At 67.7% G+C, this 81,434-nt stretch carries 74 protein-coding genes (1 of these 74 only partly in view); 36 read left to right on the top strand and 38 right to left on the bottom strand.

Annotated features, from left to right (window positions below):
• Nucleotides 1–362: 362 nt before the first annotated feature.
• Nucleotides 363–1,376 carry a GNAT family N-acetyltransferase gene (locus ABZ004_RS20250; protein WP_355681575.1) on the bottom strand — a complete coding sequence of 338 codons (1,014 nt, stop codon included), beginning with the start codon at nt 1,374–1,376 and terminating at the stop codon, nt 363–365.
• Between the two features lie 40 nt (nt 1,377–1,416).
• Here ABZ004_RS20250 and ABZ004_RS20245 point away from each other — a divergent pair, with 40 nt between their 5' ends.
• Nucleotides 1,417–2,292, top strand: a complete 876-nt coding sequence (locus ABZ004_RS20245) for a proline dehydrogenase family protein (protein ID WP_355681574.1) — start codon at nt 1,417–1,419, stop codon at nt 2,290–2,292.
• Here the strand turns inward: ABZ004_RS20245 and ABZ004_RS20240 are convergent.
• From ABZ004_RS20240 to ABZ004_RS20195, 10 genes are all read right to left on the bottom strand, one after another.
• Nucleotides 2,289–3,740: an MDR family MFS transporter gene (locus ABZ004_RS20240; RefSeq protein WP_355681572.1), complete on the bottom strand. Its 1,452-nt coding sequence runs from the start codon at nt 3,738–3,740 to the stop codon at nt 2,289–2,291. The two genes, ABZ004_RS20245 and ABZ004_RS20240, sit on opposite strands and share 4 nt — an antisense overlap.
• A gap of 142 nt (nt 3,741–3,882) precedes the next feature.
• The gene (locus tag ABZ004_RS20235; protein WP_355681570.1) at nt 3,883–4,491 is read right to left on the bottom strand and encodes a TetR/AcrR family transcriptional regulator; all 609 of its coding nucleotides are present in this window, start codon (nt 4,489–4,491) and stop codon (nt 3,883–3,885) included.
• A 30-nt stretch (nt 4,492–4,521) separates the two neighbouring features.
• Nucleotides 4,522–6,087, bottom strand: a complete 1,566-nt coding sequence (locus ABZ004_RS20230; RefSeq protein WP_355681568.1) for an AMP-binding protein — start codon at nt 6,085–6,087, stop codon at nt 4,522–4,524.
• Nucleotides 6,088–6,132: 45 nt separating this feature from the next.
• Entirely contained in the window at nt 6,133–7,326 is a 1,194-nt protein-coding gene (locus ABZ004_RS20225) for an acyl-CoA dehydrogenase family protein (protein ID WP_355681566.1), read from the bottom strand.
• Nucleotides 7,323–9,467 (bottom strand): biotin carboxylase N-terminal domain-containing protein, encoded by a 2,145-nt coding sequence (locus tag ABZ004_RS20220; protein WP_355681564.1) that lies wholly within the window; start codon nt 9,465–9,467, stop codon nt 7,323–7,325. Before ABZ004_RS20220 ends, ABZ004_RS20225 begins: the two co-directional genes overlap by 4 nt.
• A 5-nt stretch (nt 9,468–9,472) precedes the next feature.
• Nucleotides 9,473–11,020 carry a carboxyl transferase domain-containing protein gene (locus tag ABZ004_RS20215; protein ID WP_355681562.1) on the bottom strand — a complete coding sequence of 516 codons (1,548 nt, stop codon included), beginning with the start codon at nt 11,018–11,020 and terminating at the stop codon, nt 9,473–9,475.
• A gap of 17 nt (nt 11,021–11,037) precedes the next feature.
• On the bottom strand, nt 11,038–12,216 hold the full coding sequence (locus ABZ004_RS20210; protein WP_355681560.1) for an acyl-CoA dehydrogenase family protein: 1,179 nt from the start codon (nt 12,214–12,216) through the stop codon (nt 11,038–11,040).
• Nucleotides 12,213–13,946: an acyclic terpene utilization AtuA family protein gene (locus ABZ004_RS20205; RefSeq protein WP_355681558.1), complete on the bottom strand. Its 1,734-nt coding sequence runs from the start codon at nt 13,944–13,946 to the stop codon at nt 12,213–12,215. Before ABZ004_RS20205 ends, ABZ004_RS20210 begins: the two co-directional genes overlap by 4 nt.
• A complete protein-coding gene (locus ABZ004_RS20200) occupies nt 13,943–14,794 on the bottom strand; it encodes a TIGR03084 family metal-binding protein (RefSeq protein WP_355681557.1) in 852 nt (283 codons plus the stop codon). The genes ABZ004_RS20205 and ABZ004_RS20200 overlap by 4 nt, the downstream gene beginning before the upstream one ends.
• Before the next feature lie 127 nt (nt 14,795–14,921).
• Entirely contained in the window at nt 14,922–15,410 is a 489-nt protein-coding gene (locus ABZ004_RS20195; RefSeq protein ID WP_355681555.1) for a MarR family transcriptional regulator, read from the bottom strand.
• 59 nt (nt 15,411–15,469) lie between these two features.
• Between ABZ004_RS20195 and ABZ004_RS20190 the strand changes: the two genes are divergently transcribed.
• Entirely contained in the window at nt 15,470–16,096 is a 627-nt protein-coding gene (locus ABZ004_RS20190; RefSeq protein WP_355681553.1) for a hypothetical protein, read from the top strand.
• Between the two features lie 182 nt (nt 16,097–16,278).
• Nucleotides 16,279–16,908: a class I SAM-dependent methyltransferase gene (locus tag ABZ004_RS20185; protein ID WP_355681551.1), complete on the top strand. Its 630-nt coding sequence runs from the start codon at nt 16,279–16,281 to the stop codon at nt 16,906–16,908.
• Here ABZ004_RS20185 and ABZ004_RS20180 read toward each other — a convergent pair.
• Entirely contained in the window at nt 16,894–18,291 is a 1,398-nt protein-coding gene (locus ABZ004_RS20180; protein ID WP_355681549.1) for an FAD-binding oxidoreductase, read from the bottom strand. The genes ABZ004_RS20185 and ABZ004_RS20180 overlap by 15 nt on opposite strands.
• An 84-nt stretch (nt 18,292–18,375) precedes the next feature.
• Nucleotides 18,376–18,858: an Lrp/AsnC family transcriptional regulator gene (locus tag ABZ004_RS20175; RefSeq protein WP_355681548.1), complete on the bottom strand. Its 483-nt coding sequence runs from the start codon at nt 18,856–18,858 to the stop codon at nt 18,376–18,378.
• Between the two features lie 146 nt (nt 18,859–19,004).
• On the opposite strand from ABZ004_RS20175, the gene ABZ004_RS20170 reads away from it, so the two are divergent.
• The 5 genes from ABZ004_RS20170 (at nt 19,005) to ABZ004_RS20150 (ending at nt 24,424) form a co-directional block, all read left to right on the top strand.
• Nucleotides 19,005–20,174: a spermidine/putrescine ABC transporter substrate-binding protein gene (locus ABZ004_RS20170; RefSeq protein ID WP_355681546.1), complete on the top strand. Its 1,170-nt coding sequence runs from the start codon at nt 19,005–19,007 to the stop codon at nt 20,172–20,174.
• A gap of 75 nt (nt 20,175–20,249) precedes the next feature.
• A complete protein-coding gene (locus ABZ004_RS20165; RefSeq protein WP_355681544.1) occupies nt 20,250–21,356 on the top strand; it encodes an ABC transporter ATP-binding protein in 1,107 nt (368 codons plus the stop codon).
• The gene (locus ABZ004_RS20160; protein WP_355681542.1) at nt 21,356–22,249 is read left to right on the top strand and encodes an ABC transporter permease; all 894 of its coding nucleotides are present in this window, start codon (nt 21,356–21,358) and stop codon (nt 22,247–22,249) included. Before ABZ004_RS20165 ends, ABZ004_RS20160 begins: the two co-directional genes overlap by 1 nt.
• Nucleotides 22,246–23,055, top strand: coding sequence for an ABC transporter permease (locus tag ABZ004_RS20155; RefSeq protein WP_355681541.1), 810 nt, complete (start codon nt 22,246–22,248; stop codon nt 23,053–23,055). Before ABZ004_RS20160 ends, ABZ004_RS20155 begins: the two co-directional genes overlap by 4 nt.
• On the top strand, nt 23,045–24,424 hold the full coding sequence (locus ABZ004_RS20150) for an FAD-dependent oxidoreductase (RefSeq protein ID WP_355681539.1): 1,380 nt from the start codon (nt 23,045–23,047) through the stop codon (nt 24,422–24,424). Before ABZ004_RS20155 ends, ABZ004_RS20150 begins: the two co-directional genes overlap by 11 nt.
• 6 nt (nt 24,425–24,430) lie before the next feature.
• On the opposite strand, the gene ABZ004_RS20145 is transcribed toward ABZ004_RS20150, so the two are convergent.
• Nucleotides 24,431–25,813, bottom strand: a complete 1,383-nt coding sequence (locus ABZ004_RS20145) for an aspartate aminotransferase family protein (protein WP_355681579.1) — start codon at nt 25,811–25,813, stop codon at nt 24,431–24,433.
• Between the two features lie 192 nt (nt 25,814–26,005).
• Here ABZ004_RS20145 and ABZ004_RS20140 point away from each other — a divergent pair, with 192 nt between their 5' ends.
• Nucleotides 26,006–27,439 (top strand): gamma-aminobutyraldehyde dehydrogenase, encoded by a 1,434-nt coding sequence (locus tag ABZ004_RS20140; protein WP_355681537.1) that lies wholly within the window; start codon nt 26,006–26,008, stop codon nt 27,437–27,439.
• A 55-nt stretch (nt 27,440–27,494) separates the two neighbouring features.
• Here ABZ004_RS20140 and ABZ004_RS20135 read toward each other — a convergent pair whose 3' ends face one another.
• Genes ABZ004_RS20135 through ABZ004_RS20125 form a run of 3 tightly spaced genes read right to left on the bottom strand, consistent with a single transcriptional unit; the run spans nt 27,495 to nt 30,514 of the window.
• Complete coding sequence (locus ABZ004_RS20135; protein WP_355681535.1) at nt 27,495–28,370, bottom strand: RNA polymerase sigma-70 factor; 876 nt, start codon at nt 28,368–28,370, stop codon at nt 27,495–27,497.
• Nucleotides 28,367–29,620, bottom strand: a complete 1,254-nt coding sequence (locus tag ABZ004_RS20130; protein WP_355681533.1) for a hypothetical protein — start codon at nt 29,618–29,620, stop codon at nt 28,367–28,369. Before ABZ004_RS20130 ends, ABZ004_RS20135 begins: the two co-directional genes overlap by 4 nt.
• Nucleotides 29,621–29,632: 12 nt before the next feature.
• Nucleotides 29,633–30,514, bottom strand: a complete 882-nt coding sequence (locus ABZ004_RS20125; RefSeq protein WP_355681531.1) for a BadF/BadG/BcrA/BcrD ATPase family protein — start codon at nt 30,512–30,514, stop codon at nt 29,633–29,635.
• A 110-nt stretch (nt 30,515–30,624) separates the two neighbouring features.
• Between ABZ004_RS20125 and ABZ004_RS20120 the strand changes: the two genes are divergently transcribed.
• Complete coding sequence (locus ABZ004_RS20120; RefSeq protein WP_355681529.1) at nt 30,625–31,455, top strand: LLM class flavin-dependent oxidoreductase; 831 nt, start codon at nt 30,625–30,627, stop codon at nt 31,453–31,455.
• Between the two features lie 11 nt (nt 31,456–31,466).
• On the opposite strand, the gene ABZ004_RS20115 is transcribed toward ABZ004_RS20120, so the two are convergent.
• Nucleotides 31,467–33,530: a YhgE/Pip domain-containing protein gene (locus ABZ004_RS20115; RefSeq protein WP_355681527.1), complete on the bottom strand. Its 2,064-nt coding sequence runs from the start codon at nt 33,528–33,530 to the stop codon at nt 31,467–31,469.
• Nucleotides 33,527–34,225 (bottom strand): hypothetical protein, encoded by a 699-nt coding sequence (locus tag ABZ004_RS20110; RefSeq protein ID WP_355681525.1) that lies wholly within the window; start codon nt 34,223–34,225, stop codon nt 33,527–33,529. The genes ABZ004_RS20115 and ABZ004_RS20110 overlap by 4 nt, the downstream gene beginning before the upstream one ends.
• Nucleotides 34,226–34,283: 58 nt before the next feature.
• On the opposite strand from ABZ004_RS20110, the gene ABZ004_RS20105 reads away from it, so the two are divergent.
• Complete coding sequence (locus tag ABZ004_RS20105) at nt 34,284–34,898, top strand: TetR/AcrR family transcriptional regulator (RefSeq protein WP_355681524.1); 615 nt, start codon at nt 34,284–34,286, stop codon at nt 34,896–34,898.
• Between the two features lie 19 nt (nt 34,899–34,917).
• Here ABZ004_RS20105 and ABZ004_RS20100 read toward each other — a convergent pair whose 3' ends face one another.
• Together ABZ004_RS20100 and ABZ004_RS20095 are read right to left on the bottom strand one after the other, a co-directional pair.
• A complete protein-coding gene (locus ABZ004_RS20100) occupies nt 34,918–36,480 on the bottom strand; it encodes a molybdopterin-dependent oxidoreductase (RefSeq protein WP_355681522.1) in 1,563 nt (520 codons plus the stop codon).
• A 77-nt stretch (nt 36,481–36,557) separates the two neighbouring features.
• Entirely contained in the window at nt 36,558–37,106 is a 549-nt protein-coding gene (locus ABZ004_RS20095; RefSeq protein WP_355681520.1) for a MarR family transcriptional regulator, read from the bottom strand.
• A gap of 173 nt (nt 37,107–37,279) precedes the next feature.
• Between ABZ004_RS20095 and ABZ004_RS20090 the strand changes: the two genes are divergently transcribed.
• The 8 genes from ABZ004_RS20090 (at nt 37,280) to ABZ004_RS20055 (ending at nt 46,443) form a co-directional block, all read left to right on the top strand.
• Entirely contained in the window at nt 37,280–38,122 is an 843-nt protein-coding gene (locus ABZ004_RS20090) for a hypothetical protein (RefSeq protein ID WP_355681518.1), read from the top strand.
• A gap of 62 nt (nt 38,123–38,184) precedes the next feature.
• Complete coding sequence (locus tag ABZ004_RS20085; protein WP_355681516.1) at nt 38,185–38,811, top strand: hypothetical protein; 627 nt, start codon at nt 38,185–38,187, stop codon at nt 38,809–38,811.
• A gap of 15 nt (nt 38,812–38,826) precedes the next feature.
• On the top strand, nt 38,827–40,239 hold the full coding sequence (locus ABZ004_RS20080) for a recombinase family protein (RefSeq protein WP_355681515.1): 1,413 nt from the start codon (nt 38,827–38,829) through the stop codon (nt 40,237–40,239).
• Nucleotides 40,240–41,616: 1,377 nt separating this feature from the next.
• On the top strand, nt 41,617–42,129 hold the full coding sequence (locus tag ABZ004_RS20075; protein ID WP_355681513.1) for a hypothetical protein: 513 nt from the start codon (nt 41,617–41,619) through the stop codon (nt 42,127–42,129).
• A 571-nt stretch (nt 42,130–42,700) separates the two neighbouring features.
• On the top strand, nt 42,701–42,838 hold the full coding sequence (locus ABZ004_RS20070) for a hypothetical protein (RefSeq protein WP_355681511.1): 138 nt from the start codon (nt 42,701–42,703) through the stop codon (nt 42,836–42,838).
• An 81-nt stretch (nt 42,839–42,919) separates the two neighbouring features.
• Nucleotides 42,920–43,657, top strand: coding sequence for a hypothetical protein (locus tag ABZ004_RS20065; protein ID WP_355681509.1), 738 nt, complete (start codon nt 42,920–42,922; stop codon nt 43,655–43,657).
• Nucleotides 43,587–44,624, top strand: coding sequence for a hypothetical protein (locus ABZ004_RS20060; RefSeq protein ID WP_355681507.1), 1,038 nt, complete (start codon nt 43,587–43,589; stop codon nt 44,622–44,624). Before ABZ004_RS20065 ends, ABZ004_RS20060 begins: the two co-directional genes overlap by 71 nt.
• 64 nt (nt 44,625–44,688) lie before the next feature.
• Nucleotides 44,689–46,443 carry a hypothetical protein gene (locus ABZ004_RS20055; protein WP_355681505.1) on the top strand — a complete coding sequence of 585 codons (1,755 nt, stop codon included), beginning with the start codon at nt 44,689–44,691 and terminating at the stop codon, nt 46,441–46,443.
• A 63-nt stretch (nt 46,444–46,506) separates the two neighbouring features.
• Here the strand turns inward: ABZ004_RS20055 and ABZ004_RS20050 are convergent, their stop codons facing one another.
• Nucleotides 46,507–46,818, bottom strand: a complete 312-nt coding sequence (locus tag ABZ004_RS20050) for a hypothetical protein (RefSeq protein ID WP_355681503.1) — start codon at nt 46,816–46,818, stop codon at nt 46,507–46,509.
• A 363-nt stretch (nt 46,819–47,181) separates the two neighbouring features.
• Between ABZ004_RS20050 and ABZ004_RS20045 the strand changes: the two genes are divergently transcribed.
• The 3 genes from ABZ004_RS20045 (at nt 47,182) to ABZ004_RS20035 (ending at nt 50,501) form a co-directional block, all read left to right on the top strand.
• Complete coding sequence (locus tag ABZ004_RS20045; protein ID WP_355681501.1) at nt 47,182–48,372, top strand: helix-turn-helix domain-containing protein; 1,191 nt, start codon at nt 47,182–47,184, stop codon at nt 48,370–48,372.
• Between the two features lie 295 nt (nt 48,373–48,667).
• Nucleotides 48,668–49,372, top strand: a complete 705-nt coding sequence (locus ABZ004_RS20040) for a hypothetical protein (RefSeq protein ID WP_355681499.1) — start codon at nt 48,668–48,670, stop codon at nt 49,370–49,372.
• Between the two features lie 340 nt (nt 49,373–49,712).
• Complete coding sequence (locus ABZ004_RS20035) at nt 49,713–50,501, top strand: metallophosphoesterase family protein (protein ID WP_355681497.1); 789 nt, start codon at nt 49,713–49,715, stop codon at nt 50,499–50,501.
• Between the two features lie 10 nt (nt 50,502–50,511).
• On the opposite strand, the gene ABZ004_RS20030 is transcribed toward ABZ004_RS20035, so the two are convergent.
• Nucleotides 50,512–51,156 (bottom strand): GNAT family N-acetyltransferase, encoded by a 645-nt coding sequence (locus ABZ004_RS20030; protein WP_355681495.1) that lies wholly within the window; start codon nt 51,154–51,156, stop codon nt 50,512–50,514.
• A gap of 78 nt (nt 51,157–51,234) precedes the next feature.
• Between ABZ004_RS20030 and ABZ004_RS20025 the strand changes: the two genes are divergently transcribed.
• Nucleotides 51,235–52,161, top strand: a complete 927-nt coding sequence (locus tag ABZ004_RS20025) for a hydroxymethylglutaryl-CoA lyase (RefSeq protein ID WP_355681493.1) — start codon at nt 51,235–51,237, stop codon at nt 52,159–52,161.
• Between the two features lie 54 nt (nt 52,162–52,215).
• Here ABZ004_RS20025 and ABZ004_RS20020 read toward each other — a convergent pair whose 3' ends face one another.
• The 4 genes from ABZ004_RS20020 to ABZ004_RS20005 all read right to left on the bottom strand — a co-directional run bounded on the left by ABZ004_RS20020 (nt 52,216) and on the right by ABZ004_RS20005 (nt 55,312).
• Nucleotides 52,216–53,052: a helix-turn-helix transcriptional regulator gene (locus ABZ004_RS20020; protein ID WP_355681491.1), complete on the bottom strand. Its 837-nt coding sequence runs from the start codon at nt 53,050–53,052 to the stop codon at nt 52,216–52,218.
• Between the two features lie 31 nt (nt 53,053–53,083).
• The gene (locus ABZ004_RS20015; protein WP_355681489.1) at nt 53,084–53,326 is read right to left on the bottom strand and encodes a VOC family protein; all 243 of its coding nucleotides are present in this window, start codon (nt 53,324–53,326) and stop codon (nt 53,084–53,086) included.
• A complete protein-coding gene (locus ABZ004_RS20010; RefSeq protein WP_355681487.1) occupies nt 53,323–54,018 on the bottom strand; it encodes an EcsC family protein in 696 nt (231 codons plus the stop codon). The genes ABZ004_RS20015 and ABZ004_RS20010 overlap by 4 nt, the downstream gene beginning before the upstream one ends.
• Nucleotides 54,019–54,133: 115 nt before the next feature.
• Nucleotides 54,134–55,312: an SGNH/GDSL hydrolase family protein gene (locus ABZ004_RS20005; protein ID WP_355681485.1), complete on the bottom strand. Its 1,179-nt coding sequence runs from the start codon at nt 55,310–55,312 to the stop codon at nt 54,134–54,136.
• A gap of 59 nt (nt 55,313–55,371) precedes the next feature.
• On the opposite strand from ABZ004_RS20005, the gene aat reads away from it, so the two are divergent.
• Complete coding sequence (aat, locus tag ABZ004_RS20000; protein ID WP_355681483.1) at nt 55,372–56,055, top strand: leucyl/phenylalanyl-tRNA--protein transferase; 684 nt, start codon at nt 55,372–55,374, stop codon at nt 56,053–56,055.
• On the opposite strand, the gene ABZ004_RS19995 is transcribed toward aat, so the two are convergent.
• Entirely contained in the window at nt 56,030–56,767 is a 738-nt protein-coding gene (locus ABZ004_RS19995; RefSeq protein WP_355681482.1) for a TetR/AcrR family transcriptional regulator, read from the bottom strand. The genes aat and ABZ004_RS19995 overlap by 26 nt on opposite strands.
• Nucleotides 56,768–56,890: 123 nt before the next feature.
• Here ABZ004_RS19995 and ABZ004_RS19990 point away from each other — a divergent pair, with 123 nt between their 5' ends.
• Entirely contained in the window at nt 56,891–57,352 is a 462-nt protein-coding gene (locus tag ABZ004_RS19990) for a nitroreductase/quinone reductase family protein (protein ID WP_355681481.1), read from the top strand.
• A 119-nt stretch (nt 57,353–57,471) separates the two neighbouring features.
• Here the strand turns inward: ABZ004_RS19990 and ABZ004_RS19985 are convergent, their stop codons facing one another.
• From ABZ004_RS19985 to ABZ004_RS19970, 4 genes are all read right to left on the bottom strand, one after another.
• Nucleotides 57,472–58,362 carry an Abi family protein gene (locus ABZ004_RS19985; RefSeq protein WP_355681480.1) on the bottom strand — a complete coding sequence of 297 codons (891 nt, stop codon included), beginning with the start codon at nt 58,360–58,362 and terminating at the stop codon, nt 57,472–57,474.
• A 10-nt stretch (nt 58,363–58,372) separates the two neighbouring features.
• Complete coding sequence (locus ABZ004_RS19980; RefSeq protein ID WP_355681577.1) at nt 58,373–59,134, bottom strand: DUF1016 N-terminal domain-containing protein; 762 nt, start codon at nt 59,132–59,134, stop codon at nt 58,373–58,375.
• A 145-nt stretch (nt 59,135–59,279) separates the two neighbouring features.
• A complete protein-coding gene (locus ABZ004_RS19975) occupies nt 59,280–61,067 on the bottom strand; it encodes an ABC transporter ATP-binding protein (RefSeq protein WP_355681479.1) in 1,788 nt (595 codons plus the stop codon).
• Nucleotides 61,054–62,844, bottom strand: coding sequence for an ABC transporter ATP-binding protein (locus tag ABZ004_RS19970; protein WP_355681478.1), 1,791 nt, complete (start codon nt 62,842–62,844; stop codon nt 61,054–61,056). Before ABZ004_RS19970 ends, ABZ004_RS19975 begins: the two co-directional genes overlap by 14 nt.
• 79 nt (nt 62,845–62,923) lie before the next feature.
• Here ABZ004_RS19970 and ABZ004_RS19965 point away from each other — a divergent pair, with 79 nt between their 5' ends.
• The 5 genes from ABZ004_RS19965 (at nt 62,924) to ABZ004_RS19945 (ending at nt 67,349) form a co-directional block, all read left to right on the top strand.
• Nucleotides 62,924–64,003: an adenosine deaminase gene (locus tag ABZ004_RS19965; protein ID WP_355681477.1), complete on the top strand. Its 1,080-nt coding sequence runs from the start codon at nt 62,924–62,926 to the stop codon at nt 64,001–64,003.
• A 42-nt stretch (nt 64,004–64,045) separates the two neighbouring features.
• The gene (locus tag ABZ004_RS19960; RefSeq protein WP_355681475.1) at nt 64,046–64,594 is read left to right on the top strand and encodes a GNAT family N-acetyltransferase; all 549 of its coding nucleotides are present in this window, start codon (nt 64,046–64,048) and stop codon (nt 64,592–64,594) included.
• Nucleotides 64,595–64,653: 59 nt separating this feature from the next.
• Nucleotides 64,654–65,349 carry a PadR family transcriptional regulator gene (locus ABZ004_RS19955; protein ID WP_355681474.1) on the top strand — a complete coding sequence of 232 codons (696 nt, stop codon included), beginning with the start codon at nt 64,654–64,656 and terminating at the stop codon, nt 65,347–65,349.
• Between the two features lie 159 nt (nt 65,350–65,508).
• Nucleotides 65,509–66,531 (top strand): ATP-binding cassette domain-containing protein, encoded by a 1,023-nt coding sequence (locus ABZ004_RS19950; RefSeq protein WP_355681472.1) that lies wholly within the window; start codon nt 65,509–65,511, stop codon nt 66,529–66,531.
• The gene (locus ABZ004_RS19945) at nt 66,531–67,349 is read left to right on the top strand and encodes an ABC transporter permease (protein ID WP_355681470.1); all 819 of its coding nucleotides are present in this window, start codon (nt 66,531–66,533) and stop codon (nt 67,347–67,349) included. Before ABZ004_RS19950 ends, ABZ004_RS19945 begins: the two co-directional genes overlap by 1 nt.
• 31 nt (nt 67,350–67,380) lie before the next feature.
• Here the strand turns inward: ABZ004_RS19945 and ABZ004_RS19940 are convergent, their stop codons facing one another.
• Together ABZ004_RS19940 and ABZ004_RS19935 are read right to left on the bottom strand one after the other, a co-directional pair.
• Nucleotides 67,381–67,818, bottom strand: a complete 438-nt coding sequence (locus ABZ004_RS19940; RefSeq protein ID WP_355681468.1) for a GNAT family N-acetyltransferase — start codon at nt 67,816–67,818, stop codon at nt 67,381–67,383.
• Nucleotides 67,818–68,771: a helix-turn-helix domain-containing protein gene (locus ABZ004_RS19935; RefSeq protein WP_355681466.1), complete on the bottom strand. Its 954-nt coding sequence runs from the start codon at nt 68,769–68,771 to the stop codon at nt 67,818–67,820. The genes ABZ004_RS19940 and ABZ004_RS19935 overlap by 1 nt, the downstream gene beginning before the upstream one ends.
• A gap of 83 nt (nt 68,772–68,854) precedes the next feature.
• On the opposite strand from ABZ004_RS19935, the gene ABZ004_RS19930 reads away from it, so the two are divergent.
• Entirely contained in the window at nt 68,855–69,124 is a 270-nt protein-coding gene (locus tag ABZ004_RS19930) for a hypothetical protein (protein ID WP_355681464.1), read from the top strand.
• Between the two features lie 99 nt (nt 69,125–69,223).
• Nucleotides 69,224–70,048, top strand: a complete 825-nt coding sequence (locus ABZ004_RS19925; RefSeq protein ID WP_355681462.1) for a class I SAM-dependent methyltransferase — start codon at nt 69,224–69,226, stop codon at nt 70,046–70,048.
• 109 nt (nt 70,049–70,157) lie between these two features.
• Here the strand turns inward: ABZ004_RS19925 and ABZ004_RS19920 are convergent, their stop codons facing one another.
• The gene (locus ABZ004_RS19920) at nt 70,158–70,301 is read right to left on the bottom strand and encodes a hypothetical protein (RefSeq protein WP_185441943.1); all 144 of its coding nucleotides are present in this window, start codon (nt 70,299–70,301) and stop codon (nt 70,158–70,160) included.
• A 165-nt stretch (nt 70,302–70,466) separates the two neighbouring features.
• Between ABZ004_RS19920 and ABZ004_RS19915 the strand changes: the two genes are divergently transcribed.
• The 4 genes from ABZ004_RS19915 (at nt 70,467) to ABZ004_RS19900 (ending at nt 76,250) form a co-directional block, all read left to right on the top strand.
• Entirely contained in the window at nt 70,467–71,324 is an 858-nt protein-coding gene (locus ABZ004_RS19915) for a DNA-formamidopyrimidine glycosylase family protein (protein ID WP_355681459.1), read from the top strand.
• Nucleotides 71,325–71,368: 44 nt separating this feature from the next.
• The gene (locus ABZ004_RS19910; protein WP_355681457.1) at nt 71,369–71,686 is read left to right on the top strand and encodes a rhodanese-like domain-containing protein; all 318 of its coding nucleotides are present in this window, start codon (nt 71,369–71,371) and stop codon (nt 71,684–71,686) included.
• A gap of 177 nt (nt 71,687–71,863) precedes the next feature.
• Nucleotides 71,864–75,322: a phosphodiester glycosidase family protein gene (locus tag ABZ004_RS19905; RefSeq protein WP_355681456.1), complete on the top strand. Its 3,459-nt coding sequence runs from the start codon at nt 71,864–71,866 to the stop codon at nt 75,320–75,322.
• A 16-nt stretch (nt 75,323–75,338) separates the two neighbouring features.
• Nucleotides 75,339–76,250, top strand: a complete 912-nt coding sequence (locus ABZ004_RS19900) for an LD-carboxypeptidase (RefSeq protein WP_355681454.1) — start codon at nt 75,339–75,341, stop codon at nt 76,248–76,250.
• Nucleotides 76,251–76,272: 22 nt separating this feature from the next.
• Here the strand turns inward: ABZ004_RS19900 and ABZ004_RS19895 are convergent, their stop codons facing one another.
• The 3 genes in view from ABZ004_RS19895 to ABZ004_RS19885 are tightly spaced (at most 52 nt apart) and all read right to left on the bottom strand, a layout consistent with a single transcriptional unit that may run on beyond the window.
• Nucleotides 76,273–78,207, bottom strand: coding sequence for an alpha/beta fold hydrolase (locus tag ABZ004_RS19895; RefSeq protein ID WP_355681452.1), 1,935 nt, complete (start codon nt 78,205–78,207; stop codon nt 76,273–76,275).
• 52 nt (nt 78,208–78,259) lie between these two features.
• Complete coding sequence (locus ABZ004_RS19890) at nt 78,260–80,038, bottom strand: ABC transporter ATP-binding protein (protein ID WP_355681450.1); 1,779 nt, start codon at nt 80,036–80,038, stop codon at nt 78,260–78,262.
• Nucleotides 80,035–81,434, bottom strand: the 3' portion of a protein-coding gene (locus ABZ004_RS19885; protein ID WP_355681449.1) for an ABC transporter ATP-binding protein. Its footprint extends 364 nt past the window's final position; 1,400 of the gene's 1,764 nt are visible here — the last part of the coding sequence; its start codon lies beyond the right edge, outside the window; its stop codon occupies nt 80,035–80,037. Before ABZ004_RS19885 ends, ABZ004_RS19890 begins: the two co-directional genes overlap by 4 nt.

Genomic DNA, 81,434 nt, shown 5'->3' with positions numbered 1-81,434 from the left:
TCACCAGATGCACGCGGGCGTAGTCATTCACGGCCTGCTTGGCCCGCCAGTACAGCGAGGCATAGAAGATCTCCGCACCGCACCGCCCACCAGCCCGGCTGGGCTAGCGGTTCGAGTCCCTGTATCGCCGCAGCCCAGCCGTTCCAACCACCTCCTGGCCGACACCTCGGGCCGGGCGGGGCCAGTGCCTCCTGACACCTCACCAGGAGGCGCCCTCGAGGTGGCCGACTCCGCTGTGTGACCACCGCGCCTGGGTGGTCACACAGCGGAGTTACTTGTGTCCAGGTTGGCGGCCACGACTGGTCGGAGACCGAGAGGGAGACCTACGCCGTCCTGCTCACTCGCTTCGTCGCGGGCCTCGATCAGAAGTAGGTCACGTAGACGGCGAAAGGTGCGTCGGGCTGCGTCCCGTGGCGGCCTTCGATCAGGCCGTCGGTGCGGATCTCGCCCGCGTACTTCAGGCCGATCCGTTCCATTACCGCGCGAGAGGCCAGGTTGTGCCGTTCGGTGAACGCCATCACCGACCGCGCGCCCAGCGTCTCTACCGCGTACGTCAGCCCGGCCTGGCCGAGTTCGGTCGCCAGCCCTTCGCCTCGAGCAGAGCCCAGCAACGCCCAGCCCAGCTCCAGCCGGTACTCCGCCCAGCGGCCGCCGTCGTCGAGCACCGCCGAGATCTTCGCCACCTCCTCGCTCCCTGCGGTCATCCGCTCCATTCCGCCACGTCCGACCAGGGACCCGTCCGACCGCCGGTAGGCGATCCACTTGCTCGTCCCGTTGGCCTCCCAGCGCTCGTGGAAGCCCGTCGCCTGGCGTGCAGCTTCCTCCGCCGACCAGGCGCCGTCGTACCAGAAGGCCACCCATGGATCCGCGTGCAGGCGCTCCAGGTCCGCCGCATGTCCGGGGAGGACCTCATCCGGTCCAGTGATCGGCACCAGCATCAACCGCTCGGTGAACCGGGTCCGGACGGCATGCGCCACGATGTCGCGGAGCCTCCGGTCCCCGTCGGTCCGGTTCACCATCAGCAGGTCGAGGTCATCTGGTCCGACCCAGGCGCTCGCGTCGTGCTTACCGGCTTCGAGCAGTGGCCGCTCGAGATCCCCGTCGACGCTGACGAGGTAGTCGACCTCACGGCGTACGCGGCCTTCGTAGGTCCACTCCCAGTCGGCGACGGTCGCGTCGATCGAGCGGACCCGCCAGCCGGTCTCCTCCTCGACTTCCCGCGCGAGAGTCTGCTCCGGAGTCTCACCGGCCTCGACATGTCCGCCGACGATGTCCCAGATCCCCGGTAGCAGCCGTCGATCCTCGGTACGCCGCTGCACGTACACCCGGTGCCGGTCGTCACGGATCAGGGCACCGACACAGTCCACAGCACGCATACGAACATGCTCGCACCCGAGAGGCTGGCAAACTCCCGGTATGCGTCTGGATCGGGCAGTGCTCTTCAAGTTGGCGACGAACGAACGACTCGAACAGCTGGTCAAGAGCGTGCCTGGCGGTGAGGAGAACGCCTGGCGCGCCGCCTCTCGCTACGTGGCCGGCCGGACTCGTGACGAAGCGCTGAAGGTTGCTGATCAACAGTTGGCGCTCGGGCACGGCATCAGCGTCGACCTGTTCGGTGAGATGTCCACCGACCCTGCAGACGCTGCCCGGGTCGTCGACGAGTACCTCGAGCTGGCCAAGGTCCTTCCGGCGCCGCCTGCCGATGTCTGGTTGTCCCTGGATCTCTCGCACCTTGCCCTGGACGTCGACCCGAAGGGCGCGGCCGACCTGGTCGCCAGGATTGTCGAGGCGCTACCGGAAGGCAGAAGGCTCCAACTTGGTGCCGAGGACCTCATCCGGACCGACAAGGTCCTGCAGTGCGTGCTGGACGTCGCCGGTCGCGGGCTCAAGGACCGACTCGGTGCCACTGTGCAGGCAAACCTGCTGCGCTCACCGGACGACATCGCCGTACTTACCGAGGCCGGAGTACAGGTGCGCCTCGTCAAGGGCGCGTACGTCGAGCCAACAGGCGCACACCCGTACGGCGAAGCCACGGACATCGCCTACCTCAAGCTGGCCCATCAACTGGCAGCTGCCGAAGCGAACTGGTCACTGGCGACTCACGACGCTCGCCTGAGAGAAGCGGTACTGCTCAGCATCGGCACTGTCCCCATGGAACAACTACTAGGCATCCGGCCGGACGAGCTGGCTCGCCTGCACGACAGGGGCATCCCAACTCGCGTCTACATCCCCTACGGCCCAGCCTGGTTCCGCTACTGGCTCCGACGGGTAGCCGAGTCCCGGGGCGCCTAACCGCGTGGCTGTTCGGCCACTCGGTTCGGCATGAAGACCACAGCGACCACCAGAAGGACAGCGGCCGCTGCAGCTCCGTAGTACACGTCGTGAATCGCAGGGGCGAGCACGTTGCCCGGTAGCTTCTGCAGATCGCCGTGCTCGGAGCCGAGCTTCCGGGCGACCACACCGTTCGCGACAGCACCGAAGACTGCAACCCCGACAGCACTCCCGACCGACCGGGCGAACATGTTGGCGCCCGTCACCACACCTCGGCTGCGCCAGTCGACCGACGACTGTGCGGCCACGACGGACGGGGAAGCGGTGAAGCCGAGCCCGATACCGATCACGAAGCAGGCGAGAGCCAGGTAGAGCACGGAACTTCCGGAGTTCACCGTGAGCAGCAGGCCGGCGCCGATCACCACGATCACCGCACCGAACATCATCGTGGTCCGGTACCCGAGCCGCAGGTAGATCCGCCCGGCCAGCGAAGCCGCGATCGGCCACCCCAGCGTCATGGCCGCCAGGGCGAACCCGGCCACCAGCGCCGACGTACCGAGCACTCCTTGTGCGAACAGCGGCACGTACGTCGACAGCCCGATCATCAGTACGCCGACCAGCAGCGCTGCCGAGTTCGCCGAGTTCAGCACCCGCTTGCCCAGCACCCACAGCGGCAGCACCGGCTCGGGTGCGCGGCGCTCGACGAAGACGAAGGCAGTCAGGAGCACCGCCGAGACAGCCAGGATCGCGATGCTGGTGACGGAATCCCAGGTCCACATCACGCCGCCCTCGAGCAGCCCGAGCAGCAGCAGCGAACCACCGACCGCGAGCAGCACCGTCCCCGCGTAGTCGATCTGGTGCTTGGTCGGCGCCGCCACCGTCTCCTGGAAGCGACGAAGCAGCACCCAGGCCGCCGCGAGTCCGAGCGGGATGTTCACGAAGAAGATCCAGCGCCAGGAGATGTAGTCGGAGAACACGCCGCCCAGAGTCGGCCCGACGAACGAGGCGATCCCCCAGACGCTGGCGATGTAGCCCTGCACCTTGGCCCGTTCGGCGACGCTGTAGATGTCGCCGACGATCGTCATCCCGATCGGCTGGATCGCGCCGGCCCCGAGGCCCTGGATCAGCCGGAACGCGATCAGCGCCGGCATGCTCCAGGCGAACCCGCAGAGCACCGAGCCGAGCACGAACAGCCCGACGCCGAGCAGCATGATCGGCTTGCGGCCGCGCTGGTCCGCGAGCTTGCCGTAGATCGGCACCGAGACGGCCTGCGCCAGCAGGTAGATCGAGAACAGCCACGGGAACTGGCTGAACCCACCGAGGTCCTCGACCACCGACGGCACCGCCGTCGCCAGGATGGTCGCGTCGATCGCGACCAGGCCGACACTCAGCATCACGGCGAGCAGGATCGGCCCGCGCTCCGACCGCAGGCCCACCCCGGAGGTGTCGATCCGCTCAGTAGATGTCATGACCTAAAGCAACCTACGTGACTGGACAACGATTCCTGAAGGCAGGACCAACTGGTGAAACGCGGTCCGGAGTACGGGCGGACCGCCGGGTCGATACGCTCTGGCAGCCAAGGTGGATCAGCGGATAGCGGCCCGTGCCGGGCTACCGCGCAGCCGCTAGCACCTGGTCGAGGATCAGCGACCACTGCCGTACGACGCCTCGCCGCCGCGCCGCGTCGTCGGTCAGGAGGTCGGCCAGGCCCAGACCGCGCGCCATGTCGAGCACACCTTGCACGGTCTCCCGGACACCCGGCGTACGCTCCTCGACCTCCAGCACTTCGAGGAGAGCCCGGTGGGCCTGCCGTCCGACGTGCGCTTCCAGTCGCACGATCTGCCGGCGCAACTGCTCCTCGGTGGACGCCGCGACCCACAGATGCAACGCAGCACGGAACAGCGGACCTGTGTAGACGTCAGCGAGCATGCCGACGATTGCCTCGGTCCGCCCTTCCCGCACGGGCAGGTTGGTCGCCTGCTGCCGGATCTCATCCAGCCGCACCTCGGTCATGTACTCCACTGCGGCCGCGAACAGGTCCGCGCGCGTCGGGAAATGGTGCTGTGCCGCCCCGCGAGACACCCCTGCCCGGGCGGCCACCACCGCGACAGTGGTCGCCGCGTAGCCCACCTCGGCCAGCGACTCCACCGCGGCGACCAGCAGCTTCTGCCTGGTCGCCCGGCTCCGGTCCTGCTGCGGCTCGCGCAGTGTCTCGGTCACAGGACAACATCCCTACCGGCCAGGTCACCTTCACTCACGTGCTGCCTCCCGTGCTCGCAGTTCGCGCCGCAGGATCTTGCCTGAAGCAGCCTTCGGGACCGCGTCGATGAACTCGACCTGCCGGACCTTCTTGTACGGCGCGACCCGCTCGGCGACGTAGTCCATCACGTCCTCCGCGGTCAGCTCGACGCCCGGCATCGCCACCACGAACGCCTTCGGGACTTCGTTACCGTCGGCCTGTACGCCGATCACCGCGGCGTCCGCGATCCGGTCGTCGGTCAGCAGTACGGCCTCCAGCTCGGCCGGCGGCACCTGGTACCCGTGGTACTTGATCAGCTCCTTGACCCGGTCCACGACGTACAGGAAGCCCCGTTCGTCGACTCGGCCGATGTCGCCGGTGTGCAGCCAGCCCTCGGGGTCGATGGTCGCGTCGGTCTCCGCGGGCCGGCCGAGGTATCCCTTCATCACCTGAGGCCCGCGGATCCAGATCTCACCGGGATCGCCCTCGCCGACATCGTTGCCATCGGCACCGACCAGGCGCATCTCGGTGGACGGGAACAGCTTGCCCACGGCACCGGCCGGCGGATCGAGCTCGTCCTGCGGTACGGCGTGCGTCCCGGGCGACAGCTCGGTCATCCCATAACACTGCAGTACGGCGTGCAGCCCGAGCCGTTTCGCGCAGGCGTCGGCCAGGTCGCCGTCGAGCGGAGCGGCCGCCGACGTCAGATGCTTCAGGGCGGACAGGTCGTACCCGTCCACGGCCGGGTGTTTCGCCAACGCCAGCACCACGGGCGGGGCCACGAACGCCCGGGTGATCTTCTGCTCCGCCAGCGTGCTGAGGAACTGCTGCAGGTCGAACTTCGGCAGCACCACGACGGTCGCGCCCAGCCGGAACGGCAGGTTCATCAGCACGGCCTGCCCGTAGATGTGGAAGAACGGCAGGATCGCGATGATCCGCTCGTTCTCGCCCATCTCGAAGGTCGCTTCGGCCTGCAGAAGGTTCGTCGCGATGTTCTGGTGGGTGAGCATCACGCCCTTGGCGATGCCGGTCGTGCCGCTCGAGTACGGCAGCACGGCGACGTCCTCGGCGGGGTCGATCTCGACCACCGGCTCCGGCGCGGTCGACGCGAGCAGCTCGGTCACCGAGCGGTACCCGTCGGCCTGGTCGCAGACGAAGATCTGCTCGACGTCGGTGCCCTCGCTCCCGGCAGTGGCGACGGGGAGGAAGAGCGAGATGGTCACCAGCAACCGGGCCTTGGAGTCGACCAACTGCTTGTGCAGCTCATCGGCGGTGTAGAGCGCGTTGACAGTGGTCACCGTGGCGCCCGCGCGGGTGGCGGCGTAGAAAACTACTGGGTAGAGGATCGTGTTCGGGCTGTGCAGCGCGATCACGTCGCCGTGCTTGATCCCCAGCTCGGCGAAGCCCGCGGCCATCCGCCGGGTCATCTGGTCGAGCTGCGCGTAGCTGATCTCCTTGCCGCTGACCCCGTCGACCAGCGCGGGCCGGTCGCCGTACTCCTGAGCCCGACCGAGAACAGCCTCGTGCAACGGCACACGGAGCACCTCAACCGGCGGGAACTGACTCTCGATGACCATTGGCGGCGGTCCTTTCAGCTAGCTGGAAGCACGACTTTGACCGACTCAGTAGGACTTGGGTAGGCCTAGTGAATGCTGAGCGACGAAGTTGAGGATCATTTCCCGGCTGACCGGCGCGATGCGCGATGCCCGGGCCGCGGCGACCAGCGAGGCGACGCCGTACTCGACCGTCATCCCGTTGCCACCGAGTGACTGCACTGCCTGGTCGGTCGCGCGTACGGCGACCTCGCCGGCGGCGTACTTGGCCATGTTCGCGGCCTCACCGGCGCCGAGATCATCGCCCGCGTCGTACAGCGCGGCCGCCTTCTGCATCATCAGCCGGGCGAGCTCGAGTTCGATCTTCAGCTGGGCCAGCGGATGGGCGATCCCCTGGTGCGCGCCGATCGGGGTCTTCCAGACCTGGCGTTCGTTGACGTAGGCAACGGCCTTGTCCAGCGCGTGCCGGGCGATCCCGATCGCGAAGGCGGACGCCATGATCCGCTCCGGGTTCAGTCCCGCGAACAGTTGCATCAGTGCCGCGTCCTCGGAGCCGACCAGGGCCTCGGCCGGCAGTTGCACGTCGTCGAGGAACAGCGAGAACTGCTTGTCCGGGCTGATCAGGTCCATCTCGATCTTGGTGAACTCGACCCCGGGCGCGTCCGTCGGCACGATGAACAGCGCCGGCTTCAGCTTGCCGGTCTTCGCGTCCTCGGTCCGGCCGACCACGAGCACGGCCTGGGCGACGTCGAGCCCGGAGATGAAGACCTTGCGTCCCGAGAGCGACCAGCCGTCCGCCGTACCCTCGCCTTCCTTCCTTTCCTTCACGTCTTTGATCCGCCGGGCGGTGGTGGTGATGTTGTGCGAGTTCGACCCCGCGTCCGGTTCGGTGATCGCGAAGGCCATCGTCGTCGTACCGTCCGCGATCCCGGGCAGCCAGCGCTGCTTCTGCGCGTCTGTGCCGAACCGGGTGATCACCGTTCCGCAGATCGACGGGGAGACGACCATCATCAGCAACGGACAGCCGGCCGCGCCGAGCTCCTCCAGCACGATCGACAGGTCGCCCATCCCGCCGCCTCCGCCGCCGTACTCCTCCGGCAGATTGACGCCGAGATAGCCGAGCTTCCCCGCCTCCAGCCACAACTCGGTGGTATGCCCCCCGCTCCGCGCCCGCTCGGTGAACCACCCATACCCGTACTTCTTCCCCAGCTCCCCCACCGCCCCCCGCAGCGCCCGCCTCTCATCACTCTCCACAAACCTCATCCCACACTCCTCCCATCGCTCATCGGTCCCTTGTTCCCCGGTGTGTCGGGGTTCGTCGGTCCGTCGATCCCAGCGGTGCCGACCACCGCAAGAACGACCCCCACCTCGACCTGTTGCCCAGCGCCGACAGCGAGTTCGGTCAAAATCCCGTCCGCAGGGGCGGAGATGGTGTGCTCCATCTTCATCGCCTCCAGCCAGAGCAGCGGTTGCCCCTGCTTCACCTGATCGCCGACCTCGACACCGAGCCGGATCACCGTGCCCGGCATCGGCGCGAGCAACGACCCGGCGGCGACCTGCTGCGATGGATCCGGGAAGCGCTCGACCGCGGTCAACGCCACCGACCCCAGGCTCGAGTCCACACAGACCAGCCCGTCGTACGCCGCGACGTCGAACCGCCGGCGTACCCCACCGACCTCCAGCACCACGTACTCCGCGGTCGCCTCGACCAACCCGACGTCGCCGTCCACAACCAACCCGTCGCGCGTCAGCCGATAAGACACCTCGTACGTCGAATCTCCCACCGCAAACGTTTTCCGCTGCGGCTGAGACGCCAGGTTCCGCCACCCACTAGGCAACCGCCCCTGCACCTTCGCCGTACTCCGCCGCCGAGCCGCATCCGCCAACGCCGCCGCCAAGGCCGAGAGTTCCTCAGCCGCCTTGTCCGGCAGCACCTCGAACTCATGCTTCTCGAGGAACGCCGTATCGGTATCCCCCTCCAAAAACGCCCGATGCCGCAAAACCCGCACCAGCAAATCCCGATTGGTCCGAACCCCGTGGATTTTCGCGCGACCCAGCTCCGCCGCGAGCCGGGCGGCGGCGGAGTCCCGGGTCGGCCCCCAGGCGATCACCTTCGCCAGCATCGCGTCGTAGTACGGCGACACCTCGGACCCGCTCTCGACGCCCGAGTCCACCCGCACCCACGGGAGCGCCGTACCAACTGCTTGCGTCCGAAGAAGCGGAGGGACGTCACCAACACTTCTTCGGACGTACGAGCCGACGTCGGCGGTGGGGCTGGCGAAGGTGGAGGCGGCGTCGGGGAAGTCGAAGTGGTGGAGGGTGCCGGTCTGGGGTTGCCAATCGTGAGCGGGATCTTCGGCGTACAGGCGGACCTCGATCGAATGGCCGACGGAAGCAGGAGGTTCGGGTGGAAGCTCCGCGCCACGGGCGATCTCGAATTGCCAAGCGACCAGGTCCAGCCCGGTGACCGACTCGGTGACCGGGTGCTCGACCTGCAGCCGCGTGTTCATCTCCAGGAAGTAGAAGCGACCGTTGTCATCGGCAAGGAATTCAACAGTTCCAGCCCCGACATACCCAATCGCCGCAGATGCCTTGCGAGCCGCCTCGAACAGCTCCTCCCGCATCCCAGGCAACCGCTCGACCAACGGCGACGGTGCTTCCTCAACAACCTTCTGATGCCGCCGCTGGATCGAGCACTCCCGCTCACCAACCGCCCAGATCGTCCCGTGCTGATCCGCCAGCACCTGAACCTCGACATGCCGCCCGCTCACCAGATACGGCTCGCAGAACACCGTCCCATCGCCAAACGCCGACAACGCCTCCGCCGACGCCGCCTTGATCTCCGACGCAAGGTCCTCGAGATACTCGACGACCCGCATGCCCCGCCCACCCCCACCCGCGGACGCCTTCACCAGCACCGGAAGATCAGCCTCGGTCACCTCATCAGGGACCAACTGCGACAACACCGGTACGCCGGCCGCCGCCATCAACTTCTTCGACTCGATCTTCGAGCCCATCGTCTCGATCGCAGCAGCCGGCGGCCCGATCCACGCCAGCCCCGCCGCCTCGACCGCCCGCGCGAACCCGGCGTTCTCCGACAAGAACCCATAGCCGGGATGCACCGCGTCAGCACCCGCCTTCAACGCGGCCTCAACCAGCAATTCACCCCGCAGATAAGTCTCACCAGGCGCATTTCCCGGCAGATGCACCGCCGCATCCGCCTCCCCGACGTACGGCGCCGAAGCATCCGCCGTCGAGTGCACCGCAACACAGGAGATCCCCAGTGACCGAGCGGTCCGGAACACCCGCCGCGCGATCTCCCCCCGGTTCGCCACCAGCACAGAGGTGATCGGCGGCGTGGACCAGAGCTTCAGCTCGGACGTGTATGCGCTGGATGAGGACATCGCCATCACATCCTGAAGACGCCGAAGTTGGCGCCGTCGAAGTCGGTCCCCTGGACGGGTGCGGAATGGATCGCCGAGAGGCAGAGGCCGAGCACGGTTCTGGTGTCGCGCGGGTCGATCACGCCGTCGTCGTACAGGCGTCCGGACAGGAACATCGGCAGCGACTCCGCCTCGATCTGCCCTTCCACATAGGCTCGCATCTTGGCGTCGCCGTCCTCGTCGTACGGCTGGTTCTTCGCCGCGGCCGCCGCCCGCGCCACGATCGACAGCACGCCGGCCAGCTGCTGTGGGCCCATCACCGCGGACTTCGCCGACGGCCAGGCGAACAGGAACCGTGGATCGAACGCCCGCCCACACATCCCGTAATGCCCGGCCCCGTACGACGCTCCCATCAGGATCGACACGTGCGGGACGCGGGAGTTCGAGACCGCGTTGATCATCTGCGCCCCGTGCTTGATGATCCCGCCCTGCTCGTACTCCTGCCCGACCATGTAGCCGGTCGTGTTGTGCAGGAAGATCAACGGCACCGCAGCACGGTTCGCCAGCTGGATGAACTGCGCCGCCTTCTGCGCCTCCTCGCTGAACAGCACCCCGCGCGCGTTCGCCAGGATCCCGACCGGATACCCGTGGATCGACGCCCACCCGGTCGCGAGCGACGATCCATAAAGCGGCTTGAACTCGTCGAACACCGACCCGTCCACCACCCGAGCCACCACATCCCGCGGATCGAACGGGATCTTCAGATCTCCCGGCACGATCCCGAGCAGCTCGTCGGCGTCGAACAACGGCTCCTCGTACTGCGCGGCAGGTGGCGGCCCGAGCTTCTTCCAGTTCAGCCGGGACACGATCTGCCGGCCGAGCCGGATCGCATCCCGCTCGTCGACGGCGAAGTAGTCCGCGAGCCCCGACGTACGGGCGTGCATGGATGCTCCACCGAGTGATTCGTCGTCAGCGTCCTCGCCGGTCGCCATCTTCACCAGCGGCGGCCCGGCCAGGAACACCTTCGCGCCGCCGTCGACCATCACCACGTAGTCGCTCATGCCGGGGATGTACGCGCCGCCCGCGGTCGAGTTGCCGAACACCAGCGCGATCGTCGGAATCCCCTCGGCCGACAGCCGGGTGAGGTTCCGGAACATCGCGCCGCCCGGGATGAAGATCTCCTTCTGCGTCGGCAGATCCGCACCGCCCGACTCGACGAGACTGATCACCGGCAGCCGATTGGCCCGCGCGATCTCGTCGGCCCGCAACGCCTTCCGCAGTGTCCACGGATTGCTCGCGCCACCCTTGACGGTCGGATCGTTCGCGGTGATCAGGCACTCGACGCCTTCCACCACCCCGATCCCCGTCACCAGACTCGCCCCGACCGCGAAGTCGCTACCCCATCCCGCCAGCGGCGACAGCTCCAGGAACGCGCTGTCCGGATCCAGCAACAACTCGATCCGCTCCCGCGCCAGCAACTTCCCCCGCCGATGATGCCGCTCGACGTACTTCTCCCCACCCCCAGCCAAAGCCTTCGCATGCTCGACGTCGAGTGCAGCCAGCTTCTCAAGCATCGAAGAACGGTTATCGCTCATGAAGTGAACCCCAGTCGTTTGGCCGCGAGCGCGGTCATGATCTCGGTGGTGCCGCCGCCGATGGCGAGGATCTTCTGGTCGCGGTACTGCCGTTCCACCTCGGCCTCGCGCATGTACCCGAGCCCGCCGTGCAACTGCAGCGCCTGATCACAAACCCACGCGCCCGCCTCGACCGCCGTGTTCTTCGCGAAGCTGACCTGTGCGAACACGTCCTCACCCGCCATCGACCGCCGCGCGATCTCGTGCACGTACACCCGCGCGACATCGACTCGCCGCGCCATCTCGGTCAGCGTGTGCTGCACGGTCTGCCGCGAGATCAACGGCCGGCCGAACGTCTCCCGCGCCCGGCACCACTCCACCGTCAGATCCAACGCCCGCTGCGCCCCGGCATAAGCCTGTACGCCGAGCGTCAACCGTTCCGCGACAAAATTCTGCGCGAGTTGGACGAACCCGGTCCCCGGCTCACCGACGAGGTTCGCGACCGGAACCCGTACATCGGTGAACGACAACTCCGCCGTGTCCGAAGCGCGCCAGCCCATCTTCTCCAGCTTGCGCGACACCTCGAAACCCGGGCTGTCCCGCTCGATCACCAGCAACGAGATCCCGTGCGCACCCGGCCCGTCCGTCCGTACCGCGGTGGTGACGAAATCGGCCCGTGCGCCGGAGGTGATGTAGGTCTTGGCCCCGTTGACGACGAAGTGGTCGCCGTCGCGACGGGCCGTAGTACGGAGGGAGGCGACGTCCGACCCACCGTCTGGTTCGGTGATCGCGAGCGAGCCGATCAAGGCGCCTTCCAACGTCGGCCGGGCCCATCGGTCGATCTGCGCCTGGTTGCCTGCGGCAATGATGTGCGGCAGCGCGATGCCGCAGGTCAGCAGCGAGGCGACTAATCCGCCGGATCCGCCGGCGTAGTGGATCTCCTCCGTGACCGCGATTGCGTCCAGGAGTGAACCCCCGCCGCCACCGGCCGATTCGGGGAAGGCGACGCCGAGCAACCCGAGGTCGCCCGCCTTCTTGTGCAGCTCGCGCGGCAGTTCGCCATCGCGCTCCCATTGATCCAGCTCCGGCAACACGTCCCGCTCGACAAACCGCCGTACGGTCTCACGCAACGCCTTCTCTTCAAGACTCGCAGCAACATGAGCTCTGACAGCAGCACCTTCGGCATCAACGCTCACAGCAGCACCTCGGGGATGTCGACGTACCGCGACCGCAGCCACTCGCCGACCGCCTTCGCCTGCGGATCGAAGCGCGCCTGTGATGCCACGCCCTCGCCCAGCAGACCTTCGACCACGAAGTTCAGCGCCCACAGATTCGGCAACACGTGCCGCGTCACCTTGAGAACAGCGGTCTCCGGCAGCAGCTCCTGGAACTTCTCGACCGTCAACGTGTGCGCCAGCCAGCGCCACGCCATCTCGCTCCGCACCCAAACCCCGACGTTCGCATCGCCACCTTTGTCGCCGCTCCGCGCACCGGCGATCCGCCCCAGCGGCACCTCGCGCGTCAACGACCGTGCGGGCCGCCCGGCCGCCACCAGCTGCGGCAACGGCATCGGCAGCTCCGCCTCCTCGGCGGGCGCCAGCTCCAAGGTCTGCTCGGACGGCCGGATCGTCTTGCGCGTGCCGTCCGGAAGCACGACGACATGCTCGACCTCGGAAGCATCGACGTACCCGGCGGTGAAGACCCCGTACGGCGATGCGTCCTCGGGCGGCGCCGTGACGTGGAAGCCCGGGTAGCTCGCCAGTGCCAGCTCGATCGCGGCACTGGAGAACGCGCGGCCGACCACCTTCGGATCCGGGTCCTTCACCGTGCACCTGAGCAGCACGCTCGCCAGCTCCTCGCTGTCGGCGTTCGCCTGTTCCGTCCACGCCACCGACCACTTCAGCTCGGCCGGCTTGCGGTGCATCCCGCGCTCGAGCTGCCGCTGCACCAGCTCCGCCTTCGCCTCCAGATCGAGCCCGGTCAGCACGAAGTCCACCTGGTTCCGGAACCCGCCGACGCTGTTCAACGACACCTTGTACGTCGGCGGAGGCGGCTCGCCTTCGACGCCGCGGATCCGGACCCGGTCGGGCTCGTCGGAGCTGAGTTCGATCGAATCCATTCGTGCGGTGGCATCCGGCCCGGCGTACCGGGCTCCGGTGATCTCGTACAGCAGCTGCGCCTTGACCGTGTCGATGGTGACCGCACCGCCGGTGCCGGCGTGCTTGGTGATCGTGCTGCTGCCGTCCTGGTAGATCTCCGCGATCGGGAAACCCGGTCGGCCGAGGTCGCGGATCTCGTTGAAGAAGGCGAAGTTGCCGCCGGTCGCCTGGCAGCCGCACTCGATCACGTGCCCGGCGACCATCGCGCCGGCGATCTTGTCGAAGTCGTCCCGCCGCCAGCCGTGGTCGGCGATCGCCGGGCCGACGATCACGGACGCATCGGTGACCCGGCCGGTGACGACGATGTGGGCACCGTCGTCGAGTGCCTCGGCGATCCCCCAGGCGCCGAGGTACGCGTTGGCGGTGAGCGGCCGGCCGAGGCCGAGTTCCTTCGCGCGCGGCAGCAGGTCGTCGCCTTCGACGTACGCGATCTTGGGGTGCAGCCCGAGGTGGTCCGCCAGCTCCCGGATCGCCGTCGCGAGCCCGGCCGGGTTGAGCCCACCCGCGTTGCTGACGATCCGTACGCCGCGGTCCATCGCCTCACCGAGCCCGGCCTCGAGCTGCCGGAGAAACGTCTTCGCATACCCGGTCGCCGGATCCTTCAACCGATCCCGCCCGAGGATCAACATCGTCAACTCAGCCAGGTAGTCCCCGGTCAGATAATCCAGCTCACCCCCGGTCAACATCTCCTGAAACGCACTGAACCGATCCCCGTAAAACCCCGAAGCATTCCCGATCCGCACATGAACCCGCTCATCCACCGTCATCCGACCGGCCCTCGCCCACCGTCCGGCGACCCAGCGTCCGCACGCCTACCGTCCGGCGAGCCGGCGAACTGGCCCGGCCGACGTCCTTTGCCTGGTAGGCCGGCGAAGGCCTGGATGATGCCGAGCCACGCACCGGCGTCCGCACCGACAGCCCGTACGCCGAGGTCGTCGCGATGCCGCCGCTGCGTCGCCAGCAGACAGAAGTCGAGCGCCGGCCCAGTCACCCGCTGCTCAGCGTCCTCCGGCCCCCAGCTCCACGTCTCACCGTCAGGCCCCTGCAACTCCACCCGGAATTCCTCGGCCGGCGGCGTCCTGTCATTCAGCAGGTAAGCGAAGTTCCGCGTCCGCACCGCCAGATGCGCAACATGCTTCAGCCTCGCGGTCGGCTTCCGCTGTACTCCGAGCGCGTCGGCCACATCCTGCCCGTGCGCCCAGGTTTCCATGATCCGCGCGGTCGCCATCGACGTCGGACTCATCGGCGGCCCGAACCACAGCACCTTCTCGCCCGCCGGCACCGACCGCAGCGCGTCAGGAAGCGCACCACGCGTCTCCCGCCAATAGGTCAGCAACTCCCCCGGCGGCAGCGACGCCAGCTCAGCCGCCCCGTCCTCAACGAACCCAGCCGGATTCGCCATCGCCTTCTGCAGCTCCGCCTGAAACTCGGCCGGCTCCGTCGCGGCCAACCGCGACGCCTCATCGGTCCACGCCAGATGCGCGATCTGATGAGCGATCGTCCATCCCTCAGCCGGCGTCGGCGTCGCCCACCCGTCGGCCGGCAGCCCGCCGACCAGCAGATCCAACTCGGCGTTCTCGGCACTCAGATCAGCGAGTACATCGTCCAGTTGCACCGGGGCTCCCTTGCACGACGGATCGTCAGCCGAGCCTCCCACCCCAACCAAAAAGAATCAACCCTGCTTGTTTTTCCCTTCCGCCTTCCGCCCGCCGCTGCCAACCCCAGCCTCCTTTGGCGGGGCGTCAGCGCTTTCGCTGGTGTTCGACCACGTCGATGAAGGCGGCCTTGAACGCGGCGTACTTCTCGCGCCCCAGCCGCCGCGCGTGCCGGTCCTGGATGGCAGCCATGATCTTGTCGGCCGCCGCCATCTGCGCCCGCCCACGCTCGGTCGGGCAGACCAGTTTCGCCCTTCGATCGACCGGGTCGGGGATGCGCTCGACGTACCCAAGACCTTCGAGCTCGTCGATCAGAGTCCCGATCACCTGCTTGTGCTGACCCGACAACCGGGACAGGTCGGTCGCCCGTACGCCGGTCAGCTCCAGGTACGCGAGGACCGCGCCGTGCCGGTGATGCAGATCGTCGAACCCGAGCTCGGCCAGCGAGCCGAACAACTCCCGCTGAACCGCGAAGAGGAGCCGCCCCGACAACACCCCGAGATCAGGATTGCTCCTGCTCCGTTCCGCCCGGCTCACCATCGCGGCCTCCCGTTGGTCTCCGTCGATGACAGTCACCTTAATTGACCGATCACGCGGATTAGAGATGTGGGCCCTGAGCAACTATTTTCGACGGGGTGGACCTCAGCCGGCCGATCAGTACCGCCATCCCCTCGCTCGACGGACCTGTTCTCCAGGTCCTCGCGGGCGCCGACCGCGAACTCTCCGGCCGCCAGATCCACAGCCTGGCCGGCTCCGGCAGTGTCGCGGGTGTCCGCTTGGTCCTGCAACGCCTCGCGACCACCGGCCTGGTGCATGTTCACGAGTCCGGCAACTCCCTGCTCTACTCCCTGAACCGCAAGCACCTGGCCGCCCAGGCGGTCGAGATGCTCGCCGACCTCCGCACCACCTTCGCCGCGAACCTCGCCGCCGAGTTGGCCACCTGGACCATCGCCCCGCTGCACGCCAGCCTCTTCGGCGCGATCGCCCGCGCCGACGGCGACCTGGACAGCGACATCGACCTCCTGCTGGTCCGCCCCGACGAAGTCGCCCCCGACAACCTCCTCTGGGTCGAGCAGACCAACCGCCTCCTGGAACAGATCGTCGCCCAGACCGGCAACGCCGCCAACCTCTACGACCTCACCCACACCGAACTGACAACGGCCACCCCCACCCCCACCACCTGGCCGTCCCCCACCATCCCCCTCACCGGCCCACCCCTGGCCGCCCTCCTCCACCCCCAAGCCCTGGTCCCCACCACCTGACCGACCTCCCCTCAACCGAGTCTTGAGTGTGCTCACCTCCTCCTGACGGGGTTGCCCATTGTTCTACGAGTGGGGCAAGCAGGCGATGCGGAGGGAAGCCCACCGTTTGCACGCCGGTACTGCGACGGGCGGGTGTGGAAATGGGGAGGTGGGGTGAGGGGTTTCCGCCTACCGTGGGGGGTGTGGATGGCGAGGCGGGTAAGGATGTGGTTCGGCGGGGGTATGACGCATTGTCGGCGCGGTACGACGAGGCGTATGACGGGGAGTCGAAGTACGGCGACTGGCTGACGGAGATCCTTGCGCGGTTGGGAGATGGCAGTCAGGTTCTCGATCTGGGGTGTGGATCGGGGGTTCCGGTTGCGGCGACCTTGAGTGGTGCTGGGCATCGGGTGACTGGGGTCGACCTCAGCGGCGTACAGGTTGAGCGGGCGCGCGAGCGGGTGCCGGCGGCGACCTTTGTGCAGGGTGATGCGACCAAGCTGGTGTTGCCGGCGGCGTCTTTCGATGCGGTGCTGTCGTTCTATGCGCTCATTCACATTCCGGTCGACGAACAGCGGGAGCTACTTCATCGGATCGCGGACTGGTTGCGGCCGGGCGGGCTCTTCGTGGCGACGGTCGGCGCCACCGCCTGGACCGGTGCGGAAGAGAACTGGCTCGGTGGGGACGCGCCCATGTGGTGGAGTCACCCGGACGCTGCCACCACCCGCACCTGGATCGAAGAGGCCGGCCTCGTGGTCGAGCGAGAAGAGTTCATCCCCGAAGGCGCCGGCGGCCACACCCTCCTCTGGGCCTATCGATCAGCCGCCGAGTAGGGGTGACATCAGGCGGGCGATGCGGCTTTCCCGTCGGGTCAGGCGTTCTTCGGTGTCGGCCAGGGTCATGGCGCGGAGGCCGGCGTTGATGCCTAGCCAGCGGAGGGGTTCGGGTTCCCAGCGGGGGGAGCGGTGGCCGACCCAGGGTAGGTGGGTGAGGTCGGTGTCGCGGCGCAGGATCAGGTCGGTGAGGGTGCGGCCGGCGAGGTTGGTGGTCGAGACGCCGTCGCCGACGTAGCCGCCGGCCCAGGCGAGGCCGCTGCCGCGGTCGAGGCCGACGGAGGCGCACCAGTCCCGCGGTACGCCGAGCGGGCCGCCCCAGGCGTGCGTGAACTCCACGTCGTCGAGGCCGTCGAAAAGATCGCGCAAGGTGGCGCGTAATGCGGCGAACACGCGCGGCTCCTCGTCGTACGAGGGCTGGATCCGGGAGCGGAAGTGGTACGGCGCGCCGCGTCCTCCGAAAGCCAGCCGGCCGTCCGCAGTGCGCTGGCCATAGATCACCAGATGCCGATGATCGCTGAACGTCGGCCGCCCGGCGAGCCCGATCCGGTCCCAGACGGCGTCGTCCAGCGGCTCGGTCGCCACCATCAACGAGTAGACCGGCGCGACCGTCCGCGCCTGCCCGGCCAACGTCGGCGTGAATCCCTCGGTCGCACGAACAACCACCTCGGCACGCACTGTCCCGTACTGCGTGATCGCGCGACCCGGCTCGATCGCCGTCACGGGGGTGCGTTCGTGGATCACCGCACCCAGTCGCTCGACGACGGAAGCGAGGCCGCGGACCAATCGGCCGGGATGGAGGGCTGCGCAATGGGGAGTGAATGTTGCCCCGAGCACCTTTGTTGCGTGGAGGTGCGAGGCGACCTCGGACGGTTCGAGGAAGCGCAGGTCACCCGGGCCCCACTCGTGTGCCTCGGCCACTTCAGCACGAGCTCGCGCCAGCTGCACCGGCGTACGGGCTAGGACGATCGTGCCGCCTTTGTGGTAGTCGCAGTCGATGCCTTCGGCGGCGCTGACCAGGCCGACTTCGTTCACCGTTGCCTGCATTGCCCAATGCATCGCTTGCGCTGCTTCGCGGCTTGAACCGGGCAATGATGCAAGGCGCCGGGAGGAGATTGGGAACAGCGCTGAGCACCAGCCGCCATTGCGCCCGGATGCGCCGAAGCCGGCTGTCTCTGCTTCCAGGACGACGATCCGCAGGGTGGGGTCGGCCTTCAGTAAGTAGTACGCCGTCCATAAGCCGGTGAACCCGGCGCCGACGATCGCGACGTCAGCATCCCGATCGCCCGGCAACGGTGCACGAGGCAACCCAGCTCCCGGAACAGCGTGCCCGAAGGCGCCCGAGGCAAGCATCGGCGCATCACCGTCAGCCCAGAGCGGCACACCGCCACCAAGCACCCGCCGCCTCAGCGCAAACCCCAGCGAAGAGTCAGCCCCACCTCAACACCCGTTCCGCCAGGGTTCATTTCAGCGGACGCCCCAGGAGTAGGTTTGTTTGACCAGTTTGAGGTAGACGAAGGTTTCGGTGACCTTGACGCCGTCGATCTGGCGGATGCGGTCGGACAGGACGCGGAGCAGGTGTTCGTCGCTCTCGCAGAGCACCTCGGCGAGCAGGTCGAACGAGCCCGCCGTGATCACGACGTACTCGATCTCGTCCATCGCGGCCAGCTTGTCGGCGATCGGTTCGAGCGCGCCCTCGGCCTTGATCCCGATCATCGCCTGCCGGGCGAAGCCGAGTTCGAGCGGATCGGTGACCGCGACCACCTGCATCACCCCGGCGTCGGTGAGCCGCTGGACCCGCTGGCGGACGGCGGCCTCGGACAGCCCGACCGCCTTGCCGATCGCGGCGTACGACTTGCGGCCGTCCACCTGGAGCTCGCGGATGATCGCCTTGGCGGTGTCGTCGAGGAGCCCCTGAGCCTTCTCAGGGCCCGCATTACGTCCGGTCACAGGCTCGATCCTGTCAGCGTCACCGGGGGGAGGCAAGTCATGACCCCGGATTCCGTTGCGAAATAGCGATTCGACTACGGAATCCCTTGTCTTGAGGTAATTGGTTTGACAGTATCGCCCGCGAAGCCGCTCAGTGGGAGGTCCCGATGCAGACCGTCAGACGCCGGACCGTCCTCCGCGGCCTGGGGTTGTCCGCGCTCGGGCTGGCCGCGGGCAGCTGCGGGATCCCGGCCGCCAAGCAGTCCGCCGACAGCTGCGTCAGTACGGACAGGTCGGCGACCGAGAAGACGCTGATCTTCTCCAACTGGCCCAGCTATATGGACGAGTCCGACGAGAAAGTCAACGGCCAGACCGTCCTGCCAACGTTGGACGCCTTCGAGAAGAAGAGCGGCCTCAAGGTCACCTACACCCCGGACATCAACGACAACGCCGAGTTTTACGCGAAGGTCCGCGACCAGCTCGGCGCCTGCCAGCCCTGCGGCCGCGACATCATCGTCCTCACGGACTGGATGGCCGCCCGGACCGTCGGGCTCGGCTGGATCCAGAAGCTCGACCACGCGAAGATCCCGAACGTCGACCAGCACCTGCTCAAGCAACTCAGAGCACCGGGCTGGGACCCGAACCGCGACTACAGCGTGCCCTGGCAGACCGGCCTGACCGGGATCGCCTACAACGCGAAGTTCACCAAGGAAGTCGGCAGTTTCGCCGACCTGCTCAGCCGGCCGGATCTCAAGGGCAGGGTCACGCTGCTCTCGGAGATGCCGGACACGATGTCGTTCATGCTCAAGCTGACCGGCGCCGACCCGTCGAAGTTCGACGACGCGGAGTGGAGCAAGGCGCTGGAGAAGCTCCAGGACTACGTCGGTACCGGCCACATCCGGCGGTTCACCGGCAACGACTACGTCCAGGACCTGAACGCAGGCAACATCGCTGCCTGCGAGGCCTGGTCCGGCGACGTCCTCGCGTTGCAGGCGGACAACCCGAACATCAAGTTCGTCGTACCCGAAGAGGGCCTGGGGATCTGGTCGGACAACATGCTGGTGCCGAACAAAGCGAGCCACAAGGCTAACGCCGAGGCGCTGATGAACTACTACTACGACCCGGAGGTGGCGGCCACGCTGGCCGCCTGGGTGAACTACATCTGTCCGGTCGACGGTGCCCAACAGGCGATGGAGAAGATCGATCCGGAGCTGGTCGACAGCCCGCTGATCTTCCCGGACGCCGCGACGCTGGAGAAGGCGAAAGCGTTCATGGCTCTCGACACGGCCAAGGCCAAGCTCTACGAAACCGACTTCAACCTCGCGATCGGGGGCTGACCAATGACCACACCGACAGCAGCGACGACAACGACCACAGCGACCGCAAGAACGGCAGCGACAACGAGCGATCTGGTGCTGACTGGAATCAGCAAGCAGTTCGGCAGCTACCACGCCGTCCGCGACCTCGACCTCACCGTTCCGCAGGGCGCCTTCTTCGCCCTGCTCGGCCCGTCCGGCTGCGGCAAGACCACCACCCTCCGGATGGTGGCCGGATTGGAGGAGCCGACCACCGGCACAGTCAGCCTCGGCGCGCAGAACATCACCGGCCTTCGCCCCTACAAGCGCCCCGTCAACACGGTCTTCCAGAACTACGCACTGTTCCCGCATCTCGACATCTTCGAGAACGTCGCGTTCGGCCTCCGCCGCCGCAAGGTCAAGGAGGTCAAGCAGAAGGTCGACGAGATGCTCGAGCTCGTCGAGTTGGGTGCCTTCGGCAAGCGAAAGCCGCCGCAACTGTCCGGTGGCCAGCAGCAGCGAGTCGCCCTGGCCAGAGCGCTGATCAACCGCCCGCAGGTGCTGCTGCTCGACGAACCGCTCGGTGCCCTCGATCTCAAGCTCCGAAGGCAGATGCAGATCGAGCTGAAGCGGATCCAGACCGAGGTCGGCATCACCTTCGTGCACGTAACGCACGACCAGGAAGAGGCCATGACGATGGCCGACACGATCGCGGTGATGAATGCCGGCGTGATCGAACAGCTCGGTACGCCGACCGAGCTGTACGACCTCCCCGCCACCACCTTCGTGGCGAACTTCCTCGGCCAGTCCAACTTGGTCCGCGCCGCGATCATCGGCAAGGCCGACGAGCAACTGGTCGTCGATGTCCACGGCAGCAAGGTGACCGTGCCGATCCCGCGCTGCCGGGTCACGGAGGGCGAGGTCTGGATGGGTGTCCGGCCCGAGAAGGTCTTCCTCGCCCCGGCCGGTGAAGAACAGAACGGCGGCAACGTATTACGCGGCGCTGTGGTGACCGATGTGAGCTACGTCGGCGTGAGCACGCAGTACCTGGCTCGTCTGCCGTGGGGCCAGGAGCTCACCGTGTTCGAGCAGAACACCGGTGCGCGGGACACCCTCACAGTCGGTGACCCGGTCGACCTGCACTGGCAACCGGTCCACACGTTCGTACTCGATGCCGCACAGGATGCGCTGGCCGGCGTCGAGGAAGTCGGGGACGACGCCTGATGAGCGCGCTGAGTCGCATCGGCGGAGCGGAACCTGTGGCACCACCCGAGACGAGGCGCCGGCGTACGGCGTACTTGCTGCTGCTTCCTGGTGGGCTCTGGCTGACCCTGTTCTTCGTCGTGCCACTGTTGTCGCTGATCGCGGCCAGCCTCTACGACCCGAACGGGTCGATCGAGGCCGGTTTCAAGATGACCTGGAGCTTCCACAACTACGTCGACGCGATCGCCGACTACGCACGGCCGTTCGGGCGCTCACTGTGGTACGCGCTGCTCACCACCGCGTTCTGCCTGGTGCTGGGTTTCCCACTGGCCTATGCGATCGCGTTCAAAGCAGGCCGCTGGAAGAACCTGATGCTCGCACTGGTGATCGCACCGTTCTTCACCAGCTTCCTGATCCGCACGTTGTCGTGGAAGCTCCTGCTCGGCGACAACGGCTTCGTGGTCGACGCTCTGAAGGCTGTGCACATCCTCGGCTCAGACGGCCGGCTACTGGCCACTACAACCGCGGTCATCACCGGCTTGACCTACAACTTCCTGCCGTTCATGGTGCTGCCGCTCTACGCCAGCCTGGAGAAGATCGACCACCGGCTGATCGAGGCAGGCGGTGACCTGTACGCCAACGCCATCACCACCTTCCGCACGGTGACCCTGCCGCTCGCGATGCCCGGTGTGGTCGCCGGGACTCTACTGACGTTCATCCCGGCGGCCGGCGACTACATCAACGCCCAGCTGCTCGGTACGCCGAAGCAGCGGATGATCGGCAACGACATCCAGCGCCTGTTCGCGGCCGGTGCTTACCCCACTGCGGCAGCGCTTTCGGTGACGCTGATGGCTGCGATCACTGTGCTGGTGTTGTTCTACGTACGCCGTGCCGGGACGGAGGAGCTGGTATGACCAGAGTCAGCCGCTGGATCGCGCGGCACCTGATCATGTTCCTCGGACTGCTGGTGCTGCTCTACCTCTTCGCGCCGATCTTCGTCGTGATCCTGATGTCGTTCAACGCTCCGAAGAGCAAGCTGTCGTACCAGTTCGACGGGTTCACGCTGAACAACTGGCAGCACCCCTGCCAGCCGTTCGGACTCTGCGACGCGGTCAGCACGAGCCTGCGGATCGGCCTGGTCGCGACGGTGATCGCGACGGCGCTCGGCACGCTGATGGCGTTCGCGATGGTCCGCCATCGCTTCCGCGGCCGCGCGGCGACGAACCTTTTCATCTTCCTGCCGATGGCCTCACCGGAGATCGTGCTCGGCTCGTCCCTGCTGGCGCTGTTCGTCTCCGGCGGCCTCGGCGGCCGGCTCGGGTTCTGGACGATCCTGATCGCACACGTGATGTTCTGCCTGTCGTTCGTCGTCGTCACCGTGAAGGCGCGGCTGTCCGGTATGGACAACCGGCTGGAACAGGCGGCAATGGATCTCTACGCCACCGAGTGGCAGACGTTCTGGCGGATCACCTTCCCGCTGGTCTTCCCCGGCATCCTGGCCGCGGCCCTGCTGAGCTTCTCGCTGTCGTTCGACGACTTCATCATCACCAACCTGAACGCCGGGCGGACGGTGACCTTCCCGATGTTCGTCTGGGGCTCCGCGCAGCGCGACATCCCACCGCAGATCAACGTGGTCGGTACGGCGATGTTCCTGGTCGCCGTCATCGCGGTGCTCGGCGGCGAGCTGGCCCGACGACGCCGGACCGCGCGTGCTCGCTGAGGAGGCGCTGGCGCACGCGAAACCGGCCGTCTACTGGCTCGACGAGCCCGGTCCCGATCCGTGCGAGCCACTCCATCGAAACGAGAAGGCCGACCTGGCCGTGGTCGGCGGCGGCTACACGGGCCTGTGGACGGCCCTTCGCGCGAAGGAGCGTTATCCACACCTGGACGTGGTCATCCTGGAGGCCGCCACGTGCGGAAGCGCGGCGAGCGGCCGCAACGGAGGCTTTTGCGATGCGAGTCTGACCCACGGCTACGGCAACGGCCTGGCTCGCTGGCCCGACGAGATCGACGCCATGGAGCGCCTCGGCCTGGAGAATCTCGAGGCGATCGGCGCCACCATCACGCAGTATGGAATCGACTGCCACTGGGAGCGGACCGGCGAACTCACCGTCGCGACGGCACCGCACCACCTCGACGAACTGGCCGAGGAAGTCTCAGCACGCCAGGCCGCCGGGCAAAAGGCACGCTTCCTCGACCAAGCCGAGGTGCAGGCGGAAGTTGCCTCGCCGACCTATTTAGGTGCCTTGGCAGAACCATCCCGTACTGCGCTCGTCGAGCCGGCCAACCTGGTCAGAGGACTCCGCCAGGCCTGCCTCGACCTCGGCGTACGAATCTACGAGAACACACCAGCAACCAGCCTTGGCCAGAACTCATTGCTAACAGCAACAGCATCAATCCAGGCCGACAGGATCGCCCTTGCCAGCAACGCCTTTCCGTCCCTGCTGCGAAGACTTCGGCCCTACACTGTGCCCGTCTATGACCTGGTACTAATGACGGAACCGCTAAGCACAGCACAGTTGGCGTCGATCGGCTGGCAACACCGGCAAGGCATCGGCGACGCGTCGAACCTCTTCCACTACTACCGCCTCACCCGCGACAACCGCATCCTCTGGGGCGGCTACGAACCGCTCTACTCGTTCGGCAGCAAGATCCACGAGTCGCTCGAACAACGCGATTCCATCCACACCATGCTGGCCCGCCACTTCTTCGCGACCTTCCCCCAGCTGGAAGGTCTCCGCTTCACTCACCGCTGGGGCGGCGTGATCGACACCAGCACCCGCTTCTGCGCCTTCTTCGGTAAGGCGTACTCCGGACACGTCGCCTACGCCCTCGGCTACACCGGCCTGGGCGTCGCCGCCACCCGCTTCGGCGCCGACGTGATGCTCGACCTCCTGTACGACGAGGACACCGACCGCCGCCGCCTCCAGCTGGTCCGCCGACGCCCGATGCCGTTCCCGCCCGAACCGCTGCGGTACGCCGGGATCAAGCTCACCAAGTGGTCGATGGCCCGCGCAGACGCGCACGCGGGCCACCGCAACCTCTGGCTCCGAACCCTCGACCGCCTCGGGCTCGGCTTCGACTTCTGAAGACTCTTAGAGCTTGGTCTCCGCCTCGACCAGCACCGCGCGGAGGATCTGCTCGATCTCGTCGAAGTGCGACTGGTCGCAGATCAACGGCGGCGACAGCTGGATGACGGGATCGCCACGGTCGTCGGCCCGGCAGTACAGGCCGGCGTCGAACAGCGCCTTGGACAGGAAGCCGCGCAGCAACCGCTCGGACTCCTCGTCGGTGAAGGTCTCCTTGGTCGCCTTGTCCTTGACCAGTTCGATCCCGTAGAAGTACCCGTCGCCACGGACGTCGCCGACCAACGGAAGGTCGAGCAGCTTCTCCAGCGTCGTACGGAACTCCCCCTCAGTGTCCCGTACGTGCTGGTTGATGCCCTCACGCTCGAAGATGTCGAGGTTCGTGAGTGCGACGGCCGCGGCGACGGGGTGCCCCCCGAAGGTGTAGCCGTGGGCGAACGAGACATTGCCCTGCAGGAACGGCTCCATCAGCCGGTCGGTGGCAATCATCGCGCCCAGCGGTGCATAGCCGGAGGTGAGTCCCTTCGCGCAGGTGATCATGTCCGGCTGATAGCCGTACCGCTCGGCGCCGAACATGTGGCCGAGCCGGCCGAAGGCACAGATCACCTCGTCGGAGACGAGCAGGACGTCGTACTGGTCGCAGATCTCGCGGACCCGCTCGAAGTACCCGGGCGGTGGCGGGAAGCAGCCGCCCGCGTTCTGGACCGGCTCGAGGAACACGGCGGCGACGGTGTCGGCACCCTCGTTCTCGATCGCCACCGCGATCTGGTCGGCGGCCCAGCGCCCGAAGGCTTCCAGGTCGTCGCTGTGCTGCGGGGCGCGGTAGAAGTTGGTGTTCGGCACCCGGAAGGTCGACGGCACCAACGGCTCGAAGGGTGCCTTCAGCTCCGGCAGGCCGGTGATCGAGAGCGCGCCGTGAGTGGTGCCGTGGTACGCGATCGCGCGGCTGATCACCTTGTGCTTCGTGGGTTTGCCGGTCAGCTTGAAGTACTGCTTGGCCAGCTTCCACGCGGTCTCGACAGCCTCGCCGCCACCGCTGGTGAAGAAGACGCGGTTCAGGTCGCCGGGCGCGTAGTTCGCGACCCGCTCGGCGAGCTCGATCGCCTTCGGGTGCGCATACGACCACAGCGGCATGAAGGCGAGCTCCGCGGCCTGCTTGGCGGCGGCCTCGGCGAGCTCGGTGCGGCCGTGCCCCAGCTGGCTGACGAACAGACCGGCCAGGCCGTCCAGGTACTTCTTCCCGCCGGCGTCCCAGATGTACGCGCCGTCACCCCGGACGATCACCGGGATGTCAGCGGTCTGGTAGCTCCCCATCCGGGTGAAATGCATCCAGAGGTGGTTGCGGGCGGACTCCTGCAGACGGGCTAGGTCGGCGGCGTCGGAGGGCATCATCACGTTCCTCTTCTTGAGCTGGCCGTAGGCCGCCATCTTCTCCCGGGCATTGCCTGTTGACAAGTGATTTCGCACCCAGAGACCCATTTGCCTGCGTATGTCGACGGTCGAAACGCCGCAGACCTACCGATTCCGTCGTCATCCCCGATAGGCTCTGCCCTGTTGAGGCCTCGAAGCAGACAAAGGACAGTCATGGTTGACCAGCAGACCTTCGTGAACGTCGTGGACGGCAAGACCATCGGTGCGCTGAGCGGCGCGCAGTACGACGTGGTGAACCCGGCGACCGGTGAGGTCTATGCGCAGGCGCCGCTGTCCGGGACCGAGGACGTCGACCAGGCCTTCGGTGCGGCCGCCCGTGCCTTCGAGACGTGGCGGGATACGACACCGGCCGAGCGGCAGCGGGCGCTGCTGAAAATCGCCGACGCGCTGGAGACCAGGTCCGAGGAGTTCACGAAGGTCGAGAGCGACAACACGGGCAAGCCGCTGGCGCTGACCGCTTCCGAGGAGCTGCCGCCGTGTGTGGACCAATTACGGTTCTTCGCCGGCGCCGCCCGGATGCTGGAGGGGCGGTCAGCTGGTGAGTACATGGCCGGCCATACGTCGTACGTACGCCGTGAGCCGGTCGGCGTGGTCGGCCAGGTGACGCCCTGGAACTACCCGCTGATGATGGCCATCTGGAAGATCGCGCCGGCCCTCGCCGCGGGCAACACGATCGTGCTCAAGCCGAGCGACACGACGCCGGCTTCGACCGTGCTGCTGGCCGAGCTGTGCAACGAGTTCCTGCCGCCCGGCGTACTGAACGTTGTCTGCGGCGACCGCGACACCGGACGTGCGTTGGTCGATCACGACATCCCGCAGCTGGTGGCGATCACCGGATCCGTGCGGGCCGGGATGGAGGTCGCGTCGGCGGCGGCGCGGAAGCTGAAGCGGACCCACCTCGAGCTCGGCGGCAAGGCCCCGGTCGTGGTCTTCGACGACGCCGACCTGGAAGCCGCGGCCGAGGCGATCGCCGGCGCGGGCTACTTCAACGCCGGCCAGGACTGCACCGCCGCGACCCGGGTCCTCGCGGGCCCGCGGATCCACGACGACTTCGTCGCCGCGCTGACCGAGCAGGCGAAGGCGACCACGACCGGGCAGCCTTCGGAGGATGTCGCGTACGGCGCGCTCAACAATGCCGACCAGCTCAGCCGCGTCGGCGGGTTCATCAACCGTCTTCCCGACCACGCCCAACTGCAGACCGGCGGTCACGCGGTCGGCGAGCGGGGCTACTTCTACGAGCCGACCGTCGTTTCCGGCCTGCAGCAGACCGACGAGGCGATTCAGGACGAGATCTTCGGCCCGGTCATCACCGTCCAGCGCTTCTCCGACGAGGACGAGGCACTCCGCTGGGCCAACGGCGTCGAATACGGGCTGGCCTCCTCGGTCTTCACCCGCGACCACGGCCGCGCGATGCGGATGGCCCGCCGCCTCGACTTCGGCTGCGTCTGGATCAACACCCACATCCCGATCGTCGCCGAAATGCCCCACGGCGGCTTCAAGCACTCCGGCCACGGCAAAGACCTGTCGATGTACGGCCTGGAGGACTACACCCGCATCAAGCACGTGATGTCCAACATCGAGGTCTAAAACGGAGGGAGTGGGGGGCATCAAGCACGTGATGTCGAACATCGACGTCTGACGGTCAGGCCCAGGTGGAGATCTTGGCCAGTTTGTCCGGGTTCATGACCCAGAGGAGCCGGTCGATGCCGTCCGGCGAGGCGGCGATGTTGAGCATCACGAACGGGACGCCGTCCCGCGAGACCATCGCCGCCGGCCGGCCGTTCGCCTCGGTCAGGGCGATCGTGCTGCCGGTCCAGAAGTGCGATGCGAACGACTTCATGAACAGCGCGATCCGGGTCCGCCCCGCGACCGGGATCTTGCTCGCGTTCCGGACCCCGCCGCCGTCGGCGTAGCTGATCGCGTCGGCGGCCAGCAGCTCCTCCAGCACGGCGACGTCACCGTCCCGGGCGGCCGCGAGAAAGGCCTCCAGCAGGCGCCGGTGTTCGTCGTTGGCGACCGGTTCGCGCCGCTCGGTGGCGAGTCGTTTGTGCGCGCGGCTGACGAGCTGCCGGACATTCGGCTCCGACATCTCCAGGATCGTCGCGATCTCGTCGTACGGGTAGTCGAAGGCCTCCCGGAGCACGTACGCCGCGCGCTGCGTCGGCGACAGCTTCTCCAGGACGTGCAGCAGCGCGAGTTCGAGCGCGTCGGCCCGTTCGGCACCCAGCGCCGGGTCCTCGCGCAGGTCGATCGGGTCCGGCAACCACGGGCCGATGTAGGTCTCGCGCCGGACCCGGGCCGACTGGGCGGCGTTGATCGCGAGCCGGGTGGTCGTGGTGGCGAGGAAGGCGGCCGGTTCGATCACCTTGGTCCGGTCGTAGCCCTGCCAGCGGATCCAGACCTCCTGGACGATGTCCTCGGCCTCGGCGACGCTGCCGAGCATCCGGTAGGCGATGCCGAAGAGCCGCGGCCGGACGCGTGCGAAATCTGCGGCCGCCTCGTCGAGATCGCTGGTCACGCCTCCATCGTACGGAGCAGTGCACCGGCGGTCGTCAGCAACTCCTCGGTTGTGGACTGGTCGAAGTAGGTGATCAGGGCTTCGTACACCCCGGCCGCGTCGGCCTCGGCGTCGACCACGTAGCCGAAGTAGCCGTCCGCATAGCCGATCACCCGGGTGATCGGATACCCGCTCACAGCCTGCAACCGGAGGCCGTGCAGAGCGAAGAGCTCGACCGGGAGATGGACCCAGGCAACGTCGCCGAGCGTGACGACGCTGAGCCGTAACTCGAGCTCCGGCGGCAGCTCGGCGGCCGCCATCAACGCCTGGCCGCGTGCTCCGTCCAGCCGGGTCTGGGCGATCCGCGCGGCCGGATCGTCGAGCCGGCCGCGGATCCCGGCCTCGGCGGACGCCACCGTCGCCGCGGCCTCGGCGGGCGACGGCAGGTCACGGACCCTGAGGACAGCCGTCGTACGCCGGATGCTCGGCGCCACCGACGGCAACTCGAGGCCGGGCCCGCCGAGCGCATCCCTGACTTGTGCCGCCAGCAGGCCCCCGAGCCGCGAGACTTCGGCCGCTCCGCGACCCCGACGCGTGAACCGAGGGCTGACGTCACCGGCCGCCCCCTGCAGATACCCCACGACGACATCGCCGAGTGCAGCACGGGCGGCGCCTGGCCAGTCGGCGGACCAGAGCAGGTTCTCGGGTCCGTACGCCGTCGGGTGGCAGGCGAAGTCGAGCAGCATCGCCGCGAGTGAGCCGTCGAGCGAGTGCAGGGCGAGAACGCCCGCCGTGTTGTCATGCGGGCCATCACACCGGTGGCGGTTGGTCCCGACGCCATCGATCTCGACTGTCCGCCAGTACGCGCGGACCGGCGAGCGCCGCAGCGAGGCATGGGCCACCGCTGCGATCAGTGGCTCATAAAGCGAGGGCTCTCGCGCGGCCGGGATCACCGGATGGATCTCACCGGTCCAGCCCGCCGGTCCCGAGTGCGTGTGGGAGGCGCAGACCACCACGCATGCTTCGGGGATGTCCGCGGCCGCGGCTGCGGCCGCAGCCAGCTCAGCGGCTAGCGAGGTTCCGGCGGCGATGGCGTCGAGGCTCAGCCAGAGCACGCCCGGTGAATCTTCGCTACTCAGCCAGATCAGGGTCGCCCGCAGCGGGTCCGCAGTACCGGCTGCTGGGCCGGTGCGCGCGGCGTACCCGTCGAGGGGGTGCCCCGGTGGTGGCGTCACATCGAGCGAGGCGGCAGCCAGTAACAGCCCGCTCATTTCAGTGCTTCGTCATGAGCGGTGGACGAGGATCAGGTCGGCGTACGGACCCGGCGGACCGACCGCCAGCCGCTCGGCACCGTCCAGCGAGTTTCCGGCAGCCGGCACCAACTCGGCTCGCGATGGCAGCGCCGCCCGCAGCGGTTCGAGCAACTGTTCACCGCCTTGGAACAACCCACCGACACAAGCCACCGGAACGCGCCCCGTCATCGGCCGGACAGCCGCCTCGATCGTCTCGGCAACATCACCAGCAGCCTGTACGACGATGGCGCGCGCCACCGCATCGCCATCAGCAGCGGCCGCCAGTACTACGGGCGCGAAGCGGGCCACGTCGTCGACGAGCGTCGGCGACGAGTAGAGATTCACCGGGTCGAGCGGGGTCTCCGCCAGCGCGGTCGCAGGTCCGCGACCGTCCCGGGCGCGCTGTACTGCGACCAGGCCGGCCCGGCCGATCGCGAAGGCACTCCCGGCATCGCCGAACAGGTATCCGTGCCCGTCGATCTTGCGCCAGGATCCATCCCGGTCGACCGCGAGACAGACCAATCCGGTGCCCGCGGCGACAACTACGCCGTACCGGTCGGGAAGTGCTCCGGCGTGCGCCGTGACCATGTCCTGAGTGAGCCGGACTTCCTTGGCAGCAAGGGTTTTCGCGATCCCTTCCGCGAGAAGTCGAGCGATCGGCGGATCAGCGGGGAAGCCGGTCAGACCGAGGGCGACGACCTCCACCGGTTGGGTCAGCTCCGCCTCCGAGGCAGCCGTGCTGATCGCGTCGAGCATGTCCTGCACAGTGTTGGAACCGTGGGTGAATCCAGGGCCGGTGCCGGTCCGGCCGCCGATCACGCGGAGCCTCAGCGCTGACTGTCCACCGTCGACCGCAACCTTGATCATGGTCATCGGTACGTCCAACCTCCCCTTTGGTAGCGCAAGTCGAGTAGATCACCTGCCGGGTTGCACGAACAGGCAAATCCGGGGCCGGTCTGCTGGTGCCGTGGCAGGCTTGCCGTATGCGATTCGGGCTGAAAGTGAATGCCGCGGGCTGGACCGACGCGGCGGAGTGGGCGGGCCGGGCCGAAGAGGCCGGCTTCGACGGACTGTGGACCGGGGACAACCTGCGGAATCCGCGCGACCCGGCGGTGCCGGTGCTCGACGGGCCGACCGTGGTGACCGCGTGGGCGGCGACGACCAGCCGGATCCGGGTCGGGCTGCTGATCGCCAACCTGGTGTTCCGGCAGCCGACCGTGCTGGCGAAGCAGGTGCTGACGATGGACCACGTGGCCGGTGGGCGGTTCGACTTCGGGATCGGGTCGGGTGTCTGGCCGACCGATCACGGGATGGCGGGCGTGCCGGTGTGGACGGCGCGGGAGCGGGTCGAGCGGCTGACCGAGTTCGTCGAGGTGGTCGAGCGGCTTTTGGCGGGCGACGTGACTGACCACGACGGGCCGTACTACCCGTACTCGCTCGCTTCGATGACGCCCGGGCCGGTGCAGGAGCGGGTGCCGTTGATCATCGCGGCGAATGCACCCAAGGCGTTGGCCGTGGTGGCTGCGCACGGCGACGGCTGGGTGACGTTCCCGGGTGCTGCCTCAGAGGCCGACTTCTACGAGGCTTCGCTGGAGCGGCTGAGGTTGCTCGACGAAGGGCTCGGTGGACGGTCGGTGCGCCGGATCCTGCTGGCCTACGGCGCGATCAGTCCATGGGAGTCGGTGGACGGCTTCGCCCGGCTGGTCGAGCGCTACCGCGGCGCAGGCTTCGACGAGATCGTCGTCTACGCCCCGAAGGACCACGAGCGAGCCGTCTTCGACAAGGTCACCTCAAACCTGGACAACTACCGCTAGCCCGCTCCTCATCAGAGCGCGAGTTCGGGCTGGAGCTTCTTGGCTACCCAGACTCGTTGTTTGCGGGCGGCCAGGGCGGAGGCGGTGATGCCAGCCAGGAGCCAGGCGGCGAGGACCAGGAGGTCCCGGCCGAGGCTATCGCCGGGGCCGCCGTACATCAGGTGCCGGACGCCGTCGATCGCGTAGCTCATCGGGAGCACGTGGTGGAAGAAGTACAGCGGCGCGGGGATCGTCTGCCAGGGGAAGGTGCCGCCCGCGCTGACGAGCTGGATCACCATCAGGATCAGGCCGAGGAACTTGCCGACGGCACCGAACCAGGCGGACAGCGCGTGCAGCACCGCCACGAAGGTGATCGACGTCAGCATCAGGAAGCCGACGGTCAGCCAGGGATGGGTGGTGTCGATCCCGAGCCCGAAGATCACCGCGGTGAAGACGAGCGCGGCCTGGATCGCGCCGAAGATGGCCGGCGGCAACCAACCGCCGAGCGCCACCCGCAGCGGCGACTGGAGGGCCGCCAGGGCACGCGGTGACAGCGGACGGACGAGCAGGAAGAGCACGTACGCACCGATCCAGCAGGACAGGCTGAGGAAGAACGGAGCGAGTCCGGCGCCGTAGCTGTCGGCCGTCGCCTGCGAGGTGTTGTGCAGCCCGACCGGTGCGCCCAGCGTCTCGGCGACGGCCTTGCGCTGCTCGGCTGACGGGTCCGGGATCTGCTTGGCGCCGTTGGTGAGGGCGGTGTTGAGCTCGGTCGCACCGGTCTTCAGCTTGCCGATGCCGGTGCTGAGGGTGGTGACGCCGGTCAGCAGCTGGTTCTGGCCAGTGACGGCTTGCTGCTCGCCCGTGGCGAGCTGAGTGGCACCGGTCTGGAGGGCGCCCAGGCCGGTCTTCAGCTGGGTCGCGCCGGTGTTGAGCTTGCCTGCTCCGGCTGCCGCACTGCTGATGCCCGAGGTCAGGGCCGGCGTCGCGTTCGCCAAGGTGGCAGCGCCGTTCGAGACCTGCCGGGCGCCGGTCGCCAGTTGGTTGAGCTGCTTCGAGGTGGACTGGATCTTGGTGTTCGCGGTGACCACCGGGCCGCGCAACTTGGCCGTCTCCTGCAGGACCTGGTTGACCTGGGCCTGGGTGAACCCACGCGCCTTGAGTCGCTGGGCGAGGGCGGCGTCGAGGCTGGAGAGGTCTTTCACCAGCGTGCTGGAGGCGGTCGCCACCTGCTTGCCGACGGCCGAGATCTTCTCATTGCCATCAGCAACCTTGTCGGCGCCGGTCGCCAGATCCTTGGTCTGCTTGGGCAGATTGGCAGTCTTCGTCTTCAGGGTGTTGAGTCCGGTGGTCAGCTGGCCGGCGCCGTTGGCAAGGTCATTGGCACCCTTCGACGCCTGGCCGATCCCGGTGGAGAGCTTGGTCGCACCCGCGGAGAGCTGCGCCTGCGCGGTGTTGAGCTGGGTCGCGCCGGTCTTGAGTTGCGTGACGCCGGTGTTCGCCGAGGTCAGGCCGCTCTGCAACTGCCCGGCGCCGGTGGCGGCCTTGCTGATCTGGCCGTGGATGGTGCTGAAGCCGGCCAGCAGCTTGCTCGCCGCGGTCTCGCTCACCTGCGAGGCGACCGTCTTGGTGACCTGGGCGACGACCTGGTTCGCGATGGTGTGCGCGAGGTAGTTGTTCGCGTCGTTCGTGTACAGCTCCAGCGTCGCCTGCTTCGGTTGGAATTCCGCGCTCGAGGCGAGGTCGGCGGAGAATGTCTTCGGCAACACGAGCGCGAACTCGTACTTGCCGTCCTCCACCCCCTTGGTTGCCTCGGCGCGATCGACGCGGTGCCAGTCGAAGCTCTTGGACTTCACCAGCTCGTCGGCGACCTGCGGGCCGACCGACAGCTTCTCGCCGGTGGACAGCGTGGTGCCCTCGTCCTCGAGAACGACCGCGGTGGGGACCTTGTCGAGCCGCCCGTACGGATCGTGGTTCGCGTAGAGGTACAGACCGCCGTACAGCATCGGGACGCACAGCATCGCGATCACCGCGAGCTTCGGCAACCGGCCGGCCGTCAGCCGCCGCAACTCACTCAAAGCCATCCGGATGGCGGTCATACCTCAGCCTCTATGTCTGTCTTGGTTTCTTCGAGTGGCTCAACAGGTTCCACCGGAGCGACTTTGAGTGGTTCAGGCTGATCGATCGAGCCCAGCTGCGCCGCCGTCACCCCGAGCAGCCTGGCCGAGGCTTCGGCGCACGTGATGATGACGCCGTAACCCCGCGACGCCAGATCCTTGCCCAGCGCGTACCAGTCGTGCGGATCCCCACCGTGCCGGTCCGGCATCGTCAGGATCACCACCTCGACGTCCGCTCGCGCCACCGTCAGCTCCGCGAGCAGTTCGGTCCGTACGGCGATCGACAGGTGCTCGAAGCGCTTGTCGGCGTACTCGTGCCAGCCGTGCTCCTCCAGCCAGGCCTGCACCGCCTTGCCGCCGGCCTTCTTCCCCGCGATCGCGAGCTCCTCGCCGACCACCGACTTCACCGGCAGCGCATCGTCCGGCTCGGTGATCCCGGGTGCGTCGACGACGGCGACCCGCTGCCGGAGTACGCGGCCGTCGGTCTTGCCGTCCAGCATCACCTCGCCGCCGTCGGGACGCAGCCGCCCCGACAGGCTGAGCGCCGCCGCCACGTGGCCCGGGCCGGGGTAGCCGGCCAGCAGGACCAACTGGTGATCGCCGACAGCGACCGATGTCGGGTTCAGCATCGGTGCGTGCGGACCCTGGACGCTGATCGCGTAGGCCCTGAGCTCCATCGTGGGGTACCCCGTTCAATACGGTTGTGTATTCAATACAGAACTGTATCCTAAGACCATGGAAACACCCAAGCGCCGCCGTTCCGCCACCCGGGCCCGTCTGCTCGAAGGCGCCCTCGACGTGTTCGCCGAGCGCGGCTTCCACGGCGCCTCCGTGGAGGACATCTGCGAGCGGGCCGGATTCACCCGCGGCGCCTTCTACTCGAACTTCGCTTCCAAGGACGAGCTGGTGCTCGCCCTGTTCCAGGCGACCACGGACCGGCTGCTGGAGCAGATCGCCGCGCTGTTGCCGGACCTTGCGAATCAGCCAGGAACCCTGCTGGACGCAGTACTGGGTCTGCTGGACGATGCAGCACCGAACCAGCGGCAGTGGTACTTGATCTCCACGGAGTTCACCCTGCACGCGCTGCGTCAACCGGATGCGGCCAAGGCGCTGAACGAGCAGCGCCGGATGTTCCGCGAGCAGTTGACGCGGCTGGTCGAGGAGATCATCTCCACCAGTGGTCTGATGCTCAGTGTGCCGCCGGAGCAGTTCGTTCGGCTTGTGATGGCGCTGCACGAGGGTGCGCGCTCGCAGAGCCTGCTGGAGCCGACCGAGGTCCCGGCCGGCTCCCTCGAACACCGCTTCCTGCCCATGGTCCTGACCGCGATCAGCCGGCCAGGCAACGCCTAACCGGCCGATCCGTTGCCGCTCAGCCGACCTTGATGTCGACGCTGTGCAGGCCGGTGGAGCCGTTCGGAGCGGGCGGCGCCTGGCTCTCGATCTGAGGGTTGCCCTTGCCGTCGAACGCGCGCACCTGGAGCACGTGGTGCCCGCGCGGCGCATCCCACGTCCAGTGCCACTGGCGCCAGGTGTCGGTCGACGCGTCGGCCGCGAGCGTCGCCTCCTGCCACGGGCCGCCGTCAACGCGGACCTCCACCTTGGAGACGCCGACGTGCTGGTCCCACGCGACCCCGGCGACGGTGACCTGACCGGTCGACGCCTTCGACCGCGGTACGTCGATCCGCGAGGACAGCTTGATCGGGCCCTGCTCGGACCAGCCACGGGGTGTCCAGTACGCCTCGAACTGGTCGAACCGGGTCACCTCGATATCCGTCAGCCACTTGGTCGCCGAGACGTACCCGTAAAGACCCGGTACGACGATGCGCACCGGGAACCCGTGTTCCAGCGGCAGCGGCTTCCCATTCATCGCGAAGGCGAGCATCGACTCGCGGTCGTCGAGCAGCGTGCTCAACGGCGTACCGGCGGTGAAGCCGTCCTTCGACATCGACTGGATCGCGTCCGCCTTCGGCGAAACACCCGCCTCGTTCAGCAGGTCCTTGAGCAGCACGCCCGACCAGAGCGCGTTGCCGATCAGGTCGCCACCGACCTCGTTGCTGACGCAGGTGAGCGTGACCCACTTGTGCACCACCGTGCGCTTCAGCAGGGCGGCGAAGTCCAGCTCGATCTCGCGGTCGACCATGCCGTGGATCCGCAACTTCCAGTCCTCCGGCATGATCAGCGGCACGGACAGGGCGGTGTCGATCCGGTAGAAGTCCTCGTTCGGCGTCGCCCACGGCGGAGCCTCCGGAACCTGTACGCCGGCCGGCGGGTCGAGGCTCGGCGGCAACGGCAATTGGAGTGCCTCGCGGGCATCCGTGACGGCAGCCCGGTGCCCGCCGATAACGTTGCCTAGGGCACCTACTGCGACCGAACCGAGCGCGACGCCGGCGGACAGCTGGAGGAACCCGCGCCGGCTCACCCCGTCGTCCGGGTGCTTCATCAGTCCGGCGAGGCGTTGCGAGAACAACCGCAGTACCAGCAACGCGACGACACCGGCGACGAAGGAGGGGACGAACCCGGTCTGGCCGGCGTCCGGCCGGTGCACCGCTGCGATGACGGCCAGGCCGGCTAGGACCACGACGACGGCGGCGCCCGCTGCGTACCGGAGTACGGACAGAACTCCGCCGAGGGCGGCGAACGCCAGCAGCACGATCAGGATGCCGGTCTTCAGAGCGAGCTTGTCGTGCGTCCCGAAGACCGAGATCGCGAAGTCCTTCAGCCACGGCGGGGTGCGGTCGATGAAGGCCGACCCGATCGCCACCACGGGCGTCTGCCCGGTCCCGAGGATCGCGGCGGCCACTTGGCCCGCGGCCAGTCCTGCCAGCGCGGCGAGGATGCCGCCGATCGCGGCCCGGACGAGCGGCCCCCGACGCTGCGGCGGGCGCGGTGCGGCCGCCGGCCGGGGCTCTACCGGGGCTTGGGCTTGGTTCACTACTCAACAATTGCTCGATGGGGCGCCCGGCACCAGCCGAGCGCCCCATCCGTTAGAAGCGGGTAATGCGATGGTGGTCAGATCCGGTCGGTGATCGGACCCAGGGTGGGCCGGCCGTTCGGCCAGCGACGGGCGTTGTCACGCACCCGGCGGAGCCTGCCGAGGACGAGGTCACGGTCGTCCGCCAGCTGCGACATCCACAGGCTGTCGATCTCCAGGAGGTGGTCGGGCAATGCTTCGCGCAGGCGACGCTTGCCCTCCTCCGTGAGAACCGCGAACGACCCACGGGCGTCGTCGGGACAAGGCTCCCGACGCACCAGGCCGAGGTTCTCGGCACGGTCGACCAGCCGGGTGATGCCGCCGGTGGTGACGGTCAGCTCCCGGGCGAGTGAGGTGAGACGCTGTCTCTCGCCGTGGCTGCGGGCAAGCCGCAGCAACAGTTCGAACATTGCCATTTGCAGACCACTGCGCTTCAGGGAATGGCGCATCAGGTGATCGAGTTCGGCTGCTGCTTCACGCAGCAGGCCGTACGCGGTGATCACGTCGCTTTCCCAAGGTTCGGCGACGGGAGTGGGTTCTGCATCGGCGAGCGCTAGGGGCGAGCAAAGCGAAGGCGCGATGGTCATGGGCGGACTCTATTAGCTGACCCGTCCACTTCGCTACACGGGGTGACCTATCGGCTACAGGTCGAGACACGAATGATGGGTTTCCGAGCGTGACAACCGCCTGTGGATAACTTCCGCGGCGCCGCCCCGATCTTTGCCAGGCTGGTCCCGGACACCGCAGATCGGGGATCACGATGAACGCGAACGACCAGAAGTCACCCTACGGCCGAGGCTTCATCGCCGCCTGCATAGTCCTCGGCGCCACCCTCCTCAGCGCCGCCCTCCTCCTAACCACCCCCACCTCCAGCACGCCGACCGCCACCCCCGGCACGCCGACCGCCAACCCCGGTACGCCGACCGCCAACCCCGGTACGCCGACCGCCAACCCCGGTACGCCCGACCGCCCAGCCCCCACCCCGTGCGCCCCCACCCCAACCAACCCACCCTCGCCCGGCTCCGGGTCTTGTGCTCCTGGTGGGCCGGCTTCGGGGGATGGGGGGAAGGGGTGTGGGTTGCCGGTGGGGGATCAGGGGGTGCCGGTGGAGGCGCCGGTGGTGGATGAGTGGGAGGTGAACCGGAGAGTGGTGGTGCCGCGCTCCTCGGCGTACGGGCCTGGGAAGCAAGATCGCGACGGCTTCCGGCGCTGTTTCGCGCACTCACCCACCGGCGCGGTCTTCGCGGCGTACAACGTGATCGCCGCGATGGCCGACCAGCACCAGGCCCTCGCCACCGTCGGCAAACTGATGTTGCCAGGCCCGGAAACCGACGCGCTGCTCAAACAACTGCGAAAGGAAACCGCTGACGAGAACTCGAACCCGATCCAGATCGCCGGCTTCCGCGTGCTCGACGCGACCACCGACCGCGCGACCGTGCTGCTGGCGATGCCCGTCGAGACCGCGTTCATGACGGCGACCTTCACCCTCGTCTGGCACGCCGGCGACTGGCGCCTGATCCCACCGCCACCAGGCAGCGCCCTCGGCGCGCCGTACGCCCAGCAGCGTGACCTCTCCGGCTTCGTCTCGTGGAGCGGTGTCTGATGTGCCGATGGAACGACCTCGGATGCGGAGTCCGCGAAGGCTTTCAATCGGTAGCGACGAGCATGTTCGCCGACCTCGCCGCCAAGATCCGCGAGACCGCCGAGTCCGGGGTCGGCGGTCTGGCCACGTTCTGGATGAAGGTCGACACTCCGCAGGTCGCCACTCGGTCCGGTGAGCAGTGGACCGCCACCGGTCCGGTCGCTTTCCTGCACAGCTACTCGGTGGCGATCGCCGCGAGTGTATTCACGTTCGCGATCATGATCGCCGGCATCCGGACGGCCTGGGAGCAGCGCGGCGAACCGATCCGCGAATTGCTCAAGGCAACGATGATGCTGGTGCTGGTCGCCGGGATGGGGACGGCCACGATCCAGCTGCTGTCCTCGTGGGCCGACGGGCTCGCCCTCGAGATCGTGCAGAACGCGACACACGGCAAGCCGTTCAGTACGGCGCTCGGCGGGCTCGTCATCAAGGGTGGCGGACAACATGGGACGGCGCAGCTGCCGATGATCGTGATGTCGTTCTGCATGCTCGCCGTCTTCGTGACCTCGGTGATCCAGATCATCCTGCTGCTGATCCGCTCGGCGATGCTCGTGCTGCTCGCCGGTACGTTCCCGATCGCCGCGGCCGCGACCAACACGGAAGCCGGCAAGGCGTGGTTCAAGAAGTACTGCGCGTGGGCGCTAGCATAGGGTACGGTTTTGTACATGACAACACCGACCCGCCGGACCGCCACTCTCTACGCTCGACTCTCGCGCGAGGCGGGGGACACCAACCTCAGTCTCGCGGGGATGATCGCCGAACTCCGTCAGGCCGCCGAAGCCGCCGGTTGCGTGGTCGTTGGCGAGCACGTGGACAACGGGAAGTCGGGCGCCATCCGAGACCGTCCGGAGTTCGTGGCGTGGCTAGGCGACGCGGTCAGCGGACGGGCTAACGAGCTGTGGGCATCCCACACTGACCGCCTTACCCGAGAGGGCGTCAACGCCGCCGCACGCGTGCTAGACGTTGTCGAAGGCAAGGACCCTGAGACCGGCGCGGTAGTCAGGCCGCCGGTCCGTCTCATCACCGCTGACGGCCTGGACTCCGAGCGCGACGCCGAGGCGTTCCGCTGGCGCTTCGTGATCGCGGCTGAGGTGGCAAGGGCAGAGCGAGCCCGCATCGCCGCCCGTAACAAGGCGACTCAGCGCCGCCTAGCCGAGGCCGGTCGATACACGGGCAGCCCGGTCCCGTTCGGCTGGCAGGTTGTCCCCGGACCGGACGGCGGCAAGGTGCTGGCCGTGAAGCCGGAAGAGGCAGCGATCGTCCGCGACCTCGCGGCCCGCTGGGCAGCCGGGGAGAGCATGAGGTCACTGACTCAGTGGCTCAATGCCAGCGGCCACAGGACGCGTCCTAAGCGCCGCAAGGGCAGCGACGTGCCGACCGCTGGGGAGTGGACTGTCACGTCCGTACGCCGCGTCCTGGCGACGGCTGCCACCAAGGAACTGCTCACCGACCGGGCGCTACGTAGGGCCGTGGAGGACCGCCTAAATCCTGCCTCCGACAAGCCAAAGCCGACGGGTGGGCGACCGGTCAAGTACCTGCTGTCGGGCGGCCTCGCGTACTGCGCCGGCTGCAAGACGGCGATGACCACGTCGGCCGGACGCTACGTATGCAACGCCCTGCGCACGGGGTACACGTGCGACGTGTCGGCGACGGCCACCGCAACCATGCTCGACGCACATGCCGCAGAACGCTGGCTCGGCGCTCTCGGCGACGTGGAGCGTACGCGGACGGTCCCGGCGTCGGACGCGGCAGACACCGAGCTTGATGACGTCCTGGACGAGATCGCCACGGTGGGCAAGGCGTTTGCTACCGCGTCGGCCGCCGAGGTGGCTGGACTGGCCAAGCGCATGACGCGGCTGAGGAAGCGGGAGGCCGAGCTAGTCAACCGCGACCGCTCTGGCGACTTCCACGTGATCCAGTCCACCGGACAGACCTGGGGGCAAGCGTGGGAGGTTGCCGGAGACAACGAGAATCGCCGCGCCCTGCTCCGAGAGACCGGCTTCAGGGTGTACGTCGGCAAGGCGGCGTCCAAGGGCGACCGCAACATCGCAGGCAGGTGCCGTGTTGTTTGGCTCTGATTTTGCCGCATCGTGAGCACGGCAAGTAGCTCTGACACAACTCATAAATGAGAGGCCAAGCCTCGACACGCACCGCCCCGCGGTCGAGCTTGGCCTCTTCATTGATCAGTAGTTGCCGCATGGGCGGACGGCACGAACGAGAGGAGGCCGCACCATGGCCCTCATCCAGTGCTCCGAATGCACAGCGACCGCCGACCGGCACGGCCCGGCCGAGACGTGCTCTCCGCGGTGTGCGCGTGCACGCAAGACCCGCCGCGAGCGGGAGTCTCGCGCCGCCGTCGTCAGGGACCGCGCGCAAGCGTGGTTGTGCTTTGGCATCCCTGCTGAGGCTGCAATTCAGATTGCGCGAGCGGGCGTCACTGCCCCGCGCTGATGACTTCCCGCTGCCTCACGGGGGCAGCGGGATTGCGACGGTCTCCGGTGTAAAAGGGGCCATCCTTCCCCTGTGTGGCACCGGGGGCCGTCGCACCCACCCAATCCACCGCACGGCATGAGGGCTCGTGGAAGGCCCGTCGTGCGGTAAGCATTGAACATGCCGGGCTGACGCCCGCGCCGATCTCGCCATGCACAAATCCGGATCGCAGCCCCTTCTCCTGCCCGGAGCCGTGAGGGCCGCCCCGACGCGGCGAAACCCGGCATGTTTGATGCTTCCAGCAACCTTCCGCTCCGGCCTTACGCCGTAGACGCGGAGACAGACACCCTTTCCCTGACAGTGCATTGGGCCGCGGGGTGGTACCCGCGGGCACTGTCGCCGCGCCGTTGGGTCGCGTTGCTCCGCTGTGACGGCCGGAGCGACGCGACCCGGCGGCGCTCCCGATTTCCTTGCTCCACATGCACCCTTGGTGCAAGGGGCTCCACGTGTTCTACGTACCAGTAGCCAAGGTGACGCGGCGTCGAGCGGCAACGCTCCGCCAAACCTGCAGGTCACGCGGGGGTGCAGGTTGCTCCACGTAGGGAGGCCGTGCCCCTAAAACCTACCTACCTCTCTCTGATCTCTGTCTTCTAGGAGAGAGGTGGTTTAAGGGGCCTTGGCCTCCCTACGTGGAGCAACCTGCACCCCCCGCGCCACAACCCCGCGTGTTCCGCGGACAGGCCACCACCATGGCCCAGCTCACCCGTTGCCTAGCGCAACGGCTGCACTATCGCTCGGCCGGACGACCACCCCGGACGCGCACCCCGCATCGCCCCCGCGTCTGGCGCTCGCCAGCGCGGGCCGCCGTCACAACCCCCGAAGGCTGTAACAGAGCCATGCCTCGACACCGATCTATCCCCCTAGACCAGTGGCGCACTCTCCAACGTGAGAAGGAGCTAGACGCCGCGGCGCGGGCCACCGCCAACGCCGAGGCTGACCGCCTCGCCGCCGAGATGGACGCCGTTATGGCAGTCATCATGGACGGCGCCACCTGGCCCGGTCTCACTCGCGACGATGACTCATGGATCTCTCGCGCCGACTTCAGTGCAGCCTACGACGCCGCCCACCCGGACAGCCTGCTAGACAACCGCCAACTCCTGGCCGCGGTCCGAGAGGGCTACGCGGGCAAGGGCAGCGAGTTGCGCGAGTCACGGCGCGGTCCGCATCGCGGCCTCTACGGCTTCCGCCTCGCCACCGTCCCCGCGCCTGCTCGCAAGGGCGTTCGCCTGGACCCTGGCGCCGCGCTGTCCCTGCTAGAGGACACGTCCTTTGTCGGCCGACAGGTCACGGTGACTCCCGGCGGCTTCACCTCCCGCATTGAGGTCCGCCAGGCCGCTGACATATGGACGATACACACCGGGCACTGCCTCGCCCCTGAGTCGATCTATGCCGCGTTGCTCAGGCTGGACGGCGTGCGACCGGGCGCGGTCCGGCTGAAGGGCGGCCGAGGCTTTCACGGACTAGCCCGCGTCGCATAGTCACCCCTAGGCCCCGATTGCCTAAGGCAACCACTCCTGTCGTCAACAACCCCGGGGTAGGGGTAGGCGTGTAAACGTCACCCCCGCTGGCACATCGTCCCGCAATACCGGGACCGACCCCCGCCCCTTCCAGGTGAAGACCCCCCCGGGGGTAGTAGTCCCGCATCCCGTCCCGGTCCCGGTCCCGCCTAGCTGTGTCCTGTCCTGCCGACCGTTGTCACGGTCCCGCAGGAGTGCTACCGCGGCAACGGGCACGCTCGCTAGCCGCGCCCACGGGGCTGCAGCCTGGCCCAAGTAGACAGACCCGCCAGTGCTATGAGACCGGCGCTCAAGGCCCCGCTCAGGCGCCTGCTAGTGCGCCACGCCATCGAAGAATCCTGCGCCGACTGGCGCCGCGTCCCGCCGACTCACTGGACCGGGCGCCCGCGAGCGCCACCCCCCTCTGGACCTGCCCGTTTTTTCCCACCAAGAGGGCCGCTGGACACCTCCGATCTGTCCTTTCTCTCCCTCCGGAACGGACCCCATGAGTACCTCCGAGCCCTGCCGCCGGCGCGGCTGCACCGCGCCCCGCGTGACCTCGCAACACTGCCGCGCCTGCGCTGACGCCGACGCCGAGCGATCGAGCGCCTACCGCGCCGCTCATCTGGAGAACGTGCGGGCGCGACAGCGCGAATACAGCCGCGCCTACCACGCCGCCCGGAGCGAGTGAGCCCCTCCTGATTGCCCATGGCAATGAACTTCCCGACCGCCGTCCTGGGGGCCGGACAACACAAATGAACTGGAGAACCCCGTGCGAACCAAGAACACCGAAACCGAATCCGCCGACGCCCTTGCCAAGCTGGCGGAGATCACCGCACCACTGACGCCCGGCCGCACCTATGGATCAGAGAAGCTCGACAACGTACGCGAAATGATCCGCACTCTGTCGGCTCAAGCCCTCGTCTCTCTGCCTCGCGGTCTCTTCGATTCAACTCGTCTCAAGATCGGCAAGGCTGACGCCACCTGGACGGCCCTCAATCAGGCTCAGGACGACGACCGAGCGCGCGCCGACTACCTCGCAAACGCCTTGTACAGCGGCGCAATCTCAGTTGATCAGGCGCTGACGTTCGGTGAGCGCCTGATGCGTGGCCGCGACGGCCACGGACATGCCTTCAACATCGTGCGCCGCACCGCCAACCGTTGGCGGGATGACGCCGTGGCCGAGGCAATCCCGGCGGCCCGAGAGGCGCACGCGCTGATCGTGGCCGCGATGGACGAGGTCGTTGATGCCAGCCGCTTGGTTGACGAATTCGACCCGTCAGCCGGTGACCTCCTGGACAAGTACACGGCCCTCTCAGCGCTAGCGCGCGAGACGACTTGCAAGGTGACTGGCCTCAAGGTCCCCGCGCCCACACCCACACTCATCCGCACCCACGCCGAGCGTGAGGCAGAGCGGGACATCGCACAGGCAGCCAAGGATGCGGCCGACGCTCGCCGCGACTCATCGCGCCTGCAGCGCCTTCCCGGCAACGACTTCGGCCGCCGCTGACGACGACCACAACCACAGACTCCCAGCGCGCAATTCCGTGCTCTGGGCAACGAAAGGCACGAAAGTGACTGACCCAAGCCCGAAGCGCATCCTCAACTCTGCGCTTTACGCCGCGTTCGCCCCCGCGACCCCGGCCGCCCAGTTCGCCGTGACCCGAGCCAACGCCGGAACCGGCCTGCTGCCAAACCACCAGTACGACTACCTTGCCCAGACCCCGCAGGCTCACCCGCTCTACGACGCGACCGTGACCGATCCGGCGCTCACTGACGGCCAGCCCCTGACCGGCGCGATTCACGCGAGCTTCACCAACGGTGCAGCCACTGGCACCGAGGGCAGCGGCCCCGGCGCTGACGTGACCTTTACCGTCGCGAGCGGCCCGACGCAGTCACCGCAGAGCATCATTGCCCGCGCCGTCATCACCCGCGAGGCTTACGACTCGCTGTCGGCACCGCGCACGGCGGACGAGGTTGCCAACCTGATGCGGTCGGCCTTCCTGGACGTCGTGGAGGGCCGTGTTGCTACCGCCCTCGCCGCGGCGACTCTGACTGAGATCGAACTGACCGCCGCTGCAGCGGACGCCGTCCTGGAGGGCGACCTCCTGACCGCCTCGGCCGCGCTGGACGTTCTCCGCGGTGGCCCTGACATGACGGTCTCGGTGGCTGGCCCCTCGCTGTTCACGGACATGGTAGAAGCGAAGGACTCGGGTGGCCGTCGTCTGGGCCGCTACACCGCCGGGCAGGGCGTCGCCTTCGCTGGCCGGCTGTGGTCGCCGAGCTGGGCGCTAACTGCCGCGTCGGGCGCTACCGGCTACGTCTTCGCCCCCGGAAGCATCGTCACCCGCGTATCAGTTCCGGTCGTTCGTGAGGTTCAGATCGCCGTGGAGACGGTGGATGTCTGGCTTCAGGGATACAGCGTGACCAGCGCCGTCCGGCCCACCGAGGCCCGCCGAATCGTCTTCGGCGCGTGACCTTCCATCGCATCCGCCAGCGGGGCTCATTCGTGAGCCCCGCTTCGCATTTCTGGAGGTACTGATGACCACGAGCAACTCGGCCGTCAAGATCGCCCTCCTTGTGGACGCATCCGAGGCCGCCAAGTCTTTCAACGTCGCCGGTGGCGCCGCGGAAAAGCTGGGGTCGTCGATGGATGCTGTTGGCAAGCAAACCAGCTCGGCGGTCGACAAGGTCAACGCCCACGCCGACAAGGCCCGCAAGTCCATGGACAACCTCGGCGACTCCACTGACGAGACCGCGACCAAGACCGGCGTTATGGCTTCCGCGCTAAGCGCCTTCGCCGGTGGCCTGGACGCCGTTGGCCTCGGCAAGTACGCCGCCCTCCTGCAGGGCTCGTCTGTCGCCGTCGACGTGTTCAGCAACGCGTCAGACGTCGCAACCTTGTTCCTGCAAAGCAAGTACATCGCCCTAGCCCGCGACAAGATCGCCACCGTCGCGAGCACCGTGGCAACTATCGCGGGAACCGTTGCGACCAAGGCCGCGGCAATCGCTACCCGGGGCCTCGGTCTCGCCATCCGATTCGCGACTGGTCCAGTGGGCCTCATCGTGGCCGGAATCGCCTTGCTTGTAGGCGGTCTCATCTACGCCTACAAGCACAGCGAGAAGTTTCGAACGATCGTCAACGGCACCTTTGCAGCGCTCAAGACCGGTGTCACCGCAGCCATCCGCGCCGTGGTGACTGCGGTCAAGTCGGTGGGCTCGTTCTTCTCCGGCTTCGGCGAGGGCATCTCCTCCGCGTTCTCCTCGGTCCTGTCCTTCTTCAAGGACCTGCCCGGCAAGATCGGCGGCGCCATCGGCGACGCGGCCTCGTGGCTCGTTGACAAGGGCAAGGATCTGCTCCTCGGATTCATCAAGGGCTACATCGGCGTCTACGTCACCATAGGAAAGTTCTTCCTTGGTATCGGCAGTGACGTCCTCAAGTGGATCGGCGACGTATCCAAGCTCCTTTACACCAAGGGGCGCCAGATCGTCATCTCCATCGCCAACGGTTACGCGTCGTTCATCGGCAACATCGCCAAGACGATTGCCGGTCTCCCCGGCGCCATTCTCAAGTGGATCGGGAACGTCGCAACCCTGCTCTACACCAAGGGCCGCCAGATCGTCATCAGTGTGGCGAATGGCTACGCCTCGTTCATCGGAAACATCGCCACCACGATCCGCGGTCTTCCCGGCGCAATCCTCGGTTGGCTCGGCAATGTCTCTGCCCTGCTGTACACCAAGGGCCGGCAGATCGTTATCTCGGTTGCCAACGGCTACGCGTCGTTCATCGGGAACATTGCGACGACGTTCCGCGGCCTGGCAGGCAGTGTGATCGGTTGGGTAGGAAACGTCGGCTCGACCCTCTACAACGCGGGACGCTCGATCATCTCCGGATTCTTCGACGGCCTTAAGTCCGCCTGGAGTTCCGTGGAGTCGTGGGTCGGCTCACGCGCCAAGTGGATTCAGGATCACAAGGGGCCGCTCTCCTACGACAAGCGGCTACTCACCCCCGCGGGCGCGGCCATCATGACCGGTCTACTCAAGGGCATGGACGGCGAGACTGACAAGCTGAAGCGCTTCCTCAGCACCGTCTCGTCTGACATCGAGAGCGGCCTGTCCGCGTCGCCGTCCGTGAGGCTCGGCGCCGCGTCGGTTGCTGGCAGCAACGGAATCGGCTCTGCGCCGGTCATCAACCTCACCGTCAACGCTCTCTCCGACGGTCCCGAGGTTGGGCGCCGGGTTGTCTCCGCGATCACTGACTATGAGCGCGCCAACGGCGCACGCTGGCGTACCTGAAACAAGAGTCCCCGTCCTTCCCATCGGAAGGGCGGGGACTCTTGTCGTTTACACCTATTTGTTCTAGCGCAGCACCATGCCATGGGCTTCGAGCTGGTCCACCACCGCGTCCGGGAACTGAGCCACCACACGCCGCCCGTCAGCCCGCCAGCTCGACACCGTGTGAGTGACGCGCCTGCCGCCGGGGTGCCCGTCCTGCCGCACTCGCATGCCTACCAGGATGACCACTGGGCGGGGGAGATCGCTGGTCCATGACGCGGTCATCCGGCGCACTTGGACGATGCCTGCGGGATTCGGTGGCCAGTGAGTTTGGAGCTTGAACCACTCAGCCTCGCTGAGCAGGATCTCGGCACGGTGGGCAACGTCTACCTTCAACGCCGGTCAGCATCCTCTCGCGGGTTGGAAGGCGGGGCGTACGCAGGCGCATCCGTCCGGCACACACGCCCCGCCGATCATGGGGCTACTCCTCGTCAAGCCACTCGGCGCCGGAGGCGTCCCGGTGATAGCCCTGGTGGTGGCCGAGCGTGCACGGACGGCCGGTCATTGGGTTAGCGCCGTCGCAGGAGTCAGAGGCGCGCAAGATCGGCCATCCGCGTGCGTCACTGGCTGGCTGCCGCTCATCCTGGCTACCCGTCCACTCGACTCCTTGCCCCGTTGTCATGAGGCCATCCTCTGCCGCCCAGGCCATGGCGGGAGGGGCCATACTGGGGGCCAAAGGCCATACGGAGGAGTGAGGCAGTGGAGACCGGGGTGGGACGGCTGATAGCTCAGCTACGCGCCGAGCGCGACCTGAGCCAATCCCAACTTGCCGACATGCTCGCCCGCGCCTCCGGCAACCCCGCCGTCACCCGCAACGAGATCTCCCGATGGGAGCAGGGCAAGCGCCGCCCCCGCCGGTACTGGCTGGAGTGGCTGGCCGTCGTGTTCGGGATGAGCCTCCTTGACCTGGAAGACCTCGCCCGGCTTGCCGCGCCGACAACCAACACCGACGAGGCGGAGGCCATCGAGCTACGGCAACGGGTCGCGGCCAGCGATGTCGGCAGGCAAACGCTAGAGGGCCTGGAGACCGCCGTTGACGACCTCGCGACGGCGTACCCCACGACCCCGCCAGATCTCCTCCTGATCCGCGTCAGGCGCCATCTCGGCTACGTCGGCAAGCTCCTGGACGCCCGCATGACACTGGCGGAGCATCGCCGCCTTGTCGTCGCCGGGAGCTGGCTGTCCTTGCTCGCCGCGACTTGCTCGATCGACCTAGCCGACCGGCCGGCCGCCGCTGCCCGGCTACAGACCGCCGCCCAACTCGCCGAGCACGGAGAGCATCCGGAGCTGTCGGGGTGGTGCCTCGAAACTGAAGCCTGGCAGGCCGTGACGGACGGCGAGTACCGGCGAGCTATCAAGCTGTCACAGGGCGCGCAAGCCGTTGCCCCGCACAACAGTTCCGCCTTCATCCAGGCCACCGCACAGGAGGGCCGTGCGCAAGCTCGCCTCGGCCACCGGCGGGAGACACTCAAGGTGCTCTCCCGCGTCGAGCACCTCGTCTCGCCGTTGAAGGTGCCGGACCACCCCGAGCACCATTACCGCTACGACCCCGGCAAGGCGGATGCGTACGTCGCAACGACCCTGTCATGGGTAGGCGACCCCGGCGCCGAGCCAATCGCCCGGCAGGTGCTCGCCCAGCTCGAAGCGCCCGAATACGGCGCCCCGCGTCCACGTCGGGCCGCGACTGCGCGCTTGGACCTCTCCCTAGCTCTCCTCGCCAGCCACAAGCCGGACGAGGCATCCAGCGTGACCATGGACGCGCTCGCGTCCGGCCGCCTCGTACCGTCCAACTTCTGGCGCGCCCAAGAAGTCATCAAGGCCGTGGACGCGCAGGGCCTGCCGGAGGCCGCCGAGCTACGCGACGCCTACGAGGCGCTGCGGGTGTCGTAGGCCCGCGCCTCAACTAGTCTCGGACGTGCAGAAGGCCCACCTCAATTCGGATGAGGTGGGCCTTCTCTGCGTGCGGACGCGGGTGTTAGAGCAGGCCCTCCCGGACGTCCGCAAGCGTCTGGAGGAAGAGGGCCAGCTCGGCGCGCGCCTCGGCCTTGAGCTGGTCAGCAAGCTCGCGGATGGTGACGTCGTAGTCTTCGTTCATGGTGGTGCCTCCTAGTCAGGTACTGCTTTAGGCCCTCGGCTGGCGTGCCCGCGCCGCTGGGGGCCGCTCCATTTGTGGAGCTTAGAAACTATGTCCTACGCATTGGCCTTCATTGCCTATAAACCGGCCGCTGCGCTCATCTACGCGGCGGCGATGAAGATGAACGAAGCCGGGATGACCAACAAGTCCGGCAACGACCTGGTGCAAGCTCTGACCGGCCTGATGATGATGCTGCTCGCCATCTTCGCGCTGCCCGCGCTGCTGCGCTTCGCCGTACCCGTCACTGCCGCCGTCGCCGGCGGAGGTTCCGGCGCCGGAGCAGCAGTCGCCGACCCAGGCAACGTCGCCACCGGCGCCCTCAACCTAGGCCGCCCCTCCCGCCGCACGAGCGGTTCCTCGGCCGGCGGTGGAGGTGGTGGCAGCAAGGCAAGCGGCGCGATCGCCGTCGGAGCCGGCGCCGCCCTCTCAACCACCCGAAAAGCAGCAGCCGCAATCTCCACCGCCACCTCCCACTCAGCAGGCGAACCCGCCGACGGCTCCCCCACTCCCTCCCCCACCCGAACCTCCGGCATGCGCGGTGGCACCGGTGGGGGCCCGGGCAGCAGAACCACGGGCAGTGGAGGCGGAGGCTCGGGCAGCAGAACCTTCGACGGTGGAGGCGGAGCCTCAGGCTCCAGAACCTCAAGCGGTGCTGCCGGAGCCTCAAGCTCCAGAACCTCGAGCAGCAGCCGCTCTTCGTCGTCACCCGCCTCCCACAGACCCCCCGACCACCCCGGCCCCACCGGCAGCAGCTAGCCGGAACCCAGGCGCTCAGGACCAGCTACCGCGACACCGGTCTCCTCCAAACAGCATGTGTCCCCGACGGAGGCTCCGGCGTCAGAACCTCGGGCGGCGGCCGATCACTGTCGGCGTCCGTCTCCAACGGATCCACTTATCAGGCCGGCTCACCGGCAGCGGCTAGCCAGACCCGGCGCACGCCGAGGCGCCCGAGAAGGGCTTTGGTTCACCTGCAGGTCCATCCGGGACCGCCGACAGGCCGAAACCCCGACGCGCGCCGTTTGCGGTAGAGCGAGATTGCTCTTACCTGCAGCGGCTGGGCGGGGTGGATGGAGCTTCGGCGAGGGATGATGGGGGGATGGGGCTGGAGCGGATTGCGTTGATTTCGGATGTCCATGGGAACTTGTCGGCGTTGGAGGTGGTGCTCGCCGACATCGAGGCGCGGGGGATCACCAGGATCTTCAACCTGGGCGACTACGTCGGCAAGGGACCTCGCGGACGCGCGGTGGTCGACCGGTGCCGGGAGCTGTGCGAGGTGAACATCCTCGGCAACTGGGACGACTTCCTCCCGGATCCTGACCGCGAGATCGACAACGAAAGCCTGCGCTGGTGGAAGAACGAACTCCGCGAGGACCAGTGGAAATGGCTGCGCGACCTGCCGTTCAGCCACGACTTCGTCCTCAGCGGCCGCCGGATCCGGCTGTTCCACGCCTCCGCGACGAGCGTGCACAGGAGGGTCCGGTTCGACCATGACGAGCAGGAGTACCTCGGCATGTTCGAGAACACCCCCGCGACCGGCGACGGCCCGGTCCCGACCGTCGTCGGGTACGGCGACACCCACGACTCGTTCTACGAAGCCGACCTCGACCGCCGCATCCTCTTCAACACCGGCAGCGTCGGCAACAACATGAGCGACCCCACACCCGTCTACGTCATCCTCGAAGGCATCCCCGACACCCTCGAGGACGCACCCTTCTCGATCCAGTTCGTCCGCGTCCCGTACGACGCAGCCGCCGAACTCGAAATCGCCCGAACCCTAGGGATGCCCCAACTAGCCGGCTACGAATCCGAAATCATCCACGGCACCTACCGAGGCGACCTCGCCGCCAACACCCCACCCACCTACCACCGCCCGGCCCGCGGATGAATCCGGCGGGTCAGTCGACGAGGAGGGCTTCGGCGCCGACTGGGGTGTAGCCAGCGGCTAGGAAGGTGCGTAGGGAGGCGGCGTTGCCGGGGCTGACCTGGGCCCAGATGTGGGCGTCGGCGGGGATCAATGCTCGTGCCGCATGAGCCAGACGGCGACCGTGGCCCTTTCCGCGAGCATCCTGCGGTACTTCGAGCGCGCCCTCGAGTCGCCCGGCCAGACCGTTTCCGATCACCACCAACCCGCCGTACGGATCCGAATATGCCCGTACGTCGTCGCGGTAGCGCCAGGCTCGCACGATCCTCGAGTGCGTGTGATCGGTGAGCTCGGTCAGGTCAGCCACGGCCGCAGCGCGTTCGGCGGGATCGGACAATGCCGGGGCGAGCAGCATCGCGTCGATCGCGTTCACCCGGCGGCCGATCAACTGCTCCAGTGCTAACAGGAACGGCGGGTTGAGCGGCGCCGAGAGATCACCGGCCGGGATCCGCTCGGCGACCCATCCGGGATCCACGTCCGCGGCGACCACGATGTGCGCCGTGAACGCGACCACGCAGCTCTCCCGCGGAGACGGCGCCGGAACCACCTCGACCTCGAAGTCCGGGGCGGGGAAGACCCCACCCTCGATCCCGCGCAGAATGTCAGCCAGAGTTGTCATCACCCGCCATTCTGGAGGAGACCCCTCCTGGCGAAGCGATCACCTGCCCACCCAGCAGGGACGAGACGGAGGCTGAAGGTGCGGAAACCGCAGCAGGTTCGGGCCGAGGGACTCCCCGAGCGGGTGACGATCTACGAGGTCGGCCCCCGGGACGGTCTGCAGAACGAGTCGGCGATCGTGGATGTCGCGGTGAAAGCCGAGTTCATCCGCCGCCTGGTCGAGGCCGGCCTGACGACCGTCGAGACGACGAGCTTCGTCCACCCGAAGTGGGTTCCCCAACTCGCCGACGCGGCCGAGTTGCTCGAACAACTCGACCTGCCCAGCGGAGTACGGGCTCCTGTGCTGGTCCCGAACGAACGCGGTCTCGATCGCGCGCTGGCAGCCGGCGTACGGGAGATCGCGATCTTCGCCAGCGCCACCGAGACCTTTGCGGCGAAGAACCTGAACTCCACCCTGGACGACCAGTTCGCCATGTTCACGCCGACGATCGAGCGGGCGCTCGCGGCCGGTCTGAGCATCCGCGGCTATGTCTCGATGTGTTACGGCGACCCGTGGGAGGGCGACGTACCGATCGACCAGGTGGTGAAAGTCGGCGCGCGCTTGGTCGAGCTCGGCTGCCACGAACTCTCCCTCGGCGACACGATCGGTGTCGCGACGCCCGGGCAGGTCATCAGCCTGATCGAGTCGTTCGGCCGCGCGGGTGTCGGCGTCGACAAGGTCGCCGTGCATTTCCACGACACCTATGGCCAGGCGCTCGCCAACACCCTGACGGCGCTCCGCGAAGGCGTCACGACCGTGGACAGCTCGGCGGGTGGGCTGGGCGGATGCCCGTACGCCGAAAGCGCCACCGGCAACCTCGCCACCGAAGACCTCGTCTGGCAACTCGACGGTCTCGGCATCCAAACCGGGGTAGACCTCGAAAAACTCGTCACCACCAGCACCTGGATGTCCACCCAGTTAGGCAAGCCCTCCGCCAGCCGAGTAGTCCAAGCCCTAGCCGGCTGACCTGCTGAGCCGGTTTGTCGCTCGAGCTGAAGGTTCTGCGCTGGGTATCACCGCTCAGGCTTCGGCGGGTTCGAGGGAGCGGCGGGTCAGTGGCAGGCGTTCGCGGGTGAGGTCGTCCGACGGGGTCTCGACGAACAGCACCAGGTCGGGGTGGGCTGGGACGGCTAGTTCGGTCACGGTGAAGTGGAGCTCTCCGGCCAACGGGTGGACGACGTGGCGGGGGCGGGGGGTGCAGTCGGCGACCTCGTGGCGGGACCAGAGTTGGGCGAACTCGGGGCTGAGGTTGCGGAGCCGGGCGAGGTCTTCTTCCCAGTCGGGGTCGCCGATGTGTTCGACGTACGCCGAGCGGAGGCGCGCGACGAGGTACGGAACTTCCTCGTCGTAGTTCAGCAACTGCCGGCGGGCGAGCGGCTCGGTGACGATGCACCAGAGCAGGTTCTTGTGCACGCACGGCAGCGTGTGCCAGTCGTAGAAGAGGTCGGTGAACGCACCGTTCGACTTCACGATGTCGAAGCGGGTGTTGGTGATCACCGCCGGCAGTGGATCGAGCGCGTCCAGGATCTCCGTCATCACCGGCACGCTCGCGCAGAGACCGGTCTTCGGCCGCACCGGCGTCGCCTCGGCCAGCCGGTACAGATGTGCTCGCTCCGGATCGGTCAGCCGCAACGTGCCGGCGACCGCGTCGAGCACCTGGCCGCTCACGTTGATCGGCCGGCCCTGCTCGAGCCAGGTGTACCAGGTCACGCCGACGCCGGCGAGCTGGGCGAGCTCCTCGCGCCGGAGCCCCGGCGTACGACGTCGTCCGCCCGGCGGCAGGCCGACCTCCTCAGGCCGCACCTGCGCCCGGCGGGCCTTGAGGAAATCCCCCAGTTCCGCGCGATGGGTGCTCACCGGAGCATCCTGGCACCAGCCGCCGACAGTTTCACCGGGATTCCGGCGGCCCGGCCGGCGTCCCCCGGGTGGAGAGGCCGAACGGATGGCCGGCCGGATTGATGAGAACCCGGAACACCGAGGGATGAGGCTGTACTGCGGACCTCGTGGCGCCGGCCTGGATCGCCTCGATCTCGGCAGTGTCCAGGTCGGCGGTCTTGAAGTCCAGGTGGCATTGCTGCGGCACCCGCGGATCCGGGCAGTCGAGGGTCGGACCCCAGAACGGCGCGATCACTGCTCGATGGAGCGAGGAGCTCGCCGGACCAGGCTCTCGTCGGCGTACCGGCCGATCCGGTACGTCGACCAGCCGTCGACCCCGGCACCCACAGCGCCACCCAGCAACGGCACTCGCCGGGTCACGGTGAGGGCCATCCGCTTGCCGCTGATCCGGGCGATCAGCTCACCGACGACCTCGCCGGCCACCTGCCGGTCCAGTTCGGGGTCGAACACCGGCGCGGTCGCGATCGCCAGCGGCGACGTCACCAGGCTCTCCTTCTTGATCCGGTCCGTGACGCCGTCCTCGCCGAGCAGGCAGGTGATCACCGCGGTCCGGACCCGCGGATCGTCCAGGTCGTATCCGCGCAGATGAGCGATCGCGGCCACCATCCGGGCCTGCACGATCGCGATCCCGGTCAGGTTGGCCGGCAGCGCGACCGGCAGCGTGATCAGCCCGCCGATGCTGGTGACGAACCCCTGCAGGCCGCCGAGCCGGATGTGCTGCTCGATCACGGTGTCGATCGCGAGTTCGGGGTCGCCGTCGTTCTTGGCGAGATGCTTGGCGGCGATCTTCTCCGCGCCCGGGAACCGCTGGTACCCGTCGATGGCGACTTCCAGCACCTGACGGAGGACACCGGCGGCGGCTTGCGGGGCGAACCGCTGGGCGGCGGGCGCGAGACTGCTGGCGACGAACCTGGCTACTCCGGCCACGGTGCTCCTTCGGACTCGGACGCCCGGGCTTGGCGGCAGGGCGCATCCTCAACTCTACGTGCCACCTGTGAACCCGCCACTCGGGAGAAACCCTGGCCGGTCCCGTACTACGCGACTATGCGTGCTTGCCGGTGAACGGACCGTCAGGGGCGAAGGCGTATCCGGCGAACTTCTCGGCGATCAACCGGTGCGTCGCCGTGTCCGGGTGCAACTCGTCCGGCAGCGGCAACTCGGCGTAGTCCGCCTCGCCGTACAGGTCCAGCCCGTCGAGGTAATGCAGATTCGGATCGGTCGAAGAACGCTCAGCCGTGATCCTGGCGAGCTCACGCCGGATCACCGTCAGCGTGAGCTTCCCAGCGGCAACCTCCGCCGGATCGCCGGTCGCCTTGAACTTCAGGGTTCCGCTGGACAGATCCGGTGCACCCGGCCCAGGGGTGTCCTCGTGAATCCGGCAGTAGACCGACGAGATGAGCAGCAGCGGCGTCGTCGGATGCCCCTCCCGGATCGTGTCGAGGAACCCGTGCACAGCAGGACCGAAGGCGCGCAGCCGCATCAGGTCGGCGTTCACGATGTTGATACCGAGCTTGACGCTGATCAGCTCCGCCGGGATGTCCCGCATCGTCCGCGCGACGAACGGATCGAGCAGCGCACTCCCGCCGAAGCCCAGGTTGATCAACTCCACCTCACCGAGCCCCGCCGCCACGACCGGCCAGGTCGCGGTCGGGTTGGCGGCATTCGACCCATGGCTGATCGAACTGCCGTGATGCAGCCACACCCGCCGCCCGCGAGCCGGCGCAGGCTCAACCGGTACGTCGGTCCGCAGCGCGACCAGTTCGCCCGTCTCGTTGTGCGGCAGCCAGATCTCGATGTCCTTGACCTCGGCCGGCAGCCCCTCGAACCGCAGGGTGCCGGCCGGTCCGCGGGTGAGTTCGGTCGTCCCGGTCGACCAGTCCTGCGTCAGAACGTTCCCGGTACTCAGACTCGCCTGTTCTGCGAGCACCCCGTCGACCAGCAGGTCAAAGACGCCGTCCGGGACCGGTGGCGCCCCGACGGCGGCCATCTTCGTCCGCAGCACATCCAGCTCGATCACGGTCGCCGCAGTACGGAAGGCAAGCCGTACGCCGGCCGGTCGCGCCTCCGCCATCGCCATCTGGCCGTCGGTGTTCTGCGCCCGGGCCCAGCCGGGCAGCCGATGCGGCAGTACGCCGTACGGCGTCGTCTCCAACTCGATCGCACCCCGCACGATCTCCGCGGTGATCGGCGTCTCGAACCATTCGCTGAACTCGGAAGTCATGCCTCCACCCTGCCTGACCCGGACGGTCCTGGTGCGAGCGGGTGCGTCAGGATGGTGGGGTGCCAATCGAACCTCCCCCGTCTGTCTGGGACTTCCCACCGGTCGGGGTCGCCGGAGCCGGAGACGTCGTCGCCGCCGGGGCAGATCTCGAGCCGGGCACGGTGCTCGCGGCGTACCGGCGGGGGCTGTTCCCGATGCCGGACTGTCATGGTCCCTTGCTCTGGTGGTCGCCGGTGGAGCGCGGCGTGATCGAGGTCGACGGGTTCAAGCCGTCACGATCGCTACGACGGGCCCGGGAGAAGTTCGAGATCCGGGTGAACACTGCGTTCGACCGGGTGATCCGGGCCTGTGCGGATCCGAAGCGGCCGGGGTCGTGGATCGACGCGGACATCATCGCGGCGTACACGAAGTTGCACGAGCTCGGCTGGGTGCACTCGGTCGAGGCCTGGGACGGCGACGAGCTGGCCGGCGGTCTGTACGGCGTGGCGATCGGCGGGCTGTTCGCGGGCGAGTCGATGTTCCATCACAAGACGGATGGTTCGAAGGCGGCCGTCGCTGGACTGGTCGAGCTGCTCAGCGACAAGTACGCGATCGAGCGGGTCCTGGACATCCAATGGGTGACCAGCCACCTCGCCACCCTCGGCGCCGTCGCGATCCCGCGCGAGCAGTACGTCCGCCGGGTCAACCGCGCCCTCGCCTTTCCGCTGCCGGCCGCCTTCAGCGGGCCGCCACCCCGCGGTTGAGGCCGACGAAGGTGGCCATCTGTTCGATCGTGTCCGCGAAGAACGCGTCCGCCGGATCCATCGTCCGGGCGAGCTGACCGAACAGCTCGAAGCTGATCATCCCGAACAACTGCGTCCATGCGACGACCGTCCGGAGCAGCACAGTGGCCGGTACGCCGGGAGCCGCGCGCGCGACGACAGCCACCTGCTCAGCCAGTACGCCGGAAGGCTCGCGGGCAGCTTCGAGCGGGTCGAGTCTGCCTTCGCGCTGGGCTCTGGTCAGGACCCCGAGCAGCACGATCGCGACCCGGACGGCGGACTGGATCGTCGTGGCCGGCGCCTGGTAGCCGGCGATCGGTGAGCCGTAGATCAGCATGTACTCGTGCTGGTGGTCCTTGGCCCATTGCCGTACGGCGTGGCAGACCGCGATCCAGGTGCTCCGGGGATCCGGCTCGCTGACCTTTTCGGCCACGCTGACCTTTTCGGCGGCGCTGACCTTTTCGGCGACGCTGCCGAGGGCGTCGTACGCGTCGATGATCAGTGCGGTCAGCAGGTCGTCGCGGCTCGGGAAGTACCGGTAGAGGGCCGAGGACACCATGCCCAGTTCGCGGGAGATGGCACGGAGCGACAGCCGTTCGGCGCCGTCCGCCGCGAGCTGGCGGCGGGCGACGTCCTTGATCTCCTGGGTCAGTTCGGCCCGGGCCCGATCCCGTGCGGTGCGTCCGGCGTTCATGTTTCGCAGTCTGCCACGAGCACCGCCCTAAAGCGAGAGCACTGCTCTTGACACTGTCTCGTGGACGGTGTTCACTGGTCACAACAGAGAGCACCGCTCTCGCAGACTTGAGGAGCAACCGCCATGCAGGAGTACAACGACAAGCGAGTGGTGACGTCGGGCCGGCGCAGCATGCTGGTCTTCAACAAGCTGGTCGCCGGCCTGACCAACCTGGGCGTCAGCCTGATGGGCAGCCGGGTGCTCTCGGTCCGCGGCCGCAAGTCCGGCGAATGGCGCAGCAACCCGGTCAACCTGCTCGTCCTCGACGGCCAGCGCTACCTGGTCGCCCCGCGCGGTCACGTCCAATGGGTCCGCAACCTCCGCGCCAGTGGCGAAGGCACCCTCCGCGTCGGCCGCACGATCGAAACCTTCCGCGCCGAAGAACTCGCCGACGCCGACAAGCCCGACATCATCCGCCTCTACCTCAAGAAGTGGGCCTGGGAAGTAGGCGCCTTCTTCGGCAACGACGTCCGCGCCGACTCCCCCGTCTCCCGCCTCCTGGAAGTAGCCCCCGGCGTCCCCGTCTTCAAAATCCACACCGCCTGATTCACAGCCCCTCCGGCCCAGCCGCCAGCTCAGCCTCCAACTCAGCCACACTCGGCAACACCGAAGCCACCTCCTTGGGCAACGACTCGTTGCATCTCAGACATCAGCCGGCCTTGCTGCTACCGCCACAAGGCGAGCTTGTCCCAACCAGCGGGTGCTCCCAGCGACTCGGTGCTGATCTGATCGAACGACGGGAAGCGAAGGACCAGCTCGGCGACCCTTTCGCCCCAACCACAGTCCGGATCGATGACGCCGATGAGATACGCCATCACCGCTAGAGCGTTGTACACACCGAAGCGTGCCTTGGCGCTGTCGTAGTCGCTGAGATGATCGAGCGTTGGAATACTTCCCCTACTGGATCGCCTCGGTGCAACGACCAGCTTCCGGTTGAACAATCTTGCGTGATGTGCGGCGACGTTCCGCACGTAGTTGATGCTGGCGATCCAACTCGCCATCACGCGTTTGGTGGGCACCCCGTACCACTGCGCAATCTTCGTCGCGAGTGGGTTGTTGAGGCCGGCGTACAGCCGACTGAGGTGGCCGAACTCCATGATCTCGGTCAGTGCCCAGATCGGCATCTTGTTGTCATAGCGATCCCGAAAATGCGCGACGAACGCCTCATCGGAGCTGTTCTGGCGTTGTTCGACCCGTTCGATCCAGCGATCCAGTTTGCTCGGCGAGTGATCGCCGGTCTGAGGATCGGTGCCTTGCACCGTGAATGCAGGCCCGAAATTGGCAGGGTCACAATGGGCGTAGGCGGACACCTCACCCAGGAGGTGTCCAACGCTCGTTCGCAGTGACACCTCAATACGCTCGGTTCCCTCGAGCACCAGCATTCGCAAGTGGCGATCGAAGTCGATCAACGCTGCGGCGGCGGCAATAGAGGTTCCCGCCTTGTAGTTATCGAGGATGGTCAGGGTGTCGTGGCCATCCGGTCCGGCCACCCACTCGGATGACCGAAAGGGGTAGAGGTAGCCGGTCAGCCGGTAGTAGCCGACTGCGTTGAGCAAGGACGAAGTCTCATCCCGATCGCCGACGTCGACGCCGCGCTCGGCAAGTCGTTCGATCTGCCCGGAGACCGGCAGCCACGGCTTTTGGTACTCCGTCACGACTGGTCTGCCGCGAAAGAAAATCAGCCCGAGCCGTTAGGCGTCCGGGCTGATCGTGATGGGACCACCCTACCATTGTCACGCCCCCGCCATGTGGTCCATTGAGATCCCCGGATGACGTGCACGCGAGCACGCTGTCACGCGAAGCCGGGAGACCCATTCCAAGCGTTCCCTGAGCTTCGGTGATCCTCACTCCCCTGGCCTCAACGCCGAGCCGACAGCGGGAGCACCAATACGGTGAAAACCCCGTGTCGATCTGCAGGGCGAGGACGTCCCGGCTCCAGCCGTGCTCGATCGCCGTCTCCGCGTACCAGAGGCGCAGATCGGCAGTGTCGAGCTTGTCCATCAAGACCATGTGGTGCCGCCAGGGCAATTGGGCAGCGCAGCGCTGCCCAATTGGCGGATCCGGCCATGCGACCGCGAAGGTCCGCATGTACCTGAGGTTGCGGGGTGAGTAGCCCTTGGCCGTGGGAAAGCGGTCTTTGAGGTCCGCTGACAGTCGGGCGATGACCTTGGTGCCCCACCCTTCCCGGTGCTGGCGAGCGAGGATCTCCTGGCCGATAGACCAATAGGTGGCCAGCATCTCGGTGTTGGCGGCGGTGATTGCTCGGCGGTGGCCGGTGGTGATGTGGGAGGCGACTGAGTCGAGGAGGTCGGGATACCAGTCGGGCATGGAGGTTCGAGTTGGCTTGGCGGCGAATCGTGGGGAAGAACCGTTGTTCATAGCATCAGCCTCGGTCGACAGCGCAGTGCGACACGAAGGCCATCGCGGGGAATCCCGGGGCAGATCAGATTTGTGCAAGCGTCGCTTGCACGAATTAGCGGTAGGCGGTGGCTTGGAGGTTGTAGAGGGTGGCGTAAGGGCCGTTGGCGGCTAGGAGGGACTCGTGGGTGCCTACTTCTAGTAGGTGGGCGCCGTCCAGGACGACTATGAGGTCGGCCATGCGGACGGTGGAGAAGCGGTGGGAGACCAGGACGGTGATGCGGCCGTCGGTGCTGGTGCGGGCTGCGTCGGCGTAGCGTTCGAAGAGGGCGTGTTCGGTTTCGGCGTCCAGGGCGGCGGTGGGTTCGTCGAGGACCAGCAAGAGTGGGTTGTCGCGCATGAAGCCACGGGCCAGCGCGAGTTTCTGCCATTGGCCGAAGCTGAGTTCGGCGCCGTCGGGCCAGGTGGAACCGAGTTGGGTGGCGAGGCCGGAGTCGAGGCGGTCGACGACGTCCTGGGCGCCGGCTCGGGTGACGGCCGTGGTGACTGCCGGCTCGTCGTCCAAGCGGGGAAGGTCGCCCAGGCCGACGCTGTGCCGTGCCTGAAACTCGAACCGGAAGAAGTCCTGGAAAGCGCCGGCGATCCGAGCGCGCCAAGCGTCCGCCGGGATTCGCGACAGGGGTTGGCCGTCTAGCAAGATGACGCCGTCGGACGGCTCGTAGAGTTTCGCGATCAGCTTCACCAGCGTGGACTTCCCGGCCCCGTTCTCGCCGACCACCGCGATCACCTTGCCGGCCGGGAGATGCAGCGAAATGTTGTCCAAGGCAACCTTGTCGGAATCGGCGTAGCTGAAGGAAACCCCCTCCAGCCGGATCCCGTCAGTCAACCGAGCAGGCACCGGAAGATCAGCGCCCGCGGCGAAGGACGCGGCGTAGTTCTCCAGCCAGACCAGCCGCCGCGATCCGTCCAGCCAGATCCCGCGCAGGAACCCGATCTCGCCGACCGTCGCCCCGATGTACGACGACAGCCGCGCGCCGGCCGCGAGAATCAGCAGCACCTCCCCGACCGACCCCTCGAGCCCGGATGCGACGAACAACACCGCTCCCACGTACGCCGCTCCGAAGATCGCCCAGGCCGCCGCATGCCACCCGGCACTCACCCACCGAACTCGTGCGATCGGCCTGTACCACCGCTCCCACGCCAGCCGCCGATCCGTCACCAGCGAAGGCCCGATCCCGGTCACCCGCACGTCCTTCCCCGGCGCCGGCGTGGTCGCAGTCCGGAAAAGATGATCCGCAAGCCGTTGGTGCGAAGCGTTCTTCTCCTCCGTCGACCGCTCCACCCCAGGCCGCCAACTGGAGCTGACCACGGTCGGCACCGCGAAGAGCACCAGAAGTGCGAGAAGCGGATTGATCGACATCAGCAGCCCGACCGTCACCGCGAGACGCAGGATCCAGCCGCAGGTCGAGAAGAGCGACATGTACATGTGGTCGAGCACGAACACCTGTTTCCGCAGTACGGAAAGCCGGTCCAGGTAGTCACGGCGTTCGTGATGCTCGACCGTCGCAACGGTCGCCTGCAGCCGGGCGACGTGCGCTTCCAGCATGATCGTGACGCGGTCCCGGAACCGCCGCGAGATCCGCGTCGACAAGGTGCGCAGGAACCAGGTCGCCGTCACCGACAACGCCATCCCGAAAGCGGCGACGAAGACGGCCCGCCGATCGCCACGGAGTACGCCATCGGCCAGAACCTTCAGCCACAAGGCGAGCAAGGCATCGGGCAACGCGGCCAGCAAGGTCATCGCGAAGGCGAAGACCAGCAGCCCGGGCTCGTGCTGGTAGCCGAGCTTGCAGAGTCGCCACATCGACGGCAAGGCCTTCGGCAGATCGTCAGAGCGTGTCATAGCTCATCCCCTCCTCGTCGACCTCGGCCGCGAACCGCTGCGCCTGCAGGTCGAACATCGTCCGGTACCGCCCGCCGAGCGCCATCAACTCGTCATGACTCCCGAGCTCGATCACCCGCCCGTGCTCCAGCACGCAGATCCGGTCGACATGCCTGACCGTCGAGAACCGATGCGACACGAGGATCGTCGTGACCCCTCGCGTCGCGGTCAGAATCCGATCGAAGATCGCTGCCTCACCACGGACATCCAGCTGAGCTGTCGGCTCATCCAGCAGCACCAGACCGGCCCCTTGCCGTACGGCGCACAACGCCCGCGCCAAGGCGACCCGCTGCCACTGCCCGCCGGACAAGTCGGTCCCGCCCTCGTAACCGGTCGCCAGCCGGGTGTCGAGCGAAGCCAGGTCACTCGCTCCCGCATCTGCCAGCGCGGCAAGGATGTCGGCCTCGGGCGCACCGCCGGGCGCCACGTTGTCGCGCAAGGAGAGTTCGAGACGGAGGAAATCCTGGAAGACCGCGGCGACGCGAGTCCGGTAACCGTCCACATCCAGGTCCCGCAGGTCGGACCCGTCGATCTCGATCGCGCCACTGGAAGGGTCGTAGAACCGGCACAGCAACTTCGCCAGCGTCGTCTTCCCCGCCCCGTTCTGCCCGACCACGGCCAGCGACGACCCGGCCGGAATCTCCAACTCCAACCCGTCGAACACCGCCCGCGAAGACCGCGGATAGCTGAAACTCAGATCCCGGAGCCTGATCCCGACAGGACCCTGAGAAACAGAACGAGAACCACCAGGCAACGCACCGGCCGGAGCCATCGCGGGTTTCAGTTTCCGTACGGCGACAACCGGTGCCGCGGCTCCATCCAGAACCCAGTTCAAGCCGCCGAAGGCGATCGAGCTGACCCCGACCGCCACCTGCGCGAAGACCACCAGCCGATCCAGCCCCAGATCGCCACCGACCGCAGCCGAGCCAAGAGCCCAGAAGACCACGCCGTTCGCCACCACCACGATCAGCAAACTCCAGATCATCGGCCGCTCGCGCAGCCGGGTCGCCGTGTACTGCAGTTCGAACAACCGCCGCCGTCGCTCGGTGAACCGCTCCACCGCCCACCCCGCCAACCCGAACAACCGCAGCTCTTTGGCAGCGGCAGGCTCAACGGCCAGCTGATACGCATAGTCCGCATGCCGTTGCGCAGAACGAACCTCCGGCGTATTCCGATCCCGCCAGACCCCGCTCTCCCGCAACAACCAATGCGTCGCGCTCCAGGCAACCACCAGCACCACCGGCGCCCACCAACTGAAGCCGAACAGCACCACGGCCGCAGCGATCCCGCCCACCATCTCCACCAGGCTGCTGGCGGTGAAGTCCACATTCATGTACATCGGCGGCCCGGTCTGCCCCCGATCGAACTCCCGCGCGACCGTCAGATCCTCGGCCAGCGAAGGATCCTCCAGATGCCCGATCCCCGGCGGCTGCACGCACGCCCGGGTCAGCTCGTCGTTGAGCCACGCAGCCACCAGGCTCCCGAGATTGGCGCTGACCGCCTGGTGCACCGGTGTCAGCACCTGCAGCAGAACGAACGTCGTACCCATCAGAACCAGTGGGCCGGTCAGCTCGTTGTGATGCTGGACAGCGCCGACCAGCCAGCCCATGGCGATCGCGAACACCGCCGGTAGCGCACCACGCACCAGCAGAAGCAGCCACCAGACCACCGCCAGCACGGGATCCGCCTTCGGCAGCACGGCGAAGAACTGCCATTCGGGACGCTCACGCAGGACCATCTCCTCACCATGGCACCCGGCACCCCCAAATTTCTTGAACGTTTGCCGGATCGGTGGAACCGCCTGGCAGGATGGCGGCATGATCTCGGCTGGGCAGTTGGCGGATGCGCCGAAGGTGTTGTTGCACGACCACCTCGACGGTGGCCTGCGGCCCGCGACGATCGTGGAGCTGGCCGCCGACATCGGCCACCAGTTGCCGCGCACCGACGCGGCCGAACTCGGCCGGTGGTTCGTCGAATCGGCCGACTCCGGCTCGCTGCCCCGCTACCTGGAGACGTTCGACCACACGGTCGCGGTGATGCAGAACGCGGAGGCGATCACCCGGGTCGCCAGCGAGTGCGTGCAGGACCTCGCCGCGGACGGCGTCGTGTACGCCGAGATCCGGTACGCGCCCGAGCAGCACCTGACCGCCGGGCTGTCGCTCGAGCAGGTCGTGGATGCGGTCCGGGCCGGTTTCGAGGACGGTATGACGAAGGCCGAGCGGCCGATCGTCGCCCGCCAGCTGCTCACCGCGATGCGTCACCAGGCCCGGTCGATGGAGATCGCCGAGCTCTCGGTCGCCTACCGCGACGCCGGCGTGGTCGGCTTCGACATCGCCGGTGCCGAGGCGGGTTACCCGCCCACCCGGCACCTGGACGCCTTCGAGTACTTGCAGCGCGAGAACGCCCACTTCACCATCCACGCCGGTGAGGCGTTCGGGTTGCCGTCGATCTGGCAGGCGATCCAGTGGTGCGGCGCGGATCGCCTCGGCCACGGCGTACGGATCATCGACGACATCTCCTACGACCCGGCGGCCGGCCTGGACGGCAAGGTCGAGCTTGGCCGGCTGGCGGCGTACGTGCGGGACCGCAGGATCCCGCTCGAGATGTGCCCGAGCTCGAACCTGCAGACCGGCGCGGCCGACTCGATCGCGCAGCACCCGATCGGCCTGCTCGCCCAGCTCAAGTTCCGGGTCACGGTCAACACCGACAACCGGCTGATGTCCGGCACGTCGATGAGCCGCGAACTCGCGCTGCTCGCCGAGGCCTTCGACTACGGCCTGGCCGACTTCCGCTGGTTCGCCATCAACGCGATGAAGTCCGCCTTCATCCCGTTCGACGAGCGGCTCGCGATCATCGACAACATCATCAAGCCCTGGTACGCCGAGGCGCTCGGGTAAACCAGTTGGACCTGGGCCGCGCCGCAGTCGAGCATCAGCGGTATGACCCCTGAGATCCGCTTCGCGGAATTGTCCAGTACGACGATGGCCGCGTTGCTCGCGGACGACCTGACCACCCCCCGCGCCGAGTCGGGTGTCGAACTCGGCGAGTTGTTCGTCGACGATCGCGCGAAATGGCTGTGGAACTACCGGCTCAAGCAGCTCGATACGCAGCCGGAGGCGGCGGACTGGATCGCCCGGGCGGTCCTGGCCGAACCAGCCGAGCCCGCTGACGGCCCTCCCGACGAGGCCGGGCCGGGTGAGGTGGTGGTCGGTTATGCGGGGTTCCACGGGCCGCCGGATGAGGCCGGGATGGTGGAAGTCGGGTACACCGTCGACCCGCAGTACCGGCGGCGCGGTTATGCGAAGGCGATCCTGGCCGCGTTGATCGACCGGGCCGCCGCCGAACCCGCCGTACGGGTGGTCCGCGCCACGATCAGCCCCGACAACGTCGCCTCGCTCGCCACCATCGCCTCCTTCGGCTTCACCCAGAACGGCGACCAGTGGGACGAGGAGGACGGCCTCGAGCTGATCTTCGAGCGACCCGCTTGACAGGAGATACCCGAAAGCTAATACTCGATTTCGAGTAATCGAGATCGAGGAGGCAGAGCGTGGTCAAGCGCAAGGTGGGGAATCCCCTCGCGTTCGCGGTGCTCGGCAGCCTCGGGGAGCGCTCGATGCACCCGTACGAGATCTCCACGATGCTCAAGAGCCGGGGCAAGGACGGCAGCATCAAGCTCAACTACGGGTCCTTGTACTCCGTGGTGACGGCCCTGGAGAAGGCCGGCTTCATCGAGGCGGTGGAGACCGTGCGCGAGGGGAACCGCCCCGAGCGGACGGTCTACGCGATCACCGAAGCGGGCCGGGCCGAGTTCGCGGACTGGCTGACCGAGCTGCTCGGCTCGCCGGAGAAGGAGTACAGCCAGCTCGAAGCCGGTCTCGCCTACGTACCGGCTTTCCACCCGGACCGCGTCGTCGAGCTGCTGGAGCAACGGATCGTTGCCCTGGACGCGCAGATCGCCGAGCTGACCGCGGCGCACGAGTTCATGCGATCCAAGGAGTTCCCGAGGATCTTCTGGATCGAGTCGGAGTTCCGGGTCGAGCTGCTCACCGCCGAGCGGAACTATGCGGAGCGGCTGGCCGGCGAGATCCGCACCGACGGCCTGGAGGGCAGCGCCTTCTGGCGCAAGACCCACGAGCTCGTCGCCGAGCTGGGCATCACCCCCAGCGACGTCCTGAAGAACCCGGTGAAGTACCTCGGGGTCGACTTCCCCTGGCTGAAGGAGGTCACGCCGGAAGCGCTGTAACCAAGGACGGCCCCCGACCAGGGCGCGGCAACGCCGAGGTCAAGGGCCGCAGTTCCTCGAGTCGATCCCGCAGGCGAGACCTGGCACCCAAGGCGCAACCATCAGGATAGCCAGCTCGCCCGGATCGGCTCCTCACCACACCTTTGAGGAGTTCGAACCATGGCACCACCCACGCATGCCCGAAATCTGGCGATCGAGGTCGCCGAGCTGGTCAAGACCTACCCGGCGGCCCGCAAGAAGCCGCCGGTGCGCGCCCTCGACGGACTGACGTTCAGCGTCCCGGAGGGCGTAGTACTGGGCCTCCTCGGCCCGAACGGCGCCGGCAAGTCCACCGCGGTGAAGATCCTCACCACGCTGTCCCGGGCGGATTCCGGTACGGCGCGGGTCGCCGGCCTCGACGTCGTCAAGGACCAGCAGGCGGTCCGGCTCGCGATCGGCTACGTACCGCAGATGTCCAGTTCCGACCCGATGGCGACCGGCACCGAGAACCTCGTCCTCAGCGGCCGCATCTACGGCCTGTCCAAGCAGGAGTCCGTACGCCGGTCCGCCGAGCTCCTGGAGCGCTTCGGCCTCACCGATGCGGCCGATCGCCAGGTCCGCACGTACTCCGGTGGTATGCAACGCAAACTGGATGTCGCTCTCGGACTCGTCCACCGCCCGAGCGTGCTGTTCCTCGACGAACCGACGACGGGACTCGACCCGGAGGCCCGGGCCGACCTGTGGACGGAGGTCGAGCGGCTCTCCGCGGCCGAGGGGCTCACCGTCTTGCTCACCACCCACTACCTGGAAGAGGCCGACCGGTTGGCGGCGCAGCTCGCGATCGTGGACCACGGCAAGGTGATTGCCGAAGGCAGTCCTGATGCGTTGAAGGCCGAGCTGCACGGCGATTCGGTGCAGGTCGAACTGGCCGACAATGCCTCGACCACGAGGGTGCACTCCTTGATCGGCGGGTTGCGCGGGATCGGGGAGGTCGTTGTCGATGGCAACGTGTTGCGGGCGCGCGTGGATCACGGGGCAACCGCGGTACCGGCTGTCCTGGCTGTCCTTGAGGAGCAGGCGATTCCGGTCGCGGCGGTGACGGTTGCGCGGCCGACGCTGGACGACGTTTATCTGCGGTACACCGGTCGCACCTTCCGGGCGGCCGAGCAAGCATCCGATGCGGAGAAGGAGAGGGCCGCCTGATGGCCACGATGACAGTTCCTGCAGTGCGATCCTCAGCCCGCTCCGGCGGACTGGCCGGCCAGACGGCGATGATCACCGGGAGATGGCTGCGCGCGCAGTACAGGTCTCCTGCCTTGATCGCGTTCACGTTGGTGCAGCCGGCGATCTGGTTGCTGCTGTTCGGGCAGCTTTTCAAGGGTGTTGTGCAGTTGCCGGGGTTCTCGGACTCGTCGTACATCGCGTTCCTGACGCCGGGGATCGTGATGATGACCGCGCTGATGTCGAGCGGTTGGGCGGGGACCACGTTCATCACCGACATGGAGCGTGGCGTGATGGACCGGATGCTGACGTCGCCGGTCCGCCGGGGCGCGTTGATGGCCGGGCAACTGCTCAGCAACGCAACCACCACAGTGATCCAGACGATCCTGGTGTTCGCGATCGGGCTGGCGGCGGGGGCGCGCTACGAGGGCAACGGACTCGGGTACGTCGTCACGATCGTCGCCTCGATGCTGGTCGGTACGGCGTTCGGTTCGCTCTCGAACGCGGTCGCGCTGCTGACCCGGCAGCAGGAGGCGCTGATCGGCATCTTCCAGTTCGTCTCGCTGCCGCTGACGTTCCTGTCGTCGATCATGATGGACCCGAAGCTGGCCCCGCACTGGGTCGAGGTAGGTGCCCGCTTCAACCCGGTCAACTGGGCCGCGGTCGCCGCCCGCGAGTCCCTCTCCGCCACCCCGGACTGGTCCTCAGTCGCCTGGCACAGCCTCTACCTGCTGGCCTTCACCCTCTTCGTCGCCTACCTCTCCACCCGAGCCTTCCGCACCTACCAGCGCTCAGTCTGACTCAGCGCCCTCCCGGGGCCACCCGGGAGGGTCAGAGCGGCTTGACCCAGCGGGACCAGTTGGGTTGCGGCTGGTAGCCGGCAGCGCTCCAGGCGGGGTGGGCTTCGGTGTTGGCGTCCAGCACCATCGCATCGGCCCGCGTGCCGCCGTACGCGGCGAAACGCTGCTCTGCCAGGGAGATCAGGGCCTTGCCGATACCGCGGCGCCGGTGGGTCGGGGCTACGGCGAGCCGGTAGAGGTGGCAGCGCCAGCCGTCCCAGCCGACGATGATCGAACCTACGATCAGCTCACTGCCGTCCTCGGCCGTCTCGTTGTCGATGGCAAGGATCAGGGCTTCAGGATCGCGCTCGATCAGGCGCAGTACGGCGTCGGGTGAGTCCGACGGGCGATCCGCGTCTTCGGCGGCGGTGGCCCAGAAGGCCAGTACTGGAACGGCGTCGGCGGGGGTGGCGGGTCGGTAGGTGATCATCAGCTCGCAGTCTGGAAGGTCCGGCGGTAGTCCTGAGGAGGTACGCCGACCACCCTACGGAAGTGATGGCGCAACAGCGCTGCGGTGCCGAAGCCGGATTCGGAGGCGATCTGCTCGATGCCTAGTTTCGTCTGCTCGAGCAGGGTTCTGGCGTGCAGGACGCGTTGGGTGGTGACCCATTTGAGCGGGGTGGTGCCGGTCTCGGCGACGAAGCGGCGGGCGAAGGTCCGGTCGGACATCCGGGCCCGGCGAGCCAGTTCGGGCACGGTGTGCTCGATGGTGAGGTTGTCCACCATCCAGTCGAGCACCGGCTGCAGGCTCTCGCCGGCCGACTCGGGCACCGGCACCTCGACGTACTGGCGCTGGCCGCCGTCGCGTTGCGGCGGGACGACCATCCGGCGGGCGATCCGGGTCGCGACGGCGCTGCCGAGCTCACGGCGTACGAGGTGCAGGCAGGCGTCGATGCCGGCCGCGGTGCCGGCGCTGGTGATGATGTCGCCGTCGTCGACGAACAGCACGTCGGCGTCGAGGTTCGCCAGCGGGTACTGCTCGCGGAAGAGCTTCGCGTAGCGCCAGTGGGTGGCGCAGCTGCGGCCGTCCAGCAGCCCGGCCTTGGCGAGCACGAAAGCGCCCGAGCAGACCGTCAGCAGGATCGCTCCGCGTTCGTGCGCCCGGCGGAGCGCGTCGAGGATGCGCTCGTCGTACTCGTGCCGCCAGGTGGTCGCCGGCAGCGCGACCAGATCGGCGTCCTCCAGCTCCTCCAGCCCGTACGGCGCGATCACGGCTGAATGGCTGCTGGTGCTCAGCGCCTCACCCGGCCGGACCGAGCAGACCTTGAAGTCGAACGCCGGTACGCCGTCGTCGGTCCGGTCGATCCCGAACACCTCCGACAGCACCCCGAACTCGAACAAGGCGACGTCCTCCATCAGGACGACAGCGATCTTCTGCAGCATGCGAGCCAGTATGGCAGAAATTTGTGGGTGACTGTCAATAGTGCCAATTGTGGCTGAATCTGGCTGGTAGCAGAATTACTGCCATGACCGGAATCATCGTCCTCGCAGTACTCGCGCTGGCCGTGATCGCGGCTCTGGAAAGCAGCAACAGGCGTCACTCCACCGGGTTCGAGCACGGCCCGGCCGGAGCCTGGGTTGCCACAGACCGTGACGAGGCCAGGTCCAAGCTCGACCTGCTCGCCCTGGGCGGCATGGCCGAACCCTTCTCCCACAAGCCCGCCGCCACCAGCGGCACCGTCGTGAACATCCGGCACGCCCGGCTCTTCCACCACCACGGCCGCCACGCGGCGTAGTACGGACAGGACCGGCTGGAGAATTTCCAGCCGGTCTTCCTGTGCCCGAAGGGGTAAAACCTGGGGCGGCATGGGTGGCTGCTGTGCCAGAGTCGCGGGATGGACGACTATCGCGTGGTGAACAAAGCCAGCTGGGACGAGCGGGTAGCCGCGCATGCTGCTTCGCCGGACTACAAGCTGGCGCAGTACGAGCAGGACCCCGACTTCATCGGGCAGGTGGTCAGCTTCGACCGGCCGCGGCTCGGTGACATCTCCGGGCTGCGCGGCGTGCACCTCCAGTGCCATATCGGCACCGACACGGTCTCCCTGGCTCGGCTCGGCGCGCGGATGAGCGGGCTCGACTTCTCCGGTCCAGCGATCGCCCAGGCTCAGGCGTTCGCGGACAAGCTCGGGCACGAGATCGACTTCCACCAGGCCGACGTGTACGACGCGGTCGAGGTCCTCGGCGCAGCGTCGTACGATCTGGTCTTCACCGGGATCGGCGCGCTCTGCTGGATCCCGAGCATCGAGCGCTGGGCCCAGACGGTCGCCGGCCTGCTCAAGCCGGGTGGCCGGCTCTTCCTTCGCGAGGGCCATCCGATGATGTGGGCCCTCGAGGGCGGCGACCATGGTGACCTGGTGGCCCTCGACTACCCGTACTTCGAGACCGCGGAGCCGATGGTCTTCGACGACGGCGGCACCTATGTCGAGACCGAGGCCGAGTTCACGAACAACCTGACGCACTCCTGGAACCACGGTCTCGGCGAGATCGTGACGGCGCTGTTCGAGGCCGGAATGCAGCTCACCAGCCTGATGGAGCACGACAGCGCGCCGTGGCAGAACTTCCCGGGCAAAATGACCGTGGACGCCGACGGCGAGTGGCGCCTTACCGAACACCCCGAGCGCCTGGCGGCGACCTACACCCTGCAGGCCGTCCGCCGCTGACCCGACCGCCGGACGCCGGCACGATGCCGTACGCCTGGCGCCGGTGGGCGCGCACGCCTCCGCCCGGCGGGCCGTCAGGCGCTCGCCGGGATGAGGCAATCAGGCCCGCCTAGTGGGCGCTGCGGCGCTGCTGGACCTTCTGGAACATCTCCTTGGCCTTGCGCTGGTTCTCCGGCTTGCTCAGCTCACGCTGGGCCACCTGCAGCAACTTCGCCACCACAGCGCCCTTGACCAATGTCTTCACGAAACCCATCAGGTCCCTCCTTCTCTCTTCCTACAGACGGTAGCGCTCCCCGCAACCACTCCGTATGGGTGATCCACCCGAACTCGTCCCCGACCTCCCCCCACGCCTTCCTTCCTTTGCTTTCCTTCCCTTGCTTTTCCGGAAGTTGTCGGTGGGGTGCGGCACACTGGGGGAGTGCCCGAGTTGCCGGAAGTCGAATCGCTGGCGGGGTTCCTGCGGGAACGTGCCGTCGAGCGGGCGTTCGTGCGTGCCGACATCACCGCGATCTCCGCGCTGAAGACCTACGACCCGCCGATCTCGTCGCTGGTGGGCCTGCTGATCGACGACGTGCAGCGGCACGGGAAGTTCCTGGACATCTCCGCGCAGGGCGTCCACCTCGTCATCCACCTGGCCCGGGCGGGCTGGCTGCGCTGGCGGGAGGAGCAGTCGACCGGACTGGTCCGGCCCGGCAAGGGCCCGATCGCGCTCCGGACCGTCCTGGACGACGGCTCCGGGTTCGACCTGACCGAGGCGGGCACGCAGAAGAAGCTCGCCGTCTATGTGGTCCGCGATCCGGCCGAGGTGCCGGGGATCGCGCGGCTCGGGCCGGATCCGTTCACGCTTACCGCTGAGCAGTTCGGCGAGATCCTCAAGCAGCAGGGCCGGGTCCAGCTGAAGGGAGTCCTGCGGAACCAGGGCGTGATCGCCGGGATCGGCAACGCGTACTCCGACGAGATCCTGCACGTCGCGAAGATGAGCCCGTTCAAACCCGCCTCCAATCTGAGCGCGGACGAGATCGAGGTGCTCTACAACGCCATGCGGGAGACCCTGACCGACGCGGTCGAACGCTCCAAGGGCCTGGCCGCGCAGGATCTGAAGTCCGAGAAGAAGAGCGGGCTGCGGGTGCACGGCCGGAAGGGTCAGAAGTGCCCGGTCTGCGGCGACATCGTCCGCGAGGTCAGCTTCGCCGACTCCTCCCTGCAGTACTGCGCGACCTGCCAGACCGGCGGCAAACCACTCGCCGACCGCAGGCTCTCCAAACTCCTCAAGTAGCAGGCCGGGCGCGCTCCGGTTGGGCGGGCTGCGATGATCGGGGGATGAACCCGGAGATTCCTGCCGTAGGTGTGGCCGACCTGGACGACGAGCTGCTGGCCGAGGCGTTCGTCCTCGACGTCCGGGAGCCGGACGAGTGGAACCGCGGCCACATCGAGGGCGCGACCCACATCCCGCTCGGCCAGCTGCAGGAGCGGGTCGGCGAGGTGCCGCTGGACCAGAAGGTGCTCTGCGTCTGCGCCGTCGGCGGCCGGTCCTCGATGGCGACCCAGTTCCTCGCCTCGCAGGGCCGGGACGCGGTCAACTTCGACGGCGGCATGCAGGCCTGGGAGTCGGCCGGCCGTCCCGTCGCCCTCGACTGATCCCTCCTTCTCCGGACTGCGGTGCCGTCCGGACCGAATGTGGACAATAATCTTCCGAAGACCGACCGGAGACGTTACTTTGTCACCGGTCGGTCGTTCGGCGTACACCTGCGCCTCACGGGGCGGTAGGGCTCTCGGCGTCGGATGGCCACGTCCGTCCACGCCGAGGAGGCCCCTGTGTTCCGCCCATCAAAAAGCTCAGTACCGCGGCCGTGGGTAGGCGGCGGGGGGACGACCCGGCGTACGGCGGTCAGCATGCTGGCCGGTGGTCTGCTGGTCACCACCGTCTTCACCCCGGCTCTGGCCCACCCCTCGCCCGCGCCCGTCGAGGCATTCCGGCAGTCGTCAGCGGCCACCGATGTCGCCGATGTCGCGATCGCTCCGGCCGGCGAAGGTCTCGTCACCAGCCGCCAGGACAGCCCGGTCGCGCCCGGCGTGAACTACACCGCCTTCGAGCGCCTCGACGCCCGTGGCTGGTTGCGCGGTGACTTCCTGGTCGCGGATCTCGACAAGCACGGCGTGACTGTCGACTACGTGAACACCGGCAAGGTCTCCGGCGGTCAGCCGCTCAGCCAGCAGCTCGCTCGCAAGGGCGCGATCGCCGGCGTCAACGGCGACTTCTTCGACATCAACGACACGACCGCTCCGCTCGGCGTCGGCATCGAGAACAACGGCCGGCTGATCAACGCCCCGGCGGCCGGCCACAACGACACCGCCGTCATCGGCAAGGACGGTCTCGGCAAGATCGCCCAGGTCTTCCTGCAAGGTACCGCCACCGACGACGACGCCACCAAGCTCGACCTCAGCAACCTCAACTCACCGACGGTCGACGCGAACGGCATCGGTCTCTACACCCCCGAATGGGGCGACGCCCCGCGTACCCGCACGGTCGACGGCCTCCCGGCGGTCCGCGAGGTGATCCTCCGCGACAACGTCGTCGTCTCGTCCACCACGACTCCCGGTACGACGCCGCTCGCGGCCAACGAACTGGCTCTGATCGGCCGCGACAGCGGCGCGACCGCCCTGGCCGCCTTCGAACTCGGTGACAAGGTCGAGATCCAGTACGGTCCGCGCTCCGACGCCGCCGACATCGCGGTCGGGATCAGCGGCAACGTCCAGCTCGCCCGCGACGGCAAGGTGCTCGACGACGTACCGGACGCCGACCTGGCGCCTCGGACCGCGGTCGGGTTCACCGACAACGGCCGCCGGATGGTCCTGCTCACCGTGGACGGCCGGGCGACCGGATCGCGCGGCCTGTCGCTCAAGGAGATGGGCCGGCTGATGGTCGACCTCGGTGCCGACGACGTCCTCAACCTGGACGGCGGCGGCTCGTCGACGATGCTCGCCCGCTCACCGGGTGAACAGAATCCCGCAGTGGTCAACAACCCGTCCGACGGTGGCGAACGCCTGGTCCCGAACGGCCTCGGGCTCGTTCCCAGCAAGGGATCCGGCAAGCTCACCGGCTTCCAGATCGAAGCCGCCGGTACTGCGGCCGAGTCGCCCGACACCGACATCTCGAAGAGCTCCCGCGTGCTGACCGGCTTCAGTCGCGTCCTCACCGCTCGCGGCTATGACGAGACCTACGCGCCGGCCAGCGGTACGCCGTACTGGTCGGTGGGAAGCAATGCGCGGGTCACCAACCAAGGCGTCGTGACCGGTCAGCGGGCCGGCGATGCCATCGTCACCGCGGCGAAAGGCCAAGCCCGCGGTCGCTTCCCGATGACAGTCCTCGGTACGCCGATCCGCCTGGCGCCGTCGACCCGCCAGGTGTCGTTGCCGGACGCAACCTCCAAAGGCTCCTTCACGGTCAACGGCTTCGACGCGGACGGCTTCTCCACCTGGATCGAGCCGCGCGACGTCAAGCTGACCTACGACCCGGCCCTGATCAATGTGGTTGCCCGAGGCAATGGGTTCGACGTGACTGCGGTCGGAGCGGATGCGGTGTCGACGGTCGTCACCGCGAAGGTCGGCAGTCTGACGACTCAGCTCAGTGTCACGGCCGGTCTCACCAGCCAGGTGGTGGACGAGGTCGACGATCCCGCTAAATGGCAGGCGAACGCCGTACCGGTTGGTGCTGCTACCGCCTCGAGATCTGTTGCCGAGGGCCACGATGGTGGACAGGCGATCGCGCTGGACTACTCGCTGACGGGGAGCACGGCGACGCGGGCGGCGTACCTGTCGCAAACTCCGCAGCAGACGTTGCCCGGGCAGCCGCAGAAGCTCGGCGCGTGGGTCTACGGCGATGGCAAGGGTGCTTGGCTGCGGGCGAACGCCTATGACGGCGCGGGTGGATCGGCGCAGACCTTGAACCTTGCGGCGACGGTGGATTGGACCGGCTGGAAGTACGTCGAGGCAACCATCCCGCCGGGGCTGACGATGCCGCTGCGGTTCTGGCGGATCTATGTGGTCGAGACCGTGCCGACCCGGCAGTACTCGGGCCGCATCGTGATCGACGATCTCACCGTCCGTGGTGCGCCGCCGGTGACGGTGGCGCCGCCGGCCAAGGTGATCGACCCGATGGTGGTCACCGACGGGCTGATCTCGGGCGGGCGCTGGAAGTTCGCGGTGATGTCCGACGCGCAATTCACCGCGGACGACCCCGAGTCGGACTACGTGCACCAGGCCCGCCGGACGATCCGCGAGGCGCTTGCGCAGCACCCGGACTTCCTGGTGATCAACGGCGATTTCGTCGACCGAGGCTTCGCGAACGACATCGCGCTGGCCAAGAAGATCATCGACGAGGAGGTCGCCGGCCAGGTGCCGGTGCACTACGTCCCGGGCAACCACGAGAGCTACGGCCCGGGCGACCTGTCCGAATGGACCAAGGTTTTCGGCGCGCCGACGAGCACCTTCGACCACAAGGGAACCCGGTTCATCCTGCGTGACTCGTCGCTCGGGTCGCTCCGGGCGGGCGGGTTCGACCAGATCCTCGACCTGCGCCGGCAGCTGGACGACGCGGCGACGAACCCGTCGATCCGCAATGTCGTGGTGATGGCGCACCACCCGATCGACGACCCCTCACCGACGCAGAACTCGCAGCTCGGTGACCGCAAGGAGGCCGAGTTGCTGGTGCGCTGGCTGGCCGGCTTCCGCGCATCGACCGGCAAGGGTGCGGCGTACATGGCAGCGCACGCGGGAACGTTCGCGGCGACCCGGACGGACGGCGTACTGCTGCCGCTGACCGGCAACTCGGGCAAGAGCCCGGCGGCCGCACCCGACGCGGGTGGGTTCACCGGTTGGGCGCTGGTCGGGATCGACCCGTCTGCCCGCCCGGCTGCTGCGGCCCAGCGGAACTGGTCGGCGCCGGAGCGCTCCTGGTTCCAGGTCGAACTCCGCCCGCATGTGGACTCCCTCGAACTCGCCGCCCCGACCAGCCTCCGCCGCGGTCAGACTGCGCCGGCCGCGGCGACCGTAGTACAGGAGGACCGTCGCGTTCCGGTCTCGTTCCCGGTCTCAGCGGACTGGTCAGGCTCCCCCTTCCTGCACATCGGCCCGGCCGCCACGGCCCCCTTCTGGTCCGTCGCCTCCTTCGACCCCGCCACCGGTCAGTTGACCGCTCTCCGCCCCGGCACAGCGGATCTCACAGTCACCGTCAACGGCGTCACCAGGACCAGCAGTGTGAAGGTCGATTGGTAGGAGATACCGTCGCCCGGTGACTGAGGTGAGGAGACCGGCGCGCCTGACGGCCGGGGATCGCGTTGCGGTGGTGGCGCCGGCCGGGCCGATTCAGGTCGACCGGCTGGAGATCGGGCTCAAGTACCTGCATGACTGGGGGCTCGAGGTCGAGGTGATGCCGTCCGTTCTCGGGCAGCACGACAAGCTGCGCTACCTGGCGTCGGAGGACACCGCTCGGGCAGCGGATCTCCGGACGGCATGGCTCGAGCCCGACTTCAAGGCGGTCTTCTGCGGCCGCGGCGGGTACGGCGTGCAGCGCACGCTCGAGCACCTGGACCTGGACGAACTGGCTGCGGTCGAGAAGATCCTGGTCGGCTTCAGCGACATCACCGCCCTGCACGAGGTCCTGAACGCTCGCGGTCTCGTCACGATCCACGGACCGATGGCGGCCGCCGTCGAGCAACTCGGATCCGAACAAGGCCGCGACCGTCTGCGCGACCTGCTCTTCACCCCCGAATCGGTGACCGACCTGCTCGCCCCGGCCGGCGCTCGGTCAGTAGTCCCCGGTACTGCGAAAGGCCGGTTGCTCGGCGGCAACCTGGCTCTCCTGGCCGCCAGCATCGGTACGCCGACCTTCGCGCAACCGGCCGGGATCGTCGTACTGGAGGACGTCGGTGAGCAGAGCTACCGGGTCGACCGGCTGCTCACCCAGCTGCTGAGGTCCGGCTGGTTCGACCAGGTCAGCGGCCTGGTGATCGGCGACTTCACCGACTCCGACAACGCCGACCTGGTCGCCGAGGTGATCCGCGAGCGACTCGTGCCGCTCGGCGTACCGATGCTCGAAGGCGTCGCGATCGGCCACGCCGAACTCAACCTCGCCGTCCCGCTCGGCCTCCCGGTCCGGCTCGAAGGAACCAGCCTGATCCCGCTACTCCCCGCGCTTCGTTAGCGCCCTGACACGAACGTCCGGCTCAGGGCGCCAGGTGCTTGGCGAGGAACGCGAGCGCCTGCGGATAGGCGTCGAGGCGGTTGTGGAGTTTGGCGAGGCCGTGGCCTTCGTCGGCGTAGACGAGGAGCTGGCAGGGGATGTCGCGCTTGGCCAGGGCTTCGGCGATCTGCTCGGCCTCGGACAGCGGCACCCGCGGGTCGTTGGCGCCATGGATGACGAACAGCGGCGCCCGGATGTCGTCGACCCGGTTGAGCGGGCTGGCCAGTTCGAGGAATTCCCGGTCGTCGGTCAGCGAGCCGTACTCGCGTTCGCGGACGGCCCGCCGGTAGTCGGAGGTGTTCTCCAGGAAGGTGACCAGCGAAGCGATCCCGACGATGTCGACACCGGCCGCCCACAGCGCCGGCTGGAACGCGAGACCGGCGAGCACCATGTAACCGCCGTACGAGCCGCCGTAGAGCGCCACCCGGCTCTGGTCCACCCCGATGGTCGGCAACCACGCGTGGATGGCCGCGAGGTCGGCCACCGAGTCCAGTCGCAAGGTCTTGTCGTCGAGGGAGTACCAGCGCTTCCCGTACGCCGCTGAGCCACGCACGTTCGGTACGACGACGGTGTGGCCGGCCTCGACGAGTCCGGTCACTACCGGGTTCCAGACGCGCATCGATGCGGCTTCGGGACCGCCGTGGATGTAGATGACGGCTGAGCCGTCACCACCGTCGGCGGGGCGGAAGACGAACGCAGGCACCTCCTCTCCGTCCGGAGTCGGGATGCGATGGCTCTCTGGGTGCGAGAGGCCAGCCGGAAGCTCGGGCAAGTCGGGCACTTCGACAGGCAACAGCTCGCCCGTCTCCCGTGTGTAGCGGACCACCTGGAGCGGCTGGACCGGCGAGGTGTAGTTGATCACCGCATAGCTGCCGTCCGCGGACCAGAGCGGGTCCCGGGCCACCTGGTGCCTGGCAGCGATCCCGCCGGCGGGCAACGCGAGCGGTGTCAGCAGAGCCCCATCGCTCAGTCTGTGCAGCGCCAGCGAGACCTCCCCATCCTCACTCCTACCAACCAGCAACTGCTCCCCATCCGGACAAACCCACCCCGCCAGATCACACCCGTCATCCACCAACAAATCACTCCACTCACCGGTCCCACCCTCACCCCCCGAGCGAAGCGAGGCTCCACTCCCATCCCCCGAGCGAAGCGAGGCTCCACTGCCGTCCCCCGAGCGAAGCGAGGCTCCACTCCCATCCCCCGAGCGAAGCGAGGGGTTGTTTTCCTTCTCTTGTGTTTTTGCGAGGTGGTAGCGGCGGAGGGCGTGGCGGTCGCGGTCGACATCAGTGGAGATGAGGAAGCCGGATGAGTCGGGCAGCCAGGACGGAGCTGTCTGGTGGATCGGGTCCTCGAAGGCGGTCAGCTCGGTGACGACGCCGGTGGCGACCTCGACCAGCAGCAGTTGGACCGAGTTGGCCGGCCCGCCGAACATCAGGATGAGCACCCAGCGGTCGTCCGGTGATGCGGTGACCGAGCTCAGGTAGCCACCACCGTCGTACAGCACGGTGTCGGTCCCGGTCTTCAGTTCCCGGGCGACCAGGTCGAAGTCGACGTCGTTCCGCCGGTTGGTGGTGAACAGCACGCGGTCCGCGTTCACATCGACCAGGTGGTGAACGTAGTCCGGGTCGTAGACCAACTCGACGAGCTCCGGCAGGCCGTCCGCCTCGAGATCAAGCACAGACAGCTGACCACGCTCGTTGCCGCCGGCGTCGTGCTCGATCACCGCCTGGCGGGCGCCCGGGATGTACCGGGCCTCCCGGACGGTGTCGGCGAGCTCGGTGAGCGTTCGCCAACTACCGTCCGGGCCGATCTCATGCAGTTGCCGGATGCCGCTCCCGTCGTACCCGATCAGGAGCCGGCCCTCGCCGTCCACGTCGAAGGCCATCACGGTGGGCAGCGAAAGCAACGTTGTCAGCACGTCGTCAGTCTTTCATCGGCGCGAGGTCAACGCTCACCGTCAACGCTCACCGTCAACGCTCACCGTGCCAGGAGTGCCACAGCGCCGCGTAGGGGCCTTCGGCATCGACCAGTTCGTCGTGGCCGCCCAGCTCGACGATGCGACCGTCCTCGACCACGGCGATCACATCGGCGTCGTGCGCGGTGTGCAGCCGGTGCGCGATCGCGACCACGGTCCGGCCTTCCAGTACGCCGGCCAGCGAGCGCTCCAGATGCCGTGCCGCTCGCGGGTCCATCAACGAGGTCGCCTCGTCGAGCACCAACGTGTGCGGGTCCGCCAGCACAAGCCTCGCGAGTGCCACCTGCTGTGCCTGAGCAGGAGTCAGCGACACTCCACCCGAACCGACCTCAGTGTCGAGACCCTGCTCGAACCCAGCCACCCACGCATGCGCGTCCACTGAGCGCAGCGCCGTCCACAGCTCCGCGTCACTCGCAGCAGGCCGAGCCAGCCGCAGGTTGTCGCGAACGCTGCCCACGAACACGTGGTGCTCCTGGTTGACCAGTGCAACGTGGCTGCGAACCTGCTCGGCCGACATCCGGTCGAGCGCGGCGCCACCCAAGGTGATGTCGCCGACCCGCGGTGAGTAGATCCCCGCAAGTAACCGGCCGAGCGTTGATTTCCCTGCACCAGAAGGGCCTACGAGCGCGACACGTGCTCCTGGCTCGACAGTCAGCGTGACCCCGTGCAGCACGTCGCGTCCTTCGAGGTAGCCGAAGCGCACCTCGTCGGCGAGCACGGTCCGCCCGTCCGGCTCGGTGTCGTCGCCGGTCGCGGCCGCCTCGACCTCGCGCACGCCGACCAGCCGCGCGAGCGAGACCTGGGCCACCTGCAACTCGTCGTACCAGCGGATCATCATGTTGACCGGCTCGATCAGCATCTGGATGTAGAGCGCACCGGTGGTCAGTGCACCGACGGTGATCCAGCCCTCGATCGCCAGACCGCCACCGATCATCAGTACTGCGGCCAGCGCGACCGTGTGCGTCATGTTGATCACCGGGAACAGGATCATCCGCAGGTAGAGCGTGTAGCGCTCCCAGGCGACCCACTGGCCGATCCGCTTGTCACCGAGCTTGATCCGGCGGTCACCGAGCCGGAACGACTCGACGGTCCGGCCGGCGTCCACGGTCTCGGCCAGTGCCGAGGCGACCGATGCGTAGCCGGCCGCCTCCGACCGGTACGCCGATGGCGCACGGCGGAAGTACCAGCGGCCACCGATGATCAGGATCGGTGCCGCGATCACCACTGCGACCGCCAACTCAGGAGCGGTCACCACCAGTGCACCGATCAGCAGGCCGGCCCAGATCACCGCGATGGTGAGCTGTGGAACCGCGTCGCGCATGGCGTGCGAGAGGCGGTCGACGTCCGTGGTGATGCGCGACAGCAGGTCACCGGTACCGGCCCGCTCGAGCACACCCGGTGGCAACGCGACTGCGCGCACCAAGAAGTCCTCCCGCAGGTCGGCCAGCATCTCCTCGCCCAGCACCGCACCGCGGAGCCGGGTGAGCCGCACGAACACGGTCTGTACGGCGAGGGCGCAGACGAAGCCGAGTACGACGTACGGAAGGTCTACGTCCGTCTTGCCCTGGGACAGCTTCTCCACCACGTTGCCGAGCAGCCAAGGTCCGACCATGCCGCTCAGTGCCGCCACCGCGTTGACCAGGGTCAGCCAGCCGAACGCACGACGGTGCCGTTTGAACAGGGTCTTCAGGTAGGCGCGCACCGTCGCGGTGCCGCCCACCGGCAGGCGCGCAGCTTCCTGCGGCGCTGCCGGGTCGTACTCAGGGCGCTTCACGCCGACTCCTCGAGGGTTGGCTCGTCTTCACGCGTGACGACCGCGCGGTAGTTGGTGTTGGTGTTGATGAGTTCGTGGTGAGTACCCACGGCTTCGACGTGACCGTCCGGCACGAACACGACCTGCTCTGCGCGGTCCAGCATCAGCGGGCTGGACGTGAACACCACAGTGGTCCGTCCAGTACGCAGCAACCGCAGGCTGTCAGCGATCCGCGCTTCGGTGTGCGCGTCCACTGCACTGGTCGGTTCGTCCAGCACGAGCAGGGCCGGGTCTACGTACAGCGAGCGGGCCAGTGCGACTCGCTGGCGCTGTCCGCCGGACAGAGACCTACCGCGCTCGGTCAGCACGGCCAGGGTTGCGTCCGTGCCACCGTCCGGCAGCGACTGGCGTAGTACGTCCAGAATGTCTTCGCACTGAGCAGCATCGAGCGCTGCTTCAACCGAGACAACTCCACTGGACGGTACGTCGAACAGGTCCCGCACCGTCCCGGACAGCAGCACCGGGTCCTTGTCCTGCACGAGCACTGCGGTCCGTGCCGAGTCCAGCGGCAACTCGTCCATCGCTACTCCACCGAGCAGCACAGAAGCCTGCCCTGCTTCAGCATCCGGGCTGTGACCACCAAGTCGGTCAGCTAGCCGGCCACTGGCGTCCGGGTTGCCACAGACCACGGCAGTGAATGTCCCTGCTTTGATAGACAGACCAGTGACCGGGTCGTATAGGTCGCCGGTCGGCACCTGCGGCTCGATGGTCCCCGCGTTGTCGTCGGTGCGCTGCAGCGACAACACCCGCGCAGCACGACGTGCGGACACCTTCGAGAAGATGAACGCGCTCGCCGTCTCTTCGAACGTCTGCAAGGGCACCAGCATGAACGTGACGAACCCGTACGTCGTGACGAGCTCGCCGACGCTGATCCGGCCGCTCGTCACGTAGTTGACGCCGAACCAGACGATCAGCACCAGGAACAGGCCGAACAACAGCACCTGCAGGGCTGCGATCAGCGACCACATGCGAGCCGAGCGAACCGCGCTCGACCTGTACTCCTGCGAGGCTTCGCGGTAGCGGTCCAGGAACAGTTGCTCGCCACCGATGCCTCGCAGTACGCGCAGACCCGCAACGGTGTCGGCCGCAAGCTCAGTGGCCCGGCCGCCCTTGGCGCGCTGCTGGTCGGCCCGGCGCTCGGCCGGACCCATCAACGGCACGATCGAGAACGCCAGGATCGGGATGGCGATCACGACGATCAGGCCGAGCCTGGGTTCGTAGAAGAGCAGGCCGATCACCACGGCGAAACAGGTCAGCAGGGCCGCCGCGAAGCGGCCGAGCACCTCGACGAACCAGCCGATCTTCTCGACGTCGCCGCTGCTCACCGCGACCACCTCGCCGGCCGCGATCCGCCGGG

This window comes from Kribbella sp. NPDC006257 (genome assembly GCF_040613535.1).
Classification (GTDB): Bacteria; Actinomycetota; Actinomycetes; order Propionibacteriales; family Kribbellaceae; genus Kribbella.
This window is presented reverse-complemented; position numbering and strand designations above follow the sequence as displayed.

Excerpts from the sequence above, each read along its gene's own strand:
- ABZ004_RS19970 (WP_355681478.1), bottom strand. The coding sequence starts at position 62,844 with ATGGTCCTGCGTGAGCGTCCCGAATGGCAGTTCTTCGCCGTGCTGCCG.
- ABZ004_RS19990 (WP_355681481.1), top strand. The coding sequence starts at position 56,891 with ATGCAGGAGTACAACGACAAGCGAGTGGTGACGTCGGGCCGGCGCAGC.
- ABZ004_RS19945 (WP_355681470.1), top strand. The coding sequence starts at position 66,531 with ATGGCCACGATGACAGTTCCTGCAGTGCGATCCTCAGCCCGCTCCGGC.
- ABZ004_RS20125 (WP_355681531.1), bottom strand. The coding sequence starts at position 30,514 with ATGACCATGATCAAGGTTGCGGTCGACGGTGGACAGTCAGCGCTGAGG.
- ABZ004_RS20250 (WP_355681575.1), bottom strand. The coding sequence starts at position 1,376 with ATGCGTGCTGTGGACTGTGTCGGTGCCCTGATCCGTGACGACCGGCAC.
- ABZ004_RS19930 (WP_355681464.1), top strand. The coding sequence starts at position 68,855 with ATGACCGGAATCATCGTCCTCGCAGTACTCGCGCTGGCCGTGATCGCG.
- ABZ004_RS20055 (WP_355681505.1), top strand. The coding sequence starts at position 44,689 with ATGACCACGAGCAACTCGGCCGTCAAGATCGCCCTCCTTGTGGACGCA.
- ABZ004_RS20120 (WP_355681529.1), top strand. The coding sequence starts at position 30,625 with ATGCGATTCGGGCTGAAAGTGAATGCCGCGGGCTGGACCGACGCGGCG.
- ABZ004_RS20060 (WP_355681507.1), top strand. The coding sequence starts at position 43,587 with ATGCGGCCGACGCTCGCCGCGACTCATCGCGCCTGCAGCGCCTTCCCG.
- ABZ004_RS19965 (WP_355681477.1), top strand. The coding sequence starts at position 62,924 with ATGATCTCGGCTGGGCAGTTGGCGGATGCGCCGAAGGTGTTGTTGCAC.
- ABZ004_RS19960 (WP_355681475.1), top strand. The coding sequence starts at position 64,046 with ATGACCCCTGAGATCCGCTTCGCGGAATTGTCCAGTACGACGATGGCC.
- ABZ004_RS20035 (WP_355681497.1), top strand. The coding sequence starts at position 49,713 with ATGGGGCTGGAGCGGATTGCGTTGATTTCGGATGTCCATGGGAACTTG.
- ABZ004_RS20105 (WP_355681524.1), top strand. The coding sequence starts at position 34,284 with ATGGAAACACCCAAGCGCCGCCGTTCCGCCACCCGGGCCCGTCTGCTC.
- ABZ004_RS19925 (WP_355681462.1), top strand. The coding sequence starts at position 69,224 with ATGGACGACTATCGCGTGGTGAACAAAGCCAGCTGGGACGAGCGGGTA.
- ABZ004_RS20095 (WP_355681520.1), bottom strand. The coding sequence starts at position 37,106 with ATGACCATCGCGCCTTCGCTTTGCTCGCCCCTAGCGCTCGCCGATGCA.
- ABZ004_RS20160 (WP_355681542.1), top strand. The coding sequence starts at position 21,356 with ATGAGCGCGCTGAGTCGCATCGGCGGAGCGGAACCTGTGGCACCACCC.
- ABZ004_RS19950 (WP_355681472.1), top strand. The coding sequence starts at position 65,509 with ATGGCACCACCCACGCATGCCCGAAATCTGGCGATCGAGGTCGCCGAG.
- ABZ004_RS19975 (WP_355681479.1), bottom strand. The coding sequence starts at position 61,067 with ATGACACGCTCTGACGATCTGCCGAAGGCCTTGCCGTCGATGTGGCGA.
- ABZ004_RS20145 (WP_355681579.1), bottom strand. The coding sequence starts at position 25,813 with ATGATGCCCTCCGACGCCGCCGACCTAGCCCGTCTGCAGGAGTCCGCC.
- ABZ004_RS19980 (WP_355681577.1), bottom strand. The coding sequence starts at position 59,134 with ATGCCCGACTGGTATCCCGACCTCCTCGACTCAGTCGCCTCCCACATC.
- ABZ004_RS20220 (WP_355681564.1), bottom strand. The coding sequence starts at position 9,467 with ATGTCCTCATCCAGCGCATACACGTCCGAGCTGAAGCTCTGGTCCACG.
- ABZ004_RS20115 (WP_355681527.1), bottom strand. The coding sequence starts at position 33,530 with ATGACCGCCATCCGGATGGCTTTGAGTGAGTTGCGGCGGCTGACGGCC.
- ABZ004_RS20230 (WP_355681568.1), bottom strand. The coding sequence starts at position 6,087 with ATGGTCATCGAGAGTCAGTTCCCGCCGGTTGAGGTGCTCCGTGTGCCG.
- ABZ004_RS20075 (WP_355681513.1), top strand. The coding sequence starts at position 41,617 with ATGGCAGTCATCATGGACGGCGCCACCTGGCCCGGTCTCACTCGCGAC.
- ABZ004_RS20110 (WP_355681525.1), bottom strand. The coding sequence starts at position 34,225 with ATGGAGCTCAGGGCCTACGCGATCAGCGTCCAGGGTCCGCACGCACCG.
- ABZ004_RS20225 (WP_355681566.1), bottom strand. The coding sequence starts at position 7,326 with ATGAGGTTTGTGGAGAGTGATGAGAGGCGGGCGCTGCGGGGGGCGGTG.
- ABZ004_RS20155 (WP_355681541.1), top strand. The coding sequence starts at position 22,246 with ATGACCAGAGTCAGCCGCTGGATCGCGCGGCACCTGATCATGTTCCTC.
- ABZ004_RS20080 (WP_355681515.1), top strand. The coding sequence starts at position 38,827 with ATGACAACACCGACCCGCCGGACCGCCACTCTCTACGCTCGACTCTCG.
- ABZ004_RS19995 (WP_355681482.1), bottom strand. The coding sequence starts at position 56,767 with ATGAACGCCGGACGCACCGCACGGGATCGGGCCCGGGCCGAACTGACC.
- ABZ004_RS19935 (WP_355681466.1), bottom strand. The coding sequence starts at position 68,771 with ATGCTGCAGAAGATCGCTGTCGTCCTGATGGAGGACGTCGCCTTGTTC.
- ABZ004_RS20005 (WP_355681485.1), bottom strand. The coding sequence starts at position 55,312 with ATGACTTCCGAGTTCAGCGAATGGTTCGAGACGCCGATCACCGCGGAG.
- ABZ004_RS19940 (WP_355681468.1), bottom strand. The coding sequence starts at position 67,818 with ATGATCACCTACCGACCCGCCACCCCCGCCGACGCCGTTCCAGTACTG.
- ABZ004_RS20205 (WP_355681558.1), bottom strand. The coding sequence starts at position 13,946 with ATGACGGTGGATGAGCGGGTTCATGTGCGGATCGGGAATGCTTCGGGG.
- ABZ004_RS20215 (WP_355681562.1), bottom strand. The coding sequence starts at position 11,020 with ATGCTTGAGAAGCTGGCTGCACTCGACGTCGAGCATGCGAAGGCTTTG.
- ABZ004_RS20090 (WP_355681518.1), top strand. The coding sequence starts at position 37,280 with ATGAACGCGAACGACCAGAAGTCACCCTACGGCCGAGGCTTCATCGCC.
- ABZ004_RS20170 (WP_355681546.1), top strand. The coding sequence starts at position 19,005 with ATGCAGACCGTCAGACGCCGGACCGTCCTCCGCGGCCTGGGGTTGTCC.
- ABZ004_RS19910 (WP_355681457.1), top strand. The coding sequence starts at position 71,369 with ATGAACCCGGAGATTCCTGCCGTAGGTGTGGCCGACCTGGACGACGAG.
- ABZ004_RS20040 (WP_355681499.1), top strand. The coding sequence starts at position 48,668 with ATGTCCTACGCATTGGCCTTCATTGCCTATAAACCGGCCGCTGCGCTC.
- ABZ004_RS20030 (WP_355681495.1), bottom strand. The coding sequence starts at position 51,156 with ATGACAACTCTGGCTGACATTCTGCGCGGGATCGAGGGTGGGGTCTTC.
- ABZ004_RS20245 (WP_355681574.1), top strand. The coding sequence starts at position 1,417 with ATGCGTCTGGATCGGGCAGTGCTCTTCAAGTTGGCGACGAACGAACGA.
- ABZ004_RS20240 (WP_355681572.1), bottom strand. The coding sequence starts at position 3,740 with ATGACATCTACTGAGCGGATCGACACCTCCGGGGTGGGCCTGCGGTCG.
- ABZ004_RS20085 (WP_355681516.1), top strand. The coding sequence starts at position 38,185 with ATGTTCGCCGACCTCGCCGCCAAGATCCGCGAGACCGCCGAGTCCGGG.
- ABZ004_RS19920 (WP_185441943.1), bottom strand. The coding sequence starts at position 70,301 with ATGGGTTTCGTGAAGACATTGGTCAAGGGCGCTGTGGTGGCGAAGTTG.
- ABZ004_RS20130 (WP_355681533.1), bottom strand. The coding sequence starts at position 29,620 with ATGAGCGGGCTGTTACTGGCTGCCGCCTCGCTCGATGTGACGCCACCA.
- ABZ004_RS20140 (WP_355681537.1), top strand. The coding sequence starts at position 26,006 with ATGGTTGACCAGCAGACCTTCGTGAACGTCGTGGACGGCAAGACCATC.